The 112712-nt window shown below is 54.4% G+C and carries 114 protein-coding genes, 4 tRNA genes and 2 pseudogenes (2 of these 120 running past the window's edge); 38 read left to right on the forward strand and 82 right to left on the reverse strand.

Annotation, left to right across the window (positions count from 1 at the left end; all coding sequences use genetic code 11):
• Window positions 1-1193, forward strand: partial view of an HAD-IC family P-type ATPase gene (locus JI62_RS17570; RefSeq protein ID WP_088701421.1) — the 3' end only. The gene continues 1549 nt to the left of window position 1, outside the view; 1193 of the gene's 2742 nt are visible here — the last part of the coding sequence; its start codon lies off the left edge, out of view; the stop codon is at window positions 1191-1193.
• A 3-nt stretch (window positions 1194-1196) separates the two neighbouring features.
• Here JI62_RS17570 and JI62_RS17575 read toward each other — a convergent pair whose 3' ends face one another.
• The 3 genes and pseudogenes from JI62_RS17575 to JI62_RS22670 form a co-directional block, all read right to left on the reverse strand.
• Window positions 1197-1937 (reverse strand): NAD-binding protein, encoded by a 741-nt coding sequence (locus JI62_RS17575; RefSeq protein WP_240513304.1) that lies wholly within the window; start codon window positions 1935-1937, stop codon window positions 1197-1199.
• Between the two features lie 42 nt (window positions 1938-1979).
• Window positions 1980-2264, reverse strand: a pseudogene (locus JI62_RS22975) (ion channel); the annotation flags it as partial.
• A gap of 154 nt (window positions 2265-2418) precedes the next feature.
• Window positions 2419-2589 (reverse strand): hypothetical protein, encoded by a 171-nt coding sequence (locus JI62_RS22670; protein ID WP_170938590.1) that lies wholly within the window; start codon window positions 2587-2589, stop codon window positions 2419-2421.
• Window positions 2590-2745: 156 nt separating this feature from the next.
• Here JI62_RS22670 and JI62_RS17580 point away from each other — a divergent pair, with 156 nt between their 5' ends.
• On the forward strand, window positions 2746-2928 hold the full coding sequence (locus JI62_RS17580) for a hypothetical protein (RefSeq protein WP_088701423.1): 183 nt from the start codon (window positions 2746-2748) through the stop codon (window positions 2926-2928).
• Between the two features lie 147 nt (window positions 2929-3075).
• Entirely contained in the window at window positions 3076-3246 is a 171-nt protein-coding gene (locus tag JI62_RS22675; RefSeq protein WP_170938591.1) for a hypothetical protein, read from the forward strand.
• 95 nt (window positions 3247-3341) lie between these two features.
• On the opposite strand, the gene JI62_RS17585 is transcribed toward JI62_RS22675, so the two are convergent.
• Window positions 3342-4100 carry a dienelactone hydrolase family protein gene (locus tag JI62_RS17585; RefSeq protein ID WP_088701424.1) on the reverse strand — a complete coding sequence of 253 codons (759 nt, stop codon included), beginning with the start codon at window positions 4098-4100 and terminating at the stop codon, window positions 3342-3344.
• A 174-nt stretch (window positions 4101-4274) separates the two neighbouring features.
• Here JI62_RS17585 and JI62_RS17590 point away from each other — a divergent pair, with 174 nt between their 5' ends.
• The 5 genes from JI62_RS17590 (at window position 4275) to JI62_RS17610 (ending at window position 6464) form a co-directional block, all read left to right on the forward strand.
• Window positions 4275-4955: a Bax inhibitor-1/YccA family protein gene (locus tag JI62_RS17590; RefSeq protein WP_088701425.1), complete on the forward strand. Its 681-nt coding sequence runs from the start codon at window positions 4275-4277 to the stop codon at window positions 4953-4955.
• A gap of 82 nt (window positions 4956-5037) precedes the next feature.
• The gene (gene tusD / locus JI62_RS17595) at window positions 5038-5427 is read left to right on the forward strand and encodes a sulfurtransferase complex subunit TusD (RefSeq protein ID WP_088701426.1); all 390 of its coding nucleotides are present in this window, start codon (window positions 5038-5040) and stop codon (window positions 5425-5427) included.
• A 10-nt stretch (window positions 5428-5437) separates the two neighbouring features.
• Complete coding sequence (gene tusC / locus JI62_RS17600; RefSeq protein WP_088701427.1) at window positions 5438-5803, forward strand: sulfurtransferase complex subunit TusC; 366 nt, start codon at window positions 5438-5440, stop codon at window positions 5801-5803.
• Between the two features lie 17 nt (window positions 5804-5820).
• Complete coding sequence (tusB, locus tag JI62_RS17605; RefSeq protein WP_088701428.1) at window positions 5821-6111, forward strand: sulfurtransferase complex subunit TusB; 291 nt, start codon at window positions 5821-5823, stop codon at window positions 6109-6111.
• A gap of 2 nt (window positions 6112-6113) precedes the next feature.
• Window positions 6114-6464: a TusE/DsrC/DsvC family sulfur relay protein gene (locus tag JI62_RS17610; RefSeq protein WP_088701429.1), complete on the forward strand. Its 351-nt coding sequence runs from the start codon at window positions 6114-6116 to the stop codon at window positions 6462-6464.
• A 31-nt stretch (window positions 6465-6495) separates the two neighbouring features.
• On the opposite strand, the gene JI62_RS17615 is transcribed toward JI62_RS17610, so the two are convergent.
• The gene (locus tag JI62_RS17615; RefSeq protein WP_088701430.1) at window positions 6496-7128 is read right to left on the reverse strand and encodes a helix-turn-helix domain-containing protein; all 633 of its coding nucleotides are present in this window, start codon (window positions 7126-7128) and stop codon (window positions 6496-6498) included.
• A 120-nt stretch (window positions 7129-7248) separates the two neighbouring features.
• Entirely contained in the window at window positions 7249-8190 is a 942-nt protein-coding gene (locus JI62_RS17620; protein WP_088701431.1) for a histone deacetylase family protein, read from the reverse strand.
• 103 nt (window positions 8191-8293) lie between these two features.
• Here JI62_RS17620 and JI62_RS17625 point away from each other — a divergent pair, with 103 nt between their 5' ends.
• On the forward strand, window positions 8294-11041 hold the full coding sequence (locus JI62_RS17625; protein ID WP_088701432.1) for a bifunctional acetate--CoA ligase family protein/GNAT family N-acetyltransferase: 2748 nt from the start codon (window positions 8294-8296) through the stop codon (window positions 11039-11041).
• Between the two features lie 100 nt (window positions 11042-11141).
• On the opposite strand, the gene pdxH is transcribed toward JI62_RS17625, so the two are convergent.
• The gene (gene pdxH / locus JI62_RS17630; RefSeq protein WP_088701433.1) at window positions 11142-11786 is read right to left on the reverse strand and encodes a pyridoxamine 5'-phosphate oxidase; all 645 of its coding nucleotides are present in this window, start codon (window positions 11784-11786) and stop codon (window positions 11142-11144) included.
• A gap of 234 nt (window positions 11787-12020) precedes the next feature.
• On the opposite strand from pdxH, the gene JI62_RS17635 reads away from it, so the two are divergent.
• On the forward strand, window positions 12021-12710 hold the full coding sequence (locus JI62_RS17635) for a cytochrome b/b6 domain-containing protein (protein WP_088701743.1): 690 nt from the start codon (window positions 12021-12023) through the stop codon (window positions 12708-12710).
• Window position 12711: 1 nt separating this feature from the next.
• Here the strand turns inward: JI62_RS17635 and JI62_RS17640 are convergent, their stop codons facing one another.
• Genes JI62_RS17640 through JI62_RS17650 form a run of 3 tightly spaced genes read right to left on the reverse strand, consistent with a single transcriptional unit; the run spans window position 12712 to window position 14250 of the window.
• Complete coding sequence (locus JI62_RS17640; protein WP_088701434.1) at window positions 12712-13101, reverse strand: DUF2069 domain-containing protein; 390 nt, start codon at window positions 13099-13101, stop codon at window positions 12712-12714.
• Complete coding sequence (gene wrbA, locus JI62_RS17645) at window positions 13098-13721, reverse strand: NAD(P)H:quinone oxidoreductase (RefSeq protein WP_088701435.1); 624 nt, start codon at window positions 13719-13721, stop codon at window positions 13098-13100. Before wrbA ends, JI62_RS17640 begins: the two co-directional genes overlap by 4 nt.
• Window positions 13722-13779: 58 nt before the next feature.
• Window positions 13780-14250: a gamma-glutamylcyclotransferase family protein gene (locus JI62_RS17650; RefSeq protein WP_088701436.1), complete on the reverse strand. Its 471-nt coding sequence runs from the start codon at window positions 14248-14250 to the stop codon at window positions 13780-13782.
• 171 nt (window positions 14251-14421) lie between these two features.
• Here JI62_RS17650 and smrA point away from each other — a divergent pair, with 171 nt between their 5' ends.
• Window positions 14422-15012, forward strand: coding sequence for a DNA endonuclease SmrA (smrA, locus tag JI62_RS17655; RefSeq protein ID WP_088701437.1), 591 nt, complete (start codon window positions 14422-14424; stop codon window positions 15010-15012).
• An 81-nt stretch (window positions 15013-15093) separates the two neighbouring features.
• Here smrA and JI62_RS17660 read toward each other — a convergent pair whose 3' ends face one another.
• From JI62_RS17660 to metH, 4 genes are all read right to left on the reverse strand, one after another.
• Window positions 15094-15648 (reverse strand): DUF934 domain-containing protein, encoded by a 555-nt coding sequence (locus JI62_RS17660; protein WP_088701438.1) that lies wholly within the window; start codon window positions 15646-15648, stop codon window positions 15094-15096.
• Window positions 15641-17293: a nitrite/sulfite reductase gene (locus JI62_RS17665; protein ID WP_088701439.1), complete on the reverse strand. Its 1653-nt coding sequence runs from the start codon at window positions 17291-17293 to the stop codon at window positions 15641-15643. Before JI62_RS17665 ends, JI62_RS17660 begins: the two co-directional genes overlap by 8 nt.
• Window positions 17294-17449: 156 nt before the next feature.
• Window positions 17450-18721 carry an MATE family efflux transporter gene (locus tag JI62_RS17670; RefSeq protein ID WP_088701744.1) on the reverse strand — a complete coding sequence of 424 codons (1272 nt, stop codon included), beginning with the start codon at window positions 18719-18721 and terminating at the stop codon, window positions 17450-17452.
• A gap of 54 nt (window positions 18722-18775) precedes the next feature.
• The gene (metH, locus tag JI62_RS17675) at window positions 18776-22471 is read right to left on the reverse strand and encodes a methionine synthase (protein ID WP_088701440.1); all 3696 of its coding nucleotides are present in this window, start codon (window positions 22469-22471) and stop codon (window positions 18776-18778) included.
• A 266-nt stretch (window positions 22472-22737) separates the two neighbouring features.
• Here metH and nfuA point away from each other — a divergent pair, with 266 nt between their 5' ends.
• Window positions 22738-23361 carry a Fe-S biogenesis protein NfuA gene (gene nfuA / locus JI62_RS17680; protein ID WP_088701441.1) on the forward strand — a complete coding sequence of 208 codons (624 nt, stop codon included), beginning with the start codon at window positions 22738-22740 and terminating at the stop codon, window positions 23359-23361.
• Window positions 23362-23426: 65 nt separating this feature from the next.
• Here the strand turns inward: nfuA and JI62_RS17685 are convergent, their stop codons facing one another.
• The gene (locus tag JI62_RS17685) at window positions 23427-24467 is read right to left on the reverse strand and encodes a DNA-binding protein (protein ID WP_088701442.1); all 1041 of its coding nucleotides are present in this window, start codon (window positions 24465-24467) and stop codon (window positions 23427-23429) included.
• Between the two features lie 214 nt (window positions 24468-24681).
• Between JI62_RS17685 and JI62_RS17690 the strand changes: the two genes are divergently transcribed.
• Complete coding sequence (locus JI62_RS17690) at window positions 24682-25845, forward strand: tyrosine-type recombinase/integrase (RefSeq protein WP_088701745.1); 1164 nt, start codon at window positions 24682-24684, stop codon at window positions 25843-25845.
• Window positions 25846-25920: 75 nt separating this feature from the next.
• The gene (locus JI62_RS17695) at window positions 25921-26337 is read left to right on the forward strand and encodes a SufE family protein (protein WP_088701443.1); all 417 of its coding nucleotides are present in this window, start codon (window positions 25921-25923) and stop codon (window positions 26335-26337) included.
• Window positions 26338-26346: 9 nt separating this feature from the next.
• Here JI62_RS17695 and yidD read toward each other — a convergent pair whose 3' ends face one another.
• From yidD to JI62_RS17725, 6 genes are all read right to left on the reverse strand, one after another.
• The gene (yidD, locus tag JI62_RS17700; protein WP_088701444.1) at window positions 26347-26631 is read right to left on the reverse strand and encodes a membrane protein insertion efficiency factor YidD; all 285 of its coding nucleotides are present in this window, start codon (window positions 26629-26631) and stop codon (window positions 26347-26349) included.
• A gap of 71 nt (window positions 26632-26702) precedes the next feature.
• Window positions 26703-27173: a phosphoribosyl-AMP cyclohydrolase gene (gene hisI / locus JI62_RS17705; RefSeq protein ID WP_088701445.1), complete on the reverse strand. Its 471-nt coding sequence runs from the start codon at window positions 27171-27173 to the stop codon at window positions 26703-26705.
• Between the two features lie 4 nt (window positions 27174-27177).
• Window positions 27178-27624, reverse strand: a complete 447-nt coding sequence (locus JI62_RS17710) for a transcriptional repressor (RefSeq protein WP_088701446.1) — start codon at window positions 27622-27624, stop codon at window positions 27178-27180.
• A gap of 44 nt (window positions 27625-27668) precedes the next feature.
• Window positions 27669-28682 carry an alpha-L-glutamate ligase-like protein gene (locus JI62_RS17715; RefSeq protein WP_088701447.1) on the reverse strand — a complete coding sequence of 338 codons (1014 nt, stop codon included), beginning with the start codon at window positions 28680-28682 and terminating at the stop codon, window positions 27669-27671.
• Complete coding sequence (locus JI62_RS17720; protein ID WP_088701448.1) at window positions 28679-30199, reverse strand: inactive transglutaminase family protein; 1521 nt, start codon at window positions 30197-30199, stop codon at window positions 28679-28681. Before JI62_RS17720 ends, JI62_RS17715 begins: the two co-directional genes overlap by 4 nt.
• A 33-nt stretch (window positions 30200-30232) precedes the next feature.
• On the reverse strand, window positions 30233-31069 hold the full coding sequence (locus JI62_RS17725) for an ATP-dependent zinc protease family protein (RefSeq protein ID WP_088701449.1): 837 nt from the start codon (window positions 31067-31069) through the stop codon (window positions 30233-30235).
• A 240-nt stretch (window positions 31070-31309) separates the two neighbouring features.
• On the opposite strand from JI62_RS17725, the gene JI62_RS17730 reads away from it, so the two are divergent.
• Window positions 31310-31843: a DUF3833 domain-containing protein gene (locus tag JI62_RS17730; protein ID WP_088701450.1), complete on the forward strand. Its 534-nt coding sequence runs from the start codon at window positions 31310-31312 to the stop codon at window positions 31841-31843.
• Between the two features lie 72 nt (window positions 31844-31915).
• On the opposite strand, the gene JI62_RS17735 is transcribed toward JI62_RS17730, so the two are convergent.
• The 4 genes from JI62_RS17735 to gorA form a co-directional block, all read right to left on the reverse strand.
• Window positions 31916-32308, reverse strand: coding sequence for an ectoine synthase (locus JI62_RS17735; protein WP_035558199.1), 393 nt, complete (start codon window positions 32306-32308; stop codon window positions 31916-31918).
• Window positions 32309-32410: 102 nt separating this feature from the next.
• Window positions 32411-33679, reverse strand: coding sequence for a diaminobutyrate--2-oxoglutarate transaminase (gene ectB, locus JI62_RS17740; RefSeq protein ID WP_088701451.1), 1269 nt, complete (start codon window positions 33677-33679; stop codon window positions 32411-32413).
• Between the two features lie 105 nt (window positions 33680-33784).
• On the reverse strand, window positions 33785-34363 hold the full coding sequence (gene ectA / locus JI62_RS17745; protein WP_088701452.1) for a diaminobutyrate acetyltransferase: 579 nt from the start codon (window positions 34361-34363) through the stop codon (window positions 33785-33787).
• A 220-nt stretch (window positions 34364-34583) separates the two neighbouring features.
• A complete protein-coding gene (gorA, locus tag JI62_RS17750) occupies window positions 34584-35966 on the reverse strand; it encodes a glutathione-disulfide reductase (protein ID WP_088701453.1) in 1383 nt (460 codons plus the stop codon).
• A gap of 219 nt (window positions 35967-36185) precedes the next feature.
• Between gorA and can the strand changes: the two genes are divergently transcribed.
• Window positions 36186-36833: a carbonate dehydratase gene (gene can / locus JI62_RS17755; protein WP_088701454.1), complete on the forward strand. Its 648-nt coding sequence runs from the start codon at window positions 36186-36188 to the stop codon at window positions 36831-36833.
• A 94-nt stretch (window positions 36834-36927) separates the two neighbouring features.
• Here can and JI62_RS17760 read toward each other — a convergent pair whose 3' ends face one another.
• The 7 genes from JI62_RS17760 to galU all read right to left on the reverse strand — a co-directional run bounded on the left by JI62_RS17760 (window position 36928) and on the right by galU (window position 47187).
• Window positions 36928-37455 (reverse strand): c-type cytochrome, encoded by a 528-nt coding sequence (locus JI62_RS17760; protein WP_088701455.1) that lies wholly within the window; start codon window positions 37453-37455, stop codon window positions 36928-36930.
• A 50-nt stretch (window positions 37456-37505) separates the two neighbouring features.
• A complete protein-coding gene (gene msrA / locus JI62_RS17765) occupies window positions 37506-38138 on the reverse strand; it encodes a peptide-methionine (S)-S-oxide reductase MsrA (protein WP_088701456.1) in 633 nt (210 codons plus the stop codon).
• A gap of 11 nt (window positions 38139-38149) precedes the next feature.
• Window positions 38150-42163 (reverse strand): autotransporter assembly complex protein TamB, encoded by a 4014-nt coding sequence (gene tamB / locus JI62_RS17770; RefSeq protein WP_170938598.1) that lies wholly within the window; start codon window positions 42161-42163, stop codon window positions 38150-38152.
• A gap of 48 nt (window positions 42164-42211) precedes the next feature.
• Window positions 42212-44065, reverse strand: coding sequence for an autotransporter assembly complex protein TamA (tamA, locus tag JI62_RS17775; protein ID WP_088701458.1), 1854 nt, complete (start codon window positions 44063-44065; stop codon window positions 42212-42214).
• 104 nt (window positions 44066-44169) lie between these two features.
• Window positions 44170-44991, reverse strand: a complete 822-nt coding sequence (locus JI62_RS17780; protein ID WP_088701459.1) for a hypothetical protein — start codon at window positions 44989-44991, stop codon at window positions 44170-44172.
• Window positions 44992-45000: 9 nt separating this feature from the next.
• The gene (locus JI62_RS17785) at window positions 45001-46293 is read right to left on the reverse strand and encodes a nucleotide sugar dehydrogenase (protein ID WP_088701460.1); all 1293 of its coding nucleotides are present in this window, start codon (window positions 46291-46293) and stop codon (window positions 45001-45003) included.
• A 3-nt stretch (window positions 46294-46296) separates the two neighbouring features.
• On the reverse strand, window positions 46297-47187 hold the full coding sequence (galU, locus tag JI62_RS17790) for a UTP--glucose-1-phosphate uridylyltransferase GalU (protein WP_088701461.1): 891 nt from the start codon (window positions 47185-47187) through the stop codon (window positions 46297-46299).
• Between the two features lie 170 nt (window positions 47188-47357).
• Between galU and ubiG the strand changes: the two genes are divergently transcribed.
• A complete protein-coding gene (gene ubiG / locus JI62_RS17795; RefSeq protein ID WP_088701462.1) occupies window positions 47358-48101 on the forward strand; it encodes a bifunctional 2-polyprenyl-6-hydroxyphenol methylase/3-demethylubiquinol 3-O-methyltransferase UbiG in 744 nt (247 codons plus the stop codon).
• Window positions 48102-48770 carry an HAD-IA family hydrolase gene (locus tag JI62_RS17800; RefSeq protein ID WP_088701463.1) on the forward strand — a complete coding sequence of 223 codons (669 nt, stop codon included), beginning with the start codon at window positions 48102-48104 and terminating at the stop codon, window positions 48768-48770.
• A 61-nt stretch (window positions 48771-48831) separates the two neighbouring features.
• On the opposite strand, the gene JI62_RS17805 is transcribed toward JI62_RS17800, so the two are convergent.
• From JI62_RS17805 to JI62_RS17865, 13 genes are all read right to left on the reverse strand, one after another.
• On the reverse strand, window positions 48832-49593 hold the full coding sequence (locus tag JI62_RS17805; RefSeq protein WP_088701464.1) for a YciK family oxidoreductase: 762 nt from the start codon (window positions 49591-49593) through the stop codon (window positions 48832-48834).
• Between the two features lie 35 nt (window positions 49594-49628).
• Window positions 49629-50435 (reverse strand): tol-pal system protein YbgF, encoded by an 807-nt coding sequence (ybgF, locus tag JI62_RS17810; protein ID WP_088701465.1) that lies wholly within the window; start codon window positions 50433-50435, stop codon window positions 49629-49631.
• A 79-nt stretch (window positions 50436-50514) separates the two neighbouring features.
• Window positions 50515-51054, reverse strand: a complete 540-nt coding sequence (gene pal, locus JI62_RS17815; RefSeq protein ID WP_088701466.1) for a peptidoglycan-associated lipoprotein Pal — start codon at window positions 51052-51054, stop codon at window positions 50515-50517.
• A 54-nt stretch (window positions 51055-51108) separates the two neighbouring features.
• Window positions 51109-52401, reverse strand: coding sequence for a Tol-Pal system beta propeller repeat protein TolB (gene tolB, locus JI62_RS17820; protein ID WP_088701467.1), 1293 nt, complete (start codon window positions 52399-52401; stop codon window positions 51109-51111).
• Entirely contained in the window at window positions 52401-53570 is a 1170-nt protein-coding gene (tolA, locus tag JI62_RS17825; RefSeq protein WP_240513292.1) for a cell envelope integrity protein TolA, read from the reverse strand. The genes tolB and tolA overlap by 1 nt, the downstream gene beginning before the upstream one ends.
• 13 nt (window positions 53571-53583) lie before the next feature.
• Window positions 53584-54021 (reverse strand): protein TolR, encoded by a 438-nt coding sequence (gene tolR, locus JI62_RS17830; RefSeq protein ID WP_088701468.1) that lies wholly within the window; start codon window positions 54019-54021, stop codon window positions 53584-53586.
• An 11-nt stretch (window positions 54022-54032) separates the two neighbouring features.
• Window positions 54033-54728: a protein TolQ gene (gene tolQ / locus JI62_RS17835; RefSeq protein ID WP_007114222.1), complete on the reverse strand. Its 696-nt coding sequence runs from the start codon at window positions 54726-54728 to the stop codon at window positions 54033-54035.
• Window positions 54729-54786: 58 nt separating this feature from the next.
• Window positions 54787-55203 carry a tol-pal system-associated acyl-CoA thioesterase gene (gene ybgC, locus JI62_RS17840; protein WP_276206579.1) on the reverse strand — a complete coding sequence of 139 codons (417 nt, stop codon included), beginning with the start codon at window positions 55201-55203 and terminating at the stop codon, window positions 54787-54789.
• The gene (ruvB, locus tag JI62_RS17845; RefSeq protein WP_088701469.1) at window positions 55200-56237 is read right to left on the reverse strand and encodes a Holliday junction branch migration DNA helicase RuvB; all 1038 of its coding nucleotides are present in this window, start codon (window positions 56235-56237) and stop codon (window positions 55200-55202) included. The genes ybgC and ruvB overlap by 4 nt, the downstream gene beginning before the upstream one ends.
• A 34-nt stretch (window positions 56238-56271) precedes the next feature.
• On the reverse strand, window positions 56272-56880 hold the full coding sequence (gene ruvA, locus JI62_RS17850; RefSeq protein WP_088701470.1) for a Holliday junction branch migration protein RuvA: 609 nt from the start codon (window positions 56878-56880) through the stop codon (window positions 56272-56274).
• A 115-nt stretch (window positions 56881-56995) separates the two neighbouring features.
• On the reverse strand, window positions 56996-57559 hold the full coding sequence (gene ruvC, locus JI62_RS17855; protein ID WP_088701471.1) for a crossover junction endodeoxyribonuclease RuvC: 564 nt from the start codon (window positions 57557-57559) through the stop codon (window positions 56996-56998).
• A gap of 88 nt (window positions 57560-57647) precedes the next feature.
• Window positions 57648-59429 (reverse strand): aspartate--tRNA ligase, encoded by a 1782-nt coding sequence (gene aspS / locus JI62_RS17860; RefSeq protein WP_088701472.1) that lies wholly within the window; start codon window positions 59427-59429, stop codon window positions 57648-57650.
• Window positions 59430-59494: 65 nt separating this feature from the next.
• Window positions 59495-59794 (reverse strand): FmdB family zinc ribbon protein, encoded by a 300-nt coding sequence (locus JI62_RS17865; RefSeq protein ID WP_088701473.1) that lies wholly within the window; start codon window positions 59792-59794, stop codon window positions 59495-59497.
• 281 nt (window positions 59795-60075) lie between these two features.
• Here JI62_RS17865 and JI62_RS17870 point away from each other — a divergent pair, with 281 nt between their 5' ends.
• Entirely contained in the window at window positions 60076-61017 is a 942-nt protein-coding gene (locus JI62_RS17870) for a D-2-hydroxyacid dehydrogenase (protein WP_088701474.1), read from the forward strand.
• Window positions 61018-61042: 25 nt separating this feature from the next.
• Here the strand turns inward: JI62_RS17870 and JI62_RS17875 are convergent, their stop codons facing one another.
• A complete protein-coding gene (locus JI62_RS17875; RefSeq protein WP_088701475.1) occupies window positions 61043-61318 on the reverse strand; it encodes an acylphosphatase in 276 nt (91 codons plus the stop codon).
• A gap of 37 nt (window positions 61319-61355) precedes the next feature.
• The gene (locus JI62_RS17880) at window positions 61356-62255 is read right to left on the reverse strand and encodes a YihY/virulence factor BrkB family protein (protein WP_088701476.1); all 900 of its coding nucleotides are present in this window, start codon (window positions 62253-62255) and stop codon (window positions 61356-61358) included.
• 156 nt (window positions 62256-62411) lie between these two features.
• Between JI62_RS17880 and JI62_RS17885 the strand changes: the two genes are divergently transcribed.
• Window positions 62412-63506: a bifunctional nicotinamide-nucleotide adenylyltransferase/Nudix hydroxylase gene (locus JI62_RS17885; RefSeq protein ID WP_088701477.1), complete on the forward strand. Its 1095-nt coding sequence runs from the start codon at window positions 62412-62414 to the stop codon at window positions 63504-63506.
• Between the two features lie 25 nt (window positions 63507-63531).
• Here the strand turns inward: JI62_RS17885 and JI62_RS17890 are convergent, their stop codons facing one another.
• The 7 genes from JI62_RS17890 to JI62_RS17920 form a co-directional block, all read right to left on the reverse strand.
• Window positions 63532-64449, reverse strand: coding sequence for a LysR substrate-binding domain-containing protein (locus tag JI62_RS17890; protein WP_088701478.1), 918 nt, complete (start codon window positions 64447-64449; stop codon window positions 63532-63534).
• A gap of 62 nt (window positions 64450-64511) precedes the next feature.
• On the reverse strand, window positions 64512-65933 hold the full coding sequence (cls, locus tag JI62_RS17895) for a cardiolipin synthase (RefSeq protein WP_088701479.1): 1422 nt from the start codon (window positions 65931-65933) through the stop codon (window positions 64512-64514).
• A gap of 92 nt (window positions 65934-66025) precedes the next feature.
• A complete protein-coding gene (locus JI62_RS17900; RefSeq protein WP_088701480.1) occupies window positions 66026-67531 on the reverse strand; it encodes a fumarate hydratase in 1506 nt (501 codons plus the stop codon).
• Between the two features lie 191 nt (window positions 67532-67722).
• A complete protein-coding gene (nei, locus tag JI62_RS17905) occupies window positions 67723-68544 on the reverse strand; it encodes an endonuclease VIII (RefSeq protein WP_088701481.1) in 822 nt (273 codons plus the stop codon).
• Between the two features lie 4 nt (window positions 68545-68548).
• Complete coding sequence (gene uvrB, locus JI62_RS17910) at window positions 68549-70573, reverse strand: excinuclease ABC subunit UvrB (protein ID WP_088701482.1); 2025 nt, start codon at window positions 70571-70573, stop codon at window positions 68549-68551.
• A gap of 54 nt (window positions 70574-70627) precedes the next feature.
• Window positions 70628-71035: an OsmC family protein gene (locus tag JI62_RS17915; protein WP_088701483.1), complete on the reverse strand. Its 408-nt coding sequence runs from the start codon at window positions 71033-71035 to the stop codon at window positions 70628-70630.
• Window positions 71035-71232, reverse strand: a complete 198-nt coding sequence (locus tag JI62_RS17920; protein ID WP_007114205.1) for a hypothetical protein — start codon at window positions 71230-71232, stop codon at window positions 71035-71037. The genes JI62_RS17915 and JI62_RS17920 overlap by 1 nt, the downstream gene beginning before the upstream one ends.
• A gap of 177 nt (window positions 71233-71409) precedes the next feature.
• Between JI62_RS17920 and JI62_RS17925 the strand changes: the two genes are divergently transcribed.
• Window positions 71410-72381 carry a YgfZ/GcvT domain-containing protein gene (locus tag JI62_RS17925; protein WP_088701484.1) on the forward strand — a complete coding sequence of 324 codons (972 nt, stop codon included), beginning with the start codon at window positions 71410-71412 and terminating at the stop codon, window positions 72379-72381.
• Between the two features lie 33 nt (window positions 72382-72414).
• Here JI62_RS17925 and JI62_RS17930 read toward each other — a convergent pair whose 3' ends face one another.
• The 8 genes from JI62_RS17930 to JI62_RS17965 form a co-directional block, all read right to left on the reverse strand.
• Window positions 72415-73182, reverse strand: a complete 768-nt coding sequence (locus tag JI62_RS17930; protein ID WP_088701485.1) for a TatD family hydrolase — start codon at window positions 73180-73182, stop codon at window positions 72415-72417.
• A gap of 23 nt (window positions 73183-73205) precedes the next feature.
• The gene (locus JI62_RS17935; RefSeq protein ID WP_088701486.1) at window positions 73206-74795 is read right to left on the reverse strand and encodes a peptide chain release factor 3; all 1590 of its coding nucleotides are present in this window, start codon (window positions 74793-74795) and stop codon (window positions 73206-73208) included.
• A gap of 234 nt (window positions 74796-75029) precedes the next feature.
• Complete coding sequence (locus tag JI62_RS17940) at window positions 75030-75239, reverse strand: putative motility protein (RefSeq protein WP_007114201.1); 210 nt, start codon at window positions 75237-75239, stop codon at window positions 75030-75032.
• Window positions 75240-75380: 141 nt separating this feature from the next.
• Window positions 75381-76622, reverse strand: coding sequence for an NAD(P)/FAD-dependent oxidoreductase (locus JI62_RS17945; RefSeq protein ID WP_088701487.1), 1242 nt, complete (start codon window positions 76620-76622; stop codon window positions 75381-75383).
• 459 nt (window positions 76623-77081) lie between these two features.
• Window positions 77082-77156: transfer RNA gene (locus tag JI62_RS17950), tRNA-His, on the reverse strand.
• Between the two features lie 34 nt (window positions 77157-77190).
• Window positions 77191-77265 (reverse strand) — tRNA-His (locus JI62_RS17955).
• Between the two features lie 76 nt (window positions 77266-77341).
• Window positions 77342-77418: transfer RNA gene (locus tag JI62_RS17960), tRNA-Arg, on the reverse strand.
• 93 nt (window positions 77419-77511) lie between these two features.
• A tRNA-Pro gene (locus tag JI62_RS17965) sits at window positions 77512-77588 on the reverse strand.
• Window positions 77589-77797: 209 nt separating this feature from the next.
• On the opposite strand from JI62_RS17965, the gene folD reads away from it, so the two are divergent.
• Both folD and mtnN read left to right on the forward strand, forming a co-directional pair.
• Window positions 77798-78667 carry a bifunctional methylenetetrahydrofolate dehydrogenase/methenyltetrahydrofolate cyclohydrolase FolD gene (gene folD, locus JI62_RS17970; protein ID WP_088701488.1) on the forward strand — a complete coding sequence of 290 codons (870 nt, stop codon included), beginning with the start codon at window positions 77798-77800 and terminating at the stop codon, window positions 78665-78667.
• A 37-nt stretch (window positions 78668-78704) separates the two neighbouring features.
• Window positions 78705-79412, forward strand: coding sequence for a 5'-methylthioadenosine/S-adenosylhomocysteine nucleosidase (mtnN, locus tag JI62_RS17975; RefSeq protein WP_088701489.1), 708 nt, complete (start codon window positions 78705-78707; stop codon window positions 79410-79412).
• 62 nt (window positions 79413-79474) lie between these two features.
• Here mtnN and pyrC read toward each other — a convergent pair whose 3' ends face one another.
• A complete protein-coding gene (gene pyrC / locus JI62_RS17980; protein WP_088701490.1) occupies window positions 79475-80512 on the reverse strand; it encodes a dihydroorotase in 1038 nt (345 codons plus the stop codon).
• Window positions 80513-80733: 221 nt separating this feature from the next.
• Between pyrC and JI62_RS17985 the strand changes: the two genes are divergently transcribed.
• Genes JI62_RS17985 through JI62_RS17995 form a run of 3 tightly spaced genes read left to right on the forward strand, consistent with a single transcriptional unit; the run spans window position 80734 to window position 83012 of the window.
• Window positions 80734-81150: a hypothetical protein gene (locus JI62_RS17985; protein WP_088701491.1), complete on the forward strand. Its 417-nt coding sequence runs from the start codon at window positions 80734-80736 to the stop codon at window positions 81148-81150.
• Between the two features lie 7 nt (window positions 81151-81157).
• Window positions 81158-82429, forward strand: a complete 1272-nt coding sequence (locus JI62_RS17990) for an ATP-binding protein (protein ID WP_088701492.1) — start codon at window positions 81158-81160, stop codon at window positions 82427-82429.
• Between the two features lie 43 nt (window positions 82430-82472).
• Window positions 82473-83012, forward strand: a complete 540-nt coding sequence (locus JI62_RS17995; protein ID WP_088701493.1) for a response regulator transcription factor — start codon at window positions 82473-82475, stop codon at window positions 83010-83012.
• 231 nt (window positions 83013-83243) lie between these two features.
• Here JI62_RS17995 and JI62_RS18000 read toward each other — a convergent pair whose 3' ends face one another.
• Both JI62_RS18000 and hybE read right to left on the reverse strand, forming a co-directional pair.
• On the reverse strand, window positions 83244-84017 hold the full coding sequence (locus JI62_RS18000) for a 3-hydroxybutyrate dehydrogenase (protein WP_088701494.1): 774 nt from the start codon (window positions 84015-84017) through the stop codon (window positions 83244-83246).
• Between the two features lie 77 nt (window positions 84018-84094).
• On the reverse strand, window positions 84095-84520 hold the full coding sequence (hybE, locus tag JI62_RS18005) for a [NiFe]-hydrogenase assembly chaperone HybE (RefSeq protein ID WP_088701495.1): 426 nt from the start codon (window positions 84518-84520) through the stop codon (window positions 84095-84097).
• Between the two features lie 182 nt (window positions 84521-84702).
• Between hybE and JI62_RS18010 the strand changes: the two genes are divergently transcribed.
• Entirely contained in the window at window positions 84703-84966 is a 264-nt protein-coding gene (locus tag JI62_RS18010; protein WP_035579179.1) for a GrxA family glutaredoxin, read from the forward strand.
• A gap of 104 nt (window positions 84967-85070) precedes the next feature.
• Entirely contained in the window at window positions 85071-85838 is a 768-nt protein-coding gene (locus JI62_RS18015) for a DUF1338 family protein (RefSeq protein ID WP_088701496.1), read from the forward strand.
• 45 nt (window positions 85839-85883) lie between these two features.
• Here JI62_RS18015 and JI62_RS18020 read toward each other — a convergent pair whose 3' ends face one another.
• Together JI62_RS18020 and JI62_RS18025 are read right to left on the reverse strand one after the other, a co-directional pair.
• The gene (locus JI62_RS18020) at window positions 85884-86546 is read right to left on the reverse strand and encodes a CoA transferase subunit B (protein ID WP_088701497.1); all 663 of its coding nucleotides are present in this window, start codon (window positions 86544-86546) and stop codon (window positions 85884-85886) included.
• 98 nt (window positions 86547-86644) lie between these two features.
• Entirely contained in the window at window positions 86645-87343 is a 699-nt protein-coding gene (locus tag JI62_RS18025; protein WP_064232851.1) for a CoA transferase subunit A, read from the reverse strand.
• 165 nt (window positions 87344-87508) lie between these two features.
• Between JI62_RS18025 and JI62_RS18030 the strand changes: the two genes are divergently transcribed.
• The 3 genes from JI62_RS18030 (at window position 87509) to JI62_RS18040 (ending at window position 90301) form a co-directional block, all read left to right on the forward strand.
• Entirely contained in the window at window positions 87509-88402 is an 894-nt protein-coding gene (locus JI62_RS18030; RefSeq protein ID WP_088701748.1) for a LysR family transcriptional regulator, read from the forward strand.
• Between the two features lie 106 nt (window positions 88403-88508).
• Window positions 88509-89390, forward strand: coding sequence for an acyltransferase (locus JI62_RS18035; protein WP_088701498.1), 882 nt, complete (start codon window positions 88509-88511; stop codon window positions 89388-89390).
• A gap of 113 nt (window positions 89391-89503) precedes the next feature.
• Window positions 89504-90301 carry a LysM peptidoglycan-binding domain-containing protein gene (locus JI62_RS18040; protein WP_088701499.1) on the forward strand — a complete coding sequence of 266 codons (798 nt, stop codon included), beginning with the start codon at window positions 89504-89506 and terminating at the stop codon, window positions 90299-90301.
• Between the two features lie 79 nt (window positions 90302-90380).
• Here the strand turns inward: JI62_RS18040 and gcvT are convergent, their stop codons facing one another.
• Together gcvT and JI62_RS18050 are read right to left on the reverse strand one after the other, a co-directional pair.
• Window positions 90381-91493: a glycine cleavage system aminomethyltransferase GcvT gene (gene gcvT, locus JI62_RS18045; RefSeq protein WP_088701500.1), complete on the reverse strand. Its 1113-nt coding sequence runs from the start codon at window positions 91491-91493 to the stop codon at window positions 90381-90383.
• Between the two features lie 146 nt (window positions 91494-91639).
• A complete protein-coding gene (locus JI62_RS18050) occupies window positions 91640-93049 on the reverse strand; it encodes an alanine/glycine:cation symporter family protein (protein ID WP_088701501.1) in 1410 nt (469 codons plus the stop codon).
• 388 nt (window positions 93050-93437) lie between these two features.
• On the opposite strand from JI62_RS18050, the gene gcvH reads away from it, so the two are divergent.
• Both gcvH and gcvP read left to right on the forward strand, forming a co-directional pair.
• The gene (gcvH, locus tag JI62_RS18055) at window positions 93438-93827 is read left to right on the forward strand and encodes a glycine cleavage system protein GcvH (protein WP_088701502.1); all 390 of its coding nucleotides are present in this window, start codon (window positions 93438-93440) and stop codon (window positions 93825-93827) included.
• 99 nt (window positions 93828-93926) lie between these two features.
• Window positions 93927-96821, forward strand: a complete 2895-nt coding sequence (gene gcvP, locus JI62_RS18060; RefSeq protein WP_088701503.1) for an aminomethyl-transferring glycine dehydrogenase — start codon at window positions 93927-93929, stop codon at window positions 96819-96821.
• Between the two features lie 61 nt (window positions 96822-96882).
• Here the strand turns inward: gcvP and JI62_RS18065 are convergent, their stop codons facing one another.
• The gene (locus tag JI62_RS18065; protein WP_088701749.1) at window positions 96883-97788 is read right to left on the reverse strand and encodes a LysR family transcriptional regulator; all 906 of its coding nucleotides are present in this window, start codon (window positions 97786-97788) and stop codon (window positions 96883-96885) included.
• A gap of 217 nt (window positions 97789-98005) precedes the next feature.
• Between JI62_RS18065 and ppnN the strand changes: the two genes are divergently transcribed.
• The 3 genes from ppnN (at window position 98006) to JI62_RS18080 (ending at window position 100591) form a co-directional block, all read left to right on the forward strand.
• A complete protein-coding gene (gene ppnN / locus JI62_RS18070; protein ID WP_088701504.1) occupies window positions 98006-99388 on the forward strand; it encodes a nucleotide 5'-monophosphate nucleosidase PpnN in 1383 nt (460 codons plus the stop codon).
• A 132-nt stretch (window positions 99389-99520) separates the two neighbouring features.
• A complete protein-coding gene (locus JI62_RS18075; protein ID WP_211594278.1) occupies window positions 99521-100255 on the forward strand; it encodes a sulfite exporter TauE/SafE family protein in 735 nt (244 codons plus the stop codon).
• Between the two features lie 135 nt (window positions 100256-100390).
• Complete coding sequence (locus JI62_RS18080) at window positions 100391-100591, forward strand: hypothetical protein (RefSeq protein ID WP_088701505.1); 201 nt, start codon at window positions 100391-100393, stop codon at window positions 100589-100591.
• A gap of 100 nt (window positions 100592-100691) precedes the next feature.
• Here the strand turns inward: JI62_RS18080 and JI62_RS18085 are convergent, their stop codons facing one another.
• The 3 genes from JI62_RS18085 to JI62_RS18095 all read right to left on the reverse strand — a co-directional run bounded on the left by JI62_RS18085 (window position 100692) and on the right by JI62_RS18095 (window position 103899).
• Window positions 100692-101528: a DUF6694 family lipoprotein gene (locus tag JI62_RS18085; RefSeq protein WP_346425908.1), complete on the reverse strand. Its 837-nt coding sequence runs from the start codon at window positions 101526-101528 to the stop codon at window positions 100692-100694.
• A 311-nt stretch (window positions 101529-101839) separates the two neighbouring features.
• Window positions 101840-103240: an ATP-binding protein gene (locus tag JI62_RS18090; RefSeq protein WP_088701507.1), complete on the reverse strand. Its 1401-nt coding sequence runs from the start codon at window positions 103238-103240 to the stop codon at window positions 101840-101842.
• Window positions 103237-103899, reverse strand: a complete 663-nt coding sequence (locus JI62_RS18095) for a response regulator (protein ID WP_088701508.1) — start codon at window positions 103897-103899, stop codon at window positions 103237-103239. Before JI62_RS18095 ends, JI62_RS18090 begins: the two co-directional genes overlap by 4 nt.
• A gap of 292 nt (window positions 103900-104191) precedes the next feature.
• Between JI62_RS18095 and JI62_RS18100 the strand changes: the two genes are divergently transcribed.
• Window positions 104192-105370 (forward strand): glycosyltransferase family 9 protein, encoded by a 1179-nt coding sequence (locus tag JI62_RS18100; protein ID WP_088701509.1) that lies wholly within the window; start codon window positions 104192-104194, stop codon window positions 105368-105370.
• A gap of 83 nt (window positions 105371-105453) precedes the next feature.
• On the opposite strand, the pseudogene JI62_RS23250 reads toward JI62_RS18100, so the two are convergent.
• Window positions 105454-105576: pseudogene (locus JI62_RS23250) on the reverse strand (helix-turn-helix domain-containing protein); the annotation flags it as partial.
• Between the two features lie 236 nt (window positions 105577-105812).
• Here JI62_RS23250 and JI62_RS18110 point away from each other — a divergent pair.
• Entirely contained in the window at window positions 105813-106181 is a 369-nt protein-coding gene (locus tag JI62_RS18110; RefSeq protein WP_088701510.1) for a hypothetical protein, read from the forward strand.
• Between the two features lie 241 nt (window positions 106182-106422).
• Here JI62_RS18110 and moaA read toward each other — a convergent pair whose 3' ends face one another.
• The 8 genes in view from moaA to narH are tightly spaced (at most 53 nt apart) and all read right to left on the reverse strand, a layout consistent with a single transcriptional unit that may run on beyond the window.
• On the reverse strand, window positions 106423-107412 hold the full coding sequence (gene moaA / locus JI62_RS18115) for a GTP 3',8-cyclase MoaA (RefSeq protein WP_088701511.1): 990 nt from the start codon (window positions 107410-107412) through the stop codon (window positions 106423-106425).
• Window positions 107409-107813 carry a putative zinc-binding protein gene (locus JI62_RS18120; RefSeq protein ID WP_088701512.1) on the reverse strand — a complete coding sequence of 135 codons (405 nt, stop codon included), beginning with the start codon at window positions 107811-107813 and terminating at the stop codon, window positions 107409-107411. The genes moaA and JI62_RS18120 overlap by 4 nt, the downstream gene beginning before the upstream one ends.
• A gap of 53 nt (window positions 107814-107866) precedes the next feature.
• Window positions 107867-109129 (reverse strand): molybdopterin molybdotransferase MoeA, encoded by a 1263-nt coding sequence (locus JI62_RS18125; protein ID WP_088701513.1) that lies wholly within the window; start codon window positions 109127-109129, stop codon window positions 107867-107869.
• A complete protein-coding gene (gene moaB, locus JI62_RS18130; protein WP_088701514.1) occupies window positions 109126-109704 on the reverse strand; it encodes a molybdenum cofactor biosynthesis protein B in 579 nt (192 codons plus the stop codon). Before moaB ends, JI62_RS18125 begins: the two co-directional genes overlap by 4 nt.
• 34 nt (window positions 109705-109738) lie before the next feature.
• Window positions 109739-110560, reverse strand: a complete 822-nt coding sequence (locus JI62_RS18135) for a peptidylprolyl isomerase (RefSeq protein ID WP_088701515.1) — start codon at window positions 110558-110560, stop codon at window positions 109739-109741.
• A gap of 40 nt (window positions 110561-110600) precedes the next feature.
• Window positions 110601-111284, reverse strand: coding sequence for a respiratory nitrate reductase subunit gamma (gene narI / locus JI62_RS18140; RefSeq protein ID WP_088701516.1), 684 nt, complete (start codon window positions 111282-111284; stop codon window positions 110601-110603).
• 13 nt (window positions 111285-111297) lie between these two features.
• Window positions 111298-112110 carry a nitrate reductase molybdenum cofactor assembly chaperone gene (gene narJ, locus JI62_RS18145; protein WP_088701517.1) on the reverse strand — a complete coding sequence of 271 codons (813 nt, stop codon included), beginning with the start codon at window positions 112108-112110 and terminating at the stop codon, window positions 111298-111300.
• Window positions 112103-112712: the end of a nitrate reductase subunit beta gene (gene narH / locus JI62_RS18150; protein ID WP_088701518.1), read on the reverse strand. It continues 953 nt past the right edge of the window; the window shows 610 of its 1563 coding nt (coding positions 954-1563); its start codon lies beyond the right edge, outside the window — the gene reads right to left on this strand; its stop codon occupies window positions 112103-112105. Before narH ends, narJ begins: the two co-directional genes overlap by 8 nt.

A 112712-nucleotide genomic window follows, 5' to 3' on the forward strand; every position in this document is an offset into this window, starting at 1 on the left:
GTTTAGCGACTAAGCGGGTGTCGTCCGGCACCAACAAACTCACGTTTACTGACCTCGATGACGAGCTGATTTTTGTTGGCTTAATCGGCTTTATCGACCCGCCGCGGGAGGAGGCAATGGCCGCCATTAAAGAGTGCCATTCCGCCGGCATTAAGGTGAAAATGATTACCGGCGATCACGCCACGACGGCAGCGGCGATTGCTCGCCAGTTAGGGCTTGATGACGACCCGCACGTACTAACCGGGCGTGAGCTCGACGACATTGCCGATAGTGATCTACCTGGCATCGTTAGCGAGACCAGTGTTTTTGCCCGTACCAACCCCGAACATAAACTGCGTATTGTTCGAGCACTGCAATCGACCGGTGCCATCGTGGCAATGACCGGTGATGGCGTTAATGATGCGCCCTCGTTGAAGCAGGCAAATGTCGGTGTTGGTATGGGACATAAAGGCACCGATGCGGCAAAAGAAGCGTCGCAGATGGTTCTGCTCGACGATAACTTCGCCTCTATTGTAGCTGCAGTGAATGAAGGCCGAGTGGTCTACGATAATATTCGCAAGGTGACGGCTTGGACGTTACCAACCAATGGGGGCCAAGTGCTGGCTGTCATTGCCGCGATTCTGTTTAATTTCGCTATGCCGATGTCCGCCGTCCAGATCCTGTGGATCAATCTCATTACGGCGGTCACTCTCGGCTTGTCGCTGGCATTTGAGAAGGCTGAGCCCAATGTCATGCAGCGTCGGCCAAGGCCTCCAGGGCAGGGGCTGTTGACCCCCTTCCTGGTATGGCGCATCGTGTTTGTGTCGTTTTTGTTCCTGATAGCAGCACTGGGGATGTTCTTCTACTCGCTTGGCCGAGGAGATGAGCTTCCCTTGAGTCGCACGTTAGTGGTTAACACCATCGTGGTGCTTCAAGTGTTCTATCTTTTCAATGTGCGCTACCTGCATATGACTTCGTTTAACTGGCGTGGCGTGTTGGGAACCCCCGCTGTGTTGATAGCGGTAACGTTGGTCTTCATTGCTCAGCTTGCTTTCACATATCTGCCAATCATGCATCACCTGTTCGATACTCGGCCGCTGGGGATTACCGATGGGATGTTAATCATCACTATCGGCGTCGCCATGATGATAGTGCTGGAAGTTGAGAAGGTAGTGTTGCGCCTAGGCAACACCCCAACCAACAACAACGTCTAAGGCCTACACGTTGCGCGCCTTGGTGAGTAGCTCACTCAGCTGCTGCTGTGAAAGCCGCGTATTGGCCATGTAATAAATAATGTCACCATCTTGCAGTGGTCGATCAGTGGCTGGGTTAAGCATGCTGCCTTCGCTGTCATCGCTACTGTTGGCAAGACCGAGCACGGTGGCGTTGCAAACCTTTTTCGCTTGCATAAATAAGTCGCCAAAGGTGGCACCGGCAGGCGGTTGCATTAATCGGGTTTGGTATTGGGTTGCGCCACGATCAACGGCGAGTAGTTCGTTGACGACCCGTGATATACCCGCATCGGAAGCTGAACGAACTAGCATTTCCAGCGCTAGAGCCTGGGTGCATTCAATGCCTGGCAAGGTACGCCGCAACATGGCTGCTGTATCGGGATTGGCGCAGTGGGCGACGATATGTGCGTTTTTTGCTTTAAGGCTGTAGGCACTCAGCGCGACAGTGGCAACTCGCTCATCGCTCGTGTCGTAAATGATAATGCGGCTGGCTCTCTCAACCCCGGCCCGCTTGAGAAGCTCTGCATTGGAGAAACTCTCTCCCTTAATAAATTTTAAATCTGCCGGGCGTGGGTTGCTCATCTCTTTAGTAACGCAGAGCACGACTTCATCCGGTAGGCCTTTATCAGCTTTGAGAATGTCTAAAATGCGCTCAGTGGTTTCCCCGTGCCAGCCAATGACGAGCGTGTGGCCGGATAGATGGCTAAAATCGCCTTTTCCTTGCATCTGTAATCTCCAAAAATTTGAAAGGCTGACCGTGGCTTTGCCGATTAAGGCAGCAAATAGTGAAATGCCGCCTGGGATAAGATAAAGCGTGGCTATCCACTTTCCAGCTACGGTTGTCGGACTGAAATCACCGAACCCTACGGTGCTGGAGACAACCACATAAAAGTAGATCCAATCGGTAGGGGAGTCAGCTATCGCTTCACCGACTAGCGAAAAAAGCACCCATGTAGTCCCCATGTGCGCCAGCACAATAAGTAGAAGGAATGTCCACGAAATTTGTAGCGTAGATGCTTTAAGTACGCGAATGAGTTGCTGAATAACAGGCATAGCGGTCTCTTGCGGTGGCGATGTACCCGCCTAGTTTTTCTAGGCATGGGCGTTGATGATGTGGTGCTCATGCTCAATAGTGAGCTGTCTCAGCGGAACAATGCGTGCCTGATAACCTACTGTGAGGTTCTTTCAATCCAAACCGACGGAGTTATTAAAAGCCAGCTTTATTCACTTGGGTGCCGCGAATGCAGTCGCCGTAGACCATGTTATCGCCAGCTTCCTCTGCAAGCTGACGGCAGTCTGCGGTTCTGGAGGAGGTGGGGCCTGAACTACAGCCTGCAATTATAAAGATAATCAGGCAAAGGGCGATGAGTGCTTTCATTGGTAACTCCTTGTCAGCAAATGATCCTTCTGGCATTTAACCGCATAGGTATCGTATGTGTCGATAATCTATGACGGAACATCCTGCCAAGCGTGCATGTCATAGCTTTGGTTTTGTCATCAATAGGGTTCTCTTTTTTGTAGGTAGGATAAGCATATGGATCGTGTATTTGCATGGGATCACCACCACAGTCAGATCGTTTACCGTATTCCAGGTCATCGGCATGCAGATGGCCGAGAAGATAGCGATCTCTCTCCCGTATGGCTACCCGCGGAGGAGTCAGACTTACCCGAAGGGGTGACGGTTGAAGATTTGCGCAAAGTATCCGTTAAGGATTAGCCGGTAAAGATCTGATCTGTTGAGCGGTTGCTCTCGTACTACAGAACGTCTTCAAGCAGGGCATGGTGAGGCACATAAAATAAATTGTGTTTGGCTAGCGATCGGCTAATATGCAGATGCTAGCCCACCCTCTCTGGATATGCCGCCATGTTAAAAGGTTTAATCGTCTGTTTTGCGGTGCTATTTGCGCAACTGGCGGTACTGCATGTAATTGATGCTCGCCTCTATAATTCTTCCCAAAATGTGCGACAAACAGCAGTGACCACCGTTACACCACATAAAGATGAAAAAGAAGGCGAAGAAGAAGCCCAAAGTTAAGCAACGGGTATCTTAATACAGGCTTTAAAGGCGTTCTGCTAAACTGACTATCTAGACACCCTAGCAGTGTTGAACTCTGCTAGGGTTATTTGTATTTAAAGCATTTCAGCCAACCAGGCATTGAAAGCTGTCCAAGAGCGTTCATCGGCGCGTTCATGGTAGGCATCGCTGCCGAATACGCTGAAGGCGTGGGGGGCGCCTGAATAGATACCTACCTCATAGGTAACACCTGCGGTTTCTAACTCTTCAGCCAGGGTCGCGACGTCCTCTAAGCTCACCGCAGTGTCGGCACCGCCGTGGGCAATAAAGATAGGAGCGGTTTCACCTGCGTAAGTTTGGCCATCGGGGGTGGTTAGTCCGCCGTGAAAACTGGAGTACGCAGCTATATTATCTGCTTCACCGGAACGGGCGATTTCTAGTGCTACCGCACCGCCAAAGCAGTATCCCATAATGACCGTTTGCTCAGCAGCGCCTTGCTCTCTAGCCTGGGCTAAACCTCCAAGGGTTAGCGCGCGCATTCTTTCTCTATCCTGGTAGAGTCGATTGGTCGCGGCGCGCTTATCCTCGACTGCTTGAGGGCGGTTGCCTTCGCCAAAAAGATCCACGGCAAATACGTCATAACCTTCATCGGCCAGCATATCGGCACGCTGGCGCTCATAATCATCCAGCCCATCCCAGTCATGAACGATTAGTACACTACCCTTGGCGTTGTCAGCCGCGGAGACAAAATAGCCTTGAAAATCTTCATCATTCACGCGATAGGCGATATCCTTTCCGGCAGGTGAGAAGGCCATGGCGGGGAATGACAACGCTAAAAGTGGCAGAGCGGTGGTGGTAAGTAGAATTTTTTTCATCGTTATGGTGTCCAAAGAAATATTCACCAAGCATAGACAATGCTTGGTGAACTGTTTCAACGTTGAATAATCATTGGTGGCGAGGTCTTTGTGAAACAGACAAGGGCTTGCGTCTGGAACTCGGTAACGGCATCCTTGTCAGTTGTTGGAAATACCATTAGGGAGCATGAACACATGGCTTACAACGATTTACGTACGGCACGTCCTCAGTCGAGTGGCGCTGCTAACAGTGTTAGCACTAACAAGGTGTTGCGTAATACCTACGCGCTCTTGGCAATGACGCTGCTGTTCTCAGCAGTCACCGCGGGCGCTGCTGTTGCTCTCGGCATCCAACAAATGAACATTTTTGTGTTCTTGATTGGTGCCTACGGCTTAATGTTCCTGGTACATAAAACCGCAAACTCTGCGGCTGGTTTATTGGCAACCTTTGCCTTTACCGGCTTTATGGGCTTTACGCTCGGGCCGATTCTATCTGCCTACCTGACCTTGCCGAACGGCGGCGCGTTGATTATGAATGCGCTGGCGATGACAGGTCTGACCTTTGTTGGTCTTTCTGCAATCGCGCTAACGACTAAGAAAGACTTTAGCTTCTTGAGCAACTTCTTGATGGCAGGTGCCATCGTATTGATACTGGCCATGGTGGCCGGAATCTTCTTTCAAATTCCTGCGCTTTCACTGATGGTATCAGCTGGTTTCGTGCTGTTTGCTTCTGCAGCCATTTTGTACCAAACCAGTGAAATTATTCACCGCGCTGGCGAAACGAATTACATTCTCGCCACAGTGACGCTCTATGTATCCATCTACAATCTGTTTGTCAGCCTGTTGTCGATTTTGGGTATCATGAGCAACGATTGATCTAGGCAAGCGATAGACGATATGACAGGCCCTATTGCAGGGCCTGTTTTTTTTAGGGTAACCGTTACCAGGTATTATGATCATGCAGTACGGCTTATTGGTGATGGGAGCGCCGTATAGCAGTCCAGCACCTCACTCTGCATTGCGCTTTGCCCATGCCTTACTATCGCGCGGGCATCAAATTACGGGTGTGTTTTTCTATCATGATGGCGTCCATAATGCTTCATCGCTGATGGCGCCACCCCAGGATGAGCTTAATCTGCGAGAAGCCTGGGCTGAACTGAATCAGCAACATGCAGTTCAACTGGATGTCTGTATTGCCGCAGCGCTGCGGCGCGGGCTGATGAGCGAGTCAGAAGCGCAACGGCATGGCAAGCAGTCCTACAATGTAGCGCCGCCTTTTGAATTGACCGGCCTGGGACAATTGCTTGAGCTACAGCAGCGCGCTGATCGCCTGATAACCTTTGCTTAAAGGAGTGCCAATGGCGCCACCTGATGCACTTTTAGTGGTAATTCGCCACGCACCCCACGGTTCAAACTGGTTACGTGAAGGGCTGGATGCCGCCTTGGTTGCTGCTGCTTTTGGACAGCCCGTGCAGTTGTTGTTTATGGGGCAGGGCATAATGGCTCTGTTGAAAGAGCAGAGCAGTGGCGCGCCGGGCCAGAAAGCCACGCTACCAACCATCGATATGTTGGAAATGTACGATATTGACAAGCTTTGGGTAGCGGAAGGGGGGCTACAAAGCATGAACCTTTCAGCTGATTCCCTGGTAGAGGGTGCCACTCTGATCGCAGATAAGGAAGTCCCGGGGCTTTTGCACCAACACACCAAGATACTTAACTTTTAGGGACTTGTGAGCGCACCATGATCCTACATATCCTCACCAAAGCGCCTGATAGCAGTGCTGCCACACAAATGCAGCAAGCGATAGGGGAGCATGATACCGTGCTGCTGATCGAAGAAGCGGCTACTGCAGCACTGGATACCTCCTGGGCAGCATGGCAACAGTGTCAGTCGCGCATTTTCCTGCTTTCAGAAGACCTGACCTCCCGTGGACTCGCCGGCATCGCTGCCAACAATGAGCTGCCCACGCTAGAGATGCAGGGCTTTGTAGCACTCACTGAGCAGTATGAAAAGACAGTTACCTGGTACTAAGCATGTCTGAGCCAAAAATATACCGTTATCTTGATGCGCAACAAAGATATCCGCTAGATCCGGAAGGGTATCTGGTTAATCAGTCAGATTGGGACGAAGCTGTTGCTCATTTAATGGCTGAAGAAGAGGGCATAACACTTACCACGGAACACTGGGAACTCATCGAGGTGGTGAGGGCATTTTATCAGCGTTACGAAATGGCGCCGGCGATGCGACCGCTTGTGAAAGCCACCAAAAATGCACTGGGCGAAGAGAAAGGACGCTCGATTTACCTGATGCAGCTTTTCCCCGGCAGCCCGGCGAAACGAATTGCCCGCCTTGCCGGTTTACCGAAACCTACCAACTGCCTATAACCAGCGTGAATGCCCCGTGGGCTTTCCAACCCTAAGCTACATCACCACGTGTACAGACCGATAAAACAACGGCATCTTCCGTACTGGTGGATACCAGGGCGTGGCCCATATCGCTATCAAAATAGATACTGTCACCTTCGGCAAGCACTAGCGGGGCGTAAAACTCGGTGTAAAGCATAATATCGCCGTGCAGCACCATCAAAAACTCTTCGCCATCATGGCGTACCCACTGGTGATATTCGTCAAAGCTGCGTGCCCGCACGATAGTTTTGAAGGGAATCATCCGTTTTTGGGCCAGTTGATGACCCAATAATTCGTGCTCATAGGTGGGCGTGGGGTGCAGTTGCCCTTTCCCTTTGCGGGTAAGATCCCGCCGCCCCATGGTATAACGCTCCCGCTTGGGGGGCGTCAGCAATTGAGGCAGGTCGATGTTGAGCCCGGTGGTGAGTTTCTGCACCACGCTAAAGGTGGGTGAGACTTGATCGTTCTCGATTTTAGAGAGCGTCGAGCGGGCAAGACCGGTGCGCTGGCTAACCTCCTCTAACGTCCACTGATTAGCGAGACGAATTTGCTTGAGCCGCTCCCCTAAACGCAATGGTTCAACAAAGGGTTTGCTTCCCGATGCAATACGCAGCGCGGCATGCTCTTCAGTCGTAGCGGTCATAGGTCGTCACATTGGCTGCGTGGTCTAACGGTGCGTTTCTAAAGGCGCGTGTAAACAGTCATGATATCACAGCACAGAAGAGGCTAAGAACGCTCTACAGACCTTAGAGCACCGTCGAATTTAAGGCACCTCAGAAAACGGCAGGCCCAGAAGCGCTTTTATGTGCGCCTCCACGCCACTGGCCAGTGACTTTGGGTTATAGCCACCTTCAAGCACCGATACAATGCGGTTATCAGCGTATAGGGTGGCGATCTCCATGGCGAGATGGGTAATCCAATAGAAGTCTTCATCCTCTAAACAGATATCGCCCATGGGGTCATCACGGTGGGCGTCAAAGCCGGCAGAAATTAGTACGAGATCGGGTTTGAACGCGTGCAGGGCAGGCAGCCAGTGATTTTCAATAATGCGCCGAAACTCAGGGCCATCGGTGCCCACTTCCAACGGTGTATTGACAACGTTTTGCCACTCGCTGCGTAAATAACGCCAGGGGTAAAACGGATACTGGAAGCTGGTGCAAATGAGCACCTCGGGATCATTTTTAAAGATATCAATGGTGCCATTGCACTGGTGCACGTCAAAATCCAGTATGGCGATACGCTTGGCGCCATACTTGGCTCGCGCATGGGCCGCCCCCACGGCGATATTATTATAAAAACAGAACCCCATGGCATCGCTGGCTTCCGCGTGGTGGCCTGGTGGCCTAACCGCACAAAAGACGTTATCCGCCTGACGCTTAAATACCTGATCCACCCCGCGGATAACAGCGCCTGCTGCAACTCGTGCGGCTTGTAGGCTGTCAGGATTCATCATGGTATCGCTGTCTAACGTAACGATGCCTTCGGTGGGCAAACACTTATCCAGGGAGCGCAAGTGGCGCAAGGGGTGTACTCTGGCAAGTGCCTCTTCGCAGGCTTCCTTGGCATCGGCCTGCATGGTTTGCTGTAATAACCCAGCAAGCGATAGGCGAGCGCGAATGGCCTCCAGACGCTGGGGGCTTTCAGGATGCTCCGGCCCCATATGATGCAATGAGCAGTCTGGGTGGGTAAGGTAGGCGGTAATCATTCCAACGCTCCATTATTATTGATGCCACCTTAATCGCCTTGAGGGCTTGGGCGACAGTGTCAATAAGTCGTACAGCCGCGATTCATGTCAGGGGAGACGCATTGTGAGCACGCGCTTTTTACACCATTTTTTCGAACCTCGCACACTAGCGGTGTTTGGCGCCTCTGAAAAGCCCGCGTCGTTGGGCGGTTTAGTGCTGAGTAACATTCAGGAGGGCGGCTTTAAAGGCCCGCTCTGGGCGGTCAACCTTAAAGGCTACTCCCAGGTCTTCGGCGTACCCTGCGTAAGCCGCGTAAGCGAGCTACCTGAAGTACCCGACTTGGCCGTGGTCTGCACGCCTATTGAAGGTGTTCCTAGCCTGATTAAAAAGCTTGGGCAGTACGGTGTCAAAGCGGCCCTGGTACTCTCGGGCGGTGCTTACCTGGATCGGGATAAAGGCAATAAGGGTTCGATTCGCGAACGCATGTTGAGTGCAGCACGCGTCTCGGGCATTCGTATCTTGGGCCCAGAGTGCATGGGGTTGATTGTACCGGGCAAAAAACTGAACGCCTCTTACGCCAGTCAGCCGGTGAAAGCGGGCCGCGTCGCCTACCTGGGCCAGTCCGGGATGCTCGCCAATGCGATGATCGATTGGGCCGCCGGGCGTGATGTGGGTTTTTCCCATCTGATTACGGTTGGTGACAGCGTCGACGTACTGCTGCCCGATCTGATTGACTACGTTAATCAATTTTCCCCCGCCCAGGCCATTATGCTGCACCTTGAGCGGATCAACGACGCCCAGCACTTTATGACCGCCGTGCGTGATGCCTCCCGTAATCGCCTGGTGCTGGCGATAAAAAGCGGCCGCACCCCAGAGTCAGATATTTCCGGCATGGCGCCCACACCGGGGATTGCCAACCGCGATGTGGTGTTTGATGCCGCTTTTGCACGCGCAGGGGTGGTGCGGGTAGATGACTCCGATGAACTGCTCGATGCGCTGGAAACCCTATCGCGCATGAAGCCCCTGAAGGGTGACCGCTTGGCGATCGTTTCTAACGGCCTGGGGCCTGCCATGCTGGCCATCGATAAGCTGATCAGTGCTGGCGGTAAGCTAGCCGAATTTAGCGCCGAAACCCAGGCAGCGCTTCACCGCAGCGAGGTTGATATGAGCAAGCCAGGCGAGAACCCGGTCGACGTGGGGGGCAACGCCTCGCCCGAGCGGTTTGTTCAAGCCCTGGAGATTGTCGCTGCAGACGCCAACGTGGATGCAGTCCTCGTGGTACATGCGCCTACCCGGATGGCGCCATCGCTGGTGACTGCCCAGGCGCTGATCGATAACCGCAAGAAGTTTCGCCGCAACCTGCTCACCAGTTGGATGGGCTTAAAAGAGGCGCTCAATGCCCGCCATATCTGCAATTTAGCCGGAATTCCAACCTATATTTCACCCGAAAAAGCCGTTAAGGCGTTTATGCATATGGTGATTTATCAGCGCGTTCAAGCGCTGCTACAGGAGATCCCGCCAAGCCTGCCGTTTTCCACCAGCCCCGAAATACGCGCCCAGTGCCGTACGCTGATCAAGCAGGCAAAAGAGCAGGGCAGGCAAACCTTAACCCACTCTGAAACGGCCCAAGTGCTTGAGGCCTATGGTATACCCACGGCCCCCAGCGTCTATTTAACCAATCCCGACGAAGCGCTTGCTCGCGCTGGGGAAATTCCTGGCACCAAGGCGCTGAAAGTAGTTCATGAGGGCAATTGCCGACCCTATCGCTACCGTAAGCACCCGCATAAAATTTCAGCAGGCTTGCTACAGGATTTGGACACGCCCGAGCAGGTAGCAGAAGGGGTTCGCCAGCTAGGTGAAAAAGTCGCTGAGAAATTTCCTGAATACGCGATTCGCGAGTACTGTTTGCAGCCGATGCAGCGCGGCAAGCACTCGATGCAGATTTGCGCGGGTATTACCCGTGACCCGGTCTTTGGCCCGCTGATCGTCTTTGGTATCGGTGGTTATAAAGTCAACGTGCTGGCTGACCGCCAAGTGGCGCTGCCACCGCTCAATATGAGCCTGGCCGCCGACGTGGTGGGTAGAACCCACGCTGCTTCGTTAATTCGTGAACACTCCGCTGACCCAGAGCGAGATATTCAGCACCTGTGCCAAATGCTGGTCAAACTCTCGCAAATGGCCTCCGATCTTAGCGATCTGCGCGGGCTGGAAGTGAATCCGTTGCTGCTCAATCGTGACGGCATGGTCGCTGTCGATTTCGCCATGGATCTTGGCACGCCATCGCGCTTTGCGATCATGCCATACCCTGAAGAGCTGCGTGAATGGGTGACGCTGAAGAACGGTTGGCAGGTGGAGGTCAGGCCCATTCGTGCCGAAGACGCCCATTTGATTACTACCTTCCATCGCCAGCTCTCGGAAGAGAGTATTCGTTTCCGCTATTTCCACAATAAATCCAACCTAACCCAGCGCGACCTGTCGATCCTGTCGCATATCAATTACGACCGTCAGATGGCGTTTATTGCCGAGTATTTAGGCGACGATGGCAGTAAAGAGATGCTTGGCGTGGTACGGGTTTGGAACGATCCGGACAATATACGTACCGAATTCTCGGTCATTATTCGCGATGATTTGCAGGGGCTGGGGATTGGCAGCCTGCTGATGAAGAAGATGATCGATTACTGCACTAACATTGGCACCCTGGAGATGATCGGCAAAATCATGGTCGATAACCATCCAATGCGGGCGCTAATGAAGCACTTGGGCTTTAAATGCCGCTATAACATGGAAGAGCAGGTGATTGATGCCGTGTTACGCCTCAACGAACCCGAAAGCGAGTGGCAACGTCACCGCCTTGAGAGCATGCCGGACTGAGCCTTTTAATTGCGTTACCTTTTTCGTTTTACCTTTTCGCTTTAATAACAGTAAGGCCTGCGTATAAAACGCAGGCCAAATCGTAAACTTGTTTCAGCCGCTAGGGCGCCATGCGGAAACGGCTCCATTCGCCGCCGTCGCGGCGTTCAAAACGCAACCGGTCATGTAGGCGGCTAGGCTGGCCCTGCCAAAACTCGATCATTTCCGGGTTGATTCGATAGCCACCCCAGTGAATCGGGCGTGGAATGTCTTGACCAGCATAAGCTTGTTCAAAGCGCTTTTGGCGCTCTTCGATCCAGTTGCGGTCAGGAATTACCACGCTTTGAGTCGCAATCCAGGCGCCTAGCTGACTGCCGCGTGGGCGGCTGGCAAAGTACTCATCAGACTCATCGGCGGACACCTGCTCAACGGGGCCTTCGATACGCACCTGCCGGGAGAGGGAAGGCCACCAGAAGGTGATGGCCGCGAAGGGCACATTGCTCAGCTCGCTGCCCTTATGGCTATGGTAATTGGTGTAAAAAACCATACCGTGTTCATCAAATCCTTTTAACAGCACCACCCGGGCGTGGGGGCGGCCTTGGCTATCGACGGTAGCTAGTGTCATAGCATTGCCATCGGTACCCTCTTTTTCCAATGCGAGGGTGAACCATTCATCAAACAACACGAATGGATCATCGGGTGCCTGAGACTCTTCTAACGTGCCGCCTTCATAATCACGCCTGATATCGGCTATGTTACGTGTCATCGAATGCTTCTCCCTGGAGTTTCATCCATGTTCGCTGGTATGCCTTTAAAGCTCAAGTGACCGACATCAATGGATGTTAAACGCGTTGCGACTCACTGTTTTATTTTAACCAGTGTTGTGGCTCAGCGTGGTAACTATCAATTGCGGCTAACTGTCTCGCATTCTAGGAGAAAGCCAGAATTAATGCGAAACTCTCTCATTATTTCGGGCTCATCACTGCTGAGAGGACAGGCCATGCGCGACAAGGTAGCGATAGAGGTGTGGGATGGTTGGATTCGCCTGTTCCACTGGGGATTAGTGGCGGCGGTATTGATCTCTTTTTATACCACCAAGACTAGCGGTGCGCCCTTCCTATTTCCGGTTGAAGTGCACGCCCAAGCGGGCTATGTGGTAATAGGACTACTCGTGTTCCGTTGGCTATGGGGCGCCTTGGGGAGTGTATATGCGAGATTTAGAACGTTTCTATACCCACCCGCAAAAACAGTCGCCTACTCCAAGTCACTTCTCAAGCGCCAACCCAGTGCTTATGCCAGCCATAATCCGCTGGGCGGCTGGATGGTGATGTTGATGCTGCTCTCGCTTAGTTTTCAAGCTGTGAGCGGCCTGTTTTTAAGTGACGATATCTTTTTTCAAGCACCGCTCTATGGCTTACTTGGCGATGGGGTGGGCAGCCGGCTTAGAACCCTGCATCAGCTCAATAGTGATCTGCTCATCGTGCTGATCGGGCTGCATTTAGCGGGTTTGATCGTACATCGGCTCTTGGGTGAACCGCTGGTAGCGGCGATGTTGGTAGGTACCAAACGTTTTCGCCAGCCGCCAGTCGATGCGCGTAAAGAGTGGTTGAGCTCCACGATACTGCGTTTACGCGCGATTGGTGCCTTGTTGATTGCGGCTGGCGTTGTCCTATGGCTTTGGTTTTATTGAGCTATTGTCTTAGCTGTCGACTGCGAAAGCGCGCATAGCCCATGCAACCGGCAAATAGCACTAGTGCGACAACCGCCTCCACAACTCCGCGCAAGCCCTGTCCAGGCAGAGTGACCAACATCACCCCTTGGGTGAAGTAGAGCAGGCTGACAAAGGCGAGCCAAGCGTGGCCTCGTGCGCGTTTGCCTATGATTGAGGGTAAAAACAGCACCAGTGGCAAAACGAATGCAACGACAGGGCGCCAGTTAAAATCATCGTCTTGGAGTAAAAAGCCCCGATAAATGACCAGTACCAGCAGAATGGCAAAACTGGCTAGCACTACCTGTCGACTTCGAAGGGTCAGTTTATCAATCCCATGGCGAGCTTCTACCTCTTCCAGCCACTGCCTCATAATGCCTCCTGGCGCATAGCGTGAAGTGCCAAGGCGAGTCTCGCCAGTCGTTTACCCTGGGCAGTGCAGAGTTCGCGCTCATGCTCATCGACCGAGCGGTCGCTACGTGTTCCTGCCAAGTGGCTGGCACCATAGGGCGTGCCGCCTGTACGTGTCTCTAGCAGGGTGGTTTCACTGTAGGGAACGCCTGCATAGACCATGCCGTGGTGTAGCAGCGGCACCAGCATAGTGAGCAGGGTACTCTCCTGACCACCGTGCAGGCTTGAAGTTGAGGTGAAGGCACTGGCGGGTTTATCGATCAGAGCACCGTTCATCCACAGGCTGCTGGTTGAATCGATAAAATACTTAAGCGGTGCTGCCATGTTGCCAAACCGAGTGGGGCTGCCGAGTGCTAATCCGCTGCAGTTACGCAGATCGTCCAGGTCAGCGTACACCGCGCCTTCCGCAGGAATTTCTGGGTCTATGGCTTCACAGGTCGTTGAAACCGGTGCCACTGTGCGCAAACGTGCCTGAATACCGGGCACGCTTTCTACGCCAGCCGCAATCTGTTGCGCCATGGTGGCCGTGGCCCCTGAGCGGGAGTAGTAGAGAACCAGAACGTAGGGTGTCATTTCACTCATCACTATTCCTGAATGGGTTCATGGAAGCTGTCGCGGTAATGCGTCATCACATAGGTGCCTATAGTACCAGAGCTATCGGAAGCTCCGTGTACGCTACAAAGGCATTTTGTTGCTCTGAAAGGCGCTTATAGACCCATGCGCGGGTGCCATCGGCAAGGGTTAACGCCACCCGCTCATAGCGGACACCCAGCCGTTCATAGCGATCAAGGCGGGCTAACTCTTTGGCATTCACGCTCAGTAGCAAGCCTTCGACACGACTGCCTGGCTGGGGCGAAAGATCGAGTCCGTTGCGCTGGTACCCCTCCAGCACGGCTTCCTTAGGGGCGCCTAGGCTCCCCATCACAACGAACCGGATAGGTGCATAGCGTAGCGTGCCATACACAAACACCTGATGAGTACGCTGTTCGATAGTGGGAAGTTCATCGGGGCGGTCATAAAACCACGGACTGAGCATGGTTAACCAGAGCCATCCCGCTAGGCTGAGCAGCCCCACTGTGCTCAAAGTGACAAGACGTTTTAGCCACACCATACTGTGTCTCACTGCGAATGCTAAACAAGGGCTTGTCAGCTTGGCGCGCCAAACAGACGATGACAAGTTCTCTGTTATCGACTGATTGAATCCGCTTATGCAAAGTGCGCGGGTTTGCTACTCTATTTACGTAAGATTGGTATTTATTAGACCCTGCCGTAGGAGCCTGCAATGAATCAGCCACTTCGTGATGATCTGGATTTTCGTGCTCTCGTAGGCGATGTTAAACCGCTACCCGCGAGCAATCGTGCTGATCCAGGCGCTAGTCGTAAAAGCCCCTCCGAATCGCAGTTGGCTCGGCGGGAGTGGGCAGAGGAAGAGACCGGGGCGCGCAACTTTCTATCCGACGATTTTGTCGATCTGCTGCCCCCCTTTGATCCCATGGAGTATCGCCGCGAGGGCATTCAGCAGGGTGTGGTCGATAAATTAAGGCACGGTGGCTATAGCGTTCAGGCGCAGCTCCACTTGCTGAGGCGTCCCTTAACGGAGTGCCGCCGTATGCTGTTTCCCTTTATTCAGGAAGCCTACGCCCACGATTTACGCTCGGTTATGATCGTGCATGGCCGTGGGCGTGAGATGGATAGTCCCGCCAACGTACTGCGTTCGTACCTTGCCAAGTGGCTCAGCCAGTTTGATGAAGTCCAGGCCTACGTCTCCGCACAGCCTTCGGAAGGTGGCTTGGGTGCGACCTGGGTGATGCTACGTAAGAGCGATCGCGCCAAAGCCAATAATCGCGAGCGCCAGCAGAAGCGTCGGGGGTAACTGTTTATAAATGAAACGGTTTACAAACAAACAGGGCAGCCGAAGCTGCCCTGTTGTGCTTGCAAACGTCACACACTGCGCTTACTTATCGGCAGCTAAGCGGCGCTCAAACAGTGCCTGTCGCTCTTCCACATCAGGCTGGTAGCGCACGCTGATAAAGCTTAGCGCACGCAGGGCGTCCTCGGGATGCTGGTCATCGCGTAGGGCCATGGCGCTGAAACCACAGCGGCGCATGTACTCCAGTTGGTCAACTAGCACGTCACCCACCGCGCGCACTTCGCCGCTATAGCCATAGCGCTCGCGCAGCAGGCGGGCGATGGTGTAGCCACGGCCATCGGTGAAGGCGGGGAAGTCAATGGCAATGGCCAGCGCTTTACTCAGTTCCGCAGCAAGCTCCGGGTTGAGCTCAGTATCACTCATCAGCAGCGGCGCCAGCTCAGCGTCTTCCTGGTAAGACTGCCACAACGAAAGCGGCACGAACGCCGGGCGCTGCTCGGGTAGTGCGTCTTCATCGTAGGAGACACACCAAGCGTTCTCTGTCGCCAGCTCGCCGTTAAAGATCAGGTGATCCACATGAACCGGCGTCTGCTCAACCGCTTCAACTTGCGCCTCATCAGGTTTATTAGGCTTAGGCATAGACACGCTCCTTAAAGGGTTTTAGACCAATACGGCGGTAGGTATCCAAGAAGCGTTCGTCCTCATGGCGCTGTGACACATAGACTTCCAATACTTTTTCGACCACATCCGGCACGTCTGAGCGGAAAAAGGACGGGCCTAAAATCTTGCCCAGCGAGGCATCGTCGGTAGAGTTACCGCCAATGGAGATCTGATAGAACTCTTCACCTTTTTTATCTACGCCCAGGATACCGATATGGCCAACGTGGTGGTGGCCACAGGCATTCATACAGCCTGAGATATTCAGATCCAGCGGGCCAAGGTCATAAAGGAAGTCTAAGTCTTCAAACTTCTCCTGTAGCGCCTGGGCAATGGGAATCGATACCGCATTGGCCAAGCTGCAGTAATCGCCACCAGGGCAGCAGATAATGTCGTTAAGCGAGCCCACAGTGGGATTCGCCATCCCTAACGCCTCAAGCTCTTTCCACAGCGCTTCCAGCTCATCCACCGGTACATCAGAAAGCACCAGGTTCTGCTCGTGGGTAACACGCACTTCACCAAAGCTGTAGCGGTCAGCTAAATCAGCCACGGCTTCCATCTGGTCGGCGGTAACATCGCCCGGCGCGTGCTCACGGCGTTTCAGCGACAGCGTTACGGCTTTGTAGCCGGGCACCTTGTGATCAGTCACATTGTTGGTCACAAAGCGGGCGAAACTACGGTTTTCTGCGCGCAGCTTGTCAAACTCATCCGTTGCGGACGCTGCAACCGGGCGGCGATCAGGCTCAGGGAAGTGGACTTTGGCTGCATCAACGGCCGCTTGATTGAGGGTTTGCGGGCCATCTTTCAAGTGTGCCCACTCTTCATCCACGCGGCGACGGAATTCTTCTATACCCAAAGCCTTAACGAGGATCTTAATACGCGCTTTAAACTTGTTGTCCCGGCGACCAAACTGGTTGTAGACCCGCACGCAGGCTTCAAGATAGGTCAGCAGGTGCTGCCAGGGTAGGTCTTCACGCACCACATCGGCAATCATCGGGGTACGGCCAAGGCCACCACCGGCCAATACTTTTACGCGTAGCTCTCCGTCACTGTTGTACCAGAAGCGCAGGCCGATATCGTGCACCTGGATGGCTGCACGGTCTTGGGCCGCACCGCTAACCGCAATTTTGAACTTACGCGGCAGGTAGGCAAACTCCGGATGCAGCGTCGACCACTGGCGGATTAACTCACACCAGGGGCGTGGGTCTTCCACCTCATCGTTGGCGATGCCGGCAAACTGGTCGCTGGTGGTGTTGCGAATGCAGTTACCGCTGGTTTGAATCGCGTGCATCTGCACCTTGGCCAGATCGGCCAAAATATCCGGCACGTCTTCAAGGGCAGGCCAGTTCAACTGTAGATTTTGCCGCGTGGTGAAGTGGCCGTAGCCACGGTCATAACGGCGAGTAATCTCGGCCAGAGCCCGTAGCTGACTGCCCGCCAGCATGCCGTAAGGAATCGCAATACGCAGCATGGGCGCATGGCGTTGAATATAGAGGCCGTTCTGCAACCTGAGGGGGCGAAACTCTTCTTCTCCCAAACGCCCGGCGCGGTAGCGTTCCATCTGGTCACGGAACTGAGCGACACGCTCATCAACCAGGGTTTGGTCGTGAATATCATAACGGTACATGTGGCACGATCCTGCTAAAAAGCGAAATGGTCACGTTGAGACGGACGTTAGTATAGTGTCACCTTAACGCGGGCGCTATATTCTACAAAAGAATATATAATTATCTTTTTATCTCTAAAAGCTATTTAGAAGCCAGCGTATGCGTTTGGCAGCCACTTAGAAGGCCGGGGCCAACCAGCGGCGACGCTGCCATACCCATAAAAATCCGGCTGAGTTTATCAATCGGTAAAGCAGTTGCATAAGCCAGATGCCTAATAAGCCCTGATTCAAACCGATGCCTACCCACCAGGCCATCGGTAAAAAAAGCAGCCACTGCATGCCCAGGGTCAGCAGCATCACCGTGCGCTGGGCGCCAGCGCCCATTAACGCCTGAGCGAGCACTAGAGCCGCCGCATCCAGCACAATCATTACGCCGGTTAGCTGCAACGGGAGTTTACCCAGCGCTACTAGCTCACTGTTGGTAAAAAAGAGGGCGAGTACCTGCTCGGGCAAGAGCAACATGGGTAGCGCCAGCACAACGAGTAACAGCCAAGCCACCCGCAGCGCATCCAGCCCCCAGCGGTGGGCTTCATACTGAGCATCCCGGCCTAACGCTTCGCCTACCAAGCTCATCGCTGCAACGCCTACTCCCACTCCTGGCAAAATCAGCAGCAGTGACAAATTAATCAGCACATGGCCAACCGCGACGCTGGCCGTGCCCAGTTGACTCAAGAGCCCAATAAGTAGCGCATAACCCGCTGCGAATAAAAACTGCTGTAAAGAGTGGGGGGCAGCAAGTGCCAGGGTAGTGCGCAGGGTAGCTATGCGTGGCAGCTGTTGCAAAAAATGGCGGAAAGAAAGGCTTTGGGTACTGACCCAGCACCACACCACCAAGCCAACAAACAGCGACAGCGTCGTTCCCGCACCCGCACCGCTCGCCCCCATTTGGGGTAGCCCGGCTAAACCGTAGATTAAACCAGCACTGGCCGCTACGTTAATCAAGTGAACGGACACGATAATACGTAAATAGAATTGCGTTTGCTGACGACCGTTCCAGTAACCCCGAAAACAGAGCGTTAACGCGATAGCGATCAGTGACACCACTCGCCAGCGAAAATAGTCAACGGCGACGCTTTGAACCTCATCGGCTTGGCTAATCAAGCCCATCAGTAGCGGCGCTTGCCACCAAGCCCAGAGCGATAGCGGTAGACTGATCGCAAACCCAATTAACAGCCCCGAGTTAAGCGGATGGGCGATATGCCTGTGGGCAGCCCCCACCCGCTGAGCCGTTTGTGACTGCACGCTGGAAGATAGCCCAAACACTACCGCGCTCAGCATAAACATGGCGTAACCGCCCACGCCTACCCCCGCAAGCGCTACTTCACCTAAATGCCCCACCAGCGCAGCGTCGATCAAGTTGAGCATGCTCTGTGAAAGCATGCCCAGCATGATGGGTAAGGCAAGGCGCAAGACCTTGCCATGGCGGTTTGCAAGCAGCACTAATCAACTCGGGTCGTAGGAGAGCACCGGTGAGAGCCAGCGCTCCATCTCCTCCAGGGGCATCTGCTTACGCGCTGCAATGGCTTCGACCTGATCCCGGGTAATCTTGCCGGTGGAGAAGTATTTCGACTGCGGATGGGCAAAGTACCAACCGGAAACGGCCGCTGCTGGCCACATGGCGAAGTTTTCCGTCAGCGCTAACCCCGTGTTTTCGGTGGCATCGAGCAGCCGGAAAAGCGTGGCCTTTTCGGTGTGATCCGGGCAGGCGGGGTAGCCAGGGGCAGGGCGAATACCCTGGTATTTCTCTGCAATTAAGGCATCGTTGTCCAGCGTTTCTTCCGGCACGTAGCCCCAGAACTCTTTACGCACCCGCTCGTGCATGCGCTCGGCAAAGGCCTCGGCAAGACGATCCGTCAACGCCTGCACCATAATCGCATTGTAGTCGTCCCCGGCCGCCTCATAGGCCTTGGATAGCTCATCAACCCCGTGGCCGGTAGTGACCGCAAAACCACCAATCCAGTCGGCTTTGCCGCTCTCTTTGGGGGCTATAAAGTCGGCCAGGCTGTAGCAGATACCGTCGCGCCCTTTAGTGGTCTGTTGACGAATATGGAAGAGGCGTTCAACGACTTCACTGCGCGACTCATCGGTGTACACCTCGATGATGTCATCATCAACGCTGTTGGCGGGCCACAGGCCAATAACGCCTCGGGCCTGGACGCGCTTCTCTTCCACCAGCTTACGCAGCATGACTTTGGCGTCTTCAAACAGGTTGCGGGCGGCTTCTCCGACGACCTTGTCGTCGAGAATCTTGGGGTACTTGCCCGCTAGCTGCCAGCTCATAAAGAAAGGTGTCCAGTCGATGCGTTCGATCAGTTCTTCCAAGTCGTAGTCGTCAAAGGTTTTCAGCCCGAGCATATTGGGCTCAGCCGGTGTGTAAGCGCTCCAGTCGGTGCGGAAGCGCCGCTTGCGTGCCTGGGTGTAGTCCAGATCCGCCGCTTTGGGTCGGCGCTTGGCGTTACGCTCGCGTACCTTTTCGTACTCTTCACGGATCTCGGCGACGTAAGGTGTTTTCAAGGCAGGCGTCAATAATTTGCCCGCTACGCCAACGGCCCGGGAGGCATCGGTGACGTAAATCACCGGGTGCTCGTACTGGGGCTCGATTTTCACCGCGGTATGCGCTTTAGAGGTGGTCGCACCGCCAATCAGCAGCGGTAGATCCATGCCACGGCGCTGCATCTCTTTGGCGACGTGCACCATTTCATCCAGCGACGGGGTAATCAGGCCCGAGAGGCCGATAATATCGGCGTTGTGCTCTTTAGCCGCCTGGAGAATTTTATCGGCGGGCACCATCACGCCCAGGTCAATCACCTCGTAGTTATTACACTGCAAGACCACGCCAACGATATTTTTGCCGATATCGTGAACATCGCCTTTGACCGTGGCCATCACGATCTTGCCTTTGGCCTTGGTCTCTTCGCTCTTCTCCGCCTCGATATAAGGGATCAGGTAGGCCACGGCCTGCTTCATGACCCGGGCTGACTTCACCACCTGCGGCAGGAACATCTTGCCATCGCCAAACAGGTCGCCCACCACGTTCATACCGTCCATCAGCGGGCCTTCGATGACCTCAATGGGCCGCTCGGCCTGGGCGCGGGCCTCTTCGGTGTCATCTTCTATATAGACGGTGATGCCTTTTACCAGGGCGTGCTCAATACGCTTGTTGACCGGCCAGCTACGCCATTCGAGATCCTCTTTTTTCGCAGCGCCGCTGCCGTCGCCTTTGTATTTATCGGCAATATCCAGCAGGCGCTCGGTGCCGTCGCTGCGGCGGTTGAGCACCACGTCTTCAACCGCTTCGCGCAGCTCGGCAGGGAGGTCGTCATAAACAGCGAGCTGGCCCGCGTTGACGATACCCATGGTCAGGCCCGCGCGAATGGCGTGGTAGAGAAACGCCGAGTGAATCGCTTCGCGCACCGGGTTGTTGCCGCGGAACGAGAACGAGACGTTAGAGACCCCGCCGGAAATCATCGCGTGGGGCAGGTTGTCGCGAATCCACTGGGTCGCTTCGATAAAGTCGACCGCGTAGTTGTTGTGCTCCTCAATACCGGTGGCGATAGCGAATATATTCGGATCGAAGATGATGTCTTCGGCGGGGAAGCCGATCTCATCCACCAGCAGGCGGTAGGCACGCTGACAAATTTCGGTTTTGCGGGCGAAGGTGTCTGCCTGCCCCTCTTCATCAAAGGCCATTACCACGATGGCAGCGCCAAAGCGGCGGCACTTGGTCGCCTGTTCGCGGAAGGCGGCTTCGCCCTCCTTGAGTGAGATAGAGTTCACTACCGCTTTGCCCTGGACACACTTCAGGCCCGCTTCGATGATCTCCCACTTGGAGGAGTCGATCATAATCGGCACCCGGGCAATGTCGGGTTCGCCGGCGATCAGGTTAAGAAAGCGCTCCATGGCTTCCTTGGACTCGAGCATGCCCTCGTCCATATTGATATCGATGACCTGGGCGCCGTTCTCGACCTGCTCCAGAGCCACTTCCAGCGCGGTGGTAAAGTCCTCCTCTACGATCAGCCGCTTAAAGCGTGCCGAGCCGGTGACGTTAGTGCGTTCGCCGACGTTGACGAACAGCGAGTCGGCTTCAATATTAAACGGCTCAAGCCCCGACAAACGGCAGGCGCGGCTGCGTTCTGGGATGACCCGCGGCGCCATATCGCGCACGGAATCAGCAATCGCCCGGATATGTTCAGGCGTCGAGCCACAGCAGCCACCGATAATATTGACCAAGCCGCTGGCGGCAAACTCACTGACGATCTCCGACATCTCTTCCGGCGTCTGGTCGTACTCACCAAATTCGTTGGGAAGTCCTGCATTGGGGTGAGCGGAGACAAAGGTATCGGCTTTGGTAGAGAGCTCTTCCAGATAAGGGCGTAGCTCTTCCGCCCCCAGCGCGCAGTTTAAGCCCACAGAGAGTGGCTGAGCGTGACGCACCGAATTCCAAAACGCTTCCGTGGTTTGGCCGGAGAGCGTACGGCCCGAGGCGTCGGTGATCGTTCCGGAGATCATTACCGGCAAACGCTCGCCGCGAGCATCGAACAGCTCTTCCAAGGCGTAGATAGCCGCTTTGGCATTGAGTGTATCGAAGATGGTCTCGATCATGATTAGATCGGCACCGCCCGCAATCAGCGCTTCGGCGGCTTCATAGTAGTTCTCGCGCAGCTCATCAAAGGTAACGTTACGCTTGGCGGGATCATTCACATCCGGCGATAGCGACGCGGTGCGCGAGGTAGGGCCTAACACACCCGCCACATAGCGGGGCACGCCGGTTTCAGCGGCCACCGCATCGCACACCTCACGGGCCAGGCGCGCTGATTCGCGGTTGAGCTCAACCACCAGCGATTCCATACCGTAATCCGACTGTGACAGCTGGGTGCTATTAAAGGTGTTGGTCTCAATAATGTCCGCACCGGCTTCCAGGTAGTCGCGGTGAATGCGCGCGACCACATCGGGGCAAGTGAGTGCGAGCAGATCATTATTGCCTTTGAGATCCGAAGGCCAGTCGCTGAACCGCTCGCCGCGGAAATCTTCCTCGCTCAACTGGGCGTTCTGCAGCATGGTACCCATGCCGCCGTCCAGAATTAGGATGCGTTCAGCAAGGCGTTGGGTGAGGGTTGCGATCAAAGCACTATCAGCCATGGCAGGGGGAGTTCTCCAGCGTCACAGTCGTCAAAGGGGATGTTGTTATCGTCGGAAAAAGCAGCATCTGTCGTTTAGAGGCGCATAATGATAACAAAAGGGAGGGCAAAAGGCGCCCCTGGGAAGGCTATACGCTGCATTAGGAAAGATAATTAAAATAGCCGACTAAAACAGTCGGGATTGTGTCAGCGCGCCGTTTTGCTTACCATAGACACAAATGACATGTGAAGTGGCGCCGCCACTACCACGGGAGGAAGACAGCCCTCATGACCACGACTAGCGAAAAAGAAACCCAAGTCGATACCCAAGGTATTGATATTACGGATAGCGCGCAAGAGTACCTGTCAGAACTGCTGGAAAAGCAGAACGTTGAGGGTATTGCGGTACGCATCTTTATTACTCAGCCGGGCACGCCCTACGCGGAAACCTGCTTGGCTTATTGCCGTCCCGGCGAAGAAGAGCCGACCGACGTGCTGCTGGAACTCGAGAAAATCAACGTCTTTCTCGACAAAAACAGCCTGGCCTTTTTGGAAGAGGCGGTGGTGGATTTCAACGCCGACCGCATGGGTGGCCAGTTAACCATCAAAGCGCCCAATGCCAAGATGCCCAAGGTCAATGCCGACAGCCCTCTGGAAGATCGCGTTAATTACGTGCTCTACAGCGAAATCAATCCAGGCTTGGCGGCCCATGGTGGCGAAATCAAGCTGGTTGAGCTAACCGAAGAGCAGTACGCCATCCTAGCCTTTGGCGGTGGCTGCCAGGGTTGTGCAGCGGTTGATTTAACCCTGAAAGATGGCGTTGAGAAAACCCTGATGGAGCGCATTCCCGAGCTTGCGGGTATTCGCGACGTGACGGATCATACCGATACAACAAACGCCTACTATCGCTAAATAAGCGATGGTCAGACTCAAAAGCCCAGCTTGAATCGCTGGGCTTTTTTACGTCTCCAGATTGATTACTGGTTTGGTTCACTGTTCTGTTTTGAAAGCGCATCCGGCAGCGCCGTCAGCTGTGTTTGCAGCGCCTCCATGCGGCTCCAGAGCTTCTCTTGCCATGCTTGCTGCAGTGCAGTTTCGCGCTCGGCATGCTGCTGGGCTTGGTTGTTTAGCGCTGCTTTTGCCTCATCTAGCTGCTGAGTTAAGGTTTTTTGCTGCTTCTCCAGCGATGTAATTTGCTGCGCCTGCTCACCAAGCTGTTGTTCGCGCTCGCTGGCTTCCAGCTGCAGCTCGTGCAGAGTCTGCTGTTTAGTCTTTAGCTCCTGGCTCAATGTCTCAATGCGCTGCTCAGAGTGCTGCAGACGTTTTTGGAAACTCTTCTCCTCCTGGGCGCGCGCCTGCTGAGTGCTATCCAGCATCGCCATCAGCCTTCCTTCGGCTGCCTCATGGCGCTGCTCTTCCTGTGCTAGCCGCTGCTCCCACGCTACCTGTTGCTCGTTGAGGGCGTTGCTATGTGCCTTACGCTGTGCGTCTGCCTGGCTTTCTAACTGCTGCTGTACCTGCTTCAACTGAGTTACGTCTTCTTGCGCTGCTTCAGCCTGCTGATGCCAGTGATGTTCGCTGGTTTGGCTAGCGGCTAACTCCCGGTTTAACGCTTCCATGCGCTGCTCCATATGGCGCAAGTGCTCGGCGAGGGCGCTTTCGCGCTGTTCGGCGTTAGCGGCCTGCTGTTTAGCGTCCTCTGCAAGCTGCTGGGCGTCGGCCACTTGGCGATTGGCATCTTCCCGATAGTGGAGCAGCGCTTGATTCGCTACCTCTTGGGCCTCGCGCCAAAGCTCCCCAGCCATAGTCACCACCACTTCCGGCACACCTTTGGGCGGCGGCACGTCACGGTTCTGCTCCCGCTCGCTGCGCCATAAGCGAAAGTGATCACTAATCGTAGTGAAGCTGCCAGTGCCCAACACATCGCGAATGCGCTGTACGCTGGGCGTATCGCCCCGGGCCAACAGGGCATCAATGGCTTGTTGAACATCGCTGTACTGAATGCCGTTGCGGGCCATGTAGTGATCCTTCCTTGAGCGCTTTTGTAACCGCCATTGTCGTGGCTTACCGTTCGAAAGGCAATAATTACGTATTATGTAATACGTAAAATTATTTAAAAAAATGAGTATAAATTCAAGATTACCCGTCTTATCTTGAATTATTACAGCTAAAAGGGCACACTTCAGGCCTGAAACAGCAAAAAAGACTAATGAGAAGAGAGTAGTGGCGGGCATGGCAAACGTAGTTATTACACCCACTGACCAACAACAGGCTTTAAAAGCGTCGCCCAGTGGCGGGCGTATTAGCGCCCAAAACGATGCCCAGGCAGTGACCGCATGGCTTGAGGAGTACGTGGATAGCCCGCAAACCTGGAAAGCGTACCGCCGTGAAGCGGAGCGGCTGCTGCTCTGGCTCGCCAGCCAAGGGCACACGCTGGCCGATATCAACCGCGAACACCTGCGCCGCTTTGAAGCCTTTCTCGCCGACCCACAGCCAAGCGAGCAGTGGGTAGGGCCCTCCAAGCCCCGCACGCATCCGTTATGGCGGCCATTTCGTGGAAGTTTGTCGCCCGCCAGCCGTCGTCAAAGCCTTGTCATACTGCAAGGAATGTTTGCCTGGCTGGTAGAAGCAGGCTGGGTTAACCACAATCCGTTTCGTTTGATGCGCGATAAATCCCGCCGCCTGAATAATCAGACGCCGCGGATTGAGCGCTATCTGGAGAGTGGCCTTTGGGCGTGGCTATGGCAGTGGCTGAATAGACCGTTAGCCATGGAGGAGGGTAGCCGCGCCCATTTCGAGCAGGCGAGGCGGCGCTTTATTTTTGGCTTTGCCTATCTGTTGGCACCGCGCATTAGCGAGATGGCCGACGCGCGTATGGGGGATTTCCAGCGCAGCGAAGGGCGCTGGTGGTGGCATGTGGTGGGTAAGGGCAGCAAGATGGCACGCATTCCGCTGCCCGACGATATGCTTGATTGTCTGCGCCAGTGGCGTCAAGCGTTGGGCTTGCCTGACACTCCCAGCCAGCTGGAAGCGGAGACGCCGGTGCTGCGCGCACTGGATGGCCAGCGCGGTCTGGGCCATAACCAGCTCTATCGACTTATTCGCACTACGTTTCAGCAGGCGGCGCAAACACTCGAAGATAACGGCGGCACACCGGAACATATTGCCGCGCTTAACCAGGCAACGCCGCACTGGCTACGGCATACCTCGATCACCCATCAGGCTCAATCGGGCATTAGTTTGCGCCATCTGGCCGAAAGCGCTCGTCACGCGCGTCTGGATACCACCTCACGTTATCTTCACACCGAAGACAACGAGTGGCATCGCGAGCAGCAGCGCCATCGATTGAGAGTTTCAGGACACAACCTCCCTCAAGACTCCTTCGAACCGTTATAATGGCCCCAATGAGAACCCTATGACTCAAAGTGTCAGTCGCCACTACAAGCCAATGCCAATAGAGAAGGAAATAGCATGAGCACTTCCGGCGCCGAACAGGCCCAGCAAGAGCTGATCGAAGATTTCGAGATATTCGATAACTGGATGGATCGTTACCAGTACATTATCGATATGGGTAAGCAACTGCCTGATTTCCCCGAAGAGTGGAAGATCGAGGAGTTTAAAATCCAGGGCTGTCAGTCAAACGTATGGATGCGCCATGAGGAGGAGGGCGATAAGCTGGTGTTCAAGGCAACGTCTGATGCCGCCATCGTCTCCGGCCTGATTGCTGTATTGCTACGCATATACAGCGAGCGCACCGCGGCTGAAATTCGTGCTACCGAGCCGCACTTTTTGACAGACTTGGGATTGGATAAACACCTTTCACCAACGCGTAGCAACGGCTTGCATGCGATGCTGGAGAAAATCTACGCGGTAGCGCAGCAGAAATAGGAAAACAAGCTAGCGGGGGTGATGATCACAGCAAGAGGGCGACGATCCCTTTTCATCATCCTCGCGGCAAAGCTGTTCGCTGCGGCCGCCGGGCACCGGATCCATACCGCCGGGGTTACCTGGGTGGCACTTAACGATGCGCTTAACGGCCATCCAGCCACCCTTTATTGGCCCATGCACCTGAATTGCCTCAATGGTGTAAGACGAACAGCTTGGCCAGAAGCGACAGCGCGGGCCTAAAAGGGGGCTGAGCGTATATTGATAGACCCTTACGCAGCCAATCATCACTTTCATCAATAACCACCGCGGGCCTGAGCGCAGGGCAGCTATGATTCGCGTCTTGGCTGAGTGTGGCATAGCGGGAACTAGGCTTTTTTGCCGTACAGTTCGTCGGGGTCGATCAGCGGCGTACTGGTGATCGACGCCTGCTCTTTGTCCACGGCAATATAGAAGCAGCTGCGTCGACCGGTGTGGCAAGCCGGGCCTGTTTGTTCAACCTGCAACAGTAGCGTATCGCCATCGCAGTCCAGTGCAGCAGAGACAAGCTGCTGCTGCTGGCCCGAGGATTCACCCTTACGCCATAGTTTTCCCCGCGAGCGCGAATAGTAGCAAACACGCTGGGTGGCTAACGTCTCTTCCAACGCCTCACGGTTCATCCAGGCCATCATCAACACTTCGTTAGTATCGTGCTGCTGAGCAATGGCAGGGATCAAACCATCAGCATTAAAACGCACCGCGGCTAGCAACGTAGCCACCGCGGGAAGAGTATCTTCGGGAGCAGCACGCTCAAGTTGCTTAAACAGTGCATCCGGCGCGACGTGATCAAAACGGGACATACAATTACTCGCTAGCTGTTCGACAATCCTGGCAGAGCCCTTGGAGCTCAATGGTTTGGCGCTCAACGTTAAAGCCTCGGCTTTTGGCCAGTGCTGCCAGTTGCGCGCTGATTTCGTCCAAGTGTAGCTCTTCCACATAACCGCAGTGACGGCAAATAAGCAGCTGAAAACCGTGGGCATGCTCCGGGCAGGCGCAGGCCACATAGGAGTTCTGCGACTCAATGCGATGCACCAAGCCTTGATCAATCAAGAACTCCAGCGCCCGATAAACCGTCGGGGGGCGGGCGGCCGCATGCTCGGTAGAGAGCTTGTCGAGCAGGTCATAGGCTTTCAGGCCACCGCCATTTTCAGCAATCATCTCAAGTACGCGTCGGCGAATAGGGGTGAAACGAACGCCGCGGATATGGCACTGAGACTCCGCCTGCTGTAGTAGTGTACTCGCTTGGGTCATGGGCAACTCGTTGAACGTTGTTAGCCTAGGCACTCGTTAGTAGTCTACGCGCCGGTGGAGGAGGTGTCAGAGTTTTCTACCGAATCGCTGTCCACCAGCTCACTTTGTCGCGCAAAATGGTGCTGGGCAAACGCCACACGCTGTTTGGCGGGCACACCATCGGGTTGGCGCTCAATAAGATCAAGCCGGCGGCGTAAACCTTCACCATTGGTCATTTGAATAGCCAGGCCAGGCCTTGCATTGAGCTCAAGCAGCATCGGGCCATGCTTGCGATCCAGCACCATATCGGTGCCCAGATAACCGAGCCCGGTCATTTCATAACAGCCTGCGGCCAAGTTAAGCAGTGTTTCCCACTGGGGCACGACCAGGCTTGCCAGATCATGACCCGTGTCGGGATGGCTAAAGCAGGGGCGGTCAAACTGCACGGCGCGCAAAGCAGCCCCGGTAGCGATGTTCAAGCCAACGCCTACCGCGCCCTGGTGCAGGTTAGCCTTGCCGTCGGATGCCGCGGTGGAAAGACGCATCATGGCCATAACGGGGTACCCCTTGAAGACAATAACCCGAATATCGGGAACCCCTTCATAGGTGTAATCCATCAGGCTTTCATCGAAATTAATCAGCGTTTCAATCACCGCCACATCGGGGGAGCCACCCAACGAGTAGAGCCCCGATAGAATATTCGACACGTGCCGCTCGATATCGGTAAGAGAAAGCTGGGCACCGCTGGGCTTGATAAAGACGTTGTCCTCGACCTTTTCAATCACCAGGATGCCTTTGCCGCCGCTTCCCTTGGCCGGTTTGATAACGAAACCGGCATGGCCTGTTAGCATTTCACCAATGTGTTTGACGCCGAACTGGGTGGTCACGGTACCAATCAGTTCGGGTGAGGTAATCCCGTACTGCTGGGCCAGCAGCTTGGTTTTAAGCTTGTCATCCACCAGAGGGTAAAGCCGGCGGCTGTTATATCGCCCAATATAGCGAATATTGCGCCGATTCATGCCAATGATGCCTTTATCCCGCAAGCGCGTGGGCCACGTCCAGTTCTTCAGCCAGCTCATGAGGGTTTCTCATCATCAGTGATTGGCTTAAAGCGACGCAGCTCCAGTAAACGATAGCCCGTGTAGTTGCCCAACAGCAGAATCAGCGCCATCAATATCAGCTGTACGCCCAGGAAATTGAACGTAATGTGGCGCACCCAAGGGTTATTCATCGCTAGATAGGCAAGGATCGCCGTAATCAAACTGCCGCCACCCTGGATTAACACCTGCTTAGGGCCTTCCTCTTCCCATAGAATCGACATCCGCTCGATGGTCCAGGCCAGGATAATCATCGGGAAGAAAGTGATTGTTAAGCCAGCACTGAGACCCATGCGGTAAGCCAATACGGTGAAGATTGAGATAATCGCAATCACCGTTATGATGACTGCCGAGACCCTGGCCACCAGCAATAAATTCAGGTAAGAGAGATAGTTACGAATAATCAGGCCGACGGCGACAATGAGCAGAAAGCCAATCAAGCCCGTGGGCAGACTCGTTTGAATGAAGGCGAGGGCGATCAATACCGGCATAAAGGTACCGGATGTTTTGATACCCACCAGCACACGCAAAAATACCACCATTAACGCGCCGATCGGAATCAGCAAAATAGTCTGGAATAGCGCTTGCTCTTCCAGCGGCAGGCTATGAATGGAGAAATTCAGCAGCGTATCTTCAGAGTAATGATTGCGCACCGCCGCAGAAGCCGGCTGATCATGGGTCATCATGGAGAACGTAACCCGGGAATTGGTGCCGCCTTGAACTTCCAGCACGGCTCGCCCACCGGTTTCCCACAGCAATAAATTGTCCGGCTTGCCTTGCTCACCTGTTAGCGGGTGGAAAATTGCCCACTCTTCTCCAGACTCATCAAACACCTGAATCCAGCTGCTGAGGGTTTGGCGTCGGCGTCCATCTTCCAGCAGTAGGCCACTTATTTCTCGAGCTTGCACTCCAGCCTGGTTAAGTAGACGCACCACCAGCGCTGCCGGGTTTTCTTGTGATAGAAGCAGCCGTGCGTTTTCTTCCTGACGCTCACCATTAATATCGCGAATCAGCTCGCGAGCGAAGGTGGCGTTATTGGCGCTACGTGCCCAAGCCTGCTCAATAAGCTGGCTGGCCGCTGTGTCATAGGGTCTTTCCCATGGCGTGGTAACAACGTCAGGCGGTGTTTGTGCCGGTGAGCGGGCATCATCCGATACCAGCATTTGAACCGAGTAGTAGAGTGTCTGGCTGCCCGCTGCTTCACGAATAGTCCAGCGGGCGGTGCGGCCTAACTCATCCGCCTGATAAGCAAGCCCATAGCCTGACGAGGCGGTGTTCTCTGTCAGCACACGGTAGCCTGCCTGATGAGAAGGCAAGGCCAAGTCAACCTGGACAGGACCACCTTGGGCAGTGAAATTAATACCCGCCTCAATCTCCCACACCTGGCGCTGCTCTCCGGGCAGCCAGGGGATCTCAAACTGCACGTGGCGTTGTACGCTGGTCGCGATGCCTACGACCATCAGCAGGCCGACTATAATATAGAACATTAACCGTGACATGGAGATTCCTTTCCTCGTGAAACGCTAGAGCAGTTACTCTTCGCTATCGTCTTCATCAACTGCTTCATCTTCAGCAGCTTGCTCAGCTGGTTCGCCACCAGGAAATTCGGGGCGGTCATGCAAATAAGTGTCGGCTACATCAATGACCGCAATATCCATCAAAAAGCGCCGTCCTAGCAGCACCGGGTAATCCAGGTGAGAGCGGTCATTGAGGGTGAATTCGACATTTTCACGAATCGGCCCTAAGGTCATTAATAGCGAAATGACAGGGCGTGACTCTTCACCCGAGGCTTGAACAATACGCACTCGGCGTACGATAGGCGCTTCGATCCACTCATCGCGCTGAGACTCAACGGCCACGTCATCTTCGTTCAGCGCCAACTTGAAGCGCACCCAGTTTTCACCATCACGTTCGAAACGGGTGATCTCTTCAGCAGAAAGTGACGACGTGTTAGCCCCGGAATCGACGCGCGCCTTGAGGTAGGTGCCCAGACTCGGTAGCCCGATCCACTCACTGCGACCCAGCAGCGTTTTAGTGGTTAAGCTCTCATCAATTTCACACTCTTCGCGAATGATGACAGGCTCTTCACCGCGGGCTTCCAGCTGCTGTACATCTTGGCGAAGGTAGCGCAGTAAACTGCCCACTTCACGCATATCGGCAGTCAGTGATTGCTGCTGATCAAGCTGGCGTTCCTGCAGCTGAGTGCGAGTATCGCATTGCTGCACCAACTGGCTTTCTAATTCCAAGATACGAGAGTTGAACGAGGCTTCGCTTAAAGGGGGAGGTTGATTCGTTTCCGGCTGGGTTGCTGCGCAGCCAGCCATCGAAAGCGACAAGCCAGCTACAAGCCACAAAACACCTGGGCGCATAACGAGAGATATCCTTGGACAATAGGTTGGGGAATGATAAGGAGATGGGCGACTAGTGTCCAACGCCATCACAGCTTTTCGGGCACCTATTTCAGATGCTTAATTTACTCTATTTAACATAATATATATTAAGCGAACCCAATGAGGTCTAGCAGTAGTCACGGCCGCCTAGGTGCTCTATGCTAGCAAAATACTGAACAGACATTGTACTAAAATCCATTTTCATATAGGAAATGACTCATGACACGCTCTCTGCGAATTGGCTATTTCTTCACACTGCTCTTCATGTTGGCTGGCTGTGCCAGCGTTAATATTGAGGACTACGCTGATTCTGAACCCCGCCTGGATATTGCCGAATACTTTGCGGGTACCACTCGCGCCTGGGGCATGGTGCAGGATTACTCTGGCGAGGTACAGCGGCGTTTCACCGTGGAGATCCAAGGCACCTACGAAGATGACACCCTAACACTGGATGAGGCTTTCTTATTTTCAGACGGTGAAACCGATCAACGCGTTTGGACTTTTAAGCGAGTCGATGAGCACCGTTGGATTGGCACTGCCAACGACGTTGATGGCCAAGTGGAAGCACGTCAATACGGTCATGCCTTTCATATGCGCTACCCGTTAGAGATTGAGATTAACGGCCGAATGATCTCATTTAACATGGATGACTGGATGTACCTTCAGCCGGATGGTCGCTTGATCAATCGAACCGCCATGCGCAAATTTGGTGTCACGTTAGGCGAAATCACGCTGGTTTTTGAACAAGGCTAAGTAACGGTTAAATAGATAAAAAAGCAGCCTACTCTATGAGCAGGCTGCCTCTCTTATTTCTCACTAGCAGGATTATTCTGGCGCTGCGTAGGAGCCGTCTTCCTGGTGAACTTCATTACCAGTAATCGGCGGCGTAAAGACGCACGCCACGGTCATGCCCTTTTCCTTGCCGCGAAGCAGGTGTTCATCATGCTGGTCAAGTAGATAGATATCGCCTGCTTTGATCGGCCAGATTTTGCCGTCAGCCAGGGTTTCAACTTCGCCTTCACCTTCATAGCAAAACACTGCTTCGTAGTGATTTTTATAGTGAATATGCGTCTCTGTGCCTGGAAAAATGCGGGTAATATGGAACGAAAAACCAGCATTGTCGTTGGCCAGAACAAGGCGAGTACTGTCCCAGTTACCATTTTCAGCGGTCACCAGGCGCTCTGTTTTACGCGCTTCTTCAAGATTACGAACGATCATAGGAGTACTCCGTTGCAAAACGGCTGGCGACTACCAGCCGTTATATCCCTATCTAAAAAGACATCTAAAAACTGTGCGCGACTACTTCAGCTTAACGCCAAATTATTCGCTAGCAACAGCTTTAACGCACATTTCGAGAATATCCAAGCCTTCCAGCAGGTCTTCATCGCTAATGGTTAACGGACACAGACATTTCACCACTTCGCCGTCCTGGCCGCTGGTCTCAATCACCAGACCGTGCTCGAAGGCTTTGCTGGTAATTTTATCGGCAATATCACCCGATACGACGTCAATACCTCGCATCAAACCACGACCACGCTCGCTGGCAGGTATGCCATGCTCCGTTAAGTGCGCCGCTAACTTTTGGAAGCGCTCTTCTACAATACGCCCTTTACGCTGAACATCGCGTTCAAAAGTGTCATTCGTCCAATATTTTTTCAACGCTGCGGTGGCGGTCACCATCGCCAAACTGAAACCACGGAAGGTGCCGTTATATTGACCCGGCTTCCATTTATCCAACTCTGGGCGCATCAATACATGGGCAAAGGGCAAGCCAAAGCCGGAGAGCGATTTCGAGTTGGTAATAATGTCAGGCGTAATACCCGCATGCTCAAAGCTAAAGAACTTACCTGTACGCCCACAGCCTGCCTGGATATCGTCAATAATCAGCAGAATATCGTGGGCACGGCAAATACCTTCAAGACGCTTCAACCACTCCAGGCCTGCCACGTTAATACCGCCCTCGCCTTGCACGGTTTCGATGATGACACCTGCGGGGATATCCAAGCCGCCAGATTTATCGCTGAGCAGTTTTTCAAAATAGTCCAGGGTATCGGTGTGCTCGCCCATGTAGCCATCGTAAGGCAGGAAGCTAGCACCCTGGGTGGGTATGCCCCCTGTGGCTTCACGGAATTTACGGTTACCTGTTGTCGCCAAAGCGCCCATGGTTACCCCATGAAAACCATTGGTGAAGGTGACAATATTGTGGCGGCCTTTAGCTACACGAGCCAGTCGGATAGCGGCTTCTACGGCATTGGTACCGGTTGGGCCAGGCAGATGCACTTTGTAGTCGAGTCCGCGAGGCTTGAAAATAACGTTTTCAAGCGTTTCCAGATAATCACGCTTGGCATTGGTCCACATATCCAAGCCGTGAACCACTCCATCAGTCGACAGGTAATCAATCATCGCCTGCTTCATGTGCGGGTTATTGTGGCCGTAGTTGAGCGTGCCCGCGCCGGCGAGGAAATCAATGTACTCGCGGCCGTTCTCATCGGTTAAGCGCGCATTTTGCGCTTTGGTAAACACCACAGGAAAGGAACGAGAATAAGTACGTACATTGGATTCCATGCGTTCGAGCGTCTGGGTCTGCATTAGCGACCTCCTTGGTTGATCATTTTGACTTTAGGCGTTACTTGCCCGAAGCAACATGAGCGGGAAAACAGGTAGTCCGATACGCAGATCTAGCAAAACAGCGTATTAGATGCGGTCTGTTTGGAACGGGCCAATACGAACCAGGTTTTCCGGGTCATGCTCTCCTCCGAGCTGTTCGGTAGAGAAGTATTCGCGGCTGTTGAGTGGCGCATGCCAGCGCGCAGCCAAGCGGCGAAACAAGCCCCAAGAGGCTAGATTGTCGGGGGTGATGGTGGTTTCAAGGTGATGCACATCGTCAAGCTCGGGGCGTGACATAATCGCTTCGACCAAGCGCCGGGCCAGGCCAGTGCCTCGCGCTTTTTCACCGACAGCCACTTGCCATAGAAAGTAAGTGTCAGGAGCATTGTCCTTAACATAGCCAGACACAAAGCCAACGATCTCACCCTCTTCGTTGGTAGCGACTGCACAGGTATCACGAAACTGAGTCGCCAGCAGCAGGTAGGCATAGGCTGAATTCACATCCAGCGGTGGGCAAGCTTTAACCAGCTCGTAAACCCCCCAGCCATCATCCGCATTGGGTTTGCGAATAAATAGCGGTGTCTCTGCATGGCCCACAACAGCATCGGCCACCGTTGGCCTGGCCAAGTCAGCAGAGGGGGTAAAAGGTTGTATTGGCGTACTCATAGTTATGCTTCGCTGTAGCGAATTTGATGATCATTATAACAGCTGATTATGAGCAATTCAAAAGCCATATTATTCTCCACCCCGCTTTCCATAATTTTTTGTTATAGCTAACCAGTACAACCATGCGACAGCCCTCGGCCACTTAACTGCTATCGTTTTAGAGTAGTGCACAAGCCAAAAAAAGGCGCGCCAAACGGCACGCCTGTTTAACATGGGGCTACTATGTGCGAGTGAGCGTGCGCAACGTAACGAACTCCTCGGCGCCTGTAGGATGGATGCCTACAGTGCGGTCAAAGTCCTGCTTGGTAAGCCCCGCCCTTACTGCAATGGCAATACCCTGAATGATTTCACCCGCATCATCCCCCACCATATGTGCCCCCACCACTACATCAGAGGCATCGTCCACGATCAGCTTCATTAAGGTGCGCTCTTGACTGCCCGATAGCGTGTGCTTCATGGCACGAAAATCGGTGCTATAGACGCGAATATTGGCAAATTTTTCCCGCGCAGCCTCCTCAGACAGCCCCACGGTACCGATGTTGGGGTGGCAAAAAACGGCGGTAGGAATCGTGGTGTAGTCCAACGGTTTGGGAGCCGTATCGGCAAAGTGGACGTCCACAAGCTGCATGGCCTCTGCCAAGGCGACCGGCGTCAATTCGGGCCCAGCCGTTAGGTCGCCTAGCGCTAACACTGAAGGCAGCGCTGTTTCAAACCGTTCATTCACGGGGATTTTACCCGCGTCATCCAAGCCCAATCCCAACGCTTCAAGCCCTAGGTCGCGGATATTGGCTTTCCGCCCCGTAGCCGCGAGCACTACGTCGACCTCAAGCACATCGCCGTTAGTGAGATGCACAGTGTAGGCACCCTGGCTGGGTTCAATACGCTCAATATTAGTGTTGAAGTGAAGATTGACTCCCTTTCTCTCCATTTCAGCGCGGGTGAACTCACGTACCTGTTGGTCAAAGCCTTTCAAAAACAGTTCACCGCGGTAGATAAGGTGCGTCTCGCTGCCCAGTCCATTAAAGATGCTGGAGAACTCCACCGCAATATAGCCACCCCCCAGTGCTAAAAAGCGTTTGGGGAAGGTATCCAGATCAAAAATCTGATTGGAGTTCAGGGCGTATTCACTCCCTGGAAAATCGGGCACCCATGGCCATCCACCGGTAGCGAGGAGGATTTTGCGCGCGGTCACAGAAATATCACCATGCTCGCCACTTAGCGTTACCGTATGTGCATCGGCCAGGCGTGCTCGAGCGTTAAACAGTGTGACCCCAGCCCCCTCCAGCATGCGCTGATAAATTCCATTGAGGCGTTTGATTTCACTAATTTTGTTGTCACGCAATGTAGCCCAATCAAAACGCGCAGGGCCGGATAGCTGCCACCCAAAGCCTGCCGCATCGTCAAAGCTGTCATGAAAATGGGCAGCGTAGGAGTAGAGTTTTTTGGGCACACAGCCCACATTGACGCAGGTTCCACCCAGGTAGCGATCTTCGGCAATCGCCACCTTGGCCCCGGTGGCGGCTGCCATGCGCGCAGCTCGCACACCACCAGAGCCCGCACCGATAACCAGAAGGTCATATTCGTATTCTGAAACGTCTGCCATGATTTGCTCCTGGGGAGTTAAAATTCGTGTGAGTCAATCATCGTATTGTCAAAGGGCCAAGTGTGGCGGTTGACCTGACTGTCCGGGGAGGTTAAAACCTTCAGCTGCACTTTTGTGCTGGCGCATATTTTATAAAGTCCCTAATTTTATACTGAGTAGGGTTTGATATCTCGCTTGCCTACCAGTGATTCGACACCCTTTAACCTTACTGGAGACGCTATGTCTGACCCTATTGCGACGCTACTCGATAATAACCGCGCCTGGGCTGAGCGCATGTGTGAAGAAGACCCCGACTACTTTAAACGTCTCTCGAATCAGCAAAACCCTGATTATTTATGGATTGGCTGCTCCGACAGCCGAGTGCCAGCGAATCAAATTATCGCTCTCCCGCCTGGCGAGGTTTTCGTCCATCGCAACGTCGCCAATCTACTCCATCACACGGATATGAACGCGCTGTCGGTGGTTCAGTTCGCGGTAGATGTACTCAAGGTCAGCCATATCATGATTGTCGGCCACTATGGATGTGGGGGCATTAAGGCCGCCATGACGGGAGGCGAATGCGGCGTGGTGGATTACTGGCTGCATTCGGTTCGTGAACAGTACAACCACCACCGGAGCTCGCTGGAGCATCTCCCGGTTGAAGATCAAATCGACCGCATGTGTGAGCTTAACGTTAAAGCCCAGGTAAACAGTTTATGCCGCACCAAGATTCTGCAACGTGCCTGGCAGCGTGGCCAACAAATCTCTGTGCATGGCTGGGTCTATGGGCTAAGCGACGGACGCGTGAAAGATCTTAATTGCACTATAAGTGGTTTAGAGCAAGTGGAAACACTTTACCGTATTGATCGCCTCCAGCAAGGCGACTAAGCGCCCTCCCCAGCGCCTACTTTTCAAATAGCGATTTCCAAGGGCTATTTCCAAGGGTTATCTCCACGACCTATCTCCAAGACTTACCGCTACGCTAGTCGTAGCGGTAAGCACGATGGCAACTTTTACAGCTCGCTCCTACCTCTGAAAGCGCGCGTGCGGTATCACGGGGATCCTGTTGTTCGGCCACCTCTATCAAATTGGCGATTTTATCCTCAAGGTCGGTAAAACCGTCAGTGAACTGATCCCACTCCTCCCATATAGAGGCCCGCGCTTCAGAACCACTGCCGTGTGTGCCCTCAATAAAGGCAGGCAACAGGCGTTGCGCACTGGCGCGCTCTTGCAGCTCAAGCAATCGCGGCGTTGCGGCTTCAATATCTTGGTTATTGATGAGATCAAAGCGCAGCTGACGCACCAGACTCTCAATATCTTTAAGCTCTTCGCGGCGCCAAATCACGGCTTCGCGTTCGTTTGCGAATGGCGTATCGCTAACCGCCTGAGGCATGGCTAAGTCACTTGCCTCATCGCCTGCCCAAGCCAGCGGCATGGATAAGATTAGTGCCAGGACGCTGGCTGTCGCACTGCGCGGGGAAGCCCACTGTAAGTGATAGCGCTGCTGCATAATGGCTTCCTGTCGATGATGCGTTGGTAAAATGGCTAATGAAGTGCGTTTTATCCTATTGGACACGTGACGCCAGTCCCTTTTAGCCCACAGTAGCCATTGGGATTTTTATCGAGGTACTGCTGATGGTAGGCCTCTGCGTAATAAAAGGTTTCAAGTGGCTTTATCTCAGTGGTGATCGCCCCTCTACCCGCCTTATCGAGTGCCTGCTGATACGCAGCTGCACTCTGCTCGGCTGCCGTTTGCTGCGCTTCACTGGTGGTGAAAATAGCAGAGCGGTACTGGGAACCAATATCGTTGCCCTGGCGATTACCCTGGGTCGGATCATGCTGTTCCCAGAAAACCTGTAGCAATGTTTCCAGATCGATTTGCTTAGGGTCATAAATTACCCGCACCACTTCTGTGTGGCCAGTACGCCCTGTGCACGTCTCCTCATAGGTGGGGTTTGGGGTTTCTCCACCAGCATACCCCGCCGCGGTGACATAAACGCCTGGTAGTTGCCAAAACAGGCGCTCTACGCCCCAGAAACAGCCCATACCCAGCACTATCTCTTCATGGCCCTCGGGAAATGGCGGATGGAGCGAGTGCCCATTAATAGTATGCACCTGGCTTGTTTCTATGGGCGTATCACGACCAGGCAGTACCCGGCCTGAACCAGAGCTAGCGTTTGAAAATAGTGACATATCGCCCTCACTTATTGCTGCTGAATGATTTCGGGATTACCGGAACGGGTAAAGGTGTAGATTAAATCCACCGCTTGATTGGTACCCGACACGGCCTGCACATAAAGGTTACGCCACAGCGTGTAGCGCAGTGTTAGTTCGGCAATCGGCGAGAAAAGTCCCACACCGTAACTAATTCTAAGATCATCGGTGAGTTGACCACTGACAGCGACTTGACTGTCGTCACCGGCTCCGGCGGTATCCAGCGTCAAGTCATCAATACCGAAGGCTTCACCAATGGAACCTACCGCCCCGCCGGTACGCCCTAACGACATACCAATCAACGCGGTGGTCAGGGCGCTATCCACCCCGCCCCCCGAAGCATCAGGCGCGCGACCCCGTAATAGGTAAGAAAGCGCGCGGGACTCGTCCATTGCGGGTTCAGAAAAGATCAGTACGTTCGGGGCTTCGGCGCTGCCGGTTACCCGCAAGCCCGCAATGACATCATCTTCGGTGACGTCAGGGTTGCGAATGGCTTCGAAGTCGAGTGTTGGCAACCCTGGCGGCCCGCTAAACAGCAGTTCACCGCGTCGAATAACCAGGTCTTGGCCGAACGCCTGAAAACGACCGTCGACCAAATTAACGTCACCAAACAGCTGCAACGCCCCGCTGCTTTGGCGAATTTCCAGCGCGCCTCCCAATCCGGATTCCAGGCCGTAGGCTGAAATTTGCATATCACGGCCCAAGGTTAAGGTCACCAGCACATCAATCTCCATGCCAGTAGCGGCCAGTTCATCCGCGGCGCTGGGGCCTTCCTCATTGGCAGCCGCCCGCTGAGCCTCAATTTCTGCCTGGCGATCATCGCGTTCAGTAATAATCACTTCATCGCCACTTGGGGTCACCGCTGACGAGGGCATATCGCCAATTTCAAGCCGTGCCCAGGGCAAATTCACATCCCCCCTTACTTGCAGCCTTTCCGGCGTGACCCGGATACGGATATCAGGCGCGACTTCAAGACGTCCAAACTGAGGTAGCACGACCAGGATAGGCTCCTGCACAGCATCCAGGTCGATGCCAATCCGCCAGTCATCACCGCTTGGCCAATAAGCATCACCGGTGATTTCCAAACGCCCGCGCTCAGCGGCCAGATAGCCGTCAATATCCCCCTGCTCACCGTCGAAGGAGACCACCAGTTCGCCCCCCTGAATATCCACAGGAATATCCGGGCCACTTACCCCGATACCGCGTAGGCCGAGCTGGCCCTGTAAATCAGGGGCCGCAGTGGTGCCGGTAATTTGCACGCTGCCCGATAAATCGCCTTCTAAGCGATCCATTCCCACCAACATGGGTCGATAAGGCTGCAGAGACACGTTGTTTGCACGTAGTTCACCTGATAATGCGCCGGCCCCCAATGGGTCGTTGACCGACAGGTCTAAGTTGAGGTCACCCGCCTCAGCTAGCGAGAGCGATACATTGGCATCCGCCTGAGATTGGGTGGCTTCAATCTGAGCGTCTAAACTGATTTCCGGCAGTTGCACAGGCTGGCCATAATCATTAACGGCAGTAATCGCGAGCTCGCTAAGAATTTGCAGATCAGCCTGCCATCGGGCTCCACCCTGGCGCCAGTTGGCGACGAGATCCGCGGTTGTGTCGCCCTCTAACTGCCACTCTTCCGGCAGGAAAGGCTCCAACATTTCCATTGGCACTTCGCGTACCGTAAGCACAGCGTTGCCCTGTTGTGCAGAAGCGACGATCTCCTCTTCGGAGCAGACCAGCCCACCCTGCTCACGGCGCAGACAGAACGTCGACAGACGTGCCTCGCCATTAGCTAGGTTGTAGCGCACGTCCATAGGGGCTTCAAGGCGAATATCTCCTGCCTCAGAATCAATTTCCATCGGTGTCAAGCGAGCTTGATACAGCTGGTTCTGCTGGTCAAAACGGCCATCCAAAGCAAGCTGCGCCCGGCTAAGAGTGCTGTTGTCGGCGCCTTGGGCGCTCAGCTCCAGCCGATGCTCTGAGAGGCGACCAGCCAGATTTGCTTCGATGTTTGTCAGCGACTGCCCTCCTGCATTGACGTTTTGTAGCGCCAGTTGTACATCCAGAGTAGGATCATCAATGCCCTGTACATCGGCATCTAACGCAAACCGCTCAACGCGGTTTTCACCAAAACGTATGCCATCGCCCTGTAAGTTGGCGAGTAATTGAGGCTGATCAAAGCTGCCGCTAGCCTCTAACGTACCCACAATAGTGCCCGCCAAATCTGGCGAAAGGGTTTGCAGCTGGCGCAGGGCAATATCCGCATTCAATGACATCGCCTGTTGGCTAATTTGCCCCTCTGCTGTTAAGCGATTCTCCCCCTGGGTAAACAGCAACTCGTCAATATCCAATTCCAGATTGCTGTTAGCATCAAAGGCCGCTTGTAGGGTTAGCGGGTAGTCGCGCAGCTCACCTTCGATCGCTAAGTCGGGCACGCTAATAGCCCACAGATCCCCTTGCTGATGCAATCTAAGCTCAATATCGCCGTTTAAATCACCGTCTAGCTGATCGACGAAGTGGGCAGGGTTAAACTGATCCAGACGAATAGTAGTGTTGACCTGAAGCGGCGCTGCCCAACGGATGTTGCCTTCGCTGCGCAGGGAACTCTCGTCGACAGCAAGGGTGAGCGGTTGCCAGCTAAACTGCTCAAGATCGCCCTCTCCAGTGACGTTAATTTGAGTGCGCGGCAGGCTCGGGCCCTCGACCGCCAGAGCCAATTGAGCACTATAATCGCTCAGGCTGCCGGTTACCTGTAGATCCAGGTCATCGACTGTATAGGCTTGGGCTGTCCCCTCTTCAGCGCTGGTATCGACGCTCTCATTGCTACTCTCATCTGTACTGACAGGCAAAGGCCACTGTAATTGGTCACTTTGTAGCTGCAGTTGGAACGGCAGCGTCGGGGCGAGTGCGTCGACTTGCCCCCTCAAGGATGCATTGACCGCGCCGGAAGCGTCCAACTGCGCTTCAAGCGCATCCAGTGGGCCAGACAGCATCAAGGTTAAAGACTCACCACTTAACGCTGGGTATATCTCGGGTAAAAAAAGTTCGACTGCTAAACGTGCTTCGAGCGGATAATTGCCGTTTAAAGTGGCATTCGCGGTTAATTCAGCCTCGGCGTCCGGGGTAACAACGGAAAGCTCGGTGACTTCGACGTGATCACCTTCGGTCAGCAACCCAAGCCGCAGCCGCTCGACGCGATACTCGGCGGCCCCTTCCAATCGAAAATCGTTAAGCGTGAATTCAGGTAACTGGATATCAACCGGTAGCGTGATCTCTGGTAGTTCCAGGCGCTCGCGTTCTTCAAGCTGCTGCTCTGGTGATTCCACTGCCACCAACGCCTCTTGGGGTGGCTGGTTGAGCAGGATAGCACCATCGATGGCTTCGGCCTGAAGCGGTGTTTCAATACCCTGGGTTAGTAGAACGCCCGATGAGGGTAGTAAATAGAGGCGAAGTTGCTCCAAGTGAGTCGGCGAGAGTCGCACTTCGCTTCCTTCGGCAACGGCGGCTGAGCTAAAGGAGCGCCACGCCACCTGTGTCCCATCGGCTAGCCGTAGGCTAACATCGTCCAGCAGGAGAGAACGGAGCTCGATGGGAAATGGAAAACGAATCGCCAGCGACGACCCCTCCTCTTCGGGAGGTGGCGCTTGCTCACCGGATGGGCCTAGCTGGATGTCGGCGCCCACCACACGCAGTGTGTCGATGCATAAGCGCCCTGACAGCACACAATCATCTGACCACTGGAGTTCGAACTCATCCACGCTTATACGGGTTTCGCCCAGCTGTAGCTGGAAACCTTCGAGCTGAAAATGGTCGAGCAAGCCACCTTCATGATGCGCGTAGGAGAAAAAATCACGCTGCTCACCCTGGGAGAGCAGCACGCCGGTGCCCCAGGGAGATAACGCCACCCCAACCAGTAGCGCCACAATGCCGAACAGCCAAATGGGTAGCACGATAACCAAACGCACAAAGCTCCAGAGCAGAAGCCAAGCGCGATAACGGGGGGACAACATACGGCGTTTATCAGATGTAGCTGGTTCAACCTGCGACAAGTCTCTCTCCTAGAATTCCGGCCCGATGGAAAAGTGCAAACGCCAATCGTCTTCGTGGTCGAAGGGGTGGGCGATGTCAAAACGTATTGGCCCCACCGGCGAGACCCAGCGCACCCCGGCACCGGCACCGGTTTTCAAATCATTAGGCCCCCAGTTATCAAAGGCGTCGCCGTTATCGACAAAAGTGGCCCCCCACCAATCCCCCGTCACCCGGCGCTGATACTCCAGGGTCGAGGTGAGCATTTGCTGCCCACCGCGCAGTCGGCCCTCATCATTGCGGGGAGATAAGCTCTCATAGGAGTAACCGCGTACACTGCGATCGCCACCCGCGAAAAAACGCAGCGATGGCGGTATTTTGGCAAAATCATCGGTTTCAATGGCGCCTACACTTACGCGCGCCAAGAAGCGATTATCGTTGCCGACCATACGGATCCACTCCGTATCTCCCGTGATACGAGCAAATGTCGCATCCGATCCCCAAACGGTGTCCGAATACTCTATCGAGAGCTGCTGGCGGTCACCCCATAATGGGAAGCGCTGAGGGCGTGTTCGCGTACGTGACCACTGAATGCCGGGATAGAACAGCCATACCTCATCTGCCTCGCCGCCCTGTTCGAAGTCCTCATAGGTAGTACGAAAATAGAGGGTTTGTACCCAATCATTATCAAACTGCCACCGACGAGCCAGTTCAACGGTGCCTTCTAGCGACTTGGTGTCGCTGTCATCGACGTTACGAACCCCATACTGAAGCCGATAGCTGTCGCGAAGCGGATCCTCAAGGGGCACGTTGTAGACACCGGTAAAACGCTGCTCCGGGGCGGATAAATAGAGGTCGTGATCAAGACTATGACCATAGCGGTTAATCCATGGTTGATCCCAACCAAACCGCAGCCTTGGCCCTACATCAGTCGCATAACCAATACCCACTTCGAACTGGTGACGATCAGCAGGCGTTACGCTGATATCGATAGGTAGCTGAGCATCATCGCGCTTATTAATACGCAGCGCGCTAGCAAGTGCTGCGCTGCTTAAACGTGGTCGCTCAGGCTGCGATGCAGTGGCTTCACTCCACCAGGGGGCACCACCGCCAGAAGGAGCGATCGATAACTCTTGGGCTGTTTCAAGACGGGGACGAACAGAGACCGAGCTGAACCAGCCGGTTTCAGCGAGCGATTGATTATATTCCGCTAGGGATTGGGCCAAATAGGGATCGCCTTGCTCGAAAGGCTGCATGCGCCGCAACCTGTCTAGCTCAATATGACTGCCGGTGATAGAGGTGGCACCAAATTGATATCGGGGACCGCTATCAAAATCCATATAGAGTCGCGCACTTTGCAAATAGGGGCGTACTTCCATACGTCGATCAGTAAACCCCCAGTCAAAGTAGCCACGCTCGATAGCCAATCCTGAAAACTGACTGCTCAAGCGATCCCACGGGGCATGGCGCAGCGCATCCCCCTCCTTTAGTGGAAAGTCCTTTACGGCCTGTTGAAAAGGGGGATCTTCGCTTGCATCGCCCTCCACATTGATTGACAGAATTTCAATTTCAACCTGGGGGCCCGGCTCGATTTCAAGCCAGACGCGCTCATCCGTGGCCCGCTCAAGGGTTATGTCAGGCTCGTAGTAGCCATAAACACGCATTGCTTCCTGGGTGCGTCGGCGAACTTCGCCCTCCAGGCGCACCTCAGTATATTGCGCTGCATCGATGTTCTGTAAATAGGCTTGGATATTGCCTTCGACCTCATTGGAAACGCCCTCGATGGTCGCTTCCAAGGCCCATGCGCCATGCGATATGCATAATAGCGGTAGCACCGCAAAAAACGTGCGTCCAGTGGCTAATGTCCATTGCCGTTGTCTTCCCATACATTTTTATCCCAACCTAAATCAGCGGCTTCATCGCCTAAACATTGCCATGCATTGGCATGTCAACGCTTAGGCAGTCGCACTCATACACTCGATGCAATTCGTTAACGCAACATCTCTAGCTGGGCACTGAACGCAAGCTGTGCTTGTCGTACTTGGCGCACATCGCTTTCCAGCGAATTCAGGCGTTGAGTCCACTGTTGCTCCAGTTCTTCCAGGGCTGCCTGATCTGCCGGGGCTTCGACCGCTGCAACGGACGTTTCCAATTCATCAAAGCGATCCTCAATTGCAGCTCTCTGGGCTGACAACTGCTCTTCCCAAGCAGTGGTCACGCTATTGAGTTGGCTATCCAGTTCCTCGATCCGCTGTTCGGTCAATTGCTCCAGATGGGAGACCTCTGCAACGAGATTTTGACGACCCGATGCCCCCGTTTGTTCCAAGGCGTCAAGCGATTCTCGCACCGCCATCAATTGGCTGTCGCGCAATTCGGCTTGCTCCCTAAGCTGAGACAGCTGCTGCATCAGCGTGTTGATCGAGTCGCTTGAGACCGTGTCCTCACTAGTGGTGAGGAAACCGTATAACTCTTCCCGGGTGGCTGCCAACGAGGTGGCAAGCTGCTCCTGCTCTTGGAAGAGTGTCGACATCTGAGCTTGTACAAAGGTTATCGTATCTTGTACATCTGTGTCATCCGAATCCAACCGAGCATGCACATTAGAGACCTCCCCACTCACCCGGTGAATCTCATCCAGCAGTCGTTCACGTTCGTACCACAGTCCAACTGCCGCCGCGCCCAATAGCGCAATGATCAGCAGCAAACATAGCCATAACGGCCATATTGTCGGCCCTTTTCGATGGCGTAGATGTTGCGCCGTCAAGCTTTGATCCACATCGGGCACAATACGAGAGGATGCGGTAGCGTCTGGCATGACATTTCCTCAAAGAGTCTTCGGGTCGGCACGGCGGCCAATACCTCGGTACATTAATCCACAGCTGGCAACAAACTCAGGATCGTAAATATTGCGCCCATCCAATACGAGTTTAGCGTTTAATAGCGAGCCGAGTCGGTGCCAGTCAGGGTTCCAATACGTTTTCCATTCGGTCACCAGCATCAGGGCATCGGCCCCCTCACAGGCCTGATAGGGGTCATGGGTATAAGTCACCAGGTCGTCACGCTCGCCTACCAAAGCGCGCAGAGCAGGCACCGCCGCTGGGTCGTGAAGCTGAACGTTAACCCCCTGCGCCCACAGCGCTTCAAGCAGCGTTAATACCGGAGCATGGTCAATACGCGCAGTGCCGGGTTTAAACGCGGCGCCCCAAATCGCCACTGTTTTACCCGCCATCTCGCCAGCAAAGTGAGCCCATAACTTGCGGAACAGGGTCTCTTTCTTCTGCTCGTTGATATCCATCACCTGCTCAAGCAGCGCTGAATAACGGCCACTTTGTAGCTGAACATCGGCCAGGCGAATCAAATCCCGTGAGAAGTTAGGCCCGCCAAACCCACACCCGGGGTACAGGTATTCAAAACCAATACGCGAGTCGGCGCCCATCCCCTGCCGGACATGCTCCACATCCACCCCCAGAGTATCAGCCAAGCCCGCAATTTCATTCATATAACTGATGCGCGTAGCGAGCATGCCGTTAATCGCCAGCTTAGTGAGCTCCGCCGCGCGGCGCGGCATACACTGGAAGACCTCGCTGCGGCGATTAAAGGCGCGTAATAGCTCCCTGGTTACCTGTTCGCCGGTGGCATCATCACACCCCAGCAGTCGCCTGGAGGGACGGGTAAACGAGTCCCACGCCCGGCCCTCTTCCAGCGTATCAGGGAGTGCCACGCTAGTGTGCTGGGTGCCCATCAACGCATGTAGACGCTCGGTCTCACCGACGGGAAACGTTGAGTTATTGATAAGCACAATGCCCTGCTGATCAGCCAGTAGCGAATCTTCAACAAGCGTACTGGCGGAATTGCGCTGTGCGGGCGATAACGCCAGCCAGATCACTTCAGGAATGATCGCATCCTTAAGCTGATCAATGACCTGCAGAGTCCCTTCCGCCAACCCCTGTTCAAGGTGCGCCATTAGTTGAGGTTCGCTACGTAGCCAATCCACCTGAGAAAGCACTGACCAGGGCGCATCGGAATGAGGTAACCACTGCACCTGATGGCCCACCCAGGCTAACGCAGCGGCTGCCGTCGCGGCGCTTAATTCGCTACCGTAAAGTAACACCCTCATGGGTTACTCTCCTTGGTGGTAACGTGACAGCAAGGCTTTGAAGCCCTCGCCAAACTCAGGATGCCGACGCGCATAGGCAAGGGTGGCTTCAAGATATCCCAGCGGCTGACCGCAATCGTAGGTAGTGCCCTGCATGCGATAGGCCTGGACGCCCGACTGTTCGCGTAGCGTTTCAAGCGCATCGGTTAGCTGGATTTCACCACCGGCACCGGGCTTAGTGGCTGCTAAAATAGGGAAAATATGGCCCGGCAGCGCATAACGGCCAATCACCGCTAAATTTGAGGGCGCTGCATCACGCTTTGGCTTCTCCACCATACCCACCAGATCTGCCGATTGATTAGGCGCGGGCACATCACCGGCAGGCGCCACGATGCCATACTTTTCGACGTGTTCCCAAGCCACCTCTTCCACCATCAGTTGCGCTGTTTGCTGCTGATCATAGGCTGCCAACATGCCCGCCAAGTCGGTCGCTGGGTTGGCACTATTATCGACCAGCACGTCGGGCAGCAGCACGGCAAAAGGTTCGTTGTCGCCAATGATCGGGCGAGCGCAGAGCACCGCATGGCCCAGCCCTAACGGTACTCCCTGGCGAATGCTGATGATGCTGACATTATCTGGCACCAGGTTGCGCAACATCTCCAAAAGTTCGTGTTTACCTTTTGCTTCCAGGCTGGCTTCCAGCTCGGCGTGGGTGTCAAAGTGGTTTTCGATCGCGCTTTTATTACTACTGGTGACCAGTACAATTTCGCGAATCCCCGCGGCTATCGCTTCTTCAACGACATATTGAATGACTGGTCTATCGACAATCGTAATCATCTCCTTTGGAATAGCCTTCGAAGCCGGCAAGCAGCGGGTGCCAAACCCAGCGACAGGAAGTACGGCCTTGCGAATCATAGAGAGGTCCTTTTCATGCGTTCCGACACAGGAGTGGTTAGAATGTCCATAATACTGAAGGCGTGGATGGATGCCACCTCGCCAATGGACGATAACCAGTGCAAATAGATTATAACCAGTGATTAAGCGTCAATGATTGCTTAATGCTCAATGACAATGGGAGTCACAACATGCAAGCGACACCACAGGATAGCACTGCTGGTCACTATCAAGGCAACGTCGATGCAGGCGAAGTCGCTAAATTTGAAGCACTCGCCAGCCGCTGGTGGGATCCGCAAGGTGAATTTAAACCGCTCCACGAAATTAATCCCCTGCGCCTCGACTTTATTGATGCGCGAGCGGGACTGGCGGGTAAAAAAGTGCTGGATGTAGGTTGTGGCGGTGGCATTTTAAGTGAGTCCATGGCCAACCGCGGGGCTAAAGTGACGGGCATTGACCTGGGTGAAGCGCCATTAGCCGTCGCCAGATTGCATGCGGAAGAGCGCGGCGTTGAGATTGATTACCAACACATCAGCGTGGAGGCTATGGCAGCTCAAAAACCGGGGTTTTACGATGCAGTGACCTGCATGGAGATGCTTGAGCATGTCCCCGACCCGGCATCCGTCATTCGCGCCTGTAGCGCCCTGGTTCGTCCAGGTGGCTTTGTATTTTTCTCTACCCTGAACCGCACCGCCAAATCTTACGCGTTTGCCATTTTGGGCGCTGAGTACGTGCTTAGACTGCTCCCCCGGGGCACGCATAACTATGCGAAATTTATTCGCCCTTCAGAAATGGCAGCCTGGTCTCGAGACAGTGGTTTAGAAGTACGTGAACAGACAGGCCTGACCTACAATCCGCTAACCCGCCACTATCGTCTGGTCAGCCATGATGTTTCGGTCAATTACATGATGTACTGCCGTAAGGTAAGCGACTAAATGCCGATGCATGCGCCTCAAGCCATACTCTTTGATCTAGACGGCACCCTGGTCGATACCGCGCCAGATTTAGCCCAAGCAACGAACACGCTACGCATTCACCATGGCTTAGACCCACTCCCCTTTGACGTGATTCGCCGACAGGTCTCTAACGGCGGGAGTGCGCTGGTTACATTGGCCCTTGGGTTAGAAGCCACCTCGGATGGGCATACTCAGGCACGCCAATTTCTGCTCGATACCTATGAGCAGGCTGTCGCTGTACACAGCCGGGTTTTCTCGCCACTCGATGTATGGTTGAAAGAGTGGCATGGCGATCAACGCCCCTGGGGGATTGTGACCAATAAGCCGCGCCGCTACACCCTCCCTCTGCTGGAAGCCTTGGCGCTTCAGCCAGGCGCCCTGCTTTGTGCGGATGACCTAAGTGTAAAAAAACCAGCGCCTGAGCCACTTTGGGAGGCTGCCCGACGGCTAGGCGTTGAGCCTGAACAGTGTTGGTATATCGGCGATCACGCCCGAGACATTGAGGCTGCCGTCGCTGCGGGGATGACGGCCGTGGCCGTTGGCTACGGCTATATCAGCGAAGAGGATGACTACCAGCAGTGGCCTGCTGATTTGTGGTTTGGTGAGTGTGACGCGCTGGTCGATGCCCTGAACGGTTTCAAACGCTAGCGATAACTTCAAGCGCTTGATTACCGAGGGCATCGACTCTTATAAGGCCTGCAATCAAGCGCTATACCCGGGGCGGCTGGGCATCAATTTTTTGGCCGCTGGTGCCTGCACTGTCTGGCCCCATAAGCCACAAGTAGGTCGGCATAATGTCTTCTGGTGCGCGAAGTGTGAAAGGATCTTCACCGGGAAACGCAGTACGGCGCATTTGGGTGCGTGTCGCTCCCGGATTGAGCGAATTAACCCGGATGTTGGTCTGATTATCCAACTCGTCGGCCAGCACCTCTACAAAACCTTCAGTGGCAAACTTAGATACGGAGTAAGCACCCCAATAGGCGCGACCTTTGCGGCCAACGCTGGAGGAGGTAAAAATAACCGACGCATCATCGGACGCCTGCAGCAGAGGCAGTAGCGCCTGGGTCATCCAGATGGGCCCATTAATATTGACCTGCATGACCTGCTGCCAAAGCTCGGGATTGTACTGCTCAAAGGGCGTGATGCGGCCTAACAGCCCAGCGTTATGCAGCAAACCGTCCAAGCGCCCAAACTCTTTATCCAACGTCTCCGCCATATCATGGAAATCTTTTAGTGTGGCGCCCTCAAAGTTAAGCGGAAAAATCGCTGGCTGTGGGCCACCGGCCGCTTCGATTTCATCATAGACACGCTCTAACTTGGCAATAGTGCGCCCCAACAGAATCACCGTAGCGCCGTGCTGGGCGTAGCTCAACGCTGCCGCACGGCCAATGCCGTCCCCTGCGCCGGTTACCAACACGATGCGATTTTCCAATAGGTTGGGCGCTGGTTGATAGTCGATCTTGCAGCTCATGCTGATTCCCTGAAGCAAAAATAGATCAAAAAATATTAACTTGCTGATTGGCGTAAGAAATCGTTAGCAAGGCCTGCAGCACTACTTTGCGGATAATCATCGCGCACTTGCTCAAGCAACTCACGGCTGCGCTCTGCTTCGCCTTTACGCGCCTTCACCAAGCCTAACTTATACATCGCATCCGGCACTTTACTGCTGCCGCTATACTCCTCGATCACGCGGCTAAACGCCTGGTCAGCGGCATCCAGCTCGCCCTCTGCCGCGTATAGCTCACCCAGCCAGTAGTGGCCATTAGCCGTTAGACTAGTATCAGGATGGTCGCTCACAAAGGCTTCAAAGGCCGCAATCGCTTCGTCAAAACGACGTGCCTGAACATGCGCAAAGGCCGCTTGATAATCGGCTTGGGCATCTTCACTCACATTACGGCTAGAAGGTGCATTGACAACTTCCTCGGCGGCTTCAGGTTCTACCGCTGGCGTTGCCTGCTCGATCTGGGTTGGGCCGCTGCTCATAAGGCGATCTTCAATGTCGAGATACTGCTGCTGCGATTGGCGACGCAGCTGTTCCAACTGGTGGCGCAACTCTTCAATCTGCCCACGTAGCTGCTGGATCTCCTGCTGGTGCTCCTGCACCTGGTTAAACAGTACAAGATTGCCGCTTGACGCTTCCTGCCGCTGCGTCTGCTGGTAGAAGCTGCTGTTGGAAGTGTCAGCGGAAGAGTTAGAGAGATCTTGTACGAGCGGCTGTTGAGCGGTGGCCGTTAGGGACAATACGGACAGCGGGAGCGCAATGGCTCCCGCACCGCACAGCCTCCCAACGTAACGCTTGAGACTGTGATTCATGATGACTCCGGAGACGTAAACGGCGTGCGGTTAACCGCACGCCGGATTCATCAGTGGTTAAACACTCAATAGTTAATGCTTAGTAGTTAAACACAACACGACGGTTCTGAGCGTAGGCACTGTCGTCTTGACCGTTGACGGCCGGACGCTCTTCGCCATAGCTAACCACGCTCATTTGTGAAGAAGAAACACCCTGGATGTTTAGGAAACGCTGCACGGCGTTAGCACGACGCTCACCAAGTGCCATGTTGTACTCACGGGTACCACGCTCATCCGTATGTCCATGGAGAACCACCTGGGCATTAGGGTTGGCACGCAAATAGCGCGCATGAGCCATTACCACAGATTCGTACTCACTCTTGATCGTATCGCGATCAAAATCGAAATAGATCGTGCGTACCTCTGGAATGCGTGAATCAGCCTGCTGACCAGCACCGGAACCAGAAGTAGAGCCATACTGACTGCCTGTGCCTGTACCCGAGGTGCTGGAACCGGTTGTGCTGCCATCCTGGCTACCGTACGAGTCACCGTCTTGGGTTCCGCCGGTGCTGGAACAGCCAGCAATTACCACGATAGATAGCGCTGCTGCTAATGAGCGAGCCAACGGTTTAATTTGCATAATCAGACTCCTTGCCTGAAAACTAAAAATTTCGATATCAATCAATTGATTTGATCAATTTAAGAAGGGTGACCAAGCTGGATCACGGACATCGCCTTGTGCTGATGGCAGCCTGAATGAAGAGCGGCCATCGGCAGACACAGCACTTAGTACCCCACTATTACCCTGTTGGGTAGCGAAGATTACCATGGTCCCGTTCGGCGCAACACTAGGAGATTCATCTCTTGTTGATTCACTCAACACCACCAAGCGATCGCCACTTAGATCCTGCCTCGCTACTTGGTAACCTCGGCTAGAGCGGTGAATCAAGAATATCTGCTCGCCATCCGGTGAATAGCGTCCGCGGGCATTGTAATTACCGGTAAATGTCAGGCGCTGAGCCTCTCCACCACCCAGCGTGTATTGATATAGCTGTGGGCCGCCGCTGCGATCCGAAGTAAACAACAGGCTGCGCCCATCCGGCGCCCAAGCGGGTTCCGTGTCAATGCTGTTGTTATTGGTAATGCGCTCAACGGAACGGTTGGCAACATCCATAATGTAAATTTCAGGCTGGCCATCTTTAGACAGCGACATGGCAATACGTCGCCCATCCGGTGACCACGCTGGCGCACCATTTATGCCATCGAATGAGGTAGCTTGTACGCGCTGGCCGGTGGCCACATCCTGAATATAGATTGCCGGACGCTCAGTCTCAAAGGAGACATAGGCAAGCTTGGTACCATCAGGCGACCAAGCGGGTGACATGATCGGTTCATCTGAGGTCAACACCTGCTCACTACGTCGGCCATCGGCATCGGCAACGTACAGACCAAACTGCATATTGTCACCAATACCTTGGGCTGTGACGTAAGCAATTTTGGTGGAGAACGCACCACGGATATCGGTAATCTCTTCAAAGATTTGATCACTGATGTAGTGGGCAGCGCCACGCAGATCATTGCCCCGAACCGTTACGGTTTCACCTATCATCCGGCGCTGCCCGCTAATATCCATCAGTTCGAACTGTAGTTCGAAGCCGCCGTCAGTTTGTGCCGCCCGACCGACCACAAGGTAGCGAACGTCGAGCGAACGCCAGGTGCCGAATTGCACATCGTCAGATTGGCTCGGCTGCTCGAACATAGCGCTACGCTCTAGAGGAGCAAAATAGCCACTGCGTTCAAGGTCATCCTGGACAATCTGGGCGACATCTTCGGGCAGGCCGTCTGAGCCAGCGAACGGCACTACCCCTATCGGCAACGCCTGATCACTGCCCCGCGTGATCTCAATGGTTAAGTTAGCGCTAGCCACACTGCTAAAAGTGATCAGCAAGCATAATAACCAAAACTTTTTTAACACTTGAGTTTGCATCAACGGACTCCCCCTGGGGAAAAGTTCAAAGTGATATTGCGTCGGATTTCGCGCTGTTGAGCGTCTGTTAACTGTAGTAGCTCAGAAAACGGTGCCGCTTGCTCGACCGCCTGAACAATGGATTGGTCAAAGGCATTATCGCCACTTGATGATGTTACGTTTACTAATAATACCTCCCCCGACGGCCCCAGACGCACATTAACAGAAGCCCGCATACTATCACTCGATCCAGCGGGAATTATCCAAGCTTGTTCAATAGCTCGTTTCATTATGTTACTGAAATTATTCGCCGCCTGCTCAGCTTGCTGGGCGTTGGCTGCCGCTTCTGCCTCACCGGCCAGCTGGCGTTGCATGGCCGCTTCTGCAGCTTCCGCTGCTTCGCGCTGCCGCTCGGCTTCTGCTTCACGACGCTGCTGCTCTTCGGCTTCACGCTGGCGTTGCGCTTCTGCCTCGCGCTCCCGCTGTGCCTCCTCTTGCTCTCGAAGGCGCTGCTCTTCAGCCTCGCGTTGACGCGCGGCCTCCTCTTCTTCACGGCGCTTCTGCTCCGCCGCTTCACGCTGGCGTTCAGCTTCTTCCGCCTCACGACGCTGCTGCTCTTCAGCTTCGCGTTGACGAGCAGCCTCTTCCTCTTCACGGCGCTGCTGCTCTGCGGCTTCCTGTTGGCGCTGTGCCTCTTCCACTTCACGCTGGCGCTGCGCGGCAGCTTCCGCTTCAGCTTCACGTTCAGCCGCTTCTGCCGCCTGTTGCTCAGCTTGAGCTGCCGCCTCTTCAGCCCGACGCTGGGCCTCAGCCTCCGCGGCCGCACGTGCTTCTTCTAACGCTTGTGCTTCAGCTTCCGCCGCCTGCTGGGCGGCCTCTTCTGCCGCTTGCTCCTCGGCGGCAGCCTGCTCTTCACTGGCTGAAGGCTCTTCCGGGGCATCAGGCTCGGTGGGTGCTTCGGCAGGCGCATTCATTGCCGCTTGCTCTTCCGTTGCCTGCTGCGCCTGGTCAGTAAAGGTTTCGGTGCTTACCAGCGTTGCCTGTACGATCGAAGAGCTATCAGGCTCTGCGTTTCGACTAGGCAGGCTAATCAAGCTAAACGCTACAATTGCCAAGTGCACACCTATCGCCAGAACAGTCGGCCACTTATAGCCGACATCTTGGGGATCGCGCGGGGATTTCAGTGCCATGTGCGCCTTGCCCTTACCCATCTTGCGGCGGCTCAGAAAGCAGCCCCACATTAGCGACGCCGGCGCCTTGCAGAGTGCTCATCAATACGACGATCTGTCCATAGGCCACGTTGCGATCACCACGAACCATGACCGGCGTACCTGGACTCCGTTCAAGAATCGTGGTCACTCTTGACGACATCTCCTCCAGCGTGACCGAGGTGGAGTCTTCTCCCAGCGTAATGAAATACCCACCGTCGCCATCGACCGAGATAATGATAGGATCATTATCTTCCTGGGTATCAATGGGCTGAGAAGTGACTTGCGGCAACTCAACTTGTACGCCCTGGGTCAGCATGGGCGCGGTGATCATAAAGACCACCAGCAGTACCAACATAATGTCAATGAAGGGGACAACATTAATCTCCGCCATTGGCTTGCTTTTACCGCTACGATTGAATGGTCCTTGCATGGCTCTCTCCCTTAGCTGGCGCTCGGTTTGCCGTCACGACCTTGCAAGTTGCGGTGCAGGATAGCGTGAAACTCTTCGGCAAAGTCTTCATATTTGCCCAGCAGGCGAGAAGATGAGTTGGATAGGCGGTTATAGAAAATCACCGCAGGAATCGCCGCAAATAGGCCCATGGCTGTGGCAATAAGCGCTTCAGCAATCCAAGGAGCTACCGTAGCAAGGGTCGCTTGTTGGGTCAGTGATAGTGCCTGAAACGACCCCATGATGCCCCATACAGTGCCGAACAAACCGATATAGGGGCTGGCTGAGGCTACCGTGGCAAGAAACACTAAATGCTGAGTTAAGCGATCCTCTTCACGAGACCACGCGACCCGCATGCTGCGTTGCACACCTTCCAGCACGGTATCCGGATCACGGGTTTTAGGCATCAAACGGTTAAACTCGCGGAAACCGGCTTGAAAAATATGCTCGGCTCCATGGCGTGGGTCATCAGCCGGGATCTCACGGTAAAGCTCATTTAAGTCGACACCAGACCAAAAAGACTCCTCAAACTGGTTGTACTCTTTTTTGGCGCGGCCCAGCGCAATACTGCGCTGAAAAATCACTACCCAAGAGAGGATTGACCCCACCAGCAGTAGCAGCATTACCAGTTGCACCACAGTGCTGGCATTCATTATCAAATGGGGAATGGACATGGTGTTATCGTTCACAGGTGCCCTCATCAATCTATTAGGGTCGGGATTGCCGACGCAGTGAGTGACCTCTTGGTTAAGAGGCCTGGGTCAAAACGTTAAGCGATGCAGGCCATGCCTTTGGCCGTAAGCGCTCGGTGCTCAAGCAAGCTATCTCGACTGTGGCAGAGCAAAGGAGTTCCTCTCCACGCCAAACTTGCTGTTCAAACGTCATCCGGCAGCGCCCCACTTCAGTCACGTGGGCACTAATTTCCAACGCGTCGTCCAGGACAGCCGGTTTCGCGTAGTGGCAGGCCAAGCGGTATACCACTAGCTGCGTACCTTCGTCTAGCAGCGTTTGCTGATTAAGGCCCAACTGGCGAAGCCATTCGCTGCGGGCCCGCTCCATAAACTTCAAGTAGTTAACGTAGTAGACAATACCGCCTGCGTCAGTATCTTCCATATAAACGCGCAGCGGTAGGCGATAACCTTCGCCTATGCTGTTGCCACTCACGGACGGCGCTCTCCTTCCATATCGGTTGCCTGCTCGTGCGGCACTCGCTCAAAGTGCAACCACGCCTGGCGGGTCACTACCCGGCCACGGGGGGTGCGCATCATCAAACCCTGTTGAATGAGGTAGGGTTCAATAACGTCTTCGATGGTGTCACGCTCTTCACTGATCGCCGCGGCAAGTGAGTCAATGCCCACCGGCCCACCGTCAAACTTATCGATCATGGCCAGCAGCAGCCGCCGATCCATATGATCCAAACCGTGGTGATCCACGTTGAGCATATTGAGCGCCGCATCGGCCATGGCGACATCGACGACGCCGTTGCCTTTCATTTCGGCGTAATCCCGCACCCGGCGTAGCAAGCGATTGGCAATTCGCGGCGTGCCGCGTGAACGTCTCGCGACTTCAATGGCACCATCATGGCTGGTTTCAACGCCTAACAGGCGCGCCGAACGCGAGACAATTTCCGTCAGCTCTTCAAGATTATAAAACTCCAGCCGTTGAACGATACCAAACCGGTCACGCAATGGAGAGGTCAATAGCCCTGCCCGGGTCGTGGCGCCCACCAGGGTGAAGCGGGGGAGATCCAGCTTGATCGAACGCGCCGCAGGCCCTTCACCAATCATGATGTCGAGCTGAAAATCTTCCATGGCCGGGTAGAGCACTTCCTCTACCACCGGCGACAGGCGATGAATTTCATCGATAAAGAGTACGTCGCCAGGCTCTAAATTAGTCAGCATGGCGGCTAAATCGCCTGCCCGCTCAAGCACCGGGCCGGAAGTCGACTTCATACCGACGCCCATCTCGGTGGCAATAATATGCGCGAGGGTCGTTTTACCTAGCCCAGGGGGGCCAAACACCAGGGTATGATCCAGGCTCTCTTCGCGCAGCCGGGCGGCGCCGATAAAGATTTCCAGTTGTTCACGCACGCGCGGCTGGCCAATATAATCATCCAGCCGCTTGGGGCGAATAGCGTAGTCAATGCGCCCCTCCCCCTGTTCAGGCTCAGCGGCGATCAGCCGGTCGTGTTCTAGCATAGGTGCTCTTCTTTAATGGCGATTCAAAAAGGGCTTAGCCGCCCATACGCTGGGTCAGTGCGGCCTTAATCAGCGCTTCAGTGGACTGATCAGGGTCGATGTCGGCAAGCATTTTCGACGCCTCAGTCAATTTATACCCCAAGCTAACCAAAGCGGCTTCCGCATCGGCAAGATTATTGCGGGCAGAGGCACGACCATTGGTTGATTCGAGGGGGAGTAGCGCGTTGCTACCATCTTCCCACTCTGGAAAGCGGTCGCGCATTTCAATTATCAGCCGCTCAGCGGTTTTCTTACCCACCCCTGGCAGCGTTGTCAGCGCTTTACTGTCGTCATCGCGCACGCAACGCATAAAGGCGTCTTCGTCCATACCCGACAGTATGGCGAGTGCTAGCTTGGGCCCGACACCATTGACCTTGATCAAGGCACGAAACAGCGCACGCTCGTGCTCCCGGCCAAACCCATACAGTAGGTGGGCGTCATCACGAATGGTTAGATGAGTGAATAACGAAACGCTCTCGTTTACCGCAGGAAGCGCGACCAGCGTATTCATTGAGGTTTCCAGCTCGTAACCTACACCATGAACATCGATCACAATCCAGGGAGGTTGCTTTGCCACTAGCTGGCCACTCAGACGTCCAATCATAAATTTGCTCGCACCGGGGTGAAAAAAGTGAAAAACAGTAGAGTCAAAAACAGAGGGTTACTATAAAGCGACTCTGTACAGGTGACCAGTAGTTCAGCCACCGGTACAGGGGGAATTAAAGCCGCCAGCGTCCGGTTGAGCGGCGGCGGCCCCGAGATGGCGCGGCGGGCAAGCCATGGCTGCTAAGCACAGAACCGTTATAAGCATGGGTTAACGCAATGGCTAACGCGTCGGCGGCGTCAGCTTGGGGAGTGGCAGAGAGCTGCAGAATAGCGGTCACCATATGCTGCACCTGCTCTTTATCCGCGCCGCCCTGGCCGGTCACCGCCTGCTTTATCTGCCGCGCAGCGTACTCGGCAAGACTCAGACCATGGTTAGCCATACACACCATTGCTGCTCCCCTCGCCTGCCCCAGTTTGAGCGCAGAATCGGGATTCTTGGCCATAAATACCCGCTCAATGGCGACTTGAGAGGGACGATGTAAACCGACGACTTCACTTAGGCCGGCATAGATTTGCGCTAAACGCTGCTCTAACGCCCCTTCTGCAGTGCGAATACAGCCACTTGCCACATAGCAAGGTTTAACCCCGACCACATCGATCACCCCATAGCCAGTCACCCGAGAGCCGGGATCAATACCCAGTATGCGGATTGGTAGGGCCGACGGTGTTGGATCCATAGCATCAATGCTCATGTCAGCGTTTTACTGAGTAACCTACAAAAACACCGACGCCGTGGCGTCGGTGTTAGGCAGCGAATCAACCGTCTTATTCGGCGGCTGTTTCCGCTTTGACTTTCTGACGAAGACGGATGTTCAAATCTTTCAACTGATCGGGGCTGACTTCGCCCGGCGCGTTGGTCATCAAACAGGCAGCGCTTTGGGTTTTCGGGAAAGCGATCACTTCACGAATCGTCTTGGCGCCAACCATCAGCATGACCAGGCGATCCAAGCCAAAGGCCAAACCACCATGGGGTGGCGCCCCATACTGCAGCGCATCCAGCAGGAAGCCGAATTTCTCTTGGGCCTCTTCTTCACCAATGCCCAGGATTTCAAATACCGTGCTCTGCATGGTTTGGTCGTGAATACGAATAGAGCCACCGCCCAATTCGGTACCGTTGAGCACCATATCGTAAGCGCGTGAAAGCGCACTTGCTGGGTCTGCCTTCAGCTCTTCCGGTGTGCAGGAAGGTGCGGTGAAGGGGTGGTGCAACGGGCTTAGGCGACCATTGTCGTCGGCTTCAAACATCGGGAAGTCAACCACCCACAGCGGCGCCCACTCTTGAGTATAGAGCTCCAGATCAGCACCGAGCTTGACGCGCAGCGCGCCAATGGCTTCGTTGACGATACGAGCTTTATCGGCGCCGAAGAAGATAATGTCACCATCTTCTGCACCCACGCGGTCGAGCAGCTCTTCAACGATGTTTTCCATAAACTTGACGATCGGCGACTGCAGGCCTTCAAGCCCTTTGGCACGCTCGTTGACCTTGATCCACGCCAAGCCCTTAGCACCGTAAATGCCGACAAACTTGGTGTACTCGTCGATCTCTTTACGCGACAACTTGGCGCCGCCGGGTACTTTCAGTGCCGCGACACGACCATCATCAGCGCTGGCAGGGCCAGAGAAGACCTTGAAGTCGACTTGCTGCATTAGGTCGTCCACATCGGTCAGTTCCAGCGGGATACGCAGATCCGGTTTATCGGAACCGAAACGATCCATCGCTTCCTGCCAGGTCATGCGCGGAAATTCTGGCAACTCCACCTTAAGCACTTCCTGGAACAGTTGACGAATCATGGCTTCGGTAATACCCATGATGTCGCTCTCTTCCACAAACGACGCCTCGATATCAATCTGAGTGAACTCAGGCTGACGGTCGGCGCGTAGGTCTTCGTCGCGGAAGCACTTGGCAATTTGGTAGTAGCGATCAAACCCCGCCACCATCAACAGCTGTTTAAACAGCTGCGGCGACTGGGGCAACGCAAAGAAACTCCCCGCGTGGGTACGGCTAGGCACCAGGTAATCGCGGGCACCTTCGGGCGTGGCACGGGTGAGCACCGGCGTTTCGATATCCAGGAAACCCTGGTTTTCAAGATACGCACGCACGGTGTGCGAAATACGCGAGCGCAAACGCAGCTTTTCGATCATGTCCGGGCGACGCAGGTCGATATAGCGATGCTTTAAACGCACTTCTTCACCGACTTTTCCGTGCTCATCCAACTGGAATGGCGGAGTAACGGCGGTATTGAGTACTTCAACCTCTTTTGCCAATACCTCAATCATGCCCGTTGGCATGTTGGGGTTTTGGGTGCCCTCTGGACGCAGCCGAACGCGACCGGTGATACGCAGAACAAATTCACTGCGCGCACGGTCGGCATTCGCGAACGCCTCGGCGGTATCAGGGTCGACCACGAACTGCGCGATGCCGTCGCGATCGCGCATATCAAGGAAAATTACCCCACCGTGGTCACGGCGGCGGTGAACCCATCCGCATACCGTAACCGTTTGATCCACCAAAGTTTCGTTTAGCTGGCCGCAATAATGGCTGCGCATGTCAAATCCTGTTCTGTTTCGTGGCAATGAGTGTGTCGCGGGCGTCCCGACCCTGACTGCCGCGGCTATGCCGCGGCGCCCTTGTCTTTGGGAGTAGCGCTCTTAGCGGTAGCGCTGGAATCACTTGATTTACCGGCATCTGCGGAGGCAGTTTTGCCATCAGCGACCAAGTTCTTTTTGCTACCCGTTTTGAAATCGGTTTCGTACCAACCGCCGCCGGCCAAACGGAATCCCGCTGCCGAGACTAGCCTTTCCAAGCCATCGCTTTGGCATGCGGGGCAATCCTTGAGAGGATCAGCGCTAATTTTCTGCAATTTCTCCATGCGATGGCCGCAGGCCTTGCACTCATATTCATAGATGGGCATCTTAATAACTCCTAATAAGCTTAACCCTGACAAGCTCAGTTCTGAAATACTCAGTTCTAATGACTCAGTTTTACCAGACCCAGCGCTGAATGACTCAGCTCTACCAGGCCCAGTGCTGAAAAATAAAGAACAGTAGCGAACACAAACGCTGCCAGTCTGCAATATGTGGCCAGTCGGGATAAATTCCAAGGCTGCGGTTGATAAAGCGCCGCCATTATACCCTTTTGTGCCCCCTGACGAGCAAGGTTATACAGCCCCCTGCAGTTAATGGAGAGAAGAAAATGCCCAATGCGGTGATACTGGATGCGGAAAGCCTCGGCCCTGAGATCAACTTGACCGCCATTAAAGAGACGGTTTCCTACCTTGAAGTGTTTGAGCAAAGCACGACGCAACAAGCACGGGAGCGCCTCGCCGATGCTGATATCGCGATCGTCAACAAGGTAGTCCTGGACGCTGAGACACTCCAGCAGCTGCCTAAACTGCAACTCATATGTGTATTGGCGACAGGCCTTAATAATATCGATCTTGAGGCCGCTAAAGAGCGCAACATTGAGGTTAAGAACGTAGCGGCTTACGGCACGGCCAGCGTTTCTCAACACACCTTGATGCTAATGCTCGCATTAGCCAATCGACTTCCTCTCTATCAAGGTGATGTCGCCGCAGGCGAGTGGCAGCGCAGCGCCTTCTTCTGCTTGCAGGATTACCCAACGTTACAGCTCTCCGGCAAACAGCTAGTGATGGTCGGTCAGGGTGAGCTGGGCTCCGAAGTAGCACGCTTGGCCGAGGCCTTTGGCATGCACGTTACCTTTGCCGCTCGCCCCGGCAATGAGGCGAATGATAAGCGCCCTGCTCTGGATGAGCTGCTACTGGAGGCTGATGTTATCAGCCTGCACTGCCCGTTGAGCGATGCCACTAAGCACTTGATCAACCGGGAGCGCTTAGCGCGCGCTAAGAACTCAATGCTACTGATCAACTGCGCCCGTGGCGGGGTTATCGATGAAGTGGCCGCGTTAGAGGCGTTGCGCACCGGCGGACTAGGCGGACTAGGTGTCGATGTACTGCCCGCCGAGCCGCCCAAAGAGGGCCATCCACTGCTGGATGCGCTCAGTGAGCCGCTCAACTTGATTGTGACGCCTCACAATGCCTGGATCACCCCCGAAGCACGCCAGAACATTGTTAGCCTGACGGCAAAGAATATTCTCGAATGGAAAAATGCTAAATAGCTATTAGCCGACTCACCTCAAAGCCTTAGTGGGTGGCAAAGTGGTCTGGGGCGTGGCAATGACCGAGCACTTCGAGCTCCACATGGGTCACCTGCGCCCCCTCCGACCCCTGCCACAGCCACTCACTCAGCAGCTTGACTGCGTCGGACTGCCCGCACATAAGCACCTCAACCCGCCCATCGGGCAAGTTTTTAGCGTAGCCGGTGATGCCGTGCTGCAGGGCTTTCTCTTGAGTGGCACGACGATACCAGACGCCCTGCACCTTGCCAGTGATCAACGCACGTACACAGCAATCGCTCATACACACCTCCCTACATATTGCGCTTCTTCAAGTAGTGTTAAACATACTCGCGTTTGACAATGACGGCACTATTGCGCGGTATCAATGGGCGGCCACGACGCAGTAACAATGAGCGGGTAAACGCCGCCCCAAACAACAATATTAATGAACTGTAGTAGACCCATAGCAGTATCATAACCACCGAGCCGGCGGCGCCATAGGTGGATGCTGTTGCCGTATACGTCAGGTAAATGGCGATCACACTGCGTCCAATGGTAAACAGCACGGCCGTTACCACAGCACCAATTAGTACATCCTGCCAACGCAGTACAACGTCGGGCAGCACCTTAAAAATGGTGGCGAATAACAAAGTGACCACCCCTAGCGAGACCAGCGACTCAATTGAGGTGGTCAGCAAGCTAGCATAGGGCACCAGATTATCGGCAGCCTGCAGCATACCGCGCAATACAACGCCTAACACCAGTGATACCAGCAGTATAAAGCCGATCGATAGCACCACCGTCAATGAAAGCAATCGACTTTTGATGAAGCGTAAGGCGCTATTAGAGGTGGGTTTTGCCGTGACACCCCAAATAGTATTGAGCGAAAACTGCATCTGGGCAAAAACGGTTGTTGCGCCAATCACCAGGGCCCCTACACCCAATAGCGTTGGTAGGATACCCGACTCCTCAATCCTCGACTGAGCGACGGCGTCTTGAATAGCGACAGCTGCGTCAACCCCTAAGGTACCTTGCAGTTGCGCTACGATTTGTCCCTGAGCCGCCTCTTCTCCCATCACCACACCGATAACTGTGACGGCGATAATAATAGTGGGCGCCAAGGAGAAAAGCGTATAAAACGCTAGCGATCCCGCGTAGCTAAAGGCGTTTCGCTCCAACCATAGTGACGTGGCGTCTTGCACTACTTTCCACCAGAAGATAGCGGCGCGTTTAATCATATTCACTCCCTGTGTGCTGGTTGCCGATGCTAGGCATCGGGGCGTTTTATAAACGTTATCAATATCCTACTTTTCTAGCATACCTAACCACAGCGTTTAGCGCAGTTTTCTGGTAGGTTGCATCTCTGAGATCACCAAACGAAAAAGGAAGCTTGGATGGCCACTGACACTTCGCACTCCGCGACTGCCTGCGACTTCGACTGTTTGGTGTTTATTGGTCGTTTTCAGCCACCGCATCTGGGGCATCTGGCCGTTATTAGGGAAGCGCTTAAGCGTGCGAGGCAGGTCATCGTGCTGGTTGGTTCCTCTTGGCAGGCCCGCTCACTGCGTAATCCCTGGCGATTCGATGAGCGTCAAGCCATGCTGCGCGCGGGCTTTGACGACACCGAGAATCAACGCTTAGAGATCACCCCGCTACTCGACGCACTCTATAACGACGATGTTTGGGTGCGCGATGTGCAGCGCAAGGTGCGCGATTTGGCTACGCCTGCCAATGCCCGCCTACCGCGCATTGGCTTGATCGGAGCCAGCCGCGGCCAATCAAGCTACTACCTTTCACTGTTCCCCCAGTGGGAATCAGTCAGCGTGCCGTCGGTGGAAGGTATTTCAGCCAGTCAGATCCGCGAGCGCCTGTTTCGCTCCCCCAGTTCGACGGATGATTACCTGAGCACTGGTGCTTACCACGATTTACCACCAGGTGTCGTGGAGAGTGTTAAGCACTTTTGTAATGAGCATGCCTACCAGCGACTGTTGGAAGAGCAGCAGTTACTGGATCAGTATCGCCAAGCCTGGGCCCATGCCCCCTACCCGCCTATTTTTGTGACGGTCAATGCGGTGGTCGTACAGTCGGGCCATGTGCTGTTGGTACGACGCACGGCGGCACCGGGCAAAGGCCTTTATGCCCTGCCGGGGGGATTTATTAACCCCCACGAACGGTTGCTGGATGCTTGCTTGCGTGAACTTCGCGAACGTATACGTTTAAAGGTTCCTGAGCCCGTGCTCAAAGGCTCATTGCGCGGCCAGCGGCTATTTGATGAACCCCACCGCAGTTGGCGCGGACGTACCCTGGCGGAAGCTTTCTACTTTGCACTACGCCCTGACCAGCAGTTGCCGCGCTTAAAACCTGTGAAAGGCGGCGATCATGCACGCTGGGTAGCGCTTGCTGACCTTGAGCCCGACAGCCTGTTCGAAGATCACTTTTTTATTATTCAGAACTTCCTAGGACTACCCGCCGACTTTGGCAGTGGATAGACTTCTACAATTCACAATTCACCCATTAGGCCTGAAGGAAATCCCGCGGCAGCTTCATCATCTGCCGCCACAAACGCTCCACGCCGGGCTTATGCACCATGGAGCAGCGGTATAAGCGAATTTCCAGGGGGATATCCCAGCTTGGGTCACCTGCCCTCACCAAACGGCCGCTTTTTAGCTCCTCGCGAATACAGAAATCAGGTATCCACGCCACGCCAACGCCCTGTAATACCATCCCCTTTAGGCCTTCGGCCATGGCCGTTTCATAGACCGTACGCAGCTTCATACGTAATGGATCGTTCTTCAGCAGCATGCGCACACTGCGGCCCAAGAAAGCTCCCTGGGTATAGGAGAGATAGGGAATGGAGGTGTCGTGCTGGAGTGAAAACTTAGCTTTCCCACGCTCGTCTGGTAACGAAACGGGCAGCATATTGACCTTACCAATCGAAAAAGAGGGAAACACCTCGGCATCCAGTTGCATCGTTGCAAAGGGGTCGTAATATGCCAGCATCAAATCGCAATTCCCCTCCCGCAGCACATGAATCGCTTCGCCCACATTCATGGCCACCAAGCGGGTCGGCAACTCGCCCAAGCCCTGCTGCAAGCGGGAGATCCAAGGCGGATAAAAACTCAGTGCCAGGGAGTGCGCCGCGACGATATCGAGCGCCTCATTGGCGATAGAGAGACCGCGCAAATGGCTTAGCGACTCGTTTAACTGTTCGACCAGATTGCGTGCGGTGACCAAAAACAGCTGCCCCTCTGGCGTTAATCCCACGGGTGTGGTCGAACGATCCACCAGCGTGACATCAACGGCCTGCTCCAACGCCCGGATACGGCGACTAAAGGCCGGTTGGGTTACATGTCGCTGGCGTGCTGATGCAGAGAAGCTACGCGTGTTGGCGAGCGCTACAAAATCTTCCAGCCATTTTGTTTCGAGATTCACCCCATGACTCCTTGTCTCACTCTACTTTCACGCATATTTGTTTTCCTTCTAGGCTGACGTATCTATTGAACCGGGGCCATTAAATAGGCCGCGCGCGAGACGACTTTCATCCACATCGGACGCTGATTGATTTCATCGATGGTGACACGACGGCAGTGTGAAAAGTCTTTTTCCAGCATCTCTTCGACGCTGGTCGCAAAATCGTGGCTTGGTATAAATGCGGTAATCTCAAAATTTAACCTAAAAGAGCGGTTATCCAAATTGACGGTGCCCACCGTGGCCGCATGGCTATCTACGAGCATGACTTTTTGATGTAAAAAACCAGGAAGATAACGGTATATTTTAACCCCCGCCCTTAACATATCCGGTAGGAATGAGAACGCCGAGAGGAAAACTAACAAGTGGTCTGGTCGCTCTGGAATCATTACCCGCACGTCGACACCGCGCATTGCCGCAAGGCGCAGCGCGTCTTGAACTCCCTGGTCGGGAACAAAATAGGGGCTGGTTACCCACAGCCGCTGCTTTGCGCTATGGATCACCTGTTGAACAAGCAGGCTGGCAGTGTCCTGGCGGTCAGCGGGCCCCGAGGGCACAATCACCACATGATGATCAATCGTGGTAGCAACGGTATTCGCTATCCAGTTCAAGCTGATCACTTCATCAGTGGCCCAGTGCCAATCCTCCCAAAAGGCTTCCTGCAAACCCAGCACGCTAGGCCCTCCAAGCTTGAGGTGAGTATCCCGCCATGCTCCATGGCGTGGGTTCTCCCCCAGATACTCGACTCCCACATTGAAGCCCCCTACCCAACCCTCTTTGCCATCGATGACGGTTACTTTGCGATGGTTGCGGAAGTTAAGCTGAAAACGGTGTTTAAGGCCTCGCGATGAGCGAAAGGCACTCACGGCCACTCCATCGCTGATCAAATCATTGAGGTAGCTATCGGCTAGTTTACGGCTACCCACCTCATCGTAGAGAAAATAGACCCGTACACCGCGCTGAGCAGCGCGCTGCAAATGCTGTTTCAGGCGTTGTCCAAGCGTATCGTTGCGGACAATAAAAAACTGTACCAAAACATACTGTTCAGCGCGCTCAATGCCATCAAACAGGCTTTCAAAGGTTGCAGGCCCATCAATCAGCAGTGTCGCCTGGTTGCCATGGGTGAGCGGCATCATGGCGAGCTGTTCAACCGCCTGAATATCCGCATTAGGAGAGGCCGCAACATAGGGTTGCACATTGGCCCGGTAGCGCACCAACACCCGGCGTAGCACGGTGTCCCGCTGGCCACGGGCAGATACATAGCCATAGAATCGCGGCCGCCCGAAAAACCAGTAGGCGGGAAGCGCGATATAGGGGAACGTCAGCAGCGATATGATCCACGCCACAGCCCCCTGAGAGGTACGACTGGACATCAGCGCCATAATGGCCGAAACGATGCCCATCACGTGTATCAATAAGATGCCAGTCCCTAGCAACCAGGAGGTCATAGCAGCGTCCTTATAAAGCCCTCACAAAGAACAAGGCCTCGCCGTCAGCGAGGCCCTTATGCGCTTAAAGCCTAATCAACCTTACCACTCCATTACGCCGTCTGGGCAATAATCTCTTTCCACTTCGCAGGCCCGGTTTGATGCACCGAGGTGCCCAGGCTATCAACGGCCACCGTCACCGGCATGTCTTCAACCTCAAATTCGTAGATGGCTTCCATGCCTAAATCTTCGAAGCCCACCACCCGTGACTTCTTAATCGCTTGGGCGACCAGGTAAGCCGAGCCGCCTACCGCCATTAAGTAGACCGCCTCATTGTCACGGATAGCATCAATAGCGGCTTGGCCACGCTCTGCCTTGCCGACCATACCTAACAGGCCAGTCTCTTCCAGCATCGTGCGGGTAAATTTATCCATCCGCGTGGCGGTGGTTGGGCCAGCAGGACCAACGACTTCATCACCGATGGGATCAACCGGGCCGACGTAGTAGATAAAGCGACCTTTCATATCCACGGGCAGCGGTTCACCTTTGGCCAGCATGTCGACCATGCGCTTATGAGCAGCATCACGACCGGTAAGCAACTTACCGTTCAACAGCAGCGTATCGCCAGGCTGCCAGGTTTTGACCTCAGCAGGTGTTACGGTATCAAGGTTAACGCGTTTGACGTTCTCACCCGCCTCGCGGGTAATTTCCGGCCAGTCCTCAAGCTTGGGCGGTTCAAGTACCGCGGGGCCAGAGCCATCCAGAGTGAAATGAGCATGACGGGTTGCCGCACAGTTGGGAATAATTGCTACGGGCTTGTTGGCCGCATGGGTTGGATAGTCTTTGACTTTAATATCCAGCACAGTGGTTAAGCCGCCTAACCCCTGGGCGCCGATACCGCTCTTGTTGACCTTATCAAACAGCTCTAAGCGTAGCTCTTCGGCACGGTTGCTTGGCCCGCGAGCCTGTAGATCCTGAATATCGATGGGATCGAGTAGCGCCTCTTTGGCAATTAGCATGGCCTTCTCAGCGGTACCGCCAATACCGATTCCCAGCATACCGGGGGGACACCAGCCAGCGCCCATCTTCGGCAACTGCTCCATCACCCAATCAACCACGCTGTCAGACGGGTTGAGCATGGCAAACTTGGATTTTGCCTCGCTACCGCCGCCCTTCGCAGCCACGTGAATATCGACACGATCACCGGGCACGATTGAATGGTGAATAATCGCCGGGGTATTGTCTTTGGTGTTGGCTCGCTTGCCGTCAGGATCCGCCAGCACCGACGCACGCAGAATGTTATCGGGCAGCAGGTAAGCGCGACGAACACCTTCATTGATCATGTCGTCCAGGCTCATGTCCGCTTCCCAGGTAACGTTCATGCCCACGTGAACGAACACGGTAACGATACCGGTATCCTGGCAAATCGGGCGGTGCCCGGTGGCGCACATACGGGAGTTGATCAAAATCTGAGCGATGGCATCTTTGGCGGCGGGGTTCTCTTCGCGCTCGTAGGCGGCCGCCATGGCATCAATAAAATCTTTGGGATGGTAGTAAGAGATGTACTGCAGAGCATCGGCAACGCTTTGAATAACGTCGTCCTGGCGAATCACGGTCATGGAGTAATAGCTCCTAGGTTATCGTCTAGTCAGCGGCTCTCTTCCGCACCGGCGGAGGGGCCGTCTTAGCGTAAGGCCAGTATACCGTATTGGCCCTCCTCCGGCAGCACTCCTCCACGGGATGATTGACTAGTTCAACAAGGCTTGATGCAGACCGTACTTTTAGACAAGATAACGGTATAAAAAGCTACTCACGCTGATTGGCAGTTTGGGCATAGATAGAGTCGTCGCGACCCGACCATTTTGCGCACGATCACGGATCCACAACGATGGCACTCCAGACCTGCCCGCTCGAAAACGGCAAAGCGCCACTGTCTGCGCGGTTCTCCCGCTGCTTTGGCCTGGGCAATCCAGGCCTCATGGTTGGTAACCCCTGCGGCGTGATAGGCTTGGCGGGTAACGTCAATGATGCAGTCAGCCAGCGTTTTAAGCTGTTCGGGACTTAAATCCACCGGGCGGACATTCGGTGGCAGCTGGGCATAAAACAGGATTTCAGAACGCAAATAGTTGCCCAACCCTGCCACCAACCCCTGATCGAGCAGCAGTGCGCCCAGGCTGCGTTTATGAAACTGCTTTAAATTGAGCCGCTGCTGCACATCGGATGGCGCCACTTCCTGACTCAACAGATCCGGGCCCAGGCGGGCTAAGAAAGGGTGCTGAGTGAGATTTTCTGCGTGCCAGAGGGAGATATCGGAGGCGCTGTAGAGACTTGCGCAACGCCCTTCTGCACTCAATCGAACGCGCAGCGTGCGCTTGGTGTTTGGAGGCTTATCCTCGCTGTGCAGCTTCCAAATCCCATAGAGCTGATTGTGTGAGTAAAGCACGCGCTGATCGGAGAACCGGATCAGCATCGCTTTGCCCCTGGTATCTACCCGGGAAACCTGCGCACCGATCAATGACGCCGCCTGCTCGGCAAGCTCAGGAAAGGCGAACCAGACATCGTCGATCATCCGTCCGCCTATCTGCTGCTCAATGCGATCTGCCGCGCGGCGAATTTCTGGGCCTTCCGGCATGCCGCTAGCCCAGCGCCAGCTGTTTTTCTTTCATTTGATGGAGCTGGTCGCGCAGCCGCGCTGCCTCTTCAAACTCCAGGTTTTGGGCTGCTTCAAACATGGCGTCTTCGAGTTTGCTAATGGCCCCCAGCAGATCTTGCTTGCTCATGGTGGTGACATCGTACTCGGCAGCGCTCTCCGCTACTTTACGCTCGTTGCCACGTCGACGACTGCTCTTCTTACCTGGTGCCTGGGCGGCTTCAAGTATATCGGCCACCGAGCGCGTCACCGTTGTTGGCGTAATGCCATGCTCCTCGTTATGAGCGGTCTGCTTGGCGCGGCGTCGCTCGGTCTCATCAATCGCCTTACGCATCGAGTCAGTAATCCGATCACCGTAGAGAATCGCCTTTCCATGAGCGTTACGGGCCGCGCGGCCAATGGTCTGAATCAGCGAGCGCTCGGCGCGCAGAAAGCCCTCTTTGTCCGCATCCAGAATCGCCACCAGCGACACCTCGGGAATATCCAGGCCTTCGCGCAGCAGGTTGATGCCCACCAACACATCAAACTTGCCTAGCCGCAGATCACGAATAATCTCCACCCGCTCGACGGTGTCGATATCCGAGTGTAAGTAGCGCACGCGAATGCCGTGCTCGTCAAAATATTCGGTCAGGTCTTCTGCCATTCGCTTGGTCAGCGTGGTTACCAGCACCCGTTCGCCGACGGCGGTGCGCAAACCAATTTCCGAAAGCAGATCATCAACCTGGGTGCTGGCTGGCCGCACTTCAATTTCGGGATCCAAGAGCCCGGTTGGACGCACCACCTGCTCAACGGTCTGGCTGGCATGTTCGCCCTCATAGCGGCCCGGAGTAGCAGAAACGAAGATGGTTTGTGGGGAGATGGCTTCCCACTCTTCAAACTTCATCGGCCGGTTATCCAGCGCCGAGGGCAGCCGGAAGCCATATTCGACCAATGTCTCTTTGCGCGAGCGGTCACCTTTATACATACCGCCTACCTGGGGCACGCTGACGTGAGACTCGTCGATAAATAGCAGCGCATCATCGGGCAGGTAATCAAAGAATGTCGGCGGCGGCTCGCCGGGAGCACGTCCAGAGAGGTAACGGGAGTAGTTTTCGATACCGTTGCAGTAACCCAGCTCCAGCATCATCTCAATATCGTAAAGGGTGCGCTGCTCAAGGCGCTGGGCCTCCACCAATCGTTCATGCTTGCGCATCCACTCCAGGCGCTCTTTCAGCTCCTCTTTAATCGCGTCAATGGCGCCCAAAATCGTTTCCCGCGGGGTCACGTAGTGAGATTTGGGGTAGATGGTCATCCGCGGCACTTCACCGTGAACGGCACCAGTGAGCGGATCAAACAGGCGAATTGTGTCGATTTCGCTGTCGAACAGCTCCACCCGCACCGCCTCCTCGTCAGAGTCGGCGGGGAAGATATCGATCACATCACCACGCACCCGGTAGGTGCCGCGACGAAAATCCATATCATTGCGGGTGTACTGAAGTTCGGCCAAGCGGCGCAGGAAAGCGCGCTGATCAATGAGCTCGCCGCGGGTAAAGTGCAAACGCATTTTCAGGTACTGGTCAGGATCACCCAAGCCGTAAATCGCCGACACCGATACCACGATCAACGCGTCGCGGCGCTCCAGCAGTGCCTTGGTGGCGGAGAGGCGCATCTGCTCAATATGGTCGTTTATTGAGGCATCCTTCTCGATAAAGGTATCTGAAGAAGGTACATAGGCTTCTGGTTGATAGTAGTCGTAGTAGGAAACGAAGTACTCTACGGCGTTATCCGGGAAAAACGCTTTGAATTCGCCGTACAACTGGGCCGCTAATGTTTTGTTTGGCGCCATCACAATGGTGGGACGCTGCTGCTGCTCCACCACGTTGGCCATGGTGAAGGTTTTGCCCGACCCAGTGACCCCCAGCAGGGTTTGATGGGCAAGCCCAGATTCCAGGCCACTGATCAGCCCCTTAATGGCGGCTGGCTGGTCGCCAGCTGGCTGAAATTTTGACTGTAATCGAAAGGCTTTGCTCATCGGTGCTCCTGAAGAGAAGAGAAATCAAACTCAATAAAACCAGACCCAACAAAACTAGCTAAGCCGAGTGGCGATCTCGACAGTTGACTGAGTCATCAATCGCTGAATGGGGCAACGATGACTGATATCTTCCAGCCTGGCGCGCTGCTCGGGGTCATCGATACCGTGCAGCGTCAATACCACGTCCAGCTTGTAGATACCCTTCTTTTCCTGGCTATCATCGCGCTGTACAGTGACGGTAATTCCCTCTAGCGGCCACTCTTTGCGCTTGGCATACATCTGTACGGTGATTGCTTTACAGGTGCCCAAGGCGATATCGAAATAGTCGTGGGGATCCGGCGCGCTGCCCTCGCCACCAACGATAGGAGGCACGTCGCCATAGAGCGCCTCCAGGCCATCGACTTCGACACGCTGCCTAAAGACATGGTTACGTTCGCTAATCACGGTAATGGGAGGGTGCATTAGGATACCTTTACGCCTAGCTTAAGTTTTTCAATGGCATTAATCAGCGTCTCGCGCTTTGCCCGACCGTCCACATCGGCACCATGGCGCCCCACTTCGGCACTATCAACGCCATCAAGCATCATGAGCGCCGTGGTGATTTTGTTCACCTGGTCGACCGATTTAACACCCTGGAATGTCAACGACTGCTGTGCCATAGCGTTTCCCTACCTGTTGCCCTGTGCAAAACTGATACAAAGAGAAAGAGTCTAGCATGCTAATGGTGCCTTGCAATTAGTGTCGGCTGCCCGCACCTAATAGCACCAAAGACACTTTTACTTTTTCGCACTGAATGCATCACTATCGAACGCTTTCCCACTTTTGCAGGAGTTTTTATGGCGACCGTTACCGCTAGCACCCCGGCCCTTGGCAGCGTCCGCCTTAACCACTTAGCCGCGCTGGATGTGAAGGGGGCGGATGCAGAAAAGTTCCTTCAGGGCCAGACCAGCGCACAGGTCAGCTTGGCCGACGGGCACTTTGCGCCGCTCACCTGTTTTTGTACGCCTAAGGGCCGCATGCTGGCCAACGCCCAGCTAATGCGCTTGGGCGAAGAGCACTATCGGCTACTACTCAGTAACACCTTATTGGATAGCCTAGCGAGTCATCTTAAAAAATTCGCCGCCTTTTACCGCGCTGAACTAACCACTCAACGCGACCTGGTATTCATTGGTGCCAGCGATGAGGCCCCAGCGCTTGCGGAGCAGCTGGGTCTGGAGCTACCTGATCGAGTGGGCACCCACACCAACAACGACCAAGTCTGCGTAATCCGCTACCCTGGTGAGACACCGCGCTGGCTATTGTGTTTCGATAACGATAGCAAGGTCGATGTAGCGTCGCTTCAGGATGACCAGGCGGGCCGTAATGCTTGGCAGCTTGAGGATATTCGTAGCGGTTTGGCGTGGCTAACCGATACCCAGCAGGATCACTTCCTGCCCCAAATGCTGAACTGGGAAGCGCTGGGCGGCATTAGCTTTAAAAAGGGCTGTTACACCGGCCAGGAAGTCGTCGCTCGAGCGCACTTCCGTGGCCAAGTGAAAAAGCGCTTAATGCGTATCAGTATAGAGACTACAACGCTGCCTGAGGTTGGCGCTAGCGTGGTCAATGGTGACGATAAAGCGGTAGGCGAAGTGGTGGTCAGCGCGCCTGATCATCAAGGCGGAGTCGAATTACTGGCAGTCATGAGCACCAAAGTCGCCGAAGAAACCATGCCGCTCTATTTAGATGGGGCGCCAGCAACCCTTCTCCCATTACCCTATGCGATTGAGCGCGTTGACCCGGAACAGCTGGCGGTTAGCCTTAACGGCTAAGCTTTCTCTAGGCTTTGCGTTTCTAGGTTATTTCTAGGTCAAAGACAAGCCAAACAGTGTCGCGGCGGTATCACTGCTCAGAGCCGCGACCTGCTCCGCTGTTTGCCCGCGCAGTGCGGCAACAACGCCGCATACCTCTGCCACTCGACATGGCTCATTACGCATGCCCTGATAGCCACTTAGCGGCATATCGGGGCTGTCTGTTTCCAGCACAAAAGCATTATCAGGTAGTGCCTTAACGGTTCGCCGTAACCGCTTGGCGCGCTCATAGGTGACTGCGCCGCCCAACCCCAGCTTAAACCCCAGGTCGAGAAACTTTGTCGCTTGCTCAATGGAGCCTGAGAAGGCGTGAATCAGCCCTGCCTCTGGAAGCGCAAGCTGGCGAAGGCGCTTGGCGACCTTATCGTTGGCGTGGACACAGTGCACCACTACCGGCAGCGAATGCTGTTTCGCTAGCTTCAGCTGGGCATCAAAGTAGTGCCACTGCGCTTCAAGCGTGTCGGTAAAGCGGCCATCAATACCGCACTCGCCCGCTGCTACTATCTCAGGGTGCTCAGCGAGCAAATGATCAAGCGCATTGATATCCGACGCTTGATGCTCATCGACAAAGTAAGGGTGCAAGCCCACGCATACCGACGTATCCGCCCGCTCGCCGAGCGCCAGCACCTGCTGCCAGCGCGAACGGGTCGTCCCCGGCACCACAAAGTGCGCGACACCCACTGCTTTAGCAGCCTCAAGCACCTCAGGCCGATCATCATCGAACTGGGTAAAATCGAGATGGCAGTGGGCATCAATCAGCATTTGCATGCCTAGATAGTTAAACTTTAGTGTTCGCGGGTAGGCTGGAAGCGAATATCCGGCCAGCGCTCCTGGGTCATCTGCAGATTAACCCGAGTAGGTGCAATATAGGTGAGGTAACCGCCGCCATCAATCGCCAGGTTGGCGCTGGCTTTACGCTTAAACTCTTCGAGCTTTTTGGCATCTTCACAGTAGACCCAGCGGGCAGTCTGCACATTGACGCCTTCGTACAAGCAGTCGACCTTGTACTCCTCTTTCAGGCGGTGGGCGACCACATCGAACTGCAGGGTACCTACGGCACCGAGAATCAGATCATTGTTGTCCATCGGCATAAAGACCTGGGTAGCGCCCTCTTCGGAAAGCTGCTGCAGGCCTTTTTGTAACGCCTTCATCTTTAGCGGGTCTTTAAGCCGCACGCGCTTAAATAGCTCTGGGGCAAAGTGGGGTATGCCGGTAAAGCGCATATCCTCACCCACGGTAAAGGTATCGCCGATCTGAATCGTGCCGTGATTGTGCAGACCGATAATATCGCCGGGCCAGGCTTCCTCCACCTGAGAGCGGTCAGAGGCCATAAAGGTCAAGGCATCGGCAATTTTAACGTCCTTACCAATACGCACATGGCGCATCTTCATGTTCTTTTCGTACTTGCCTGAACAGACCCTTAAGAAAGCGATACGGTCGCGGTGATTGGGATCCATGTTGGCCTGGATTTTAAACACGAAACCGGTGAAGCGCTCATCGTCAGACGTAACTACCCGTGTATCGGTTTCATGGGCCTGGGGCGGTGGCGCGTACTCAACGAAGCCATCCATCATCTCGCGCACCCCAAAGTTGCCCATGGCGGTACCGAAATAGACCGGTGACAGCTCACCCCGGCGATAAGCGTCCAGATCAAATTCGTGGGAGGCGCCCCGCACTAGCTCGACTTCCATACGCAGCTCTTCGGCCTGCTCTTCACCAAGCACAGCATCCACTTCGGGACTGTGTAAGCCCTCTATGCGCTTGTCCTCAGGAATACGGCTACCCTGCCCCTGGGTATACAGATGGATCACGTCGTTATAGAGGTGATAAACACCTTTGAAGTGGCGCCCCATACCAATCGGCCAGGTCATCGGCGCACACTGAATATTCAGTACCGTTTCGACCTCATCCATCACCTCAATAGGGTCACGGATATCGCGATCCATTTTATTGATAAAAGTGAGAATTGGCGTGGTGCGCAGACGACACACTTCCATCAACTTAATGGTACGATCCTCAACACCCTTGGCGCCGTCAATCACCATCAAGGCTGAGTCGACCGCCGTGAGCGTGCGGTAGGTATCTTCAGAGAAGTCTTCGTGGCCGGGGGTATCCAGCAGGTTGACAATGCGGCCGCCGTAGGGGAACTGCATCACCGAGGTCGTCACCGAAATCCCCCGCTCCTGCTCCATCTTCATCCAGTCTGACGTTGCGTGGCGGTCGTTACGCTTACTCTTCACCGAGCCGGCCAGCTGGATGGCATTGCCAAACAACAGCATTTTTTCGGTGATCGTGGTTTTACCGGCGTCAGGGTGCGAAATAATAGCAAAGGTGCGTCTAAGCCCTGCTTCATGGGCCAGCTGTGTCTCTTTCATTGTGCCTCTTCAAATATAGGGTCTCAGCGCAGCACTCAATCAGCAGATTTCGCCAATTAGCCACCGCGCAATGAGCAATGTTCAATGCGCCAATTGTAACGCTTGGAGACAGCTGTTGTCGCGGGTGGCGTCAAACGTGACGCCCTTGAAGACATTCTTGAAAAGGCCCAAAAAAAACGCTGACCAAGTCAGCGTTTTAGAAATTAGCAGCAGTCGTGATGCCGCCAAATAGCACTATGCGTAGGTGTTTACCTGGGTGCCTACACTGCCTTCTTTAGCGAGGTCTGGCTGAGCGCCAGTATCCGCAGAAGCCATGATTTCGGTCACTTGCTGTGCCTGAGTATCTAGCGCTTCTTTAAACACCTGCATTTGTGCCTGCTCGGGAGTTTGCGCTTGGTTCATATAAAGCGACGCACTTACTGAACTGCTGATGCCTACATCCATATATCCACCTCATGGTGTGCAAATGTACTTTTAAACTAGCAAAGCATTAGATCACGCGCAAAAATATCGTTCCCTATTACTAGTACCAGCACCTACTACTATCGGCTAAATTTACCTGATCATTAATGAATATAGCCCTAGCTAGAACCTGTCAGCGCGAAATGGCGCCATATCAATGGTCGTAGGCTGACCTTCCATCATATCCGCCAGCAGATGACCGGTTGCTGGCCCTAGGGTAAACCCCTGATGGCCATGGCCAAAGGCAAGCCATAGCCCGGGGTGTCTAGGCGCAGGCCCAATCACCGGCTTCATATCAGGCAAACAGGGGCGCGCGCCTTTCCAAGGGGCTTCATCGCGGCGCTCGCCTAATGGGAACACGCTGCGCGCGACTTTCTCTGCTGCGCCTAATTGATTGACGTCAGCAGGCGCATCCAAGCGATCCAGCTCGGCGCCTGTGGTTAAGCGCACGCCCGCGTTCATTGGCGCCAGCAAGTAGCCAACTTCTGCATCCATGACCCAGAAATTTAGCTTTGCAGGTGCTTGAGATGCGTAGTGCATGTGATAGCCACGTTTTACAAAAGTAGGAAAGTGATAGCCCAACTCTTTAAGCCAGCTTCCCGCCCAGGGCCCTAACGCCACAACGACGTCATCTACTTCTAACGACTCAGCAGCGGTATTAACCTGCCAGCGGTCACCCATTTGCTGAACCGACTTGATATCCGCCTGCAAAATGCGCCCGCCATCATTACTAAACGCTTGGGCATAAGCCGCAACCAACCCACCTGGGTCAGCAACCGTCCAGGGGTCAAGCCAGTGAATCGCACCGATAATGGTGTCACTCAACGAAGGCTCTTTCTCCTCAAGCGCAGCCCTATCCAGTTGCGCAAACTCTACGCCATAAAGGCGCCGCGCCTCTTCGGCTTCTTTAACCCGCGCGGCCAGTTTTTCCGGAGTGCGGTAAAGCTCAAGCCAACCCTGGCGGCGCACCAGATGATCCGCGCCCGCGGCATCAATCATCGGGCCGTGAGTTTTCAGCGAAAGCTGAATAAGCGAAGCGTATTCCGGCACAATTTTTTGGTAAGCCTTTGGCGCTGAGTTCATCCAGTAGCGCAATAGCGGTGAGGCGGCCTTGACCATGCCCGCCGGACGATAGCGAATATCCACCCGACGGTTAGGTAAAACGCTGAGTAGCGTCTTCACGTCGCGGGGAAAGGGGTAAGGTCTAACCGCTTCACGTTGAATAATACCCGCATTGCCAAACGAGGTTTCACGGCCAGGCTGAAGGCGGTCCACCAGGGTGACCTCATGCCCCCGCTGGCGCAGATGCCAGGCAATGCTGACACCCACCATGCCTGCTCCCAAAACTACCGTTTGACGCGCCATTTTGATGCACTCCCTTTCCAGCGATTATTAACCACAATTGAAGACCGATAACTAATTGAAAAATATCACCAATCTATTCGCATTAATACAGTTGAAAACGCTATTTTAATTCTAAAAATCAGAAATTAATGCTGCCATTAGCGTTTAAAAGGATGACTTCACTATCAGCGACATAACACTTGCTTGGTTTCTGTCAGGAAACCTGAATGACAACCGGTTAGCACCGGCACAATGACTCCCCCTCCTTCCGATTAAAACAAACAAGCACCACAAAGAAGCGCACTTGCGCTAAAAGTCACTAGGGGAAACGTAGCGGATATTGCTATTGCCGTCAGTGTTTTTAGACATCGGAAGCCTAAAAGCCAGAAACGCAAAAAACCCAGTTAAGGGCATAATTTATAAAAAAGGAATTAACTAATAAAGAAATGAAAGATACTAGAAGAAATACATGCGGGGTAATGGGGTGGATGATGGGACTTGAACCCACGACCACCGGAGTCACAATCCGGGGCTCTACCACTGAGCTACACCCACCACAACCTAAAACTGGAAACGCAAATATTGTCACTGGGGTGGATGATGGGATTTGAACCCACGACCACCGGAGTCACAATCCGGGGCTCTACCCCTGAGCTACACCCACCAAAGACAATCTTACGTAAAACAAATAGCAAGTGCTTGAAGATAGGATTCTGACAGGTTGTTACCACTGAATTAGGTGGCACGCCCAGCAGGAATCGAACCCGCAACCTACGGCTTAGAAGGCCGTTGCTCTATCCGGTTGAGCTATGGGCGCACATAGAGTATTCATTACAATACGAATACTGATGAGCACTAGACCACAACTGCAGCTTGGAAAAGCAAACTACTACCTTTCATGCTAAGTGAATGGTCGGGATGGAGGGATTCGAACCCCCGACATCCTGCTCCCAAAGCAGGCGCGCTACCAGACTGCGCTACATCCCGATTTCTATCACCTTAGACGCTACCGTGCTGCCCGTCTCAAGCGAGGCATATATTACTATTTTTAATTTTAAAGTCAACCATTAAAGTGATTGTTAGTGAAGGCGCTTTGCCTGGATGCCCCGGCATGCGAAAATTGCCGTCTTTAAAGCGCTGCTGCATGAGCGCTTTACTGTCTAGGCCATTTTTAACATCCACAGGGATTCCATTACATGACCGCCCAACTAATCGATGGCAAAGCCATCGCTGCTAATGTCCGCCAACAGGTTGCCGAAAAGATCGCTCTACGCCGTCAAGCTGGCGGGCGGGCACCAGGACTAGCCGTGGTTGTGGTCGGGGACGATCCCGCTTCCCATGTATATGTCAGTAACAAGCACCGCGCCTGCGAGCAGGCAGGCATTCTCTCCTTTCAGCATGCCCTGCCCGCTACAACCTCTCAACATGAGCTGGAAACCCTGGTTGACCAGCTCAACAGCGACCCGGCCATTGATGGCATCTTGGTTCAGCTACCGCTGCCCAAGCATCTCGATGCCGGCCCCATTTTAGAGCGTATTCTGCCGGGCAAAGATATCGATGGTTTCCATCCCTACAACATTGGCCGCTTAGCCCAACGTATGCCTGCTCTGCGACCCTGCACGCCGAAAGGGATTATGACCCTACTGGCTCAAAACGACATTGCACTACGCGGCTTGGATGCCACCGTTGTGGGCGCCTCTAACATTGTCGGCCGCCCCATGGCGCTGGAGCTGATGCTGGCGGGTTGCACCACCACCGTCTGTCACCGTTTTACGCAAAATCTTGAAGACCACGTTAGCCGTGCCGATATTCTGGTCGTGGCTGTCGGCAAGCCGGGGATTGTTAAAGGGGAATGGATTAAACCGGGCGCTATTGTCATCGACGTAGGCATCAATCGCCAGGACGATGGCACTCTAATAGGCGATCTTGATTTTGCTGCTGCCGCCGAGCGCGCCAGCTTTATCACTCCGGTGCCAGGGGGCGTTGGGCCAATGACTGTCGCTACGCTGCTGGAAAACACCCTGGAAGCCGCCGAGCAGCACGACTTAGCGATCGATCACGCCTGAGTTAAACATCACCCTTTTTATATAGGAGCATGGCGCAGTGAAGCGTATTGGTATTATTGGCGCAATGGCGCAGGAAGTAAGCACCTTAGTGAGTCAACTGGACACCCCCCAGCGCTACGAGCATGCAGGCTTTGTCTTCCATACCGGAACGCGTTATGGATTAGAGATCGTAGTCCTGCAGTCGGGGATTGGTAAGGTCAACGCCGCAGTGGGCACGGCTATATTGTTAGAGCGCCATCAACCCGATGCCATTATCAACACCGGCTCCGCCGGAGGCTTTGCCACCGATTTAGCCATTGGCGATGTGATTATTTCAGATGAAGTACGCCATCACGATGTTGACGCCGTGGTGTTCGGCTACGAGATAGGCCAAGTACCGGGGATGCCCGCGGCTTATTTAGCCGACACAGGGCTGCGAGAGGTGGCGCGTAACGCCATCGCGTCGTTAGGTGAAGTCAAGGTGCGTGAAGGCTTGATTGCCACCGGTGACGCCTTTATGAGCGACCCCGCCCGGGTAGACGCTACCCGCGCCCAGTTCCCCAGCATGCTGGCAGTAGAGATGGAGGGCGCCGCCATTGCCCAAACGTGCCACCTCTACCAGTGCCCTTTTGTGGTGATCCGCGCGCTCTCTGATATTCCCGGCAGTGGCGACAACCACCTCTCCTTCGATGAGTTTTTGGAAGTGGCCGCCGACCACTCATCGCGTATGGTTGATCAAATGCTTAAGCAACTTGGCAGCGTATAACAAGGCTTACTAAGCGTGATGCCGCCGACGCTACTTCGTCGACGGCATTCGTTCGCGACCTGCTAAGACTTAATCGCCCAATTCAGCGTCTCCCCCGCCAGCAGCGGGATGATTTGCTCCCCCTGGGCGTAAGGGTAACTTTCCGGCAGCGTCCAACTCCGCCGCTCAAGCGTAATGGTGTCCGGGTTAGGTGTTAGCCCATAAAAACGCGGCCCATTAAGGCTGGCGAAGGCTTCCAACTTGTCCAAGGCCTCCATTTCATCAAAGGCGGTGGCATATAGTTCAATGGCCGCAGGGGCAGTATAGGCACCGGCACAGCCGCAGCTTGACTCTTTAGCCCCCTGGGAGTGCGGTGCACTATCGGTACCCAAAAAGAACTTATGGCTGCCGCTGGTAGCTGCTTTCAGCAGCGCCTGGCGATGCTGCTCACGCTTAAGAATCGGCAGGCAGTAGTAGTGAGGACGAATCCCCCCGACCAACATCTTGTTGCGGTTAAACAGCAGGTGATGGGCGGTAATGGTGGCCGCCACATTATCCGGCGCTTGTGCAACAAACTCAGCAGCCTGCTGGGTAGTGATATGCTCACACACTACTTTCAGCGTTGGGTGGCGTGCCATTAGTGGCTTCATCACTGTTTCAATGAATACCGCTTCGCGATCAAAAATATCGATCTCTGCATGGGTGACTTCACCGTGCACCAGAAGCGGAATGCCCACCTTGGCCATCATCTCAATCGTTGCGTCACAGCGGGCTAAATCAGTCACCCCTGAATCGGAGTTCGTGGTGGCACCCGCCGGGTAGAGCTTCACCGCTTTAACAATGCCACTTTGCGCCGCACGCTCGATCTCTTCCGGCGGAGTTGTATCAGTGAGGTAAAGCACCATTAAAGGCTCGAAGGTACTCCCCGCGGGCAAAGCATCGAGAATACGCTGACGATATTCAACCGCCTTGGCAGTCGTGGTCACTGGCGGGGTGAGATTGGGCATAATGATCGCCCGCCCCATTTGCGCAGCAGTATGACCGACTACCGCTTTAAGCGCTTCATCGTCGCGCAAGTGAAGGTGCCAATCGTCGGGGCGGGTCAGTGTTACGGTGTCCACGGCAAGTCCTGTAGTGGTGTGAAGACAGATATAATGCAGCGTGTACAGTATACGCAATTGCGCGATGGGATAAATCCACTCCTCAGACGCCCACTCCCTCGTCCAAGTGTCGTATCATGTCGCTGCTTTTTAAGACACGGCTATTTTAAGACTCAGCTCGAACAGTTACTTTTACACGCTTTTATAACAGTTGGTTTTTGACGCTAAGGATTCGGTTGTTTATGCAGAACGTGCGGCGCTATGCGGATATTATTGCCAGCCTGGAAGGGTTGATGTGGCTAAGCCTAGCCTGGTCAATTTCACTCTCCGTTCATATGGGCAGCACGGAACCCACTCTCGCCAGCCTATTGGTGATCGGTGCCCTGGTGGTTATTTGCTGGGCGCATCGGCCGCTACGCTATTTGTTGGGGCGCTACCATATCCGCAAACGGCGCACCGATATGTGGATTCATACCCTGGCGCTACCGCTGCTACTGGCGATGTTTTTCCACATAATGATTGAAGCGTTACTGGGTAGCGCCTGGCTTCCTCCTAAAATGCTGCTGTTCAATATCTTGGCTTCTGCAGGCTGGGCAACTTACGTCATGACCCTGCTGATTAAATTTATCATTCATGGCTTTAAAGCCAGAACCAAGTAAGCCCATCATGCCGACTGCCCTCCCTCTTCCGCTCTCTACCCCCAACCGTAATCTGGTGCGACTGACTATTGTCCGCGGCATCACGTGGACCGGTTTTTTACTGGCGATTGTGGTGGGCGTAGAGCTGCTGGCCTTCGATCTACCGGTAACCGCTGTGGTGAGCGTGGTTATTTCCATGGGCGTACTCAATATCGCCACCTGGTGGCGCTTGGGCCGCCCACGTGCGGTGACGCATCTAGAGTACTTACTGCACTTACTCGCCGATATCACGGGTTTAACACTACTGTTCTACTTCTCGGGCGGTTCCACCAACCCTTTTATTACTTACTATCTAGTACCGGTTACCATCGCCGCCGCCACACTGCCCTGGCGCCACGCCTGGATCATCGCCGCCTGTTCCATGGCGGGCTATACCTTTTTAATGTTCTCCTACTACCCGATTCCCCAACTGGGCCATATCAATAGCGATAGCCCCTTGAGTCTGCACATATTAGGTATGTGGCTTAACTTTGGCCTTTCAGCGGGCCTGGTGACATTTTTTATCTACAAGATGGCTCATGCGCTGCGCAGCCGTGATCAGGCGCTCTCCCGCACGAGGGAAGCCGCGCTACGTAATGAGCAAGTGCTAGCGGTGGCAACCCAAGCCGCAGGTACCGCCCATGAACTGGGCACCCCTTTGTCTACCATGGCAGTTCTCCTCAAAGAGATGCAGGCTGACGCCCCCGCCGATTCGGCGCTCGACCAAGACATCAATTTACTTCGTCAACAGGTAGACGTGTGCAAATCACGTCTGCAAAATTTAGTCTCTAACGCTGATCGTCGGCGCATGGCGGAACCCGAAGTGCTGGATGCGGAAGTGTGGCTAGCAGGGGTTGTACAGCGCTGGCTGGTGCTGCGTCCGGATGTGAGTCATCAATTCGATGTGGCCGAGAAGCGCGGAAGGCCTTGGCTGGCCGTCGATGCCACCCTCGACCAAGCGCTAACCAATTTGCTCAACAACGCCGCTGACGCGAACCCTGAACACATTGCCATACGCTTAGACTGGCAGAGTGAGAGCGTGGTAATTGATATACGCGACCATGGCCCAGGTGTCGCCATGTCGATTGCCGACCAGCTGGGGGAGACGTTTATTTCGACGAAAAGCAAGGGCATGGGCATCGGGCTGTTTTTAACCCATGCCACCATCAATCGCTTTGGTGGCGGCGTAAGCCTGTATAATCACCCGGAAGGGGGCACGCTTACGGAAGTTACGCTGCCTCGCTGTGCGTCGCCAAACTAAACGCGACCGCCCCAAGCACCGCCAGTAATGGATTGAGGACAACATGCAAACGCGAGAGCAACGGCTGCTGATCATTGATGACGACGAAATGTTTTGCCATGTGCTGAACCGTGCCCTAACCCGCCGCGGTTACGAGGTCATCGTTGCCCACGACGCAGAGCAGGCCCTGACTATGGCCGCACAGCATGCGCCCACCATGGCGACCCTTGACTTAAAGCTGGAAAACAGCTCAGGTCTGAAACTCCTTCCCGAGCTACTCGCCACCGTCCCCCAGTGCCGAATAGTAGTGCTGACCGGCTACTCGAGCATTGCCACTGCCGTTGAGGCAATGAAACTCGGCGCGGTTAATTACTTGTGTAAACCGGTGGATGCTGATGACGTTTTAATCGCTTTTGAGCGCCAAGCTGGCGATCCGGATATTGAACTGGCTGACAATCCGCCCTCGATTAACCGCATCACCTGGGAGCATATTCAGAAAGTGCTGCAGGAGCACGATGGCAATATATCCGCCACCGCCCGGGCGCTGGGTATGCACCGCCGCACCCTGCAGCGGAAATTACAAAAACGCCCGGTGCGGCGTTAAAGTGACTAATCTCAGCAGGCGAGACGGCAAGCCTGGGCGGGTGAGAGGACAGGTTTCCGCGAGGGCGCTGTGCCCCCCCCCTGGGCGCTACTTACGCCATCTGACCGCCATGGATGGCGGAAATGCCGGAAATGTAGGGAACATTTTTCGGCCATGGCGTAAGACCCTCGCTCCAACCTGCCCTCTCAACCATTCATTAGCCTTGAATCCGCGCACTTAAGAAACGAGAACTTAATGCGCCGTCCAGCCTAAATCGATATTAAAGCTCGACCCGGTCACGGCACCGGCGGCGTCAGATGCCAGGTAAGCAACTAATTGCGCCACCTCTTCAGGCTCGATCAAGCGCTTGATCGCCGCCTGTTTAAGCATGACTTTCTCGATCACCTCCTGCTCATCCATACCGTGCAATTTAGCCTGGTCGGCGATTTGGTTGTCCACCAGCGGGGTCTTGACATAGGCAGGACATACCGCATTCGCCGTGATGCCTTGTTCGCCGCCCTCCAGCGCCGCCGTTTTGGTCAAACCAATCATGCCGTGTTTGGCGCTGATATACGCCGCTTTTCCTGGCGAAGCCACCTGAGCATGTATCGAGGCTACGTTCACAATGCGTCCCCAGCCCTTTTCACGCATATGCGGCCAAGCCGCCTGTGTGAGCAAGAAAGGCGCCGTTAGCATCAAATCCATAATCTGACGCCACTTCTCCTCGGGGAAGGTCTCAATCGAGGCAACGTGCTGAATCCCTGCGTTATTGACCAGTATATCCACGCCTCCAAAGCGCTTGACCGCATCGGCCACCGCCGCCCGGCAGGCATCAGGGTCGGTTAAATCCGCTTCAAAGAAAGCCGCGCCTGCTTGTTCAGCGACCGCCTTACCCGCCGGATTAAAATCGACGGCAAGCACTTGATGGCCTAACTCACAAAAGTGCTTAACCACAGCGGCACCAATCCCGCTGCTGGTACCGGTGACCAGCGCAACTCGCGGCGTTGTAACGGCTTGGGAAGTCATAGGCAATTTCCTTTTCACTACGTGGATGGGAGTTCTGTTGAAAGTCCTGTTTGTAGCATGCTTGTCAGTATAGCTATCTAGGTGTTGGGGACTTCAGCGGGTTGCATTAAACGCGTCATCATTTGCTGCGCCAGCCTCGCGGCCTCCTGCATGCTCTCCAGCTCGCTTAAATCACTCAAAATGGCGCGCTTATAGAGCTGGTAGTCGCCGGGTAAGCGCTCATGAGATAGCCGATAAGCACCTGAGGGCAATGAGAGCGTCAACGTCTCCGCCATGGACTCAGTCCGCAGAGCTGGTTGAGGCACGCCGATTAACCAAAGCTCACAGGGCGTAATCAGCGCACCGACCAGATGCTCAGCGCCATGATGCTGAAAGCAGAGCGCATCAACCCCTAAACGCGGGTTCCAGTCACTTTTCTGTTTAATGGATGGCAAGTGCACATCTCGGTACGCCTTCGCCAGTTCAGCAAGGAGAGCGTATTCGTCAGCGGTAAGCGTTTGCATAGGCTTAATCGTTTTCCCAGATGATAACGGGCATTAATGGTTGGTGTAGCGAGCTGCTATTGGCGTAACAAGCTCCGCTCAGCCACAATAGGCACAAATTTATCGCTCAGCCAACGGCTATTTACCCTTCAGTGATTGTCTACTTGGTTACTTATTCTGCTTATCGTAAAGGAGTACCCGCTATGTTTGTGGTTATTTTTGGTCGGATGTCATGCCCTTTCTGTGTACGCGCCAAACAGCTCGCCGAGCACTTGGAAAAAGTCGGTAAAATCGAGGGCTATCGCTATGTGGATATGCCTTCCGAAGGCGTAACGAAAGAAGATATTGCCAAAACGGCCGGTAAACCCATTCACACTGTTCCGCAGGTGTTTGTCGATCAAGCCCATGTGGGCGGCTTTACTGAATTTGATCAGTTTGTTCGCGACCAGCAGTTGCTTGCCGTTTAACCGCTCGTTAATACGCGTTGAACCCTTGCTTACCTTGCTTGCCTATACTGAGCAGTTATTTAATGGCTCACGCTAGGTGTGCCACTTTAGGCAAGGAGTTCACCATGCAGCGTCAGGAGTTTGTTCAGCAGCTGTGGCTTGACTATGTACATACACACCCCGATATCGGTGCGCTTAGACTGTGGCCATTATCAACCGCGGCTGAATATTTAACGCTGGTAACACTCAATTACGGGCCCTTTGCCGCTGCCGCGCTTACCGGCAATTTAGCTCATATGGGCTATCGCGCCATGGGCCATTTCGCCATGGCCGATAAAGGTCTATTGGTGCAACTACTCGCGCCAAGTGACGGCAGCAGTTGGCTGGTGTTAGCAGAGCTGCAAATAGGCACACTCTCCAAGGCGCCACGGGAAGCCATTGAAGGGTTGGTGCAACAATCTCATCCTCAGGACTGCAAGGGCCATAACTTGCTCTGCCGTGGCCGCCCCTGGCCAATGCCAAGTTGGTCGCTTTATCAGCAGTTGCAGCAAGCGCATCCATTAGCGGCCTGGATAGCAGTGATGGGCCCCCGACTACATCATGCTGGCTTTGATTGCGGGCAGCTTGGGGAGCCATTGGAGGCGCTGGATCAACGCCTCAACGAAGTGGGCATGCCAAGCCTGCAGGGGCAGCAGAACGGCGTTTTTACAGTGTCGTCACTGCTGGATCACCGTTTTTACCCCACCACGCCGCAGAAAACAGTTTTCGCCGATGGCGATGAGCATCGTCTCTGCCTGGGGGGGCTGGCGCTCGTCCAAAAGCACGTTGAAGATAACCATGAGCGAATTGCCGATATCCTGCTTCCCCACCACACGCGCTGTGAGATGGCTTGAGACGCTAGCGGCATAAACACTAGCGTCTATGGGGAGTGGTGGTTATTAGGCGTCAAACGTCATCTCGGGAACATGGTCAGGCACAATTAGCTTGCCCGCCGTTTTCTCGACGATCTCCTCAACGCTTACGCCCGGTGCGCGCTCCTTGAGAATAAAGGCACCATCTTTTATTTCAAGATAGGCGAGATCCGTTAAGACGCGGTTAATGCAGCCTGCGCCGGTTAGCGGCAGTTCGCATTTCTCCAGCAGTTTGGACTCGCCGTGCTTCGAGGCGTGGGTCATGGTGCATATAATGTTTTCAGCACCAGCGACGAGATCCATAGCACCGCCCATGCCTTTGATCAGCTTGCCAGGAATCATCCAGGAAGCGATGTTGCCCTGCTGATCCACTTCAAAAGCCCCCAATACGGTCAGATCAACGTGACCGCCACGAATCATCGCAAACGATTCTGCGGAAGAAAAAATCGCCGCGCCTGGGCGAACCGTCACCGTCTCTTTACCCGCATTGATCATATCTGCATCAAGCTCGTCTTCGGTGGGGTAGCGGCCCATCCCCAGCAGCCCGTTTTCGGATTGCAGCATGACATCGATGCCATCCGGGATGTAGTTGGCAACCAGGGTGGGAATACCAATGCCCAGGTTGACGTAAAAACCATCTTGAAGTTCTTGAGCGACACGTTGAGCCATCTGTTCGCGCGTTAAAGCCATGGTAGTTTCCTCTTGCTGAATCGTTAAATGAGAAGCGAGTGTTACGACGTATGAAGCCGACGGCGTTTGAAACTGACTAAGTTTGAAGCCGTGGCGGTTTAACTACGCACCGTGCGTTTCTCTATCCGCTTCTCAAACGTGCCTTGAATAATCCGATCCACATAGATGCCTGGGGTATGGATTTGGCTAGGTTCAAGCTCGCCCGGCTCAACGATCTCTTCAACTTCCACCACGGTAATTTTCCCTGCCGTGGCGGCCATGGGGTTAAAATTTTGCGCCGTATGGCGATACATCACGTTGCCATAGCGATCCGCCTTCCAGCCTTTCACAATGGCAAAGTCACCTACGATGGCTTCTTCTAAAATACAGTGTCGCCCATTAAATTCGCGAACCTCTTTACCCTCACCAATCGGAGTGCCATAGCCAGTGGCGGTGTAAAAAGCGGGAATGCCGGCGCCACCTGCACGCATTTTTTCCGCCAAGGTACCTTGAGGCGTTAATACCACTTCAATTTCATCATTGAGCATTTGCTTCTCAAACAGGGCATTTTCACCTACGTAAGAGGCCAGAATCTTACTGATTTGACGATCTTCCAGCAGTATCCCCAAGCCAAAACCATCGACACCGCAGTTATTCGATACCACGGTAAGATCATTAACGCCGCGGCGCTTGATCTCGGCGATCAGGTTTTCAGGGATACCGCAGAGTCCGAAGCCACCAGCGATGACGGTCATGCCGCTCTCGATGCCTTCCATCGCCTCTTCGTAGGAAGCTACACGCTTATCGAATCCTGCCATTGTTGTGCCTCACATTGTTGTTGATGATCACTATTAGCGTAGATGAGCGCTGCCCAAAATACGCGAACTGACGCTAACGATAGTGTCAGTGTTGTGCGAGATGATATATTTGTTAAGTTTGTTTTTCTTATCAATTTATTTTTTAAACTTATAAAAGGTACTTTAATGACCGTCAAACAGCTACGCGCCTTTCTGGCGGTCGCCCAATCCCTCAGCTTTACCCAAGCCTGCGAGCGCCTGCACCTATCCCAACCGGCGTTAAGTCTGGCGATTAAAGGCCTGGAGGAGTCCCTGGGTGGCAAATTGCTGATTCGCAGCACCCGTAGCGTCAGACTAACCCCTGAAGGTGAGTCGCTGCTACCGCTAGCCAAACATCTGCTGGCCCAGTGGGACAATACCGAGGAGCGTTTGCGCCAGCGCTTCACCCTCCAACTGGGGCGGCTCAGCGTGGCGGCAATGCCCGCCTTTGCCGGAAACTTACTCCCGGCGGCGCTGGTTAAATTTCGCCAACAGTACCCCAAAATCAACATTACCGTGCACGATGTCATCAATGAGGAGGTCACCGCCATGGTGCGCTCCCGACAGGTAGAGATGGGGATCGCTTTTTCGCCGGAGGGTACCGGCAGCCTGCTGTTTACGCCGCTGTTTGAAGACCATTTTGTGGCGGTCGTACCGGCTGACTCTCCGTTAACCCACTCTTCCCAGCTCGCCTGGTCAGCACTGCTCGACCACGATTTCATTACGCTTCAGCGCCCCTCCATGGTGCGACGCTTACTGGAACAGGAACTGGGTAAGCGGCATATGGCGCTAACGGTGGCTTTTGAGAGCCACCAGCTCTCCACCGTGGGTAGAATGGTAGCCGACGGCCTGGGCGTCAGCGCGGTGCCTTCCATGTGCATTCGCCAAATGCGTGAAGTGGGCGCCCGCTGCATACCGCTAACGGCGCCCGCTATCTCCTGTCGAGTCGGCATCCTGACCCACCAGGAGCTCTCTGTCGCTGCCCATGCACTGCGCACCGTACTGCTTGATACCGTTCAAGCGCCCTCACTCTCCCACTAGCCCCGGACTAAGTTGATGAGATACGCAGGGTTTCTGCTGGGCAGGGTGGCTAGGATCATTTAGCATTCAGTATTACGCTATGGGTTTGACGGTAAGGAAACGCGGTATGCCTATTTTTAAGGGGCTGGTTAGCGCACTGCTGCTAACGCTCAACACGCTGTTCTGGGGCGTACCTCTCATTCTGCTGACACTACTTAAAGTCATTGCCCCAGGGCAACGGCTCAGACAGTTAGTGCTGCGGGGGCTGAATGGTGTCGCGCTAAACTGGATAGGCGTTAATCTCTGGTGGATGCGTCACTGGCTCAAGCCCGTGCTAAACGCCAGCGTTCCTGATAATTTGAGCCCTCAGCAGTGGTGGTTGGTGATATCCAACCACCGCAGTTGGACTGATATCTTTATGCTGTTGATGGCGTTGCATCGGCGTATTCCCATGCCGCGCTTTTTCCTAAAACGTCAATTAATCTGGATTCCCATCGTAGGGCTGGCTTTTTGGGCGCTGGAATTTCCCTTCATGCGTCGTTTTAGCCGCGAACAAATTGCCAAAAACCCTAAACTGGCCACCATTGACCGTATCGCTACCGAACGCATGTGTCAGCAGGCGCGCCTCTCCCCCATTGCGATCTTTAACTTTGTCGAGGGCACCCGCTTCTCGGTTGCCAAACGTGATGCCCAACAGAGCCCCTACCGCCATTTATTACGTCCCAAAGCCGGCGGCATTGCCCAGGTACTTAGTCTGCTAGGCAACCAATTGGATGGTATCCTGGATGTAACGATCAGCTACGCTAATCCCTCGCCCACGTTTTGGGGCTTTTTGTGCGGCAGAGAGGCGCCCGTTACCTTGCAGATCCGGCAACTCAGCATTCCTGAGTGGATGTACGCATCAGATAACCACGAAGAAAAGCAGCATAAGGAACGCTTCCACACATGGATCAATGCACTCTGGTTGGAAAAAGATGGCATGCTGGACAGCCGAACCGATCACGACTAGCTGGCTGGCTCACTGCTTGGCTATTAGCGGGGCTACTCACCGGTTGCTCCAGCGCTCCTCCATCATCCCAGCGAGCGGCTGCGCCTAGCGCCAGCCAGATTAGCGGTGACTGGGTGCAAGTGCAGCGTGGCGATACGCTGGGGAAACTGGCGGCCCGAGCTAACGTGCCGCTGGAGCGTTTGGAGCGTTTTAACCCTGGTGTTAATGCTCGTCGCCTGGAAATTGGCCAGCGCCTGCTAATTCCCACTCAACAAGAGCGGGCACCTTCCGGTGGCCCCTACCGCTACCAAATCCGTCCTGGCGATACGTTCTCGAGTATCGCCCGACACTTTGGCACCACCAGTGGTCGCATTCAGAGCGCCAACCCTAGCGCCTCTCCCACTAATTTGAGAATTGGCCAAATAGTCAGTCTACCGCTAAGTGGTTCAGCGACGCGCAGCTCATCGCAAGGCTCGGCAAGCAGTAGTAGTTCATCAAGCGCTAACAAGCCTGCCACTGCACCCACCAGTAGCGCGCCCAGTCAGGCACTGCCCTCTTCAGCCCGGCGCTGGCCCTGGCCACTGGATGATTATCGCGTGGTTCGTCGCTTCGGGGCGGACAGCCGTGGCACTCTTCAGCCCATGCTGCTGGCTACTCAAGCCGGTGCCCAGGCTAAAGCCGTCGCCCCTGGTGAGGTGCGCTTTGCCGACGGTATGCGTCAGCTAGGTGAAGTGGTGATTGTGCACCATGCCGACAATCTGCAGACCGTGTACGCCCTTTGCGAGCGCATTTTGGTCGAGGTAGGCAAGCAGGTGAGCACCGGGGATCCGCTCTGCGAGGTAGGCCAAAGCAGTGCCACCCAGCGCTATGATCTGCTCTTTGATCTGCGCCAAGGTGGCAAACCCATCGATCCCAAGCAGGTACTGCGCTAAAACAGTTGCTTAGTCATACTGTACTTAATAAAACAGCGGCCCCCTACATAAGCGGGGCCGCGGGACAGCGGTTACACCTTTATCCCCGGTAGTAGCCCGGTTTTACAAACGGCATGGGGGTCACCACCATGGGTAGCTGCTTACCGCGAACTACCGCGAATACGGCACTTTGCGGCGCTTCCAGTTCGCGACTGACATACCCCATCGCCACCGGCTTACCGACACTTGGGCCAAAGCTGCCGGAGGTTACGCTGCCTATTTCGTTGCCCGCCTCATCAACCAGTGGCGCACCCTCGCGTACCGGCGCACGTCCTTCAGCCAATAGTCCAACGCGCTTACGGGTGTGATCCTTAGCATCGACCTGATGAAGAATCACGTCAGCGCCTGGAAAACCGCCAGGCCGATCACCATCACGGCGACGCGGCTTACCTACTGCCCAGATTAGACCCGCTTCCACCGGCGTGGTTTGCTCATCCATATCGTGTCCGTAGAGGCATAAACCCGCTTCCAAACGCAGCGAGTCACGCGCCCCCAGGCCAATCGCTTCGACTTCGGGCTCGGCCAGCAAACGCTCGGCGAACGCTTCACAGTCATCGGCTGCGACGGAAATCTCAAAACCATCTTCGCCGGTATAGCCGCTGCGGCTCACCCATACCTCCTGCCCGGCAATGGTGAAGCGGGCATGCTGCATAAACACCAGCTCACAGGCTTCAGGGCAAAGCCGCTGCATCACCTCCCGCGCCTGGGGGCCCTGCAGCGCCAGGAGGCCACGATCCAAAGGTTCAATCGTATGCGTTGAGGCCAAATTAAGCCGCAGGTGCGCCAAATCCTGATCTTTGCAGGCGGCGTTCACCACTAAATAGAAGTGATCCCCCGCATTGACCACCATCAGGTCGTCAATAATGCCACCGTCGGGGTTGGTGAAAAGCCCGTAACGCTGGGAGCCCTTTTCCAGGCCCACTAAATCAGCAGGTATCAGGGTTTCCAGCGCTTTGGCCACGTTGTCTCCAGAAACACTAATCTGCCCCATATGGGAGACATCAAACAGCCCACACTTTTGACGCGTGTGCTCATGCTCTTTTTTGACCCCCAGCGGGTATTGAACTGGCATATCATAGCCAGCAAACGGCACCATTTTGGCGCCTAGCTTGAGATGTAGCGCATGAAGCGGCGTTTGTTTTAATTCGGACATGGGGGCTTTCCTCACTTTAAAAATTATTCACTTATAAATGCTTTACTTAAAAAAGAGACGGGAAGCCACTGCTTAAGTGTCTTCCCGACTCTACTGTCATTCACGTTTTGTCTTCACCTACAGCGCCTTTTAACGCGCTACGGATACTATTGGTCGTGATCCAGCTCTTCACCCGGCAATACGTCTTTGCCGTCGAAATAGTCCTTGGTTAGTTTAAAGACTACCGGCGAAAGCAGTGCCAAGGCAATCAGGTTCGGGATCGCCATCATAGCGTTGAAGGTATCCGCCATGAGCCAGATAAAGCCCAGTTGAGCGATAGCACCCAAGGGGATGGCCAGTACGAACAGCACCCGATAGATCATAATTGAGCGCGTGCCAAACAGGAACTGGCAGCACTTCTCGCCGTAAAATGACCAGCCGAGGATGGTGGTAAAGGCAAAAATCGCCAACGCAACAGCAACGATCTGATTACCAAAGCCAGGCAGCGCAGCGTCAAACGAAAGCGCGGTCAGCGATGCCCCCGCTTCACCCTCCTGCCAAACCGTCGAGGTCAAAATCACCAACGCGGTAATCGTGCACACAATAATGGTATCGATAAAGGTGCCCAGCATCGCAATTAAGCCCTGGCGCACCGGGTTTTTGGTTTTTGCCGCTGCGTGTGCGATAGGCGCACTACCCAAACCCGCTTCGTTAGAGAAAATACCGCGTGCCACACCAAAACGAATCGCCGCCATGACGGCGGCACCGGCAAAACCACCTGCGGCCGCCATGGGGTTAAAGGCGTAGTAGAAGATCAAACCAAAGGCTTCACCGATCTGCCCGGCATTGACGATCAATACCAACAAGCCAGCAACTACATAGGCAATGCCCATAATCGGCACCAGCTTGCCCGCCACTTTAGCAATACGCTTGATACCGCCCAGAATCACCGCGCCAGCCAGCACCATAATGACCACACCCGTGAGCCAGTGTGGCACGCCGAAGGTGGCGTCCATGGCGTCAGCAACGGAGTTGGACTGAACGGTATTGCCGATCCCAAAGGCTGCGACAGCGCCAAAAAACGAGAACAGGCCGCCTAACCATAGCCACTTTTTACCCAAGCCATTCTTGATGTAAAACATCGGCCCGCCCACGTGATAACCGGTACTATCAGTTTCACGATAACGCACGGCCAGCACCGCTTCGGAAAACTTAGTGGCCATCCCCACCAGTGCGGTAATCCACATCCAAAACACCGCGCCTGGCCCACCTAACGCGATGGCCGTGGCGACACCGGCAATATTACCGGTGCCGATGGTCGCAGAGAGTGCGGTCATCAAGGCATCAAAAGGCGATATTTCCCCTTCATCACCCTCTTTGGCAGGGGCGGCTTTACCCACCCCAGGCTTCGCATCACGCCCGGCCCACATTAGCTTGAAACCCATGCCGAGCTTTCTAATCGGCATCAGTTTCAAGCCAAGCTGCAGGTAAATCCCCACACCGAGTAGCAGAATCAACATGACGGGCCCCCAGACCACGCCGTTGATTGCCCCTAAGAGGCTAGTTAATGCTTCCATGTTCATTTCCTCGCTTTGTTGGTATGCAATGGTGGTGTGTATTGTTGATTGGCTACCATATAGTGGTTATTTGCGACGTCGCTATGGCTGGTTAGCATAGGATGTAAACGTTTTACACCATAAACTTAGCAAGCATCTAGGGTGATGTCGCTTGCGCATAGAGGATACCGCTTTTTTCATAATCCGACGTCTGCCCCCAGGCGAAAATGTAACTGGACAGATAACGCTACCCAGCACGCCATGGAGCAACGAAGAAATTTGTTTCCGATTGGAAACACGTTAACATGCTGGTTTATTCGCTCGACCCGCCCTAGCCACTATTCGCCAAGGCGAGCGACAAACGCTAGTATGCTCGGGCCCAGTAAACTGTTTCATATAGGAAAACATCATGAGCAATCTTCCTGCCAATCTCCGTTACGCTGAAAGCCACGAGTGGGTGCTTGATAATCAAGACGGCACCGTGACCGTGGGCATTACCGATCACGCCCAGCAGGCGTTAGGTGATGTCGTGTTCGTTGAACTGCCTGAAGTAGGTACCGCGCTGAGCAAAGGCCAGGAGTTTGGCGTTATCGAATCGGTCAAAGCCGCTTCTGATCTCTACTCGCCGGTGGTTGGCGAAGTCATTGAGGTGAATGACACCCTTGAAGACGCCCCCGAAACGGTCAATGAAGCGCCTTACGAAGGTGGCTGGATTATGAAAGTGCGCTTAGACGGCGACACCCTTGACGGCCTGCTGGATGCCGACGCCTATCAAGCAACGCTAAGCGCCGACGACTAAGTCATTTAGTCGCATTAAATAGCAGGGCCTGTCGTTAATTTTGGCGGCTCTGCGCTTATCGCCCTGCACGGTTCTCTCTTAACGTCCGGAATCTTCTTCATGTCTCTTGAAACACGCCGTCTGGCCGAGCTGGCCGATCACGATGCTTTTATCAAACGTCATAATGGTCCAAGTCAAGATGACGTGGCCACCATGTTAAAAGCGCTCAACATGCAGCACATGGAAGATCTGATTGAACAGACCGTGCCGAGCGATATTCGTCTTGGCCGCGAGCTAGCGCTTGATGATCCGCGCAGCGAAGCGGAGGCACTAGAGTACCTAGCCCAGTTAGCGCGGCAAAACCGCGTGACTAAAAGCTATATTGGCCAGGGCTACTACGGCACCCATATGCCCGCAGTGATTCAGCGCAACGTATTGGAAAACCCGGGCTGGTACACCGCCTATACCCCCTACCAGCCAGAGATTTCTCAAGGCCGCCTGGAAGGCTTGCTGAACTTCCAACAAGTGGTGATGGATCTAACCGGTATGGAGCTGGCCAATGCGTCGCTGCTTGACGAAGCCACCGCTGCCGCCGAAGCCATGGCGCTGTGTAAGCGCGGCAACAAGAGAAGCAAATCCAACGTCTTCTTCGTCGCCGACGACGTTTTCCCACAAACGCTGGACGTGATTAAAACCCGCGCCGAGTTCTTTGGCTTTGACTTGATCACCGGGCCTGCGGAGGAGCTAGCCAACCACGATGTCTTTGGGGCGCTTGTCCAGTACCCCTCCGCCAGTGGTGAAGTGCGCGACCTGGCACCGCTATTAAGCGCCGCGGCTGAGCGCAACATCATGACCTGCGTGGCCAGCGATCTTTTGAGCCTGGTGCTGCTTAAAGAACCCGGCCAGCTGGGAGCGGACATTGTGGTGGGCAACTCCCAACGCTTTGGCGTTCCCATGGGCTTTGGCGGCCCCCACGCGGCGTTCTTCGCAACTTCCGATAAGCTCAAGCGCTCAATCCCAGGGCGTATCATCGGCGTCTCCAAAGATAGCCGTGGCAACACAGCCCTGCGCATGGCAATGCAGACCCGCGAGCAGCATATCCGCCGCGAGAAAGCGACCTCGAACATCTGTACTGCCCAGGCGCTTCTGGCCAACATCGCAGGCTTTTACGCCACCTATCACGGCGCTGAAGGGCTGCGCAAAATTGCCGGTCGTGTTCACCGCTTGGCCACCCTGCTTGCCGAAGGCCTTAAGCAGGCAAGCGTATCGCTCGCTCATGACAGTTGGTTTGATACGTTACGCCTGACGGGTGTTGATGCCGGTAAGATCCATGGCCGAGCCATGACCCATGATATTAATCTGCACTACTTCGCCAATGGCGATGTGGGCATCAGCCTGGATGAAACCACCACCGCCCACGATGTAGCCACACTGTTTGATGTACTGCTGGGCGATGAGCACGGCCTTGCCGTTGCAGTACTCGACGAGCAGGTGGTGGCTAACGGTGCTTCCGGCATTCCCGCGGCCTGCCAGCGCGAAAGTGACTTTTTGAGCCATCCCACCTTTAACCGCTACCGCAGCGAAACCGAAATGCTGCGCTACTTGAAGCGTCTTGAGAATAAGGATCTGTCGCTGGCTCATGCGATGATTCCGCTCGGCTCCTGCACCATGAAGCTTAACGCCACCAGCGAAATGATTCCGGTCTCCTGGCCCTCGTTTGCGCATCTGCACCCCTTTGCGCCCCGCGACCAGGTGGCTGGCTATCATCAGATGATCGACGAACTCTCGGCCTTCCTGGTCGAAGTCACTGGCTACGATCACCTCTCGATGCAGCCCAACTCCGGTGCTCAGGGGGAATACGCAGGCCTTGTAGCGATTCGTCGCTATCAGGCGGCCCAGGGTGAAGGCCATCGCGATGTCTGCCTGATCCCAAGCTCTGCCCACGGCACCAACCCGGCCTCGGCAGCCATGGTGCAGATGAAAGTCGTGGTGGTAGAGTGCGACCAAAACGGCAATATCGACATGGCGGATTTGCGTGCTAAAGCCGAGCAACATCGCGATCAGCTCTCCGCCATTATGCTGACCTACCCGTCTACACACGGGGTGTTTGAAACCAGCGTGCGCGAAGCGTGCAAAATCGTTCACGACAACGGTGGTCAGGTGTATATCGACGGCGCCAATATGAACGCCCAGGTAGGGTTAACCCGCCCCGGCGATTTTGGCGGCGATGTCTCTCACCTTAACCTGCACAAAACGTTCTGTATTCCCCACGGTGGCGGCGGCCCGGGCATGGGGCCTATCGGCGTAAAAGCCCACCTGGCACCCTACGTTTCCAACCACGTGGTAACGCCAATCAATGGCGTCAACGCGGAAAGCGGTGCGGTATCCGCGGCAGCGTTTGGCAGTGCCTCGATCCTACCCATCTCCTGGGCCTACATTAAAATGATGGGCGCCCGCGGCCTGCGTGAAGCCACCGAGCTTGCCATCCTAAACGCCAACTATATTGCCAAGCGTTTGGAAGCGGCATTCCCGATTCTTTATCGTGGCCAGAACGGTACGGTTGCCCACGAATGCATTATCGATATTCGCCCGCTCAAAGCGGCCTCGGGGATTAGCGAGGAGGATATTGCCAAACGCTTGATGGATTACGGCTTCCACGCACCGACCATGTCGTTCCCGGTGCCGGGCACGCTGATGATCGAACCTACCGAGTCAGAGTCGCTGTATGAAATCGACCGCTTCTGCGATGCGATGATTGCCATTCGTGACGAGATTGCTCGAGTAGAGAGCGGTGAGTGGCCGCTGGATAATAATCCGCTGGTCAATGCGCCACATACCCAGGCAGATCTAATGGATAGCGACTGGCAGCGGCCTTATGACCGCCAGTTGGCAGCCTTCCCAACCGCAGCGGTTCAAGCCGCGAAATACTGGCCCGCCGTTAACCGCGTTGATAACGTGTTTGGCGACCGGCAGTTAATCTGCTCCTGCCCCAGCATTGATGAGTACCGCAACTAACGGCAAAGCTGACAAGATGTGAAGCGATAGCGCTTTAAGTGACCAGAACGCTCTTGGTGTCTTAACTAGACGGCACCAGGGGCGTTTTTTCTTGTAGACGCTGAGCATGAAAGCCGTCTAACAGCTTCTCGTAACGCTTGGGCAGCACAGAATCGCGGCGGCGCAGCAAATAGAGCACTTCATTGACCGCATTGGGCAGGTTCAACGCTTTTACCTGACGCTGCCAGGGCGAGGTTTCCAACACCAGCCGCGACACCACGGTAAAACCCAACCCCCTGGCCACTGCATCCAGCACCATGCTGACTTCATTGGTAAAGCCTTGATGGCGGAAATGGGTCATCGAGCGAAACTCGTCGGGGTAGTTGGCTCGCAGCAGTGCATTGGCGTGGTTAATGCCGTCGTAATAGTTGAGAAAGCCGATGCCCATTAAATCTGACAGTGTGCTGCCCGCAAAATCAGCAGGCACCACCAAGCAGAGCGGTTCTTCATGCCAAATGCTGCAGCTAAGCTCAGGGTGTCGCATTGCCTCGGTGACTATCCCGATGTCATAACGCCCTTCGAGCAGGTCATTGACGATTTCGTGGTTGAACGCAAAGCTATAGTTGACCGTTAAATTGGGGTGCATTTGCTGCTGCCCCAATATATACGGATAGAACATCAGGCCAACGCTACCCGGCGAGGCAATCCGGCAGTCACCGCTATCCAAAGAGTCATCATCCAGCCCGTGACGGAACTGCTCATGCTCAGCAAATAACTTTAAAGCGTAATCGTAAGCACGCCGCCCCGACTCGGTTAATGTAAAGCTGCGCCCCTTACGCTCTAGCAGCTCTTTATTTAAATAGTCCTCTAGCTTGCGTACATGCTGGCTTACGCCCGGCTGGGTCATCTCTAAACGCTGAGCCGTACGGGTAAAACTGCCTGTTTCAACAAGCGTAATAAAGGTACGAAAATAGTGGGCATTGAACATAGTGAAGCGCCATGGTCTTTGATAACGGTCTTTAGCAGCTCTGTTTGAGAAACCGCTGTAGGCAATAGAGTAGTAACTAACAAAAGTGCTATTGCCGCCGCCCTGTAAAATATGCCCCATAATAGCACACCCCGGCGAGCCAGCCGCTGCGCTGTACCCGCCGCTTGGGCGTGGTAGTATGCCAAGAGACATCAAACGATTAGGGACAGCCCCGCTAATGACCGAAAACGTTCAACCTCGCGCCACCCTTTCCAGCATTATTTCCCCCGAAGGAAGCCTCGAAGTCCTCTCTCAGCATGAAGTCAACCGACTGCATAAAACGTCTCAAAGCGGTCTACACGATCTACTTCGGCGCTGTGCGTTGGCAGTACTCAATTGCGGCAATCCCAGCGATGACAGCCTGGCGATTTTAGAAGCCTATAAAGACTTCGATATTGAAGTGCTGCAGCAAGACCGCGGCATTCGCTTAAAGCTAACCAACGCCCCCGCCGAAGCCTTTGTTGATGGCCGCATGATTCGCGGTATCCGTGAGCATCTATCCTCGATCATTCGCGATATTGTTTACGTCTACAATGAGATTCAGCACCACAATCGTTTTGACCTGAGTACGGGAGAAGGGACTACCAATGCGGTCTTCCATATTCTACGCAAAGCGGGAACACTAAAACCCGGCCGCGACCCTAGTCTGGTGGTGTGCTGGGGTGGACACTCTATCTCCCGGGAAGAGTATGAATATACCAAAGATGTGGGTTACCACTTAGGCCTGCGCGACTTGGATATTTGTACCGGTTGTGGCCCTGGGGCTATGAAAGGCCCCATGAAAGGCGCCAACGTGGCCCATGCCAAACAGCGGCGTAAAGAGGGCCGCTATTTGGGTATTTCAGAGCCCGGCATTATCGCCGCTGAAGCGCCTAACCCCATTGTCAATGAACTGGTGGTCATGCCAGATATTGAAAAACGCTTGGAAGCCTTTGTACGCCTAGGCCATGGCATTATCGTTTTCCCTGGCGGCGTAGGCACTGCAGAAGAGATTCTCTATCTGCTGGGCATTCTCCTGCACCCCAGTAACAAAGAGATCCCCTTCCCGTTAATCTTCACCGGCCCAGCTAATTCTGCAGCCTACTTTCAGAAAATTGATGAATTCCTGGTCTATACCCTTGGTGAAGGTATCCGCCGCTACTACACCATCATTACCGGCGACCCGGTATCGGTTGCGCGCACCATGCGCCAAGGTATTGATGAGATCGCTGAATTCCGACGCACCCACCAGGATGCTTTCTACTACAACTGGAGGCTGACCATTGCGCGGGACTTCCAGGCCACCTTTGAGCCGACGCACGAAGCAATGCGCTCGCTGGCCCTGCATCGTCAACAACCCACCCACGAGCTCGCCGCCAATCTGCGCCGCGCTTTCTCGGGGATCGTCGCGGGCAATGTCAAAGAGGCTGGCATTCGTGCCATTGAAGCTCACGGCCCCTTTGTACTGACCGCAGAGCCCGAGCTCATGCAGCGTCTTGACGAGTTGCTTACCTCGTTTGTCGCCCAAGGGCGCATGAAACTCGATGGCCAGCACTATGTACCCTGCTATGTGCTGAAATAACAGCTCTTGGGCTCTGTCTGACAACTGGCTGCGCCCGCCGACTTTTCAGACAAAACCTAATCCTGAAGGGAATCAATACGCACAGCTGCCGGTGGCACGGCGGCTGTACGCTAAAAGGGGCCGGGTCGCCTTATGCTGTTTATTGCGTTTATAGCACTGCTAGTCGCAGGTATCGTCAAAGGCGCCATCGGTTCAGGCGTTCCGGTTATTGTCGTACCCATTCTCACCATGCTGTACGACGTTCAACTCGCTATCGCCCTACTAGTCGCACCTAACCTGTTTAGTAATGCCTTACAGGTTTGGCAATATCGACGCCACTTATTACCCTTGCGCTTCTTGGCAGCGTTCTCCATTGCTGGCGGGTTAGGCATTGTGCTGGGCACTTGGGGATTAGTCGTGTTATCTCCCGAAATATTGTCCCTGGGTGTCGCGGGAGTGATCGTGCTTTACCTCATCATCAAAGTGATGAAACGGCACATCGCCCTGCCCTTTAACATCGCCGCGCGGCTGGTGATTCCCATTGGCCTGCTGGCAGGCGTGCTTCAAGGCGCGGCAGGCATGTCGGCGCCAGCGTCGGTTACCTTTCTCAATGCGATGCAGCTGAAACGAAACGTATTTATTGGCTCCATCTCGGTCTTCTTCGTCGCCATTACCTGTGTTCAAATACCGGCGCTTTTAAACGCGGGCATTTTAACCCTGGAACGTTTTCTGTTTAGCATCCTTGCTCTTGTGGTCATACTCGCCGCCATGCCCCTAGGCGCCCGCCTGGGCAATCGGCTGCCCCACCGCTGGTTTGATAATTTGGTTATGCTGCTGCTAGCCAGTATCGCCGGTAAAATTTTTATCGATACGCTGATGGCTGGCTAGCTCCACGGAGAGCTTTCTCTACGCTTTTTTTCTCACTTCAACTCAACAGTGTTGGGAACCAAGTCAGGTAAAAGTGGCCAGAATAGCTACACTGAGTGGGCATTTCCTCACTATTGACCTTGAAAGGAACTCAACATGTCGATGATCAACCAGCTAAAAGATGTAAAAACCAAAGATTTCGCCAAGCACTGCTATGAAAGCAGCAGCGTCGATAAACTGCGCGAGGCGTCGGAAGGCAGTGCCGATCAATCAGAAATGGAGCACTGGGGGTTAACCGAAGGGCAGTGGGAAGAGGCGATTGTTGCCGCCCTCGCCGACCATGAAGCCAAAGAGTAAGTATTCCTCCTCAACGCAAAGATTATTGGTAGAGACAGGTGCGCCCTAGCGGATAACCGCCAGGGCGTTTTGGTTTTCCAGCGCTTACTGTACACAGGGCTTACTCCAAACGGGAGAAGGCAATGCCACCATACTCCTTTTGCAGTCGCTCAAACCTGGCCAGTTCGTGTTCCGTTAGCTCGGGCGAGTCCCATAATGGCTGTTCATCCAGATCTTTCAGTCCTTCCAATGTGACCGTCAACTCTGCATCACTGGGTATTTGAGCATTTCCCCACGGACCAAAGCGGTTAGGCGCAAGGCTCCACTCCAACGTCTCTCCAGGCTCAATGCCATCAGGTATGACGTAGTAGAAAACCTCATCCACCCAAGGTACTGAGTGGCCAAGGCTAGTCACCACGCCCCTCAACAGTAGCTCAGAAATGGCTTGATCCGTGCCATTGGTCACTTCAAGATCAATCACCGGTTCCGGAGCGCCGTAAGGGCTTGAGCCCATGTAATAGTGCGCACTGTCAATGGTAAACCGCGCTAACTGCTGCTGATCACTGATGGCTTTTGCACGCTTCTCTTCCAGCCGTTTCAAGGTGCGAATAGCCTGTTCGCGTTCGCGTGCCCGGCGCTCGCGCAGAATTTGATCGGCACGCTGGATCACCTGATCCCCCGTTAATCCATGCATTTGCGCGTTGGCAGTTTCGGCGATCTCAGCGGCATTCATGCGGTGGGGGTTGAGAATATCGATACCACTAAACGATGTCGACGTGGCGATAATGATCAAGCCTTGATCAAACTCATCGCGCTTGTAGGTGGGCAAGGAGTTACGCACTTTCTCAACAGAGACAACCGACGCAGGCATGGAGCTAGTATCAATTTTGGGATCTGAGCAACCAGCTATCATGAGTACTGATAGTGATATTGCAGACAGCCTTAGCAGGCTCCACATACAATCACCTCAAAGCAGGCAGATAAAAATTCCAGAGGAGCTTAACGGAAAGCGCTATTCACCACTAGTCCCTGCCATTTGAATTTCTACGGGTATCCTAGGGCCTGTTGACGTTTTGAGGATGGCATTGACAGCATAGGGGCAAACTCGCAGGATACAGATTCCGCCCCAACAAACTGCAAGATTGCCATGCCCCGACTGATGAGTTGCCAGCAGGCAGGGCATTAGTGGCTGATTGATAAGGGGATGGTTCCATGAACCTGCGCCTGCATAACTCAAATACAGTAATTCGAGTGCTTGCAGCTATCTTGTTACTGGTTTTGCTCCCACGTCACACTGACCACTAGTCCATTGGGTATGCGATTACTGAGCGTAAGGCGTGCGTTCTGGCGCAGAGCCAACTCCGAGACAATCGACAAACCCAACCCGCTGCCGGTGGTGCCCTGGCCAGACGCGCGCCTAAAACGCTCAGTAACTTTATCCAAAAGTGCCTCGGGGAGTCCGGGGCCAGTGTCTCTCACCGTGAGTTGAGGCAACCCCTCCCAAAGCGCTAATTCAACTTCAACCTGACCGCCTTCTGACGTATAGCGCAAGGCGTTATCGAGTAGATTGCGGAAGAGAATTCCCACCTCTACTTCGTCGGCGCGAACCTCCAACTGGGTTAAGCCTATTAGCCTCAAGTGCTGATTTCGCTCTTCAGCGAGTGGCCACAGCTCGGCTACCAGTTCGGCAATAATCGGATAAAGATCAATAGTGGCCGGCGAGGTTGTCGCCACTTGATCCAATCGAGCCAAAATAAGTAGTTGTTCTACCACACGCTGAAGCCGCTCAACCCCGACATAAGCCTTTTGTAATGATTGCTCTCCCCCTGCCTGCGCATTATCTAGGTGAATCCTTAGCGCAGCTAAGGGAGTGCGTAATTCATGGGCCGCATCTGCAGTAAAGCGCCTCTCGCGCTCTAAGGTTTCTTTCAACCGAGCGATAAAGTCGTTTAGCGATTCACGCAATCCATTAAGCTCTTGAGGAACCGGATTATCAATTTTACGCAGGTCGTGGGCAGAGCGGCCTTGTACTTGTCTGGAAAGCGCTTGGATGGGTGCAATACCCCGCCGGATAATCCGACTCATCAGCCAAAGAAGGAGTGGCAGCAACAGAAGCATCGGCAATAAATTGTTCCAGGTGATGCGCTCCACCACTTCAGCATGAAACGAACCCTGTAGCCCCATACTGATCCAGGTATCGCTTGCAACATCGAACATGCTGAAAACTCGCCAGCGATGACCATCGTAGCTTTCCCAGCGAAAACCCTCCTCTAAAGGCGCGGGGAAAGGGCCAGCATCATTCCATTTGCCCCCAAGAAGCCTGGGTGAGCCATCGGCATTCCAAAAACCCAGTACTAATTTAAGTTCTTCCTCGTGGTAAAGCTTGGTACCTGATTCAAAGCTTCTGTCGGGCACTGAGTTACCGTCGCGATATAGCTGAGCCGGATGTTCTGGAAGGCCCATGCGCGAAGCCAGGCGAGCATAGTCGTCAATGGTAGCATTTGGATCGAGTTGGCCAGCCACAATCCGGCTATGCAGACTAAGCTGTGTATCGAGAATTTCTTCTAGCTCATGATCCGTGATTAAGTAAGCCGCGGTAACCGCCAAGCCACCGGCGACAACCATGGTAATGGCTAGCGTGCGCAGCAGATAACGCCGTATCGATCTCATTGCGCCTGGCTATCCAGCCGATAGCCAATCCCACGCACGTTAATAATCAATTCCTTTTCAAGCTTTTTACGCAGATGATGAATGTGAACCTCCACCGCATTGGACTCTACCTCTTCGCCCCAGCCGTAAAGCAAATTCTCTAAACGAGGGCGAGATAGCACCTTGTCCGGGTGCCTAGCCAGTTCTAGCAATAAGGCATACTCGCGCCGGCCCAACTTTACGTCTTTCCCCCGCCAACTCACCGTATGGAGAGCCTCATCAATACTCAGTGCACCCAGCGTCAATATTTGCGAGGCACGCCCCTCCGCGCGCCTCATTACGACACGCAAACGGGCGAGTAGCTCCTGCAAATTGAAAGGCTTGAGCACATAGTCATCCGCCCCCGCATCTAAACCGCCAATACGGTCTTCCATGGCATCACGGGCCGTCAAAATCAGAATCGGCAGAGTAGATTGCTGTCGGAGTAAATGCAGTACCTGCATACCGTCCATATCGGGCAGCCCAAGATCCAAAATAATCACGCTGAAGGCCTCGCTGCCGATAGCGCTGATTGCCTCGCGGCCAAGCATGAACCAATCGACCGCGTAGCCCTCGCGCTCTAGCGCCGTCTTGATGCCATCCCCAAGCAGGGGGTCATCTTCTATTAGTAGTGCACGCATGCTGATTCCCTCAATCGGCAAACCGCTATCTTGGCTACCAAAACTTAAGCTTTTCTTAAATAGAGTAACTTACCTCTCAACAAGCAACCTCATCTAAATCCAACCAGTAAGCCCACCACCCTATTTTTTAAATTTCTTACGCAGTTTAACTCTTCTTTAAGTTATTTAGACTCAAGCTGCCTCTTTCGCCATAGGCAAAGCCAAAGCAGTGCCTTCACTGGCGGACATTTTAATCTGTTCTGTCGCTACCGTGGACAGATCATTTTCTATTAACTTAACAGAGCGCCAGCGTATGCACTTACTGACACTTATTAGAACAAATTATCATTTAAAAATAGTGGCCCGTTTTTTAGAAAAAAGAATGAAGCAATATTTACTGATAGGCATACGGTATATCCTCAAAGCACCTGCACCAGAAACCATTGACAACCTTGTGGGCATAGAAAAAATCCTAATTATTCGCCCCAATTTTCGCCTGGGCAACGCGCTGATCAGTACTCCGGCCATCGATGCTTTTCGTGAACGTTTCCCTTCCGCGCGCATTGACTATTTAGCGACGGATAAAACATTTCCACTGTTACAGCAACGTCCTGTTGATCATTTTTATTTACTGTCGAGAGCCGCTATTCTGCGCCCTTGGCAGTGTGTGACACTATTAAGACGCTTACGAGCACAACGCTATGACCTGGCGGTACAAGTGAGCGGAGGATCAACGAGCGGCTTAATTGTGACCCGGTTAATAGGGGCACGGTACAGCATGGGTTCACGTAAAGGCCAGCAGCGCTGGTACAGCATTGAGGCGGAAGGTAAGTCATCACATGCCTACGATGCCATCGTCAACTTGACACGTCCGCTCGGTGTTGACTGCCGTAATCGGCCATTGCTCCAGTTAACTGAGCAGGAACGCTATCAGGCAATGACGAAAATACAGCAGCTAGTCAGCCTTCATAGCGATGATCCATCAGATACTAATTTTATTGCGATCTTCGTTGGTGGGCATCAAAACAAACGTTGGCCGTTGGCATTTTGGTTAATGCTCATTGATGCCTTGGAAGCCAGTAAAATACGCTATGTCGTATTTCTTGGGCCGGAGGAGTTTAGGCTTCTAGCCCCTATTGAGCAGCGTTTGATGCCATCACTGTATGGCAGCTTATGCGCACCGCTTCCTATCCGTCACTTTGCCGCTGTTCTAGTGCGGGCGCGGTTACTCGTGACGCCAGACTCAGGGCCTATGCACTTAGCGGCAGCACTCGATGTCGCCACCATTTCCCTAGTACGACAGACAAAATCACTCGCTTTCGTACCACGAGAAGCCTATGACACCATTCTTTGGCGCCCAGAGATAAGCACGGTCATAGAAGCCATCCGCGCTAATCTTGACGGACAAAACTCAACGGCTCCTGTTCAATCGGCATCGCCTGCCCAATGGCCGATATGCCGCCTTTCTTCGGCTTCGGCGGGACGATGTTAAATGCCTACCCGATGTATAATTTTGCTTAATACCACATGCTTGGCCAATCGGTGCACCGACCCAGTCGTATAGACAGTCTTAATCCCATTGCGCTTTATCTCCCGACTAATGGTGCTGCTGTGAACTCCAATAGCCTTAGCTATTTGTCGTTGGCTGATACCAGTCTCAGGATAAACAAAAGTTTAGCATCGTTGAGCCTGGGTCAGTCATCGGTATCCCATGCTCTGCTTCACTTTGGTAGGTAAAGTCGAGAGGGTAACGGCGCAGACCCTCCTTTCTCTACTGTGTGATCCAAAGTGCTGCGGTTGTTCTATGAATCCAGGCCAGCAGTCAGAAGATATTAGCCAAGCGTGCCGAAGCCTTGCCAATTAATGAATGCTTAAGTGATTGTTAAGTATTCCATGGCAAGCTGTTATCCACTCAACTACTCTGGTGTATGCACATGGTTTTATCGCATCTATTGGACTCCAACCAGGGCTTTTGGAAACGGCTTCTACCCAAAACAATGACAACCTCGGAGGGCTTTGTAGGTGGTGTCAATGCATTTATTCATTCTGCTAAATGGCTTTCCTTTAGAGCCAGCGTTGTTTTAATTAGTTTACTCGCCACTCTGCTGTGGTTAACGGGAATAGAAAAAACCGAGGTCACCATCGCCGTATTAAGTGTAACGTCAAATGGTATATCACAGTTGCTTGAACGCTATTTTTCTATCAGTGAATTGAAAATGGTTGAAAATGATTTGTTCGATACGCTAGACGCATTGGGAGCTGCAGGAGTTGGAACCTTAATAATTTTATATTTATTAGAGTAGCGCACCTAATAAATGACTCACCTTTTTTGCCGCTTGGTTCATTCCCAAATCGCGCTCGCTTTTTTTGATGGAACAGGGCGATCTCCCTTCACGAGCGGTGATCGACTTGTCGAAATAGATTTTATTAATCTGGGGCTAATAAAAAAATATTGGGTGGCCTATCAACTACCCAATTTACTGCGGGAGTATCTTTCACGCTGAGGAGGCTTAGTGATCAAATCAAGCTAGCTAGAACACTGGGTTAGCCACCAGTTGCATTCATAAACCTCACTATTTGAACTTCACCATCCGTCGTGAAGTGATGACGCTCAGGTTTTTTCTTCATTGCCGCCACAATGCTCGATTTAAGCCGCTGGGTATCACCCGGATAACGTCGCATGACGGCGCGTAAATCTACCGAGTGCTCATTGCCCAGGCAAAGCAGTAGCCGCCCTTCAGCCGTTACTCGAACACGATTACAGGCAGCACAGAAATTATGGCTATGGGGAGAGATGAAGCCAATCCGCGACTGGCTGTCTGCCATACGGTAATAGCGGGATGGACCTAGGGTGGTCTCGGTGGTGGGTAAGAGTTGATAGTGGTTTTCTATGGTCTCGCGTACCGCATCGGTGGAAAGAAAGGTTTCACCCCGGTTATGCTCGCTGATAGCGCCCAACGGCATCTCCTCAATAAAGCTGATATCGACGTGTTCATCCCGGGCGAAGTTTACCAAGTCGATAATTTCGTCGTCATTGCGCCCCTTGAGCAATACGGCGTTTAGCTTAATCGACTGAAAGCCAGCGCGGCGCGCTGCACGGATACCCGCGATCACCTGATCAAGATCCCCCGTCCGGGTTAATGCTTTAAAGCGTTCGGGCTTTAGCGAGTCGAGGCTAATATTGAGCCGATGTAGCCCGCCTTGGCGCAAAGCCTCGGCATGCTTGACCAAACCTGAGCCGTTGGTGGTCATCGCCAGCTCGCGCAGACCTTCCAATGCACCGAGTTTTTGCACTAGTGTTAGTACGCCCTGGCGTACTAACGGCTCACCGCCAGTTAGACGAATTTTCTCCACGCCCAGCTCGACAAATGCCTGTGAAAGCGCGGCTATCTCCTCAAGGGTAAGCAGTTGGGCGCGTGGCAGAAAGGTCATTTCCTCAGCCATGCAATACACACAGCGAAAATCACAACGATCAGTCACCGATATACGCAGGTAACGCACCGTGCGGCCAAACCCATCTACTAGTGCATTCATTCTACGGGCTCCTCTTGGGTACTGGCATTAACGGGCAGCCGGGCAATGAGTCCTTTCACCTCTGCGGTAACCTCAGCGATTGTTTGCTCATCATAAAACTGACCCCGTCGCTTGCGCAGGCCATTTTCATATAGCTTGACATGCTCTGTGGGTATCACATCCGCTTTGGCGAGACAGTGGCTGGCGCAGTGCATCTGGCACCCGTCAATGGCTACGATAGGCCGCCCGGAGCGGGCAATACGCACCAGGCCGGGCACACCACCGCCCACACCGGCAATGCAGGACATTTCTGCCTCTCCTGCATGGTCAAGACGCAGGGCAACGCTATTGGCAAGTTGCGCCACATCAGAGCAGCCGGAGCAGGCATAAATCAGTGTGCGGGGTTTGTGATGTGAAGACATACCCTCTCCTATAAAAAGCAAACAGCATCAGCAGCCACAGTGAGTATAAAAATTCAAGCGGCGAACTGATTAATGGGGTAGTAGTGGTAGGTGCTCCCTTCTGCTACGTCTGTTTCGGGATTAATCATTAAATAGCCATCGGCTTGGCTAGCCGCACTGAGCATATGCGAGCCCTGCCCACCCGCTAACTGCGCCACTGGCAGCTCTCTTGCCCAGTCCAGCACCACCCTTAACAGCTCACAACGCCCCCTGGGGCCGCGCTGAGAAAAGCCTGCCTTAACGGGATAACTCTGCAACGCAGCGACACTTCTACCTTGCATGGCATGAATAAACGGCAGCGCCAGCAGTTGCCAGCCCACCAGGGAGGCCACTGGGTTACCCGGCAGCGCCATTAACGGTGTGGAAGAGGCAGGCTCCGCGCCCAGATAACCGAACGCAAAAGGCTTCCCTGGCTTCATGGCGACCCCATGAAAATGTAACCCACCGCGCTGCTCGATCACCGGGCGTACATGATCCTCCTCGCCTACCGAAACGCCACCGGTGCACATCACCACATCTGCAGCGGTTTGTGCGTGCTCAAAAGCCTGATGCAGTGACTGCGGCGAATCAGCGATGACGCCCAAGTCCAACACATCGCACTGAGCTTGCGCTAGCAGTACGTTAAGCATGGCGCGATTGCTGTCGTATACCTGTCCCGGCGCTCTCGCAGTACCTGGGGTAATTAGCTCATCGCCGGTTGAGAGTAGCGCCACCCGCAGGCGCCGTTTGACGTTAACCGTGTTAATACCATGGCTTGCCAGCAGCGCAATCGACGCGGCATCAAGAAAAGTACCTGCAGCGAGTAGCGGGGTTCCCATGCGAGTTTCCTCGCCCTGGCGGCGAATGTTAGCGCCTAGCACCAAGCTACCCTCGAGGTGTATATGCCCGCGCTGATCAAGGGTTACCCGCTCTTGAGGCACTACAATATCTGCCCCCATGGGCACCGGCGCGCCGGTAAAAATACGCGCGCAGCCTCCTTCCGGTAGCAGCATGACGCCTGCCCCAGCCGGTACGCGTTGAAGAATGGGTAAACCTGCACCGCCAGGTGCTGCTTGGTAATCAGCCAGACACAGCGCGTAACCATCCATAGCGCTATTGTCTACCCCCGGCATGTCGAGAGGTGCGACCAGCGTTTCTGCCAGCACGCGCCCCGCCGATTGTTCTAGGGTGATGGTTTCTACTGTATTAATGGGCGTGGCGGCGTCGATAAGCCGTTGGCGTGCATCAAACAGATCTAACAAGCCGGGTGTGACTATTTCTGCGCAGTGACAGTTCATAAACGCTCCACCTCATTGGAAGAAGTCGCTTTATGGCGTCCACTGCACGGGGTCGCTGAAGGCAGCACCATGGCGGCGAAGTTGCAGGGCCGAGTGCGGGAGTCCAGCTGCAAAGCGATTATTTTGTCCCACGCCAACGCACACGCCTTGGGCGAGCCGGGCATCGCAAACATCATCGTTCGGTTAGCCACCCCCGCGACGGCGCGAGACTGGATCGTCGCTGTGCCGATGATCTTCAGAGAGTAGTGGCGGAACAGCTCGCCATACCCCTCAATCGCTTTGTCGAACAGCGGTATCAACGCCTCGGGAGTGGTATCCCGAGCGGTAAAGCCAGTGCCGCCATTAACCAGAATTGCGTGGATATCCGTTCGCGCAATCCATTCCGAGACCACGGCACGAACCTGATAGATATCATCAGGTACGATGCGCCTCTCTACCAGGATATGGCCGCTTTCGCTCAGATGTTCAACCAGCAGGTCGCCGCTGCCATCCTCATCGAAACCACGCGTATCGGAAACCGTTAGCACCGCGATGCCAAGCGGAGTGAAAAGAGCATCTACAGGAACATGGGACATCAAGCTCTCCTATTAGCTTTGCTATTGCTTCAAGCTATTGCATCAAGCTGCCGCCAGCATCGTCATCCAGAACAATGCCTTCGACGCCTATTTCGCTCTCTAGCGCCAGCAAATAGTGACGCAGCGCACGTCGAGTTGCCTGTTCCCGTAGGCTATGGCGCACCCGGTCAATAACTTGATCGAAAGGTAACGCCCTACCGTCTCGCCGTTCGTCAATACTCACCACATGCCAGCCATAGCGTGACGCCAAGGGGCGCTCGTGTAGACCTTCGGGCAAGTGCTGCAAAGCGCGATCTAACTCAGGAACAGTCTGCCCTGATACCAACCAGCCCAAATCACCATCCAGCTCTTTTGAAGGGCACGCGGAGTGGTGCTGAGCAAATTCGGCAAACCGTTCGGGTATCTGATTAAGCTGTTCGAGTAGCTTTTCGCCAAGCTGGTAAGCGTCGTCGCGCCCCTGGGAGTCATCGGGTGCGGCCGCGAGCAGAATATGCCGAACGCGTAACTGTACCGGTTCGCTGAAGCGTTCACGGTGGGTGTCGAAAAAGCGCTGGCAATCTGCTTCCCCCGGTTCCGGCACTTCAAGCTCCTGTTCGAGCAAGGCAGCAATCGCTGCATCTTCCTGTGCTTCGCTAACGTCCTGTGTCGACAGTAGGCCCAGAACGTTAGCACGCTGGCGAAGCAGCTCTCTGACCACCAACGCACGGGCTGCCTGAAGCTGGGCCTCCCCCGCCGTTTCGGCGGGGTGGTACTGCATTTCCAACGCAATCGTTTCTTCATCGATAGGGGTGTCACCGACGCGTACCGGAGGCGCAGCGACGCCCCCAGGTAGCTGTTCGATATCAATCATCTGCATGTTATTTCTCCTCTAGTCCTGGACGTGCACAAGCCGTTTTTTAAATGCGCCGGCGGACAAGCTGATAACGCCGGGTAACATAGCCGAACGGCACGCTCCACACATGCACCAGCCGCGAAAACGGGAACAGCAGGATGATGGTTAAGCCGATAAAGATATGCAGTTTGTAGATCCACGACACTTCCTGCATGTAGTCCGCCGCACCACCGCTAAAGAAGACAATCGACTGCGCCCAGCTGGAGAGTGTCAGCATCATTTCGCCGTCCATATGGCCTAGCGAGAAGATGATGGTTACCATGCCAAGGCATGCCTGTAAGACGATCAAACCCAGGATCAAGGTATCCATCAAGCTCGACGACGCCTTTACGCGAGGATTTACCAATCGCCGATAAAGCAACATGGCGCCGCCCACCACGCACATAGCACCGGCAATACCGCCGACCACGATGGCAATCAGCTGCTTGGTACCGGCATGCAAGAAAGGTGCGTAAACCCAGTGTGGCGTGAGCATGCCCACCAAATGACCAAAAAAGATGACGATAATCCCGATATGGAACAGGTTGCTGGCCAGACGCATGTTTTTCGAGGACAGCATTTGGCTGGAGCCGGTCTTCCAGGTGTACTGGCCTTGGTCGTAACGCATGAGACTGCCAACCAAGAACACCGTACCGGCCAGGTAGGGGTAATAGCCGTAGATAAGATGTTGCAAATATTCAATAAACATGGCGATTCTCCTTTTAGCGATCGACCACGGTAGAGGAAGGGGCAGTGCTCCAGGCGGACGGCATGATTTTGACGGGGTCGCTGTGCACTGCATTTTTGCGCTCGGCAAGCCGCCGCCCTTCGGCAGACTGCAGCGCGCAGTCTTCGTCAGAGGTTGCCGAGAAGCGCACCGCTTCTTCTTCCCATACGGCGTCCAAGGCTTCGGGGGTGTTGTCAGGCACTTCTTTCTTGACCTGGGGCCGATGCTCCTCGACATCGCCCTCGGCGCCGATTAACGCCAACAGTGACAACGGTACCAGCGCGTGATCCGCTCCCCGCTCCTCCAGCCGCGCGGTCAGCAGCGCCAGAATATGGCGTATTTCGCCCAGCCAGCGGCCGATCTCGGCTTCATCGCACATTGAAAGGTATTCAAGAAATACCGGTAGATGATCGGGCAGCTCACGGGCATCCAGCTCAAAACCGGCCGCGCTGTACTCGGCCATAAGATCCACCATGGCCTGGCCACGGTCACGTGATTCACCGTGAACGTGCTCGAATAGCAGCAGCGACGTCGCCCGCCCCTTATCGAACATGGCCACGTACTCGGCCTGCAGCTCTAGCAGGTCGCCCTCTTGGAGACGCTGACACCACTCCATTAGCGACGCTTTGAGAGCCGCCCCCAGGCGGCGCTCGGCATTGAGAATTTCGATGAGCTCACCGCTGGCATCCTGAAGTTCCTGGGTCGGGTAATCGAGCAGGCGGGCCAGTACGCGTAGGCTACGCATACCCTGTAGCGGCTCGAACGACGGCTCAACCGGGGTTGGCGATTGGGTAGCGGCTTCAGTCATGACGAGACTCCTCAAGTTGTGGCTGCGGGTCGAAGACCTCTACCGGTTTTACCAACACGCTGGTCTGCTTACGGCCGTTAAATAGGCTGGGCTGGCTCTCACCGTGGCAACCATCACCAAAGGTAAAGCCGCATCCTCCCCGTTCAGGGAAGGCTTCGGTGGCCATTTCACGATGGCTGGTGGGGATCACAAACCGATCCTCGTAGTTGGCAATGGCCAGGTAGCGGTACATCTCCTCTACTTGGGCCACGCTCAGCCCCACGGCATCGAGCACTTCGGCGTTGGGGGCCCCCTCCACGTGCTTGCTGCGCATGTAGACACGCATCGCCATCAAGCGCTTGAGTGCCAACACCACGGGCTCCTCTTCGCCTGCCGTCAACAGGTTGGCCAGGTACTTCACCGGGATACGCAGTGATTCGATCTTGGGCAGGATGCCATCGAACTCTACATGCCCCGCCTCAGCGGCGGACTGAATCGGCGACAGCGGCGGCACGTACCACACCATCGGCAGCGTGCGGTATTCCGGGTGCAGCGGCAGCGCCAATCCCCAGTCGATAGCCATCTTGTAGACCGGTGAGGCCTGGGCGGCTTTGATGACGTTA

Origin of the sequence: Halomonas campaniensis (genome assembly GCF_002211105.1) — a bacterium.
GTDB classification, from domain to species: Bacteria; Pseudomonadota; Gammaproteobacteria; order Pseudomonadales; family Halomonadaceae; genus Vreelandella; species Vreelandella campaniensis_A.

Bases quoted from the DNA above. Each gene is read 5' to 3' on its own strand.
- JI62_RS17575 (WP_240513304.1), bottom strand. From the start codon at position 1,937: ATGCAAGGAAAAGGCGATTTTAGCCATCTATCCGGCCACACGCTCGTC.
- JI62_RS22670 (WP_170938590.1), bottom strand. From the start codon at position 2,589: ATGAAAGCACTCATCGCCCTTTGCCTGATTATCTTTATAATTGCAGGC.
- JI62_RS17580 (WP_088701423.1), top strand. From the start codon at position 2,746: ATGGATCGTGTATTTGCATGGGATCACCACCACAGTCAGATCGTTTAC.
- JI62_RS22675 (WP_170938591.1), top strand. From the start codon at position 3,076: ATGTTAAAAGGTTTAATCGTCTGTTTTGCGGTGCTATTTGCGCAACTG.
- JI62_RS17585 (WP_088701424.1), bottom strand. From the start codon at position 4,100: ATGAAAAAAATTCTACTTACCACCACCGCTCTGCCACTTTTAGCGTTG.
- JI62_RS17590 (WP_088701425.1), top strand. From the start codon at position 4,275: ATGGCTTACAACGATTTACGTACGGCACGTCCTCAGTCGAGTGGCGCT.
- tusD (WP_088701426.1), top strand. From the start codon at position 5,038: ATGCAGTACGGCTTATTGGTGATGGGAGCGCCGTATAGCAGTCCAGCA.
- tusC (WP_088701427.1), top strand. From the start codon at position 5,438: ATGGCGCCACCTGATGCACTTTTAGTGGTAATTCGCCACGCACCCCAC.
- tusB (WP_088701428.1), top strand. From the start codon at position 5,821: ATGATCCTACATATCCTCACCAAAGCGCCTGATAGCAGTGCTGCCACA.
- JI62_RS17610 (WP_088701429.1), top strand. From the start codon at position 6,114: ATGTCTGAGCCAAAAATATACCGTTATCTTGATGCGCAACAAAGATAT.
- JI62_RS17615 (WP_088701430.1), bottom strand. From the start codon at position 7,128: ATGACCGCTACGACTGAAGAGCATGCCGCGCTGCGTATTGCATCGGGA.
- JI62_RS17620 (WP_088701431.1), bottom strand. From the start codon at position 8,190: ATGATTACCGCCTACCTTACCCACCCAGACTGCTCATTGCATCATATG.
- pdxH (WP_088701433.1), bottom strand. From the start codon at position 11,786: ATGACACGTAACATAGCCGATATCAGGCGTGATTATGAAGGCGGCACG.
- JI62_RS17635 (WP_088701743.1), top strand. From the start codon at position 12,021: ATGCGCGACAAGGTAGCGATAGAGGTGTGGGATGGTTGGATTCGCCTG.
- JI62_RS17640 (WP_088701434.1), bottom strand. From the start codon at position 13,101: ATGAGGCAGTGGCTGGAAGAGGTAGAAGCTCGCCATGGGATTGATAAA.
- wrbA (WP_088701435.1), bottom strand. From the start codon at position 13,721: ATGAGTGAAATGACACCCTACGTTCTGGTTCTCTACTACTCCCGCTCA.
- JI62_RS17650 (WP_088701436.1), bottom strand. From the start codon at position 14,250: ATGGTGTGGCTAAAACGTCTTGTCACTTTGAGCACAGTGGGGCTGCTC.
- smrA (WP_088701437.1), top strand. From the start codon at position 14,422: ATGAATCAGCCACTTCGTGATGATCTGGATTTTCGTGCTCTCGTAGGC.
- JI62_RS17660 (WP_088701438.1), bottom strand. From the start codon at position 15,648: ATGCCTAAGCCTAATAAACCTGATGAGGCGCAAGTTGAAGCGGTTGAG.
- JI62_RS17665 (WP_088701439.1), bottom strand. From the start codon at position 17,293: ATGTACCGTTATGATATTCACGACCAAACCCTGGTTGATGAGCGTGTC.
- JI62_RS17670 (WP_088701744.1), bottom strand. From the start codon at position 18,721: ATGCTGGGCATGCTTTCACAGAGCATGCTCAACTTGATCGACGCTGCG.
- metH (WP_088701440.1), bottom strand. From the start codon at position 22,471: ATGGCTGATAGTGCTTTGATCGCAACCCTCACCCAACGCCTTGCTGAA.
- nfuA (WP_088701441.1), top strand. From the start codon at position 22,738: ATGACCACGACTAGCGAAAAAGAAACCCAAGTCGATACCCAAGGTATT.
- JI62_RS17685 (WP_088701442.1), bottom strand. From the start codon at position 24,467: ATGGCCCGCAACGGCATTCAGTACAGCGATGTTCAACAAGCCATTGAT.
- JI62_RS17690 (WP_088701745.1), top strand. From the start codon at position 24,682: ATGGCAAACGTAGTTATTACACCCACTGACCAACAACAGGCTTTAAAA.
- JI62_RS17695 (WP_088701443.1), top strand. From the start codon at position 25,921: ATGAGCACTTCCGGCGCCGAACAGGCCCAGCAAGAGCTGATCGAAGAT.
- yidD (WP_088701444.1), bottom strand. From the start codon at position 26,631: ATGAAAGTGATGATTGGCTGCGTAAGGGTCTATCAATATACGCTCAGC.
- hisI (WP_088701445.1), bottom strand. From the start codon at position 27,173: ATGTCCCGTTTTGATCACGTCGCGCCGGATGCACTGTTTAAGCAACTT.
- JI62_RS17710 (WP_088701446.1), bottom strand. From the start codon at position 27,624: ATGACCCAAGCGAGTACACTACTACAGCAGGCGGAGTCTCAGTGCCAT.
- JI62_RS17715 (WP_088701447.1), bottom strand. From the start codon at position 28,682: ATGAGCTGGCTGAAGAACTGGACGTGGCCCACGCGCTTGCGGGATAAA.
- JI62_RS17720 (WP_088701448.1), bottom strand. From the start codon at position 30,199: ATGTCACGGTTAATGTTCTATATTATAGTCGGCCTGCTGATGGTCGTA.
- JI62_RS17725 (WP_088701449.1), bottom strand. From the start codon at position 31,069: ATGCGCCCAGGTGTTTTGTGGCTTGTAGCTGGCTTGTCGCTTTCGATG.
- JI62_RS17730 (WP_088701450.1), top strand. From the start codon at position 31,310: ATGACACGCTCTCTGCGAATTGGCTATTTCTTCACACTGCTCTTCATG.
- JI62_RS17735 (WP_035558199.1), bottom strand. From the start codon at position 32,308: ATGATCGTTCGTAATCTTGAAGAAGCGCGTAAAACAGAGCGCCTGGTG.
- ectB (WP_088701451.1), bottom strand. From the start codon at position 33,679: ATGCAGACCCAGACGCTCGAACGCATGGAATCCAATGTACGTACTTAT.
- ectA (WP_088701452.1), bottom strand. From the start codon at position 34,363: ATGAGTACGCCAATACAACCTTTTACCCCCTCTGCTGACTTGGCCAGG.
- gorA (WP_088701453.1), bottom strand. From the start codon at position 35,966: ATGGCAGACGTTTCAGAATACGAATATGACCTTCTGGTTATCGGTGCG.
- can (WP_088701454.1), top strand. From the start codon at position 36,186: ATGTCTGACCCTATTGCGACGCTACTCGATAATAACCGCGCCTGGGCT.
- JI62_RS17760 (WP_088701455.1), bottom strand. From the start codon at position 37,455: ATGCAGCAGCGCTATCACTTACAGTGGGCTTCCCCGCGCAGTGCGACA.
- msrA (WP_088701456.1), bottom strand. From the start codon at position 38,138: ATGTCACTATTTTCAAACGCTAGCTCTGGTTCAGGCCGGGTACTGCCT.
- tamB (WP_170938598.1), bottom strand. From the start codon at position 42,163: ATGTTGTCCCCCCGTTATCGCGCTTGGCTTCTGCTCTGGAGCTTTGTG.
- tamA (WP_088701458.1), bottom strand. From the start codon at position 44,065: ATGGGAAGACAACGGCAATGGACATTAGCCACTGGACGCACGTTTTTT.
- JI62_RS17780 (WP_088701459.1), bottom strand. From the start codon at position 44,991: ATGCCAGACGCTACCGCATCCTCTCGTATTGTGCCCGATGTGGATCAA.
- JI62_RS17785 (WP_088701460.1), bottom strand. From the start codon at position 46,293: ATGAGGGTGTTACTTTACGGTAGCGAATTAAGCGCCGCGACGGCAGCC.
- galU (WP_088701461.1), bottom strand. From the start codon at position 47,187: ATGATTCGCAAGGCCGTACTTCCTGTCGCTGGGTTTGGCACCCGCTGC.
- ubiG (WP_088701462.1), top strand. From the start codon at position 47,358: ATGCAAGCGACACCACAGGATAGCACTGCTGGTCACTATCAAGGCAAC.
- JI62_RS17800 (WP_088701463.1), top strand. From the start codon at position 48,102: ATGCCGATGCATGCGCCTCAAGCCATACTCTTTGATCTAGACGGCACC.
- JI62_RS17805 (WP_088701464.1), bottom strand. From the start codon at position 49,593: ATGAGCTGCAAGATCGACTATCAACCAGCGCCCAACCTATTGGAAAAT.
- ybgF (WP_088701465.1), bottom strand. From the start codon at position 50,435: ATGAATCACAGTCTCAAGCGTTACGTTGGGAGGCTGTGCGGTGCGGGA.
- pal (WP_088701466.1), bottom strand. From the start codon at position 51,054: ATGCAAATTAAACCGTTGGCTCGCTCATTAGCAGCAGCGCTATCTATC.
- tolB (WP_088701467.1), bottom strand. From the start codon at position 52,401: ATGCAAACTCAAGTGTTAAAAAAGTTTTGGTTATTATGCTTGCTGATC.
- tolA (WP_240513292.1), bottom strand. From the start codon at position 53,570: ATGGCACTGAAATCCCCGCGCGATCCCCAAGATGTCGGCTATAAGTGG.
- tolR (WP_088701468.1), bottom strand. From the start codon at position 54,021: ATGCAAGGACCATTCAATCGTAGCGGTAAAAGCAAGCCAATGGCGGAG.
- ruvB (WP_088701469.1), bottom strand. From the start codon at position 56,237: ATGCTAGAACACGACCGGCTGATCGCCGCTGAGCCTGAACAGGGGGAG.
- ruvA (WP_088701470.1), bottom strand. From the start codon at position 56,880: ATGATTGGACGTCTGAGTGGCCAGCTAGTGGCAAAGCAACCTCCCTGG.
- ruvC (WP_088701471.1), bottom strand. From the start codon at position 57,559: ATGGATCCAACACCGTCGGCCCTACCAATCCGCATACTGGGTATTGAT.
- aspS (WP_088701472.1), bottom strand. From the start codon at position 59,429: ATGCGCAGCCATTATTGCGGCCAGCTAAACGAAACTTTGGTGGATCAA.
- JI62_RS17865 (WP_088701473.1), bottom strand. From the start codon at position 59,794: ATGCCCATCTATGAATATGAGTGCAAGGCCTGCGGCCATCGCATGGAG.
- JI62_RS17870 (WP_088701474.1), top strand. From the start codon at position 60,076: ATGCCCAATGCGGTGATACTGGATGCGGAAAGCCTCGGCCCTGAGATC.
- JI62_RS17875 (WP_088701475.1), bottom strand. From the start codon at position 61,318: ATGAGCGATTGCTGTGTACGTGCGTTGATCACTGGCAAGGTGCAGGGC.
- JI62_RS17880 (WP_088701476.1), bottom strand. From the start codon at position 62,255: ATGATTAAACGCGCCGCTATCTTCTGGTGGAAAGTAGTGCAAGACGCC.
- JI62_RS17885 (WP_088701477.1), top strand. From the start codon at position 62,412: ATGGCCACTGACACTTCGCACTCCGCGACTGCCTGCGACTTCGACTGT.
- cls (WP_088701479.1), bottom strand. From the start codon at position 65,933: ATGACCTCCTGGTTGCTAGGGACTGGCATCTTATTGATACACGTGATG.
- JI62_RS17900 (WP_088701480.1), bottom strand. From the start codon at position 67,531: ATGACCGTGATTCGCCAGGACGACGTTATTCAAAGCGTTGCCGATGCT.
- nei (WP_088701481.1), bottom strand. From the start codon at position 68,544: ATGCCGGAAGGCCCAGAAATTCGCCGCGCGGCAGATCGCATTGAGCAG.
- uvrB (WP_088701482.1), bottom strand. From the start codon at position 70,573: ATGAGCAAAGCCTTTCGATTACAGTCAAAATTTCAGCCAGCTGGCGAC.
- JI62_RS17915 (WP_088701483.1), bottom strand. From the start codon at position 71,035: ATGCACCCTCCCATTACCGTGATTAGCGAACGTAACCATGTCTTTAGG.
- JI62_RS17920 (WP_007114205.1), bottom strand. From the start codon at position 71,232: ATGGCACAGCAGTCGTTGACATTCCAGGGTGTTAAATCGGTCGACCAG.
- JI62_RS17925 (WP_088701484.1), top strand. From the start codon at position 71,410: ATGGCGACCGTTACCGCTAGCACCCCGGCCCTTGGCAGCGTCCGCCTT.
- JI62_RS17930 (WP_088701485.1), bottom strand. From the start codon at position 73,182: ATGCTGATTGATGCCCACTGCCATCTCGATTTTACCCAGTTCGATGAT.
- JI62_RS17935 (WP_088701486.1), bottom strand. From the start codon at position 74,795: ATGAAAGAGACACAGCTGGCCCATGAAGCAGGGCTTAGACGCACCTTT.
- JI62_RS17940 (WP_007114201.1), bottom strand. From the start codon at position 75,239: ATGGATGTAGGCATCAGCAGTTCAGTAAGTGCGTCGCTTTATATGAAC.
- JI62_RS17945 (WP_088701487.1), bottom strand. From the start codon at position 76,622: ATGGCGCGTCAAACGGTAGTTTTGGGAGCAGGCATGGTGGGTGTCAGC.
- folD (WP_088701488.1), top strand. From the start codon at position 77,798: ATGACCGCCCAACTAATCGATGGCAAAGCCATCGCTGCTAATGTCCGC.
- JI62_RS17985 (WP_088701491.1), top strand. From the start codon at position 80,734: ATGCAGAACGTGCGGCGCTATGCGGATATTATTGCCAGCCTGGAAGGG.
- JI62_RS17990 (WP_088701492.1), top strand. From the start codon at position 81,158: ATGCCGACTGCCCTCCCTCTTCCGCTCTCTACCCCCAACCGTAATCTG.
- JI62_RS17995 (WP_088701493.1), top strand. From the start codon at position 82,473: ATGCAAACGCGAGAGCAACGGCTGCTGATCATTGATGACGACGAAATG.
- JI62_RS18000 (WP_088701494.1), bottom strand. From the start codon at position 84,017: ATGACTTCCCAAGCCGTTACAACGCCGCGAGTTGCGCTGGTCACCGGT.
- hybE (WP_088701495.1), bottom strand. From the start codon at position 84,520: ATGCAAACGCTTACCGCTGACGAATACGCTCTCCTTGCTGAACTGGCG.
- JI62_RS18010 (WP_035579179.1), top strand. From the start codon at position 84,703: ATGTTTGTGGTTATTTTTGGTCGGATGTCATGCCCTTTCTGTGTACGC.
- JI62_RS18015 (WP_088701496.1), top strand. From the start codon at position 85,071: ATGCAGCGTCAGGAGTTTGTTCAGCAGCTGTGGCTTGACTATGTACAT.
- JI62_RS18020 (WP_088701497.1), bottom strand. From the start codon at position 86,546: ATGGCTTTAACGCGCGAACAGATGGCTCAACGTGTCGCTCAAGAACTT.
- JI62_RS18025 (WP_064232851.1), bottom strand. From the start codon at position 87,343: ATGGCAGGATTCGATAAGCGTGTAGCTTCCTACGAAGAGGCGATGGAA.
- JI62_RS18030 (WP_088701748.1), top strand. From the start codon at position 87,509: ATGACCGTCAAACAGCTACGCGCCTTTCTGGCGGTCGCCCAATCCCTC.
- JI62_RS18035 (WP_088701498.1), top strand. From the start codon at position 88,509: ATGCCTATTTTTAAGGGGCTGGTTAGCGCACTGCTGCTAACGCTCAAC.
- gcvT (WP_088701500.1), bottom strand. From the start codon at position 91,493: ATGTCCGAATTAAAACAAACGCCGCTTCATGCGCTACATCTCAAGCTA.
- JI62_RS18050 (WP_088701501.1), bottom strand. From the start codon at position 93,049: ATGGAAGCATTAACTAGCCTCTTAGGGGCAATCAACGGCGTGGTCTGG.
- gcvH (WP_088701502.1), top strand. From the start codon at position 93,438: ATGAGCAATCTTCCTGCCAATCTCCGTTACGCTGAAAGCCACGAGTGG.
- gcvP (WP_088701503.1), top strand. From the start codon at position 93,927: ATGTCTCTTGAAACACGCCGTCTGGCCGAGCTGGCCGATCACGATGCT.
- JI62_RS18065 (WP_088701749.1), bottom strand. From the start codon at position 97,788: ATGTTCAATGCCCACTATTTTCGTACCTTTATTACGCTTGTTGAAACA.
- ppnN (WP_088701504.1), top strand. From the start codon at position 98,006: ATGACCGAAAACGTTCAACCTCGCGCCACCCTTTCCAGCATTATTTCC.
- JI62_RS18075 (WP_211594278.1), top strand. From the start codon at position 99,521: ATGCTGTTTATTGCGTTTATAGCACTGCTAGTCGCAGGTATCGTCAAA.
- JI62_RS18080 (WP_088701505.1), top strand. From the start codon at position 100,391: ATGTCGATGATCAACCAGCTAAAAGATGTAAAAACCAAAGATTTCGCC.
- JI62_RS18085 (WP_346425908.1), bottom strand. From the start codon at position 101,528: ATGTGGAGCCTGCTAAGGCTGTCTGCAATATCACTATCAGTACTCATG.
- JI62_RS18090 (WP_088701507.1), bottom strand. From the start codon at position 103,240: ATGAGATCGATACGGCGTTATCTGCTGCGCACGCTAGCCATTACCATG.
- JI62_RS18095 (WP_088701508.1), bottom strand. From the start codon at position 103,899: ATGCGTGCACTACTAATAGAAGATGACCCCCTGCTTGGGGATGGCATC.
- JI62_RS18100 (WP_088701509.1), top strand. From the start codon at position 104,192: ATGCACTTACTGACACTTATTAGAACAAATTATCATTTAAAAATAGTG.
- JI62_RS18110 (WP_088701510.1), top strand. From the start codon at position 105,813: ATGGTTTTATCGCATCTATTGGACTCCAACCAGGGCTTTTGGAAACGG.
- moaA (WP_088701511.1), bottom strand. From the start codon at position 107,412: ATGAATGCACTAGTAGATGGGTTTGGCCGCACGGTGCGTTACCTGCGT.
- JI62_RS18120 (WP_088701512.1), bottom strand. From the start codon at position 107,813: ATGTCTTCACATCACAAACCCCGCACACTGATTTATGCCTGCTCCGGC.
- JI62_RS18125 (WP_088701513.1), bottom strand. From the start codon at position 109,129: ATGAACTGTCACTGCGCAGAAATAGTCACACCCGGCTTGTTAGATCTG.
- moaB (WP_088701514.1), bottom strand. From the start codon at position 109,704: ATGTCCCATGTTCCTGTAGATGCTCTTTTCACTCCGCTTGGCATCGCG.
- JI62_RS18135 (WP_088701515.1), bottom strand. From the start codon at position 110,560: ATGCAGATGATTGATATCGAACAGCTACCTGGGGGCGTCGCTGCGCCT.
- narI (WP_088701516.1), bottom strand. From the start codon at position 111,284: ATGTTTATTGAATATTTGCAACATCTTATCTACGGCTATTACCCCTAC.
- narJ (WP_088701517.1), bottom strand. From the start codon at position 112,110: ATGACTGAAGCCGCTACCCAATCGCCAACCCCGGTTGAGCCGTCGTTC.